The organism is Micromonospora sp. RHAY321 (assembly GCF_023896955.1).
Taxonomy (GTDB): domain Bacteria; phylum Actinomycetota; class Actinomycetes; order Mycobacteriales; family Micromonosporaceae; genus Micromonospora.
The window spans coordinates 567,961-681,425 of the sequence record NZ_JAMHIW010000001.1; the positions used below are offsets into that span (position 1 = coordinate 567,961).

Annotated in this window: 112 protein-coding genes and 2 pseudogenes (3 of these 114 cut by a window edge); 43 read left to right on the forward strand and 71 right to left on the reverse strand. The window is 70.9% G+C overall.

The window, feature by feature from the left end; translation table 11 throughout:
- Positions 1–15: the beginning of a metal ABC transporter permease gene (locus tag M8C17_RS02575; protein WP_252414594.1), read on the reverse strand. Its footprint begins 825 nt before the window's first position; only the first 15 of its 840 coding nucleotides appear in the window; its start codon is at positions 13–15; its stop codon lies beyond the left edge, outside the window.
- A protein-coding gene (locus tag M8C17_RS02580) for a metal ABC transporter permease (RefSeq protein ID WP_252414596.1) crosses the window boundary here: on the reverse strand, positions 1–859 show its 5' portion. It extends 2 nt beyond the left edge of the window; the window shows 859 of its 861 coding nt (coding positions 1–859); the start codon lies at positions 857–859; its stop codon straddles the left edge of the window (only 1 of its three bases is visible, at position 1). Before M8C17_RS02580 ends, M8C17_RS02575 begins: the two co-directional genes overlap by 17 nt.
- 23 nt (positions 860–882) lie before the next feature.
- Positions 883–1,653, reverse strand: a complete 771-nt coding sequence (locus M8C17_RS02585) for a metal ABC transporter ATP-binding protein (protein WP_252414598.1) — start codon at positions 1,651–1,653, stop codon at positions 883–885.
- 1 nt (position 1,654) lies between these two features.
- Entirely contained in the window at positions 1,655–2,644 is a 990-nt protein-coding gene (locus M8C17_RS02590) for a metal ABC transporter substrate-binding protein (RefSeq protein WP_252414599.1), read from the reverse strand.
- A 121-nt stretch (positions 2,645–2,765) separates the two neighbouring features.
- On the reverse strand, positions 2,766–3,527 hold the full coding sequence (locus M8C17_RS02595) for a class I SAM-dependent methyltransferase (protein ID WP_252414601.1): 762 nt from the start codon (positions 3,525–3,527) through the stop codon (positions 2,766–2,768).
- A 112-nt stretch (positions 3,528–3,639) separates the two neighbouring features.
- The gene (locus M8C17_RS02600) at positions 3,640–4,830 is read right to left on the reverse strand and encodes an aminotransferase class V-fold PLP-dependent enzyme (protein ID WP_252414603.1); all 1,191 of its coding nucleotides are present in this window, start codon (positions 4,828–4,830) and stop codon (positions 3,640–3,642) included.
- 1 nt (position 4,831) lies between these two features.
- The gene (locus tag M8C17_RS02605) at positions 4,832–6,151 is read right to left on the reverse strand and encodes a pyridoxal-phosphate dependent enzyme (RefSeq protein ID WP_252414604.1); all 1,320 of its coding nucleotides are present in this window, start codon (positions 6,149–6,151) and stop codon (positions 4,832–4,834) included.
- Positions 6,148–7,596, reverse strand: coding sequence for a Y4yA family PLP-dependent enzyme (locus M8C17_RS02610; RefSeq protein ID WP_252414606.1), 1,449 nt, complete (start codon positions 7,594–7,596; stop codon positions 6,148–6,150). The genes M8C17_RS02605 and M8C17_RS02610 overlap by 4 nt, the downstream gene beginning before the upstream one ends.
- A gap of 463 nt (positions 7,597–8,059) precedes the next feature.
- A complete protein-coding gene (locus M8C17_RS02615) occupies positions 8,060–8,713 on the reverse strand; it encodes a choice-of-anchor M domain-containing protein (RefSeq protein ID WP_252414608.1) in 654 nt (217 codons plus the stop codon).
- Positions 8,710–9,366, reverse strand: a complete 657-nt coding sequence (locus tag M8C17_RS02620) for a choice-of-anchor M domain-containing protein (protein WP_252414610.1) — start codon at positions 9,364–9,366, stop codon at positions 8,710–8,712. Before M8C17_RS02620 ends, M8C17_RS02615 begins: the two co-directional genes overlap by 4 nt.
- 63 nt (positions 9,367–9,429) lie before the next feature.
- Positions 9,430–10,347, reverse strand: a complete 918-nt coding sequence (locus M8C17_RS02625; RefSeq protein ID WP_252414612.1) for an anchored repeat-type ABC transporter permease subunit — start codon at positions 10,345–10,347, stop codon at positions 9,430–9,432.
- Positions 10,347–11,060, reverse strand: a complete 714-nt coding sequence (locus M8C17_RS02630) for an anchored repeat-type ABC transporter ATP-binding subunit (RefSeq protein WP_374557100.1) — start codon at positions 11,058–11,060, stop codon at positions 10,347–10,349. Before M8C17_RS02630 ends, M8C17_RS02625 begins: the two co-directional genes overlap by 1 nt.
- Before the next feature lie 26 nt (positions 11,061–11,086).
- Positions 11,087–12,079 carry a choice-of-anchor M domain-containing protein gene (locus M8C17_RS02635; RefSeq protein ID WP_252414615.1) on the reverse strand — a complete coding sequence of 331 codons (993 nt, stop codon included), beginning with the start codon at positions 12,077–12,079 and terminating at the stop codon, positions 11,087–11,089.
- Positions 12,079–13,689 carry an anchored repeat ABC transporter, substrate-binding protein gene (locus M8C17_RS02640; RefSeq protein ID WP_374556840.1) on the reverse strand — a complete coding sequence of 537 codons (1,611 nt, stop codon included), beginning with the start codon at positions 13,687–13,689 and terminating at the stop codon, positions 12,079–12,081. The genes M8C17_RS02635 and M8C17_RS02640 overlap by 1 nt, the downstream gene beginning before the upstream one ends.
- Positions 13,690–13,709: 20 nt before the next feature.
- The gene (locus M8C17_RS02645) at positions 13,710–15,314 is read right to left on the reverse strand and encodes a TIGR03773 family transporter-associated surface protein (RefSeq protein WP_252415064.1); all 1,605 of its coding nucleotides are present in this window, start codon (positions 15,312–15,314) and stop codon (positions 13,710–13,712) included.
- Between the two features lie 148 nt (positions 15,315–15,462).
- Entirely contained in the window at positions 15,463–16,668 is a 1,206-nt protein-coding gene (locus M8C17_RS02650) for a WxL protein peptidoglycan domain-containing protein (protein WP_252414619.1), read from the reverse strand.
- 129 nt (positions 16,669–16,797) lie between these two features.
- Positions 16,798–18,270: a choice-of-anchor M domain-containing protein gene (locus M8C17_RS02655; RefSeq protein ID WP_252414621.1), complete on the reverse strand. Its 1,473-nt coding sequence runs from the start codon at positions 18,268–18,270 to the stop codon at positions 16,798–16,800.
- Positions 18,271–18,320: 50 nt separating this feature from the next.
- A complete protein-coding gene (rpsN, locus tag M8C17_RS02660; protein ID WP_252414623.1) occupies positions 18,321–18,626 on the reverse strand; it encodes a 30S ribosomal protein S14 in 306 nt (101 codons plus the stop codon).
- Complete coding sequence (rpmG, locus tag M8C17_RS02665; RefSeq protein WP_101409658.1) at positions 18,626–18,793, reverse strand: 50S ribosomal protein L33; 168 nt, start codon at positions 18,791–18,793, stop codon at positions 18,626–18,628. The genes rpsN and rpmG overlap by 1 nt, the downstream gene beginning before the upstream one ends.
- A complete protein-coding gene (rpmB, locus tag M8C17_RS02670) occupies positions 18,793–19,029 on the reverse strand; it encodes a 50S ribosomal protein L28 (protein WP_203118037.1) in 237 nt (78 codons plus the stop codon). Before rpmB ends, rpmG begins: the two co-directional genes overlap by 1 nt.
- A 194-nt stretch (positions 19,030–19,223) precedes the next feature.
- On the opposite strand from rpmB, the gene M8C17_RS02675 reads away from it, so the two are divergent.
- Together M8C17_RS02675 and M8C17_RS02680 are read left to right on the forward strand one after the other, a co-directional pair.
- The gene (locus M8C17_RS02675; RefSeq protein WP_252414624.1) at positions 19,224–20,519 is read left to right on the forward strand and encodes a GTP-binding protein; all 1,296 of its coding nucleotides are present in this window, start codon (positions 19,224–19,226) and stop codon (positions 20,517–20,519) included.
- Complete coding sequence (locus M8C17_RS02680; protein ID WP_252414626.1) at positions 20,516–20,776, forward strand: type B 50S ribosomal protein L31; 261 nt, start codon at positions 20,516–20,518, stop codon at positions 20,774–20,776. The genes M8C17_RS02675 and M8C17_RS02680 overlap by 4 nt, the downstream gene beginning before the upstream one ends.
- Before the next feature lie 444 nt (positions 20,777–21,220).
- Here the strand turns inward: M8C17_RS02680 and M8C17_RS02685 are convergent, their stop codons facing one another.
- The 3 genes from M8C17_RS02685 to M8C17_RS02695 form a co-directional block, all read right to left on the reverse strand.
- Positions 21,221–22,453 carry a GTP-binding protein gene (locus M8C17_RS02685; protein WP_252414627.1) on the reverse strand — a complete coding sequence of 411 codons (1,233 nt, stop codon included), beginning with the start codon at positions 22,451–22,453 and terminating at the stop codon, positions 21,221–21,223.
- Positions 22,450–22,629, reverse strand: coding sequence for a 50S ribosomal protein L32 (rpmF, locus tag M8C17_RS02690; protein WP_252414629.1), 180 nt, complete (start codon positions 22,627–22,629; stop codon positions 22,450–22,452). The genes M8C17_RS02685 and rpmF overlap by 4 nt, the downstream gene beginning before the upstream one ends.
- Positions 22,630–23,055: 426 nt before the next feature.
- Entirely contained in the window at positions 23,056–23,448 is a 393-nt protein-coding gene (locus tag M8C17_RS02695) for a Fur family transcriptional regulator (protein WP_252415065.1), read from the reverse strand.
- 383 nt (positions 23,449–23,831) lie between these two features.
- Here M8C17_RS02695 and M8C17_RS02700 point away from each other — a divergent pair, with 383 nt between their 5' ends.
- The 4 genes from M8C17_RS02700 (at position 23,832) to M8C17_RS02715 (ending at position 29,984) form a co-directional block, all read left to right on the forward strand.
- On the forward strand, positions 23,832–24,434 hold the full coding sequence (locus M8C17_RS02700) for a class I SAM-dependent methyltransferase (protein WP_308209361.1): 603 nt from the start codon (positions 23,832–23,834) through the stop codon (positions 24,432–24,434).
- A gap of 274 nt (positions 24,435–24,708) precedes the next feature.
- Complete coding sequence (locus tag M8C17_RS02705; protein ID WP_252414633.1) at positions 24,709–28,020, forward strand: S8 family serine peptidase; 3,312 nt, start codon at positions 24,709–24,711, stop codon at positions 28,018–28,020.
- A 234-nt stretch (positions 28,021–28,254) separates the two neighbouring features.
- Positions 28,255–29,196 carry a permease gene (locus tag M8C17_RS02710; RefSeq protein ID WP_252415066.1) on the forward strand — a complete coding sequence of 314 codons (942 nt, stop codon included), beginning with the start codon at positions 28,255–28,257 and terminating at the stop codon, positions 29,194–29,196.
- Positions 29,193–29,984, forward strand: coding sequence for a TIGR03943 family protein (locus tag M8C17_RS02715; protein WP_252414634.1), 792 nt, complete (start codon positions 29,193–29,195; stop codon positions 29,982–29,984). The genes M8C17_RS02710 and M8C17_RS02715 overlap by 4 nt, the downstream gene beginning before the upstream one ends.
- Positions 29,985–29,997: 13 nt before the next feature.
- Here M8C17_RS02715 and M8C17_RS02720 read toward each other — a convergent pair whose 3' ends face one another.
- Entirely contained in the window at positions 29,998–31,230 is a 1,233-nt protein-coding gene (locus M8C17_RS02720) for a transposase (protein ID WP_252414636.1), read from the reverse strand.
- Positions 31,231–31,253: 23 nt separating this feature from the next.
- On the opposite strand from M8C17_RS02720, the gene tnpA reads away from it, so the two are divergent.
- Complete coding sequence (tnpA, locus tag M8C17_RS02725; RefSeq protein ID WP_252414638.1) at positions 31,254–31,670, forward strand: IS200/IS605 family transposase; 417 nt, start codon at positions 31,254–31,256, stop codon at positions 31,668–31,670.
- A 115-nt stretch (positions 31,671–31,785) separates the two neighbouring features.
- Here tnpA and M8C17_RS02730 read toward each other — a convergent pair whose 3' ends face one another.
- The 5 genes and pseudogenes from M8C17_RS02730 to M8C17_RS02750 all read right to left on the reverse strand — a co-directional run bounded on the left by M8C17_RS02730 (position 31,786) and on the right by M8C17_RS02750 (position 36,555).
- Positions 31,786–32,460, reverse strand: a complete 675-nt coding sequence (locus tag M8C17_RS02730) for a hypothetical protein (protein ID WP_252414640.1) — start codon at positions 32,458–32,460, stop codon at positions 31,786–31,788.
- Positions 32,461–32,596: 136 nt separating this feature from the next.
- On the reverse strand, positions 32,597–32,899 hold the full coding sequence (locus tag M8C17_RS02735; RefSeq protein WP_252414641.1) for a hypothetical protein: 303 nt from the start codon (positions 32,897–32,899) through the stop codon (positions 32,597–32,599).
- 45 nt (positions 32,900–32,944) lie between these two features.
- A complete protein-coding gene (locus M8C17_RS02740; protein ID WP_252414643.1) occupies positions 32,945–33,097 on the reverse strand; it encodes a hypothetical protein in 153 nt (50 codons plus the stop codon).
- A gap of 141 nt (positions 33,098–33,238) precedes the next feature.
- Positions 33,239–33,586: pseudogene (locus M8C17_RS02745) on the reverse strand (MHYT domain-containing protein); the annotation flags it as partial.
- 167 nt (positions 33,587–33,753) lie between these two features.
- Positions 33,754–36,555 (reverse strand): RNA helicase, encoded by a 2,802-nt coding sequence (locus M8C17_RS02750; protein ID WP_252414645.1) that lies wholly within the window; start codon positions 36,553–36,555, stop codon positions 33,754–33,756.
- 86 nt (positions 36,556–36,641) lie between these two features.
- Between M8C17_RS02750 and M8C17_RS02755 the strand changes: the two genes are divergently transcribed.
- On the forward strand, positions 36,642–37,412 hold the full coding sequence (locus tag M8C17_RS02755) for an HAD family hydrolase (protein ID WP_374556856.1): 771 nt from the start codon (positions 36,642–36,644) through the stop codon (positions 37,410–37,412).
- An 81-nt stretch (positions 37,413–37,493) separates the two neighbouring features.
- On the opposite strand, the gene M8C17_RS02760 is transcribed toward M8C17_RS02755, so the two are convergent.
- Together M8C17_RS02760 and M8C17_RS02765 are read right to left on the reverse strand one after the other, a co-directional pair.
- On the reverse strand, positions 37,494–37,889 hold the full coding sequence (locus M8C17_RS02760; RefSeq protein ID WP_374557105.1) for a hypothetical protein: 396 nt from the start codon (positions 37,887–37,889) through the stop codon (positions 37,494–37,496).
- Positions 37,889–38,197, reverse strand: a complete 309-nt coding sequence (locus M8C17_RS02765) for a hypothetical protein (RefSeq protein ID WP_252414649.1) — start codon at positions 38,195–38,197, stop codon at positions 37,889–37,891. Before M8C17_RS02765 ends, M8C17_RS02760 begins: the two co-directional genes overlap by 1 nt.
- A 128-nt stretch (positions 38,198–38,325) precedes the next feature.
- Between M8C17_RS02765 and M8C17_RS02770 the strand changes: the two genes are divergently transcribed.
- Positions 38,326–39,237: a DMT family transporter gene (locus M8C17_RS02770; protein WP_374556860.1), complete on the forward strand. Its 912-nt coding sequence runs from the start codon at positions 38,326–38,328 to the stop codon at positions 39,235–39,237.
- Here the strand turns inward: M8C17_RS02770 and M8C17_RS02775 are convergent.
- From M8C17_RS02775 to M8C17_RS02800, 6 genes are all read right to left on the reverse strand, one after another.
- Positions 39,200–40,138: a diacylglycerol kinase gene (locus M8C17_RS02775; RefSeq protein WP_374556863.1), complete on the reverse strand. Its 939-nt coding sequence runs from the start codon at positions 40,136–40,138 to the stop codon at positions 39,200–39,202. The two genes, M8C17_RS02770 and M8C17_RS02775, sit on opposite strands and share 38 nt — an antisense overlap.
- A 172-nt stretch (positions 40,139–40,310) precedes the next feature.
- Positions 40,311–41,261, reverse strand: a complete 951-nt coding sequence (gene tatC, locus M8C17_RS02780; protein ID WP_252414655.1) for a twin-arginine translocase subunit TatC — start codon at positions 41,259–41,261, stop codon at positions 40,311–40,313.
- A gap of 18 nt (positions 41,262–41,279) precedes the next feature.
- Complete coding sequence (tatA, locus tag M8C17_RS02785) at positions 41,280–41,573, reverse strand: Sec-independent protein translocase subunit TatA (RefSeq protein ID WP_252414657.1); 294 nt, start codon at positions 41,571–41,573, stop codon at positions 41,280–41,282.
- Between the two features lie 204 nt (positions 41,574–41,777).
- Positions 41,778–42,023: a hypothetical protein gene (locus M8C17_RS02790; protein ID WP_252414659.1), complete on the reverse strand. Its 246-nt coding sequence runs from the start codon at positions 42,021–42,023 to the stop codon at positions 41,778–41,780.
- Positions 42,024–42,033: 10 nt separating this feature from the next.
- The gene (locus M8C17_RS02795) at positions 42,034–43,131 is read right to left on the reverse strand and encodes a YafY family protein (RefSeq protein ID WP_252414661.1); all 1,098 of its coding nucleotides are present in this window, start codon (positions 43,129–43,131) and stop codon (positions 42,034–42,036) included.
- Positions 43,128–44,126: a YafY family protein gene (locus tag M8C17_RS02800; protein WP_252414663.1), complete on the reverse strand. Its 999-nt coding sequence runs from the start codon at positions 44,124–44,126 to the stop codon at positions 43,128–43,130. Before M8C17_RS02800 ends, M8C17_RS02795 begins: the two co-directional genes overlap by 4 nt.
- 127 nt (positions 44,127–44,253) lie before the next feature.
- On the opposite strand from M8C17_RS02800, the gene M8C17_RS02805 reads away from it, so the two are divergent.
- Both M8C17_RS02805 and M8C17_RS02810 read left to right on the forward strand, forming a co-directional pair.
- The gene (locus M8C17_RS02805; protein WP_252414665.1) at positions 44,254–45,255 is read left to right on the forward strand and encodes a cation diffusion facilitator family transporter; all 1,002 of its coding nucleotides are present in this window, start codon (positions 44,254–44,256) and stop codon (positions 45,253–45,255) included.
- Positions 45,256–45,313: 58 nt separating this feature from the next.
- A complete protein-coding gene (locus M8C17_RS02810; protein WP_252414667.1) occupies positions 45,314–46,399 on the forward strand; it encodes a DUF3866 family protein in 1,086 nt (361 codons plus the stop codon).
- Between the two features lie 6 nt (positions 46,400–46,405).
- On the opposite strand, the gene M8C17_RS02815 is transcribed toward M8C17_RS02810, so the two are convergent.
- The 5 genes from M8C17_RS02815 to rfbA all read right to left on the reverse strand — a co-directional run bounded on the left by M8C17_RS02815 (position 46,406) and on the right by rfbA (position 50,973).
- Positions 46,406–47,551 carry an oxalate decarboxylase family bicupin gene (locus tag M8C17_RS02815; protein ID WP_252414669.1) on the reverse strand — a complete coding sequence of 382 codons (1,146 nt, stop codon included), beginning with the start codon at positions 47,549–47,551 and terminating at the stop codon, positions 46,406–46,408.
- Positions 47,552–47,773: 222 nt separating this feature from the next.
- Complete coding sequence (locus M8C17_RS02820; RefSeq protein WP_252414671.1) at positions 47,774–47,968, reverse strand: hypothetical protein; 195 nt, start codon at positions 47,966–47,968, stop codon at positions 47,774–47,776.
- A gap of 67 nt (positions 47,969–48,035) precedes the next feature.
- A complete protein-coding gene (pafA, locus tag M8C17_RS02825) occupies positions 48,036–49,394 on the reverse strand; it encodes a Pup--protein ligase (protein ID WP_074309747.1) in 1,359 nt (452 codons plus the stop codon).
- Positions 49,395–49,462: 68 nt separating this feature from the next.
- Positions 49,463–50,086 carry a dTDP-4-dehydrorhamnose 3,5-epimerase gene (rfbC, locus tag M8C17_RS02830; RefSeq protein ID WP_252414672.1) on the reverse strand — a complete coding sequence of 208 codons (624 nt, stop codon included), beginning with the start codon at positions 50,084–50,086 and terminating at the stop codon, positions 49,463–49,465.
- Positions 50,083–50,973: a glucose-1-phosphate thymidylyltransferase RfbA gene (gene rfbA, locus M8C17_RS02835; protein ID WP_252414674.1), complete on the reverse strand. Its 891-nt coding sequence runs from the start codon at positions 50,971–50,973 to the stop codon at positions 50,083–50,085. The genes rfbC and rfbA overlap by 4 nt, the downstream gene beginning before the upstream one ends.
- A gap of 88 nt (positions 50,974–51,061) precedes the next feature.
- Here rfbA and rfbB point away from each other — a divergent pair, with 88 nt between their 5' ends.
- Genes rfbB through M8C17_RS02865 form a run of 6 tightly spaced genes read left to right on the forward strand, consistent with a single transcriptional unit; the run spans position 51,062 to position 56,341 of the window.
- A complete protein-coding gene (rfbB, locus tag M8C17_RS02840) occupies positions 51,062–52,063 on the forward strand; it encodes a dTDP-glucose 4,6-dehydratase (protein ID WP_252414676.1) in 1,002 nt (333 codons plus the stop codon).
- A complete protein-coding gene (gene rfbD, locus M8C17_RS02845; protein ID WP_252414678.1) occupies positions 52,060–52,947 on the forward strand; it encodes a dTDP-4-dehydrorhamnose reductase in 888 nt (295 codons plus the stop codon). The genes rfbB and rfbD overlap by 4 nt, the downstream gene beginning before the upstream one ends.
- Entirely contained in the window at positions 52,944–53,315 is a 372-nt protein-coding gene (locus M8C17_RS02850) for a DUF2304 domain-containing protein (RefSeq protein WP_252414680.1), read from the forward strand. Before rfbD ends, M8C17_RS02850 begins: the two co-directional genes overlap by 4 nt.
- Entirely contained in the window at positions 53,308–54,009 is a 702-nt protein-coding gene (locus M8C17_RS02855; RefSeq protein ID WP_252414682.1) for a glycosyltransferase family 2 protein, read from the forward strand. Before M8C17_RS02850 ends, M8C17_RS02855 begins: the two co-directional genes overlap by 8 nt.
- Entirely contained in the window at positions 54,006–55,316 is a 1,311-nt protein-coding gene (locus M8C17_RS02860; protein WP_252414684.1) for a polysaccharide biosynthesis protein, read from the forward strand. The genes M8C17_RS02855 and M8C17_RS02860 overlap by 4 nt, the downstream gene beginning before the upstream one ends.
- Positions 55,313–56,341 (forward strand): glycosyltransferase family 2 protein, encoded by a 1,029-nt coding sequence (locus M8C17_RS02865; protein ID WP_252414685.1) that lies wholly within the window; start codon positions 55,313–55,315, stop codon positions 56,339–56,341. Before M8C17_RS02860 ends, M8C17_RS02865 begins: the two co-directional genes overlap by 4 nt.
- Positions 56,342–56,405: 64 nt before the next feature.
- On the opposite strand, the gene prcA is transcribed toward M8C17_RS02865, so the two are convergent.
- The 3 genes from prcA to M8C17_RS02880 form a co-directional block, all read right to left on the reverse strand.
- On the reverse strand, positions 56,406–57,227 hold the full coding sequence (gene prcA, locus M8C17_RS02870; protein ID WP_252414687.1) for a proteasome subunit alpha: 822 nt from the start codon (positions 57,225–57,227) through the stop codon (positions 56,406–56,408).
- 61 nt (positions 57,228–57,288) lie between these two features.
- The gene (gene prcB / locus M8C17_RS02875; protein WP_252414688.1) at positions 57,289–58,128 is read right to left on the reverse strand and encodes a proteasome subunit beta; all 840 of its coding nucleotides are present in this window, start codon (positions 58,126–58,128) and stop codon (positions 57,289–57,291) included.
- Entirely contained in the window at positions 58,047–58,355 is a 309-nt protein-coding gene (locus M8C17_RS02880) for an endonuclease VII domain-containing protein (protein WP_252415068.1), read from the reverse strand. The genes prcB and M8C17_RS02880 overlap by 82 nt, the downstream gene beginning before the upstream one ends.
- Between M8C17_RS02880 and M8C17_RS02885 the strand changes: the two genes are divergently transcribed.
- Positions 58,242–58,673 (forward strand): hypothetical protein, encoded by a 432-nt coding sequence (locus M8C17_RS02885; protein ID WP_252415088.1) that lies wholly within the window; start codon positions 58,242–58,244, stop codon positions 58,671–58,673. The genes M8C17_RS02880 and M8C17_RS02885 overlap by 114 nt on opposite strands.
- An 82-nt stretch (positions 58,674–58,755) precedes the next feature.
- On the opposite strand, the gene M8C17_RS02890 is transcribed toward M8C17_RS02885, so the two are convergent.
- The 4 genes from M8C17_RS02890 to arc all read right to left on the reverse strand — a co-directional run bounded on the left by M8C17_RS02890 (position 58,756) and on the right by arc (position 64,652).
- A complete protein-coding gene (locus M8C17_RS02890; protein WP_088948111.1) occupies positions 58,756–58,971 on the reverse strand; it encodes a ubiquitin-like protein Pup in 216 nt (71 codons plus the stop codon).
- A gap of 104 nt (positions 58,972–59,075) precedes the next feature.
- Entirely contained in the window at positions 59,076–60,593 is a 1,518-nt protein-coding gene (gene dop / locus M8C17_RS02895) for a depupylase/deamidase Dop (RefSeq protein ID WP_374556881.1), read from the reverse strand.
- 110 nt (positions 60,594–60,703) lie between these two features.
- The gene (locus tag M8C17_RS02900; protein WP_252414689.1) at positions 60,704–62,719 is read right to left on the reverse strand and encodes a hypothetical protein; all 2,016 of its coding nucleotides are present in this window, start codon (positions 62,717–62,719) and stop codon (positions 60,704–60,706) included.
- 151 nt (positions 62,720–62,870) lie between these two features.
- Positions 62,871–64,652, reverse strand: coding sequence for a proteasome ATPase (gene arc, locus M8C17_RS02905; protein ID WP_252414690.1), 1,782 nt, complete (start codon positions 64,650–64,652; stop codon positions 62,871–62,873).
- Between the two features lie 178 nt (positions 64,653–64,830).
- Between arc and M8C17_RS02910 the strand changes: the two genes are divergently transcribed.
- Positions 64,831–65,121 (forward strand): ferredoxin, encoded by a 291-nt coding sequence (locus M8C17_RS02910; RefSeq protein ID WP_074309704.1) that lies wholly within the window; start codon positions 64,831–64,833, stop codon positions 65,119–65,121.
- Between the two features lie 48 nt (positions 65,122–65,169).
- Here M8C17_RS02910 and M8C17_RS02915 read toward each other — a convergent pair whose 3' ends face one another.
- From M8C17_RS02915 to M8C17_RS02925, 3 genes are read right to left on the reverse strand one after another with little or no spacing between them, the layout of a single operon-like run.
- Positions 65,170–65,742 carry a hypothetical protein gene (locus M8C17_RS02915; RefSeq protein WP_252414692.1) on the reverse strand — a complete coding sequence of 191 codons (573 nt, stop codon included), beginning with the start codon at positions 65,740–65,742 and terminating at the stop codon, positions 65,170–65,172.
- Between the two features lie 49 nt (positions 65,743–65,791).
- Positions 65,792–66,793 carry a tRNA (adenine-N1)-methyltransferase gene (locus tag M8C17_RS02920; RefSeq protein WP_374556886.1) on the reverse strand — a complete coding sequence of 334 codons (1,002 nt, stop codon included), beginning with the start codon at positions 66,791–66,793 and terminating at the stop codon, positions 65,792–65,794.
- Positions 66,790–67,944 carry a M50 family metallopeptidase gene (locus M8C17_RS02925; protein ID WP_252414694.1) on the reverse strand — a complete coding sequence of 385 codons (1,155 nt, stop codon included), beginning with the start codon at positions 67,942–67,944 and terminating at the stop codon, positions 66,790–66,792. The genes M8C17_RS02920 and M8C17_RS02925 overlap by 4 nt, the downstream gene beginning before the upstream one ends.
- 66 nt (positions 67,945–68,010) lie before the next feature.
- Between M8C17_RS02925 and M8C17_RS02930 the strand changes: the two genes are divergently transcribed.
- From M8C17_RS02930 to M8C17_RS02950, 5 genes are all read left to right on the forward strand, one after another.
- Positions 68,011–68,925 (forward strand): PD-(D/E)XK nuclease family protein, encoded by a 915-nt coding sequence (locus M8C17_RS02930; RefSeq protein WP_252414696.1) that lies wholly within the window; start codon positions 68,011–68,013, stop codon positions 68,923–68,925.
- A gap of 173 nt (positions 68,926–69,098) precedes the next feature.
- The gene (locus M8C17_RS02935) at positions 69,099–69,785 is read left to right on the forward strand and encodes a response regulator transcription factor (RefSeq protein WP_252414698.1); all 687 of its coding nucleotides are present in this window, start codon (positions 69,099–69,101) and stop codon (positions 69,783–69,785) included.
- Between the two features lie 349 nt (positions 69,786–70,134).
- Positions 70,135–70,902 (forward strand): ABC transporter ATP-binding protein, encoded by a 768-nt coding sequence (locus tag M8C17_RS02940; RefSeq protein ID WP_252414700.1) that lies wholly within the window; start codon positions 70,135–70,137, stop codon positions 70,900–70,902.
- Positions 70,902–73,457: an ABC transporter permease gene (locus M8C17_RS02945; RefSeq protein WP_252414702.1), complete on the forward strand. Its 2,556-nt coding sequence runs from the start codon at positions 70,902–70,904 to the stop codon at positions 73,455–73,457. The genes M8C17_RS02940 and M8C17_RS02945 overlap by 1 nt, the downstream gene beginning before the upstream one ends.
- Before the next feature lie 159 nt (positions 73,458–73,616).
- Positions 73,617–73,994 (forward strand): carboxymuconolactone decarboxylase family protein, encoded by a 378-nt coding sequence (locus tag M8C17_RS02950; RefSeq protein WP_252414704.1) that lies wholly within the window; start codon positions 73,617–73,619, stop codon positions 73,992–73,994.
- Between the two features lie 15 nt (positions 73,995–74,009).
- Here the strand turns inward: M8C17_RS02950 and M8C17_RS02955 are convergent, their stop codons facing one another.
- Positions 74,010–74,666, reverse strand: a complete 657-nt coding sequence (locus M8C17_RS02955) for an HAD family phosphatase (protein ID WP_252415071.1) — start codon at positions 74,664–74,666, stop codon at positions 74,010–74,012.
- Between the two features lie 121 nt (positions 74,667–74,787).
- A complete protein-coding gene (locus M8C17_RS02960; protein WP_308209346.1) occupies positions 74,788–75,594 on the reverse strand; it encodes a neutral zinc metallopeptidase in 807 nt (268 codons plus the stop codon).
- Between the two features lie 97 nt (positions 75,595–75,691).
- On the opposite strand from M8C17_RS02960, the gene M8C17_RS02965 reads away from it, so the two are divergent.
- Positions 75,692–76,057 (forward strand): hypothetical protein, encoded by a 366-nt coding sequence (locus tag M8C17_RS02965; RefSeq protein WP_252414708.1) that lies wholly within the window; start codon positions 75,692–75,694, stop codon positions 76,055–76,057.
- Positions 76,058–76,060: 3 nt separating this feature from the next.
- Here the strand turns inward: M8C17_RS02965 and M8C17_RS02970 are convergent, their stop codons facing one another.
- Entirely contained in the window at positions 76,061–76,273 is a 213-nt protein-coding gene (locus M8C17_RS02970; RefSeq protein ID WP_252415089.1) for a hypothetical protein, read from the reverse strand.
- 232 nt (positions 76,274–76,505) lie between these two features.
- Here M8C17_RS02970 and M8C17_RS02975 point away from each other — a divergent pair, with 232 nt between their 5' ends.
- Positions 76,506–76,898, forward strand: coding sequence for a YciI family protein (locus M8C17_RS02975; RefSeq protein ID WP_252415072.1), 393 nt, complete (start codon positions 76,506–76,508; stop codon positions 76,896–76,898).
- A complete protein-coding gene (locus tag M8C17_RS02980) occupies positions 76,895–78,136 on the forward strand; it encodes an RNA polymerase sigma factor (protein WP_374557109.1) in 1,242 nt (413 codons plus the stop codon). Before M8C17_RS02975 ends, M8C17_RS02980 begins: the two co-directional genes overlap by 4 nt.
- A 28-nt stretch (positions 78,137–78,164) precedes the next feature.
- On the opposite strand, the gene M8C17_RS02985 is transcribed toward M8C17_RS02980, so the two are convergent.
- Positions 78,165–79,265 carry a calcium:proton antiporter gene (locus M8C17_RS02985; protein WP_252414711.1) on the reverse strand — a complete coding sequence of 367 codons (1,101 nt, stop codon included), beginning with the start codon at positions 79,263–79,265 and terminating at the stop codon, positions 78,165–78,167.
- An 88-nt stretch (positions 79,266–79,353) separates the two neighbouring features.
- Here M8C17_RS02985 and M8C17_RS02990 point away from each other — a divergent pair, with 88 nt between their 5' ends.
- From M8C17_RS02990 to M8C17_RS03000, 3 genes are read left to right on the forward strand one after another with little or no spacing between them, the layout of a single operon-like run.
- Positions 79,354–79,983: a class I SAM-dependent methyltransferase gene (locus tag M8C17_RS02990; protein ID WP_252414713.1), complete on the forward strand. Its 630-nt coding sequence runs from the start codon at positions 79,354–79,356 to the stop codon at positions 79,981–79,983.
- Between the two features lie 21 nt (positions 79,984–80,004).
- Complete coding sequence (locus tag M8C17_RS02995) at positions 80,005–80,367, forward strand: metalloregulator ArsR/SmtB family transcription factor (protein ID WP_252414715.1); 363 nt, start codon at positions 80,005–80,007, stop codon at positions 80,365–80,367.
- Complete coding sequence (locus M8C17_RS03000; RefSeq protein ID WP_252414716.1) at positions 80,364–80,888, forward strand: SRPBCC family protein; 525 nt, start codon at positions 80,364–80,366, stop codon at positions 80,886–80,888. Before M8C17_RS02995 ends, M8C17_RS03000 begins: the two co-directional genes overlap by 4 nt.
- Here M8C17_RS03000 and mug read toward each other — a convergent pair.
- Entirely contained in the window at positions 80,885–81,454 is a 570-nt protein-coding gene (gene mug / locus M8C17_RS03005; RefSeq protein WP_252414718.1) for a G/U mismatch-specific DNA glycosylase, read from the reverse strand. The two genes, M8C17_RS03000 and mug, sit on opposite strands and share 4 nt — an antisense overlap.
- A gap of 101 nt (positions 81,455–81,555) precedes the next feature.
- On the opposite strand from mug, the gene M8C17_RS03010 reads away from it, so the two are divergent.
- From M8C17_RS03010 to M8C17_RS03025, 4 genes are all read left to right on the forward strand, one after another.
- The gene (locus M8C17_RS03010; RefSeq protein ID WP_252414719.1) at positions 81,556–82,299 is read left to right on the forward strand and encodes a cyclopropane-fatty-acyl-phospholipid synthase family protein; all 744 of its coding nucleotides are present in this window, start codon (positions 81,556–81,558) and stop codon (positions 82,297–82,299) included.
- A gap of 36 nt (positions 82,300–82,335) precedes the next feature.
- Positions 82,336–83,151, forward strand: coding sequence for a CPBP family intramembrane glutamic endopeptidase (locus M8C17_RS03015; protein ID WP_252414721.1), 816 nt, complete (start codon positions 82,336–82,338; stop codon positions 83,149–83,151).
- A 238-nt stretch (positions 83,152–83,389) separates the two neighbouring features.
- The gene (locus M8C17_RS03020; protein WP_252414722.1) at positions 83,390–84,559 is read left to right on the forward strand and encodes a ThuA domain-containing protein; all 1,170 of its coding nucleotides are present in this window, start codon (positions 83,390–83,392) and stop codon (positions 84,557–84,559) included.
- 87 nt (positions 84,560–84,646) lie between these two features.
- Positions 84,647–87,475 (forward strand): PQQ-dependent sugar dehydrogenase, encoded by a 2,829-nt coding sequence (locus tag M8C17_RS03025; protein WP_252414724.1) that lies wholly within the window; start codon positions 84,647–84,649, stop codon positions 87,473–87,475.
- Between the two features lie 56 nt (positions 87,476–87,531).
- Here M8C17_RS03025 and M8C17_RS03030 read toward each other — a convergent pair whose 3' ends face one another.
- The gene (locus M8C17_RS03030; RefSeq protein WP_252414725.1) at positions 87,532–88,239 is read right to left on the reverse strand and encodes a hypothetical protein; all 708 of its coding nucleotides are present in this window, start codon (positions 88,237–88,239) and stop codon (positions 87,532–87,534) included.
- The gene (locus M8C17_RS03035; protein WP_252414727.1) at positions 88,232–88,732 is read right to left on the reverse strand and encodes a SigE family RNA polymerase sigma factor; all 501 of its coding nucleotides are present in this window, start codon (positions 88,730–88,732) and stop codon (positions 88,232–88,234) included. Before M8C17_RS03035 ends, M8C17_RS03030 begins: the two co-directional genes overlap by 8 nt.
- 182 nt (positions 88,733–88,914) lie before the next feature.
- Here M8C17_RS03035 and M8C17_RS03040 point away from each other — a divergent pair, with 182 nt between their 5' ends.
- On the forward strand, positions 88,915–92,145 hold the full coding sequence (locus tag M8C17_RS03040) for a S8 family serine peptidase (RefSeq protein ID WP_252414728.1): 3,231 nt from the start codon (positions 88,915–88,917) through the stop codon (positions 92,143–92,145).
- 55 nt (positions 92,146–92,200) lie between these two features.
- Here M8C17_RS03040 and M8C17_RS03045 read toward each other — a convergent pair whose 3' ends face one another.
- From M8C17_RS03045 to M8C17_RS03060, 4 genes are all read right to left on the reverse strand, one after another.
- A complete protein-coding gene (locus M8C17_RS03045; RefSeq protein WP_252414730.1) occupies positions 92,201–92,785 on the reverse strand; it encodes a hypothetical protein in 585 nt (194 codons plus the stop codon).
- A 2-nt stretch (positions 92,786–92,787) separates the two neighbouring features.
- Positions 92,788–93,660 carry a phosphatase PAP2 family protein gene (locus tag M8C17_RS03050; RefSeq protein WP_252414732.1) on the reverse strand — a complete coding sequence of 291 codons (873 nt, stop codon included), beginning with the start codon at positions 93,658–93,660 and terminating at the stop codon, positions 92,788–92,790.
- Positions 93,661–93,764: 104 nt separating this feature from the next.
- Positions 93,765–95,405: an MDR family MFS transporter gene (locus tag M8C17_RS03055; protein WP_252414733.1), complete on the reverse strand. Its 1,641-nt coding sequence runs from the start codon at positions 95,403–95,405 to the stop codon at positions 93,765–93,767.
- Entirely contained in the window at positions 95,402–95,869 is a 468-nt protein-coding gene (locus tag M8C17_RS03060; protein WP_252414735.1) for a MarR family winged helix-turn-helix transcriptional regulator, read from the reverse strand. Before M8C17_RS03060 ends, M8C17_RS03055 begins: the two co-directional genes overlap by 4 nt.
- A 109-nt stretch (positions 95,870–95,978) precedes the next feature.
- Between M8C17_RS03060 and M8C17_RS03065 the strand changes: the two genes are divergently transcribed.
- The 6 genes from M8C17_RS03065 to M8C17_RS03095 all read left to right on the forward strand — a co-directional run bounded on the left by M8C17_RS03065 (position 95,979) and on the right by M8C17_RS03095 (position 101,201).
- Positions 95,979–96,602 (forward strand): TetR/AcrR family transcriptional regulator, encoded by a 624-nt coding sequence (locus M8C17_RS03065; protein WP_252414736.1) that lies wholly within the window; start codon positions 95,979–95,981, stop codon positions 96,600–96,602.
- Positions 96,603–96,962: 360 nt separating this feature from the next.
- Positions 96,963–97,367, forward strand: a complete 405-nt coding sequence (locus M8C17_RS03070; protein ID WP_252414738.1) for a hypothetical protein — start codon at positions 96,963–96,965, stop codon at positions 97,365–97,367.
- A gap of 99 nt (positions 97,368–97,466) precedes the next feature.
- Positions 97,467–98,372: an NAD(P)-dependent oxidoreductase gene (locus M8C17_RS03075; RefSeq protein ID WP_252414739.1), complete on the forward strand. Its 906-nt coding sequence runs from the start codon at positions 97,467–97,469 to the stop codon at positions 98,370–98,372.
- 39 nt (positions 98,373–98,411) lie between these two features.
- Positions 98,412–99,002: a DinB family protein gene (locus M8C17_RS03080; protein ID WP_252414741.1), complete on the forward strand. Its 591-nt coding sequence runs from the start codon at positions 98,412–98,414 to the stop codon at positions 99,000–99,002.
- A 309-nt stretch (positions 99,003–99,311) separates the two neighbouring features.
- Entirely contained in the window at positions 99,312–99,869 is a 558-nt protein-coding gene (locus tag M8C17_RS03090; RefSeq protein WP_252414742.1) for a dihydrofolate reductase family protein, read from the forward strand.
- 822 nt (positions 99,870–100,691) lie between these two features.
- Positions 100,692–101,201, forward strand: a complete 510-nt coding sequence (locus M8C17_RS03095) for a pyridoxamine 5'-phosphate oxidase family protein (protein WP_252414744.1) — start codon at positions 100,692–100,694, stop codon at positions 101,199–101,201.
- A 32-nt stretch (positions 101,202–101,233) separates the two neighbouring features.
- On the opposite strand, the pseudogene M8C17_RS03100 reads toward M8C17_RS03095, so the two are convergent.
- Together M8C17_RS03100 and M8C17_RS03105 are read right to left on the reverse strand one after the other, a co-directional pair.
- Positions 101,234–101,418 (reverse strand): annotated as a pseudogene (locus M8C17_RS03100) (transposase); the annotation flags it as partial.
- Positions 101,419–101,692: 274 nt separating this feature from the next.
- The gene (locus tag M8C17_RS03105) at positions 101,693–102,037 is read right to left on the reverse strand and encodes a hypothetical protein (RefSeq protein WP_252414745.1); all 345 of its coding nucleotides are present in this window, start codon (positions 102,035–102,037) and stop codon (positions 101,693–101,695) included.
- A gap of 964 nt (positions 102,038–103,001) precedes the next feature.
- On the opposite strand from M8C17_RS03105, the gene M8C17_RS03110 reads away from it, so the two are divergent.
- The gene (locus M8C17_RS03110; RefSeq protein ID WP_252414747.1) at positions 103,002–104,369 is read left to right on the forward strand and encodes a CoA transferase; all 1,368 of its coding nucleotides are present in this window, start codon (positions 103,002–103,004) and stop codon (positions 104,367–104,369) included.
- Positions 104,370–104,537: 168 nt separating this feature from the next.
- The gene (locus tag M8C17_RS03115) at positions 104,538–105,719 is read left to right on the forward strand and encodes an SMI1/KNR4 family protein (RefSeq protein ID WP_252414748.1); all 1,182 of its coding nucleotides are present in this window, start codon (positions 104,538–104,540) and stop codon (positions 105,717–105,719) included.
- A gap of 129 nt (positions 105,720–105,848) precedes the next feature.
- Here the strand turns inward: M8C17_RS03115 and coaD are convergent, their stop codons facing one another.
- From coaD to metH, 6 genes are all read right to left on the reverse strand, one after another.
- Complete coding sequence (gene coaD, locus M8C17_RS03120) at positions 105,849–106,421, reverse strand: pantetheine-phosphate adenylyltransferase (protein WP_252414750.1); 573 nt, start codon at positions 106,419–106,421, stop codon at positions 105,849–105,851.
- Positions 106,422–106,593: 172 nt separating this feature from the next.
- Positions 106,594–107,175 (reverse strand): GNAT family N-acetyltransferase, encoded by a 582-nt coding sequence (locus M8C17_RS03125; RefSeq protein ID WP_252414751.1) that lies wholly within the window; start codon positions 107,173–107,175, stop codon positions 106,594–106,596.
- Between the two features lie 37 nt (positions 107,176–107,212).
- Positions 107,213–107,986 (reverse strand): phosphotransferase, encoded by a 774-nt coding sequence (locus tag M8C17_RS03130; RefSeq protein ID WP_252414753.1) that lies wholly within the window; start codon positions 107,984–107,986, stop codon positions 107,213–107,215.
- Between the two features lie 906 nt (positions 107,987–108,892).
- Entirely contained in the window at positions 108,893–109,270 is a 378-nt protein-coding gene (locus M8C17_RS03135; protein WP_252414755.1) for a hypothetical protein, read from the reverse strand.
- Positions 109,271–110,003: 733 nt separating this feature from the next.
- Entirely contained in the window at positions 110,004–110,291 is a 288-nt protein-coding gene (locus M8C17_RS03140) for a hypothetical protein (protein WP_252414757.1), read from the reverse strand.
- A 563-nt stretch (positions 110,292–110,854) separates the two neighbouring features.
- On the reverse strand, positions 110,855–113,465 hold the 3' portion of the coding sequence (gene metH / locus M8C17_RS03145) for a methionine synthase (RefSeq protein WP_256482080.1). The gene runs 890 nt beyond the window's last position; the window shows 2,611 of its 3,501 coding nt (coding positions 891–3,501); its start codon lies beyond the right edge, outside the window — the gene reads right to left on this strand; it ends in the stop codon at positions 110,855–110,857.

The window sequence follows — 113,465 nt, forward strand, 5'->3', positions numbered from 1 at the left end:
ATCCCACCAGTTCATGAGGTGATGTCCTTCCCTGGGGGGCGGTCCGCGTGCGGCGGTGCCGCAGGCGCAGCGCGCCCAGCGGGAGCAGAAGCAGGTAGGCGAGCACGAGCAGCAGGACGACGGCGGACGCCGAGGTCAGGGAGACGCCGTAGTCGACGGAAGCATTCCAGCTGGCCAGTAGGCCGCCGTATGCGGCGAGGAGGATGAGGCCGGTGCCGATGGCAGCCATGACGGGCAGTCGATCGGTGAGCATGCGGGCGGCCGCGGCGGGCACGATGAGCAACGCCACCACGAGGATGGTGCCGACGGCGCGCACCGCGGCGACGACGACGAGCGCGACGATGATGTTGAGCCACAGATCGAGCCAGGCGATCCGGAACCCGGCCGCGGCCGCCCCAACCGGGTCGAAGGTCCGGAAGATCAGGGCGCGGGCGGTCATCAGTAGCAGCCCGAGGATGACCACCGCCAGTACGGCGGTCTCCGCGACCTGACGCGGCGTCACCGTCAGGATGCGCCCGAAGAGAAACGATGTCAGATCCGAGGTGTACGACGAGCGCCGGGACACGAGCACCACGCCGATCGAGAACATGGCGGTGAGCACCACGGCGATGGACGCGTCGTCGGGCAGCGTTCCGCCACTGGTCAGTAGGGTGAGCACGACTGCGGTCACGACGCCGGCGATCAGCGCCCCGACGACGATGCCCTCGGTGCCACCCACCAGGAAACCGATGACGACGCCGGGAAACACGGTGTGCGTCAGCGCGTCGGAGACGAACGACAGGCGGCGGGCGAAGACGAGGACACTGACCGGCCCGCAGATGAGGGCGAGCAACGCGAGCTCGGCCAGGGCTCGTCCCATGAACGGTACGGTGAACGGCTCGATCACGGCTCCACCAGCACTGTCCGGCCGTCTCTCAGCTCGATGGCGTGCCCGCCGTACGCGCGGCGCAGCGTCTCGGCGGTCAGCGTCTCTGCAGGCGGGCCCACCGCCCACTGTCGGCCGTTGAGCAGGCAGACCGTGTCGGCGAGTTCCCGTGCGACGGTCAGGTCGTGGGTGCTGAGCACCAGGGCGGTCCCGACCGTGCTGAGCTCGCGCAGGACGGCCAGGATGGCTTCCTGGCTGACCGCGTCGACGCCGTTGAACGGCTCGTCGAGCAGTAGCAGCCGCGGCTCGGCGGCGATGGCACGGGCCAGCAGTACCCGCTGGCGCTGGCCACCGGAGAGCACGCCGAAGTGCGTCCTCGCGTGATCGGCGAGGCCGAGGCGTTCGAGCGCCTCGTGGACGGCTCGTCGGTCGGCGCTGCGGGTGGGACGCCACCAGCCGATGCGTCGATAGCGGCCCATCATGACGACCTGGCCCGCGGTCACGGGGAAGTCGGCATCGAGGGAGTCAGTCTGGGGAACGTATCCAGTTTGGGTCCGGGCGCGGGACGGCGTACGCCCGAGCACGGTTGGTGTGCCGGCGAGTACCGGCACCAGGCCGAGAATCGATTTGACCAGTGTGGACTTGCCGGCACCGTTCGGGCCGACCAGGGCCAGGCGCTCCCCCGCGGCCAACTCGAGGTTCACGTCGGTGAGCACGGGCGTGCCGTGGTAGCCGACGCTCACCCCGGCGTAGCGAAGGGCGGCGTCGGCCACCGCGACATCGTCCATGTCAGCCGCCCAGAGCCGTGACGATGACCTGGGTGTTGTGCCGCTCCGCGCCGAGGTAGGTGCCCTGGGGCGTGCCTTCGGCGCCGATGCTGTCGCCGTAGAGGGCGTCCTCACCGCCGATGACCTTGACGCCGGCCTGGTTGGCGATCGCCTCGGCGCTCTTGGGTGGCAATGACGTCTCCGCGAAGATGGCCTTCGCACCGGTGGCCTTGATCTTCGCGACGAGGTCGTTGAGCTGCTTCGCGCTCAGCTCGGCGGAGGTGTCGAGGCTGGGGATGACCGAGCCGACGAACTGCAGTTTGTACCGGTCGACGTAGTAGCCGAAGGCGTCGTGGTTGGTCACGAGCTTGCGCTGATCGGCAGGGATTCTGGCGAAGGCGGCCTCGTTGTCGGCGTCGAGCTTGTCGAGTTCGGCTGAGTAGCTTTTCAGATTGCCGGCGAAGGCGGTGGCGTGCGCGGGGTCGGCCGCGGCGAGGCCCTTCTCGATGTTGGTGACCATCGTCTTGGCGTTCTGCGGGTTGTGCCAGATGTGCGGGTCGTGCTCCTCGGCCTCGTGCGCGCCCTCGCCCTCCTCGTGGCCGTCCTCGCCCTCCTCGTGGCCGCCCTCGCGCAGGGTGACGCCCTGGCTGGAGTCGACGACGGTGCCCTTGAAGCCGGCCGACTCGATGGTCTGGTCGAGCCACTCCTCAAGGCCGACGCCGTTCTTGACGACGATGGCGGCCTTGCCGATTGCCTGGATGTCGGCCGGGGTGGGCTCGTAGTCGTGCGGATCCACGTTCGGCTTGATGATCTGTGTGACGGTGACGTCGCTGCCGCCGATGGTGCGGGCGAAGTCGGCCACCTCGGGGGTCGTGGCCACCACAGCGAGCTTGGTGCCGGACGAGGTGCCGCTGCCGCCCTCGGTGGCACCGTCACCCGAGCCGCATCCGACGAGGAGTACGAGCGCCGCGGCGGTCGCCGCTGTTATGAACGTGCGTTGCCCATGCTTCACGAAAACACTCCATTCCTGAGGCCAGGAACGGTAATCGTTTTCACTAAGTATCGTCTAATAGCGAGATGACCATGCGTCCGCCCGCTGCGGGCACCTGCCCGGGAAGCGGTGGGTTGGAACCTCAGGCCACGGCCGCCAGCGCAGCGTGCCGGCCGGATCGCCACAGGATCCCGACCTCGCCGAGCCCCGCGTCACGAGCGGCGGCGGCGTGCCATGACACCGGAGCGGTGAACTCGGCCGGGGGGCGGTTCTCGAAGATCGCCGCCCGTTCCGCGAGCAACGGACGCAGCGCCTTCACCTCGACGATGCCGCTCCACCACTGGGCCCAGGCCAGCTCCGCAGCCGCCTCGTCCGGCGCGGGGTCCAGGGCGCTCATCAGCGACGGGAGACCGTCGTCGGGCATGAGGTCGGCGACGATGAGCAACCCGCCGGGGGCCAGGCAGCGGCGGGCGTCGTCGTAGAACGCCCGCACCTGGGCCGCTGTGAGGTAGTGCAGGGTCATCACCACGGTGACCAGGTCATGGCCGCCACCCGCACGGGCCGCCCAGCCCGGCGAGGACAGGTCGCCCGTCAGCGTCCGCACCTCGCCCTCGAGGGCGCGGCGGGCCAGCGCGAGCAGCACCGGATCGATGTCCACGAGGGTGACCGAGGCATCGGACCACCGTCGAGCCATCCGCTCGGCGAGCAGCCCGGGCCCGCCGCCGAGATCGAGCACCCGCCGGGGTGTCCGGCCGCGGGCGGCCTCGGCGGCACGGCACAGCGCCTCCTCGAGGGTGGCGAGATGGGGCACGAATCCACCCATGACCTGCGCCCAGCCTTCGCGCCACCGGACGGCCTGCGCGCGGTCGAGCACGGCGCCGGGCGCGCCGGTGGTCGTTGCCATGGGTGCACTCCGGGACGACACGCGGACAGGACGGCCACACGATAACGGAAGCCATTTCCGACACGATAGGCGATCCGAGGCGGCAGAACCGGCGATTGGCGGTGCGTGTCCGTCAATCGCGGTCGAGCTCGTCCAGGACCGACAGGAGCCGGTCCACCTCCTCGGCGGTGTTGTAGACGTGCAGGCTCACCCGTACGGATGCCGTCTTCTCGCCCTGGTCGCCTTGGCAGTGACCGTCCGCGCGGACCAGAAGTCCGTGCGCGGCCAGGATGAACCCGAGGTCGTTCGAGCCGATCAGGCGGTGGCGGAAGGCCACGATGCCCTGGCGCTGCTGCACCGGGGCGTCGGCGGCCAGGCTGCTCTGACAGCCCAGCACCTCGACGTTGGACAGCGTGCGCAACCCGTCGGTGAGCCGCGCGCCGAGCGCGGTGTTCCAACGGGCGACACGATCCAGGCCGGCGGCGTCGAGCCAGTCCAGCGCGGCGACCAGGCTGATGATGCCACTGGTGTTGGGTGAGCCGTTCCATCCTGCCGGCGCGTAGGCCGGACCGCGCTCATTGCGCGCCCAGATCGCGCCGGTGCCTGGCAGCGCCATCGCCTTGTGCCCGGAGAACACCACGAAGTCGACGTCGGTCGCCGCGGTGGACAGCGGCAGGTGCCCGACGCCCTGCGCGGCGTCGAGGCAGATCGGGACGGACGGTCCGGCTGCCGCGCGCAGTCTGTGCACGTTCATGTCGTTGCCGTAGACGTGGTGCACGTGGGTCGCGGCGATCAGGCGCGTCCGATCGTTGATCATCGCCGCGAGCCGGTCGGTGTCGTAGTCGTGCGCGGCGTCGTAGGGCATCGCCCGGACGCCGACGGAAATGCCCTTGTGGCGCAGCAGCTCCGCTGTTTCCAGCCAGGGTGCGTTGTTGGCGGCGTGATCGGCGAACGGCACGATGATCTCGTCGCCGTCGTGCAACTGCGGGGCGAGCCAGTCGCGGGCGATGGCGCGCAGACCCTCGGTGGTGCCGCTGACGAAGTGCACACCCGAACGCTGCGGCGCCGGGTCGTCGAGGAAGCGGCGCAGCCGGTCGCGGGCCTGCTCGATGCGGATGGTGGTCCGGTTCGCCCACGGGTACGTGCCCCGGGCGGCGTTGGCGTTGCCCGTCGTCAGATAGGTCAGGACCGCGTCGAGTACCGCCTGCGGCTTCTGCGAGGTGGCGGCGCTGTCCAGGTACGCCACGTCGGGGTTGGCGGTGATGAGCGGGAACTGGGCGCGCAGCCCCTCCTGCCAGGGGCGCAGCTCGTCGAGAACATCCACGTCAGTCGCGTACGAGCTCGGCGCCGGCGTCGCGCCAGGCGATGATCCCGCCGTCGAGTGAGCGCACATCTGGATGACCCATCCGGGTGAGCAGCGCGGCGTAGCGGGCGGACTTCTCCCCCACCGGGCAAACCAGCAGCACCGGCTGGCGGTGGCCGAACGGCAGCCCACCGTGAAGTAGTTCCGCGAAGAGTTCGTCGACGATGTTGATCGAGCCGTCGATGTGCAGCGCCTGGTACGCGAACGGGCTGCGCAGGTCGACCACCAGCCCTCGACGCTCGGCGATCCACCGCTCGGCTTCCGCGACATCCATGGTGGCCGCCTGCCTCACGTCCGCGTCGGTCACCGTGCGGAGGGAGTTGCGCCGCGGTGGCCGGCCGAACAGCTCGGGGCGCCGCTCCCGCAGATAGCTCATGTAGCTCTCGACGCGATCACAGACGATGAAGACCGCCGTGTGGCGTTCGGTGAGCTGCGCGTCGATGGCACGCAGATGGCGTACGGCGCCCTGGTAGGCACCACCGCCGGTCGGCCCGGCGAGCGTGCCGCATCGGCGTACGAGAGTCAGCAGACCATCGATGGCGTCGTCAGCGGTGATCGTCTCCACCGTGTCATAGACGCCGGGGTCGAAGAGGCCAACCTCGTGCACCTCGTCAATGGTGCGTATCCCCGGGATGAAATCGGACTTGTGCGCGACGAGCCCGACGACGCTCACGTCAGGATTGTGCTGGCGCAGCGCGGCCGCCACACCGGTGGAGGAGCCGGCAGTTCCGACGCAGGCGATGAAGTAGTCTGGGGCTCGACCGTCGAGGTCCTTCACGATCTCCGGGCCGGTGCCGTTCAGGTGCGCGTCGACGTTGAGCTCGTTGAAGTACTGGTCGGTGTGCAGGTAGCCGTCACCCGATCCGGCCAGCCGGTGGTACATCCTGGTCAGCGGGTCGTCCGTGTCGGTGGGGTCGAGGCATTCGGCCTGCCCGGGCAGCTCGTCGATCTCCGCGCCGAGCAGCAGCAGTAGGTCCTTGATCTCGGCGACCTTCATGCGGTTGGTGACGCTTTTGAAAGTGAGCCCGTGCATGCCGGCGATGACGGCCAGAGCCTTGGCCGTGTTGCCGCTGGACAACTCGACGACGGTGTCTCCGCGCTCAACGGCCTGGGTGAGCAGGGGTCGCGCCATGTTCCACGCGGCGCGGTCCTTCAGGGAGCCGAATGGGTTGAGCAGCTCCATCTTGGCGTACAGGTCGATGTTTCGCAGACCGTGCACGGCGGGGTCGATGCGCACCAGTGGGGTGTTGCCGATGGCGTCGGTCATGTTCTCGAACCTCATGGTGCCTCCGCGCGATGGTGAACGGGCCAGTACTGCTCGTCGAGGCACCATCGCCACGCGCCGTCGTCGCGGTACAGCGCGACCTTGCGGCCGATCGGCTGGCGCAGCGCCTGTGTGGCGCTGAAGTCCATGAGATAGCCGGCGGTGTTGACGAAGGCCAGCAGGTCACCGGCGCAGGGCCGGGACGGCAGGAAGACCTTGCGTCGGGTGATGAGATCCGCTTCGAGACAGAGATTGCCGAAGAGGTACACCCCCACGGGCCCCGGAGCGGCCGGGGTCGTCCGGTGCACGACGACCGGGTCCATCAGGACTCCGTGTTCCTCAAGACTGACATCGCGTGCGTTGCAGTCCAGGCGCACGATCGTGTCGCCGTTGGCCTCGTCACGTACCTCGAGAACGCTGGCCAGGACCAGGCCGCACTGGTCGAGCAGGGCCCGACCCGGCTCGACGTGCAGGTCGTACATGTTGTCCAACAGCAGTGTCCCGAGTGGGCGGCGCTGCTCGGGCGAGGCTGTTCGTAGCAGCCGATCGAGGTACGCGGGTCCGGAGACGGGCCGGTGAGCCGGGTACAGGTTCAGCGAACCCCGAACGTGGGCACCCTCGGCGCGCAACCCGTAACCGTGCCCGGTCCAGGTCAGTGGCGCCCGCCTGCCGAGCACCGCCTCGGTCAACGCGGAGGTGTACTGCTCCCACTGCGCGCCGTCAGCGAGGTAGTCCACGCCGAACCCACCGCCGATGTCCACCGACCATGGCCGCAGACCGCGCCGGCGGCACTCGTCCAGCGCGCCGAGGCAGCCCTCCAACGCCACAGCCTTTTCCGGCAACCCGATCGTGTCGAGATGAAACGCCACTCCGACCAGATCCAGGGCGTCGGCACGTTTCTCGATCACGTCGAGAACCTCGCTCACCGCGGCGGCCGACACCCCGAAACGGCTGCGGCGGCTGTTGAACTGCACGCCTGCTGAGGTGAAGCCCGACAGGCGTGCCATCACCCGTACGCGCGGCAAGGACCAATCCGTGACCAGTGTGGCGAGCGCCGCCAACTCGCCGACAGAATCAGCGCTGACGGTGACCCCGGTACGGGCGCACAGCCAGAGGAACTCCTCGTTCTTCGGCCCGGTCGCCATGACCCGCTGCGGCACGAAGCCGGCACCGAGCGCGTGCTGCAGCTCGGCGAGCGACGCCACGTCGATACCCGCGTCGGTGGCGGCGAGTTCTCGCACCAGGGCACTGGATCGGTTGGCCTTGTGCGCGTAATAGATCTGACCGGAGAGTCGATGGTCGGAAAAGACCGAACGGAATGCGGCAACGTTGGCCGTCAACTGCTGTGGCAGAATCACGCCGAGTGGAGATCCCAACGCGTCGGATAATTGCGCCATCAGGACGGTTTCGTCGAGCGCCGACTGCAGTGTCGGACCGATTCGCGGAGACAGGTAAAGGGGCAATGCGACTCCTCAGGTGAGTCGTGGCGCCACGGACGCCGCCACCCCTTACGCCGAAACCCTTCGTGACGGCGGCCCGCTTCAACGTAACCGATGTCCCGACGCCCGCCAAGGGGCGGCAGATGAGCGACCGGACGCCCTGCCCTCACATATACGAGTGCGCATATGTGATGGTGAGCGTCAATACATGCGTCGACTATCCAGCAATCCTGACGAGAACGACGGCCAGTCATTGTCTTGTTCTGTCCGACCGCCGGCGCCGCTGGCCGGCGCGGGTCTCGCCGTCCTGTCACCGGCGATGTCGATCCGCGAGTGCCCCATGCAGAGGTCGGAGCTGGTAATGCTGGTGGGCGCACGGCGCCTACGAGGAGTAGGCGCCGTGCGCCGATCGGATCCGCCGCGGCACACGCGTCCTACCGGGGCGGGTACCGACAGTGAGTTCGGAAATCAGGTGCGGTGGGACGCGTCAAGGAAGGACTTCGAAGGTGTAGGTCTTCGCGCCAGAGCTGACGATGGCGCCACTGGAGGCGAGTTGGCCGGTCACTTCGAAGGTGACGGCGTAGGTGCCGGCGGCGTCGAAGGCCCAGTTGGCGTGGGCGTGGGTGTTGTTGTTGACGGTGAGGCTGTCGGGCAGGCCGTTCCCGCTGTCGAAGAGCACGGTGGGGGTGCCGCCGGAGACGGTGTAGATGCTGAAGCCCGCGGGGCCGGAGACGCTGGTGAGTTTGAACGTGACCCGGTTGTTCTGGAAGATGCCGCTGGGCACCTCGGTGGTGTTCCACCCGGCCCAGATCAGTCCGGCGGTGTTGGACTGCGGCAGGACCCACGCCTGCCCGCCGGTGCCGAGGAAGGACCAGGCCGAGCCGCCGGGCACGGTGATGTTGGCGGTGTTGGGCACCCGGAAGAGCACGTCGGTGGGGTTGCGTTCCACGGTGGTGGTGCCGGTGCCGTCCAGGACGTCGACGGTGAGCGCGCCGGCGGCGTAGTCGACGTCGATCACATCGACGTGGCCGCTGGAGAGCACCACCGGTGCGGCGGCGACGGGCGTGGCGGTCCCGGCGAGCAGTGCGGCGGTCAGGAGGAGACCGGCGAAGAACCGGTTGCGGGTACGCATGACGTTCACGCCTTGACCGTGAAGCGGAGCGTGGCGGGGTCGGAGGTCACCTGCTGGCCGGTGGCGGCCAGGGTGCCAGTGGCGCGCACAGTCACCAGGTAGGTGCCGGCCTCGTCGAACGCCCAGTTGGCGTGCGTGTGGTCACCGGCGGTCACCGTGATGGCGTCCGGGAGGCCGTCGCCGCTGTCAGCCAAGATGGTCGGCTGGCCGACGGCGCTCTCGGTGTAGATCGCGAGCTGGCCGGGACCGGTAACCGCCTGCACGGACAGCGCCAGGGCGTCGCCTGCGAAGACGCCGGCTTCGATCTCCTCGGTGGCGATGCCCGGCCAGATCAGGTTGGTGTTCTGGATCTGGGGCAGGACCCACACCTGGGACACGCCCGGGGTGCCGAGGAAGGCGAAGGCGGGGTCGGCGGGAACCGTGACCTTGGCTTGGCGCTTGACGATCAGCTTGACCTCGTCGGTGCCGTACTCGACGTCGTTGTCCTCGTCATGGATGCCGACCTCCAGCGTGCCGGCCTCGTAGGCCAGGTCGACGAGGTCGAGATGGCCGGTGTTGAACACCACGGCAGACGTGGTGGCGGCCTGGGCGGGCAGGGCCGTGGCGACCAACGCCACTCCCAGGACACCCGACGCCAGCAGATGACGGATGGTGCTACGCACGAAGAGACTCCTCTCCCGCGAAGGTCCCGGGTGGACCAACGCTTAATGGAAACGATAGTCGTTTTACTTTGCTGGCGATAGGGCTGGACGAGAGCTCGGATGCGCGTCGTCGCCGAGTTCCTGCCCGCCGGGGCGTCGCCAACGTCGGGTCAGGAGGCCGTGTCGTGGGGCGAACAGCCAGGCGGCAAGGAAGACCGCGGTGGCGACCAGCACGATGGTGCCGCCGACCGGTGTGTCGTAGCTCCAGGACAGGTACAGCCCGACGGTCGCCGAGACGCCGCCGATCAGCGGGGCGAGCAGCATCATGACGCCGAGCCGGTCGGTGAGCAGACGGGCTGCCGCCGCAGGGGTGATCAGCAGGGCCAGGACGAGGATGTTGCCGATGGTCTGCAGGGAGATCACCACGGCCAGAGTCACCAGGACGTAGAGCACGATGTCGAGCCAGAAGACCGACAGCCCCATGGCGCGGGACATCTCCCGGTCCAGGCAGACCGCGACGAATTCCTTGTGCAGAGCGAGCACCAGACCCAGGATGACCAGGCCGGCGCCCCCGACGACGTACAGGTCCCGGTCCGGGATACCGGTGATCGAGCCGAAGAGGAACTGCTGCAGCGACCCGGCGTATCCGGGGGCCTGCGAGATGATCACGATACCGAGGGCGAACGCGCCGACCAGGAAGACGCCGATGATCGAGTCCTCCTTGACGCGCCGGTTCTGCGAGAAGATCGCGATCAGCAGTGCGGTGGCCACACCGGCGACGGCGCCACCGAGCACCAGGCTGCCCTGGAGGACGAAGGCGACTGCGATGCCCGGGAAGACCGCGTGGGCCACGGCATCGCCGATGAACGCCATGCCCCGCAGGACGACGTAGCAGCCGACGACTCCGCAGACGATGCTGGACATGACCGCGATCGCCAGCGCCTTGGGCAGGAACGCGAGGTCAGGGTTGAGCAGGTCGGTAAGGAATTCGGTGATCGACATCAGGTTGCCCTCACGAGCTTCAGCAGCGGGGAGGTCACACTCACGCCGAAGGTCGTCGTCCACAGCTCGGCGTCCTGCAGGTCCGCCGGCTGCCCGTCGGCGATGATCCGGCCGTTGAGCAGGACCAGACGGGTGCAGGAGTCGACCGCCGCGACGAGATCATGGGTGGTCATCAGCACAGCGCGGTCCTCTCGCGCCAGGCTGGTGAACAGGTCGCCCAGCAGTTCCTGCGTGGGCATGTCCAGTCCGGTGAACGGCTCGTCCAGCAGCAGGATGCGCGGCCCGAGCGCGAGGGCTCGCGCGACCAGGATGCGTTGGCGTTGCCCGCCGGACAGTTCACCGACCGGCCGGCGGCGCAACCCGGTCAGCTGTACCCGGTCCAGTGCGTCGCCGACTGCTCGCCAGTCGGTGACGCCCGGTCGGCGGAGCAGGCCGATCCGGCCGGTCCGGCCGCTCATCACGGCCTGTTCGACCGAAATGGGAAAGTCCCAGGTGAACTCGTGGCGCTGGGGCACGTAGCCGATATCGGAACGGCCGGGACGCGACGGCTTGCCCTCCACCGTCACGGTGCCACCGCGGGTGCGGGCCAGTGACAGGATGGCGCGGAGCAGGGTGGTCTTCCCGGCGCCGTTGGGTCCCAGCAGCCCGACCAGTTCGCCCCGGTCCAGGTGCAGCCGGATGTCCCGTAGGACCGGCCGGCCGCCGAGGTCCACGTCCAACCCTTCGATGTCGAGTGCTCTCACCGCTGGCCGTCCGACCGTGCGGCGGCGCGTTCCAGTTCGGCCCGGCGTTTCGCGCCGCGTCCGCGTACCAGCAGGAGGACCAGTCCGACGGCGAGCAGAGCGGCCGTGCCTGCCAGCGCGATGAGCAGCAGTGTCGTGGACGTGCCGGCTGGCTCGTCGTCTGCGGTCCGGTTCTCGTCGATTGGTGCCTGCCCGGCTGCTGGGGGGATGTTCGCGGTGGCGGCGAACGCCTCGTCGGCGCTGGTGGTGTCGCCCACGGCGAAGCGCAGCGTGCGGGTCGCCGAAACCGCCTCGCCGTTGACCAGGTCGGCCGACGCCTGGACCGCGACCAGGTAGACGCCGGGTGCGGTGAACACCCAGTTGGCGTGGGTGTGGGTGTTGACCTCGGCCCAGAAAGGCTGCGCGGTGGAATCGGCGGAGCGCCAGAGCGGCTGGGGTGCGGCGAAGTTGCCCGACTGCAGGTATGTCGTGAGGTTTCCCGGCCCGCGTACGCCGAGCAGGGTCAGGGTGACGCCACGGTCGATGGTCTGCATCACCCGGGGGTCCTGGGTGTTCCAGCCGAGCCAGACGACGTCGGAGTTCTGGACCTGCGGCACCACGTACACCCGCTTGCCGGCGTCGACGCCGAGGAAGGCGTACGCCGGGTCGTCGGGAACGGTCTGCAACGCGGCGTCGGAGACACGAAGCAGGGCGTCGTCGGGGTTGCGCCACACGGGTCGGGCGTGCGTGCCGTCGTGGATCAGCAGCGTCCACTGGTTGTCGACGTAGCGGGGGCCGATGTCGACGTGCCCGGTGGCGAGTTCCGCCCGGCCGGTGGCAAGCGGCTGGTCGGCGGCGATCGACTGGCCGAGACCCGGTGTCGGCTCCTGGGCCGCAGCCGGGGTCTGCGTCGTGGCCAGCACGATCACCGTGGCCACCGTGCATCGCAGGATGGCGGTGGTTGTACGGGGGCGCCGTCGCGCCCGTTCTGCCGTCACTGGCTCCTCCATCACTTGTCTGTGGTCAGGCAGTTGTGCAGCGATTCGGCGTTGAACCGCATCATGTCCACGTAGGTGGTGACGTCCCGGTCGAAGGTGTCTCCGTAGATCGCGCAGACCCGGAGTCCTTCTTCGCGGGCCACCTCGGTCAGGGTGGTGGATCGGGCCGCCACGTTGGGTTCCAGGAAGACGGCGGGGATATCGAGGTTGCGGATCGTCTCGGTGAGCCGGCGGCGGTCGGCGAGGCTCGGCTCCGTGGCGGGGTGCGGGGTGACGAAACCGGAGATCTGCACCCCGTACGCCTGGCCCAGGTAGCCGAACGCGTCGTGGGTGCTCACCAGGTGACGTCGCGACGGCGGAATGCGGGCGATGGTGTCCCGAACCTGGGTGTCGAGCGTCTCCAGTTCCCGGATGTAGGCCGAGGCGTTCGTGCGATAGTCCGTCGCGCCCTGCGGGTCGACGCCGATCAGGGTGTCCCGGATGAGCTCGGTGTAGGAGATGGCGTTGCGGACGTTCTGCCACAGGTGCGGGTCGATCTCGCCGTGCACGTGCTTGCCGAGCACCGCCTGCGGAAGCTGGTAGACCTGGGTGCCGGGCCGGCCGAGGAACCGGAACCTCCGGTCACCGGGTACCTCCAGCAGCGCCTTGTTCGGCACCTCGATCACGGTGCTGGCCGGGTCGTACACCCGCTGGTTGGCCTCGCCGCTGCCCTCCGGGTCGGCGAACAGGTAGAGCCGCCGCTCGTCGAGGTCGACCGTGACGTCGGCGTGCCCCGAGTTCAGCACCTCCGCGCCCGCCATGCCTGGCACCGAGTGCGGGTCCACCCCGACGGCGAAGGTGAACACCTGCTCGCCCAGGGGGACGGGGGCGGTTTCGGGGGTGACCGCAAGCTGCGCCCGCATGGTCAGCCGGTAGACACCCGGCTCGGTGAACGCCCAGCTCATGTGCGTGTGGGCGTCGGGTGGCAACGTGGCAGTGTCGTCCCGAAAGCCGTTGGCGGCGTCGAACCCGTCGGCGGAGTCGACGTAGAACGACGGGTTGCCGAACGATTCGGTCAGGTACGCGAGCATCCGGCCCGGACCGTTCGCGGCGGTCGCGGTGAGCAGCACGTCCGAGGAACGGTTCGCCCCTTGCACCGCACCGGTGCCGCGCACCCGCATGCCCAACCAGATGGTGTCCAGTGACACGTCCTCGACCAGCGGGATGATCTCCGCGGCGTACTTCACCGCGCCCTCGGCCAGCGAGATGTTCGGTACGCCGTCGCGCAGATTCGCGTCCAGTGCCTTGACGACGGCCTGCTCTTCCAGGAGCAGGTAGTTGCTGAACGCCACGTCGGCGTAGACGACGTCGCGGACGTCCCGCAGCGACGGCTCGTAGCTGTGCGGGTCGGCGCTGTCCGGCACCAAGGAACTGACGGCCACCCGCTCACCACCGACGTTGCTCACCAGGTCCCGCAGGATGCCGGTGGTCGTGATGACCTGGACCCGCTCGTCGTTGGCGGTCAATGCCACCTCCGACCGGCAGCCGGCACTCAGCAGGGCGACCAGCAGCGGCAGCATCAGCCACAACCGTGGATTCGGCCGGCGGAAGGCCCGAACCACGCCGGCTCCGACACACGGCATCCGCACTGTGTCCCCCGACGTCACGGCACGAGGGCGGCGGGAGAGCCACCGCCGCTCGCGGCGTCGGCAAGACCGGCGCGGCGGCGCCGGCCCAGCACCACCAGCAGAACCCCGACCGCCACGAGGATGATGCCGACCGCTCCGGCCGTCAGCACCCAGCCGGCACCGGTACGGGGCAGGGGCCCGCCGCCGCCCTGATCCGCGCCGCCGTCGCCGTTCCCACCACCGTCGGCGCCGCTGCCACTGCCGGAGCCGAAGCCGCTGTTCGGGTTGGTGCTGTCGCCGACGGCGATGGTGAGCGTCTTCGTGTCGGTGACCGCCCTGCCGGCACTGGTGGTGCCGTTCATCTGCACGGCGAGGCGGTACAGGCCGGGCTTGCTGAACGCCCAGTTGCCGTGCGCGTGGGTGTTCAGCGGAACCGTCAGTTGCTGCGGGAACGCCTTGGCCGAGTCGAACAGCACGTCGGCCTTGCCGAACGAGCCGGTCAGGAAGAGGGCGAACCGGCCGGGCCCGTTGACGCCCTTCAGCGTCCAGGTGACGTTGCCCTTGACACCCGACACGACGGACTCGTGCTGGGTGTTCCAGCCGGGCCAGACGATGCCCGCCTGCTGGGACTGCGGCAGCAGCCACACGGCGTCGCCCTGTTTGCCGAGGAAGTCGGCGCCGGCCGGCACCGTGATCTTCGCGTTGTCCTTGACCTGCAGGACCACGTCGGCGGTCTCCCGCCAGACGGGAGGGCTGGTCCGGTCGTCCTTGATCCGGATCGTCCAGCTGTCTCCGGACAGTTGCGGGCCCATGTCGACGTGCCCGTCGACAATCACCTGGCGGGCGCCCGTGGCGGTGGTGGCCGCCGCCTTCCCGGCCGCTGGTGCGGCTGCGGCGGGCTTCGGCGCAGCGGCGGGTGCGGCGAGTGCGCGCGCTGCCGACTGCTCCTCGGACCGCGGGGCCTGCTTCGCCGGAGCCGGTAGCGGCGCCTCCTCGACCGGGCTGATCGTGGGGACACGCACCCGGTACGTCGCTTCCGCGCTGACCTCCTGGCCGGAGCGCAGGGTGGCCGAGCCGGTCAGGGTCAGCCGGTAGTCACCGGCCGCGTCGAAGGCCCAGACCACTGCGCCGGTGCGTGTCGCCACCGGCAGCCGCACCGTCCGCGTCAGGCCCGGGCCGCTGCCGAGGAGCGGGGTCGCCGTGCCGAGACCGGACAGGGTGTACGCGGTGAACGTTCCCGGCCCTTCGACCGAACGCAGGGTGAGGGCCACCGTGTCGTCGGTGACGACGCCGGGGCGTACCTCGGTGGTGTCCAGCGCTGGGAACCGGGTGTCGCCGGCGGACAGTGACCAGACGGCGTGCCCCGGCGGACCGAGGAAGGCGAAGGCTTTGCCTGCCGGCACTCGGCCGGCGAGCCCGCCATCCGGGCCGAGCACCACCTCGGCCGGGTCGTGTCCGGCCGCGTCGCGGGACACCTGTGCGGCGTCACGCAGCCGCAGCGACATCGAGTCGCCGTCGAGCGCGACGGAAACCAGGTCGGCACCGGCCGCGGTGACCGCGCCCGGTTCCGCGGCCGCCGGCACACCCCCAGAGGCCAACGCCAGTACGGCCAGCGCAAGACCGGCGGCGCCGGCGCGCATGGTTCTCATCCTCATTGCATGCTCCTCAGACGGCTTCGTAGTAGTTGGTCCAGGTCGTGCCGCGCCGTGATGACGTGACTCGCGGCGTTGACGCCGGCCGACGCGATCGAGAGGGCCGGCGGGGCACCCTCGGTTCGGCCCAGTCGTGTCATCCCTCGTCCTTCACCGTGCGGTCGGTGTCCGGCTGCCGGTTGTTGTGGCCCGGTTCGCGACGATCGGCGTCCGGCGCCGGGCGATCCGGCGGCCCGTTGTCCCCGCCGGCCCGGGGGCCCGCACCGATCGCGGTAGGGAGCGCGGTCTTCGGGCCGTCCGAGGTCCGTTCGGTCTCCCGGCTGGCCTCTGCACGACCCTCGTCCCGGGCGGCGGCTACCGCCCGGGCGATCTGTCGGGCCCGCCGGCGGCGGGTGGTGATCAGCGCCCAGCCGACGAGGGCGAGCAGGACCAGCAGGACCATCTGCGGCCAGGGCACCGCCCAGAAGGAGACCCGGGCCGTGTCGACCGCCGGCTGCGGGTCGAGGATCTGGTCACCCACGGCGGCAGGTGTGACGGCGGCGCTCGCGGTCAGCCGGAACAGTGGCGGCACACCCGTCATGCGTACGGTGGTGGTCAGTTCGCCGCCGGGCAGGATCTCCGGCAGGGCCGTCGCGTCGACCGAGCGCCGGCCGAGGCCGAACGGGCCGGCCGCGGCGAGCGTGGGCTGCCCGGTGAGCCGAACATTGCCGGTGTTGCGGACGGTGAAGGTGGCGGTGAGCGTGCCACCGGCGAGAGGGTTGGGCGAGCCGGCGTGCCGTACCCGAAGGTCCTCGACGGTCAGCGCCGGTTGCAGCTCGCCGGTCACCCGCAGGTAGATCCGCGCGCCGACCCGGTGGTCGACGGCGACCTGGTTGCCCTGCGCGTCCGCCGTCGTGGCGGCGAGCGAGGCGACGATCCCCCCGGCGTGGTCCCCGGGCGTGGCGTTGCCCGGCACGGTGAGCGTGAACGGGACGTCCAGGCGGGACGTGGACGGGATGGTCACGGTGCCGCTGGTGAAGCGGACCCAGGCGCCGACGCCGGTGGGCTTCTGACCACCGGCCAGCAGATCGAACCCGCCCTGCGCGGTGGTGAACGCGTCGCTGGCGTAGAGGTTCAGGGTCAGCGGGCGCGCCGAGTGGTTGGTGACCGCGACGTAGTCGGTCAGGGTGGCACCGGAGTCGAGCTTGTAGGTGAACGCTGGCCGGCCGTTCGGGCCCTTCGCACTCGACGGTGCCACTCCCCAGGTCACGGCGGACGGCGCCGACGGCGCAGGGGGCGTAGGCGGTGCCGGGGCCGCGCCGAGCACGACGATGCCGGTGGCGATGGCGGCGAGCAGGCGCATGGCGGGGATGGGTTCCGTTCCTGGATGCGAGGGGTGAGGCGGGGTGGGCGGGTCGCGGCAACGGCCCGCCCACCCCGCGACCGTCCGGTGGCGCGGTTCAGCGCCGGGCCACCGGACGGGTTCGGGCGATCAGATCGCGGTGAGGGTGAGGGTCGCGGAGTAGGTCCCCGCGGTCGTCTCGGTGGGCAGGCTCAGCCGCAGACCCGCGCCCAGTTGGGCGGTGCCCCGCCCGGCACCGCCCGGCGCCGAGCCCAGCACCGCGCTGTTGCCCAGGCCACCGCCGGCTCCGACGACGTACGGCGCGACCTCCGGACCAGCGACCACGCCCTGCCCGGAGCCTTGGCCGATCAGCCGAGGGCTCCAGCCGAGGTAGCCGGAGCTGAACGTCGCACCATCCGGCCCGGCGAAATCCGCCGGGATCTGCCCGGATGCGCTCCACCCCGGTCGGCCGGCGCGGGTGTCGGTCACCGTGACCGGGCGGAGTTCACCGTTGCTCTCCCACCGGTCACCGCCGGCGGTGAGCTGCGCGGGTGGCAGCACCACGGCACGGTCGTCCGGGTTGACGCTGATCACCAGAGAACCCTGCGTCTCGTCGATCGATGCGGTGATCGTCTGTGAGGAGCCCGGCTCCTGCGGCGGGAACGCCACCCAGAGAGCCACCGGTTCGCTGGTCGCGACCACGTCGTGGGCGTCGCCGTACAGCTTGACCACGTACTCGCAGGCGTTCAGCTCGCGAGTGGCGGTGAACGAGTAGCTCGCACCAACCTCACCCGCGATGATGGTCCAGTCGTCCGTACCGGGGCACCTGCTGAACCAGTGGTAGTGGTCCAGCTCGGTCTGCGGCGTCTGCACGGCGTTGAGCGTCACCGTGTCGTTGGGCTGGTACTCGTCGGCCATGCCGCTGACCGACAGGCCGACCTCCGGCCCACCGCCGGACAGCTCGCCGACGACGAACGAGTAGTCGACCGGCCCGGTGCTGACCGTCGTGCCGTTGGTCAACGTCGCGTCTGCCTGGAACGTCAGCGTGTAGCTGCCCAGCGCGCCGAACGCCCAGTTCGAGTGCGCGTGCGTGTTCACCGGCACATCGATGGCGTCGGGCAGGCCGTCATCGGAGCGGAACTTGATGATCGGACCGCCGAACGAGTCCTGTGTGAACAGCGTGACGTTGCCCGGGCCCTGCACATCGACCACGCTCAGCCGCACCTTGTTCCCCTCGAACACTCCCGCGCCGAGCGTCGTGGTGTTCCAACCCGGCCAGAGCAGGTCCGGGTCCTGGGTCAATGGCAGCAACCAGACCTGGCTGCCGGCCGGCCCGAGGAAGGCGAACCGGGGATCGTCCGGAACGGCCATCGCCGCCTCCGGCAGAACCTGGAACGTCACGTCCGCCGGGTCACGTGTCATCGCAGGGGTGACCGTGTCGTCGTGCACCTTCAACGAGAGCGCACCACCCTCGTAGTGCACGTCGACGGCATCGGTGTGCCCCTTGGACAGCACCACCTTCTCGGCCGCCGACGCAGCGGTCGGCGCCAGCACCGTGCCGGCGACCACCACCGCCCCGGCAACCAGGGCCGCGAAGCCGCGAGCCCTCACCATCGCATTCATACCTCCCCTTTCACACCGCGTACCTGCGCGCGGTGGTACATGTGGTGACATCACCACGACGCCTTGCGCACCCCGGGCATCTCGCCGCGCAGGGCCAGCTCGCGGAAGCGCACCCGGGACAACCCGAACCGGGTCAGCACCCCGCGCGGGCGGCCGTCGATCTGGTCGCGCGAGCGCAGCCGTACCGGGCTGGAATCCCGCGGTAGCCGGGTGAGCCGGCGCACCGCGTCGGCGCGTACCTCCGGGTCGGTGTCCGGATGGGCGACCATCCGCTTCAGCTCCGCCCGCCTCTCGGCGTGCCGGGCTACCAGTTCCTCGCGGCGCGCCTGTCGATTGACCAGGCTCTTCTTGGCCATCAGCGGGCCTCGCGGAACTCGACGTGCCGGCGTACGACCGGGTCGTACTTGCGCAGGACCAACCGGTCCGGGTCGTTGCGACGGTTCTTGCGGGTGACGTACGTGTAGCCGGTGCCGGCGGTGCTGCGCAGCCGCACGATCGGTCGCAGGTCGGTCTGGCGGGCCATCAGAGTTTCACCCCCCGGGCGCGCAGCTCGGCGACGACCTTCTCGATGCCCTTGCGGTCCACAGTCTTCAGCGCCTTCGTCGTCAGGGTGAGGCTGACCCATCGCCGTTGCGACGGCAGCCAGTAGCGGTGGTTCTGCAGGTTCGGGTTCCACCTTCGGCGGGTGCGCCGGTGGGAGTGGGACACGGCGTTGCCGAAGCTCGGCTTCGCGCCGGTGACGTCACAACGTCGGGACACAGTGAACGCTCCTTGTTCAGGCTGAACGATAACGACAACGGTTTTCAGTTCTACATCATCCGTTCGGTCAGACCCGCCCCAGGTCACTGACGACCACAGCCGGGCCGGTCGCGCCACTCGGGACCGCCGTTCGCTTCGCCAGCTTCCGTGTGCCTAGAATGACAATCGTTTTCAGTTACGTCGAGAGGAGTGCGATGTCGTCGTCACCACAGGCCCCGACCCACGTCGTGACAACGGACGCTGATACCCGCCCGTCGTTGACTGTCCTGTCCGGGTTCTGGCCAACGGCGACCTTCGCCGTCGCTCGCGCATTGCTTGCCGCCGACCCCACGCTGCTACTGGTACGGCACGACCTCACCGGGATCCGCGGTGGCGTCGTCCGTCGGGTGGTTCGCTCCGGCACAGGCATCATCGAGGACGAACAGGTCGACCTGAGGCACGGCTGTGTCTCCTGCACCCTGCGCGAAGACGTGCTGCCCACCCTCGTCCGACTCGCCCGCAGCCATCCCGGCCGCGACCTGGTGCTGATGCTGCCCGAAGTGGTGGAGCCAGAGGCGGTCGCCGCCGCCTGCGCCCACTGCCTCGTCGACGGCGCACCGATCACCGAACTCATCCGCGTCGACTCCTACGTGACCGTCCTCGACGCCGAACACCTGCTCGACGGCCTCGCCAGCACCGACGACCTCACCGCACTGGGCATCCAGGCCGCCGAGGACGACGACCGCGCGCTCGCCGACGTCGTGGTCCGCCAGATCGAGTACGCCGACACGCTGGTGCTCTGGGGGCGGTCCCGGGAGGGCGAGTTCGACACCAGCCGGCTGTCGGTCCTGCTGCAGCGGATGGCGCCGTGGGCGGTTCACATCCGCGTCGACGGTGACCTCGTCGACGCCAGCACGTTGACTCGCCAGCTGCGACACACCCATCGGCACCGGCCGGAGACCCCCGGGCTGCTCGCCCGAGGTCTGCAGGGTTACACGCTGGGCACACACGAGCCGGAATCCGACTGCGGTGTGGTTTCCGTCGTCTTCCGCGCTCGCCGCCCGTTCCACCCGCAACGCCTGCACGACGTACTGGAGCAGGTCAACGTCGAGATGATCCGCTCCCGGGGTCACCTTTGGCTGGCCAGCCAACCCGACACGGTGGTGGCCTGGGAGTTCGCCGGTGGCGGTCTGGCCATGGGCTCGCTCGGACACTGGCTGGTGAGCCTGCCCGAGGACCGCTGGGAGCACGTCGAAGACCAGCGCCGCCTTGCCGCCGCCCTCGAGTGGGACCCCTACTACGGCGACCGCCACCAGCACCTGGTCTTCATCGGCCTCGACGTCGACCCCGTCGAGCTGCACCGCACCCTCGCCCGCTGCCTGCTCACCGACGCCGAACTCGCCGACGGCGAAGAGACCTGGCGCACCTACCACGACCCGTTCGCCGGCTGCTTCCCCCTCAACAGCGAGGAACTGGCCGATACCGACACCGAAGGAGCGCAACCCGCATGAAGCCCGGAATCCACCCCGACTACCGACCCGTCGTCTACCGCGACAAGGGCGCCGACTTCGCGTTCCTCACCCGCTCCACCGCCACCAACGACCAGACGATCGAGTGGACCGACGGCAACACCTACCCCGTCATCGACGTGCAGATCTCGTCCGCGAGCCATCCCTTCTGGACCGGCAAGCAGCGCCTGCTCGACACCGCAGGCCGGGTCGAGAAGTTCCGCCAGAAGTACGCCCGCCGCGGGCCCATGGGCACGTGACCATCGGCTGGACCGACCAGCGCCGCAGCTGGTCGACGCCGCCCGGCACGACCGGGTTGGTCACCTGACGGTCGACCGCGATCCGGTTGCCCCCGGGCGACTGGCTCGCGGTCGACCGGCGGCGACGGCGACGGCGGGATGCCTGCGGTATCGGCCGGATGATGACCTGCGGCGGAGTCGTCGCGGTGGAGGCGAGCCCGACCGCGACGACTCCGTCCCCTCAGGAACGCGCCGTGCCGCTGCGCTGACATCCCCGCTGAGGCGGCGGCCCTGTGGGAGGCGCTCGACGCTCCGGCGGCTCCTCAGGAAGGGCGCGGAGCAGCTCGATAGTGGGCGTCAGTCGTCCACCGTGGCGCACTGCGGCCAGTTTCGTGGCGGCGCATCATGGTTCCCGGTTGGGCCGCCACCGGGTGGCATCGTCCGAAGTCGGGGTGGTCGAGATGGTCAGACCTGAGCCGGGTCGACATGGTCGTGTTCGTGCAGGTCGCTCAGGTCCCAGGAGGGAAACGGGTCGGGCAGCGCCCGCCAGGCATCCTGTCCGGCGGCGATCTCGGTGTCGGTGAGCAGGCAGGCGATGAGGGCGGCCCTAAGGGCCTGGCGATCCAGGTCGACACCGATGAGAACGAGTTCCTGCTGCCTGTCCCCGAAAACCGGATGCCAGCGAGATTCCAGCTCGATCCGCTCGTCGGGATCCTCCGGCCACTCTCCGGAGACCACGACGGGCACACCGATCGGATCGCACCGGCCGGAGGGGCCGGCCTGCGACCACAGTGCCTGCACGTCCGGGCGGCTGGCCAGCCACAGGAACCCCTTCGACCGCACCACGCCGAACACTTCCAAGCCGTCGGCCAGCAGATCCCACAGCCGCTGCGGGTGCAACGGCCGGTGGTCGCGGAACACGATGCTGGAGATGCCGTACTCCTCCGTCTCCGGCACGTGCCCGCCGTTGAGCTCGGCGATCCAGCCGGGCGCCGTCTCCGCCCGCGCCAGATCGAACCGGCCGGTGTGCACGATCTCCGCCAGGGCCACCCGGCCGTGCACGGCACGGACCTGTCGGGCGGCCGGGTTCAGGCGGGTCAGCAACGCCTCCACCACCGCCAGATCGCCGGGAGTGAGCAGGTCGGTCTTGTTGACCACCAGCACGTCGGCGAACTCGATCTGATCGACCAGCAGGTCGGCGATGCCCCGGTCGTCCCCGTCGTAGGCCGCCAGCCCACGCGCCTCCAGGGTCTCCCCCGCCTCGATCATGCTCCGCAGGCCCGCCGCGTCGACGACGGTGGCGGTGGTGTCCAGACGGGCCAGGTCGTCGAGCACCCGCCCGTCCTCCACCCCGAAGGCGAACGTGGCGGCCACTGGCATCGGCTCGGAGATGCCGCTGGACTCGATCAGCAGGTAGTCGAAGCGGCCCCGCCGAGCCAACCGGGCCACCTCGTTGAGCAGATCATCTCGCAGCGTGCAGCAGATGCAGCCGTTGGTCAGCTCGACCAGCCGCTCCTCGGTCCGCGAGAGCGCCCCACCATCGCGCACCAGCGCGGCGTCGATGTTCACCTCGCTCATGTCGTTGACGATCACCGCCACCCGCAGCCCATCCCGGTTGGCCAGCACATGGTTGAGCAGGCTCGTCTTGCCCGCCCCGAGGAACCCGGACAGCACCGTCACGGGCAGCCGGTTGGTCACGGCTGATCCACCACCTGACGTCCCTTGTACACGCCGCAGTGCGTGCAGGCCCGGTGCGGCACCACCATCTCCTTTCGGGGACAGGGGCAGGGGCTCAACTGGGGCAGAGTTGCCTTCCACTGCGCTCGGCGGTGGCGGGTGTTGGACCGGGACAGCTTGCGCTTCGGTACAGCCATGAAGGATCTCCTCACGAGGGGTCAGCCACATGGTAACGGTTACCGTTTTCATATAAGCGCCTGGGATGCCCCAGCACGTGCCCCACGCTTGACCTTCTGGCTGGAGCTGTGAGCCCCGGCGAACGGACCGACCACCCTGGCCGTGCACGGTTACGCCCGACGTGCCCACACCGGAGTCGTGTCACTTCGATCGGCCGGGAGGCAGGGAAGCCTGGCGCAGGAAGGCCGATAGAGAGCAGTTCCTACTCGGCTCGCTGGAACACCCCAGGGAAGCGAGGCCGGAACGGGAACGTAGGGCATTCATCTGGAGGAAGGTGGGGACTGAACCCAGCACTAGGCTGCGGCGCTCGGCTCCACGCAGCGACCAGGGTCAGGTCCTTCCGGACCCTCCGGCCCTGGTTCTCACCAGATAATCCGCCGTACAGATCAGCGCACGCAATCGACACAGGTGCCGAAGATTTCCAAGGTGTGGCCGACGTCGATGAATCCGTGCTGTGCGGCAACCTGGTCGGCCCACCGCTCCACAGCCGGTCCGGCCACCTCGACCGTGCGCCCGCAGTCGCGGCAGACCAGGTGGTGGTGATGCTTGCTCTGACTGCACCGGCGGAAGAGTTGTTCGCCGCCCGGCAGCCGAGTCGAGTCGATCTCGCCGGCATCCACCAGCAACTGCAGGGTCCGGTAAACAGTGGTCAGGCCGACCCCCGCCTTGCGCGCCAGCAGCATCTGGTGCAGTTGCTGCGCCGAGTGAAAGCCCTCCACCTCACGCAACAGCGCCAGCACCTCCCCACGCTGCCGGGTGTTCCGGGTCACATTCGGCATCGCCTGGTTCACCGTGGCCGCCACCCTCCCGTGATCTCGGCCGCCGCCGGCCTACCGCTTCCGACGCTCCGCCGGCGCTGCTCGTCGACCATTATGCGTCGTCCAGCATCACCGCCGCCGCGCCATCTCCCGACCCCGCCTCTCCGCCGTTGCGGGCCAGCGACGACGGGCCCCGTTCCGGGAGAGGGCGCCACCGACCCATGTGCGATAGTGAAAATAGAAACGGTTACCGATAGGGCGCAGAAGTGACAGGAGGCGGCGTGACGGACGACTACCAGGAATCTGGGGAGTTCCTGCACATCCTCAGCGGGCCGGCGTGGCAGGCGCTACGCGCCCCGGTAACGGCGGCCCTCCGGGGTGCGGTCTGGTCCGAGGCACAGGCTGTGGACATCGGTGCCGGGACCGGCCTGGGCACGATGGTGCTGGCAGCGGCTCTCCCGGGTGCCGACGTGCTGGCGGTCGAGCCGTCGTCGGTCCTGCGTGCGGTGCTGCTCGCCCGGATCGTCGACGACGCGGACCTCCGGGCCCGAGTCACGGTCGTGGCCGCGGACGCTCTCAGCGTCGAACTGCCGGACCGACTGAGCGCCGTTCTGGCAATGAACATGATCGGACATCTCACCCCGTCTGAGCGGCGGGAGTTCTTGCGACGCGTCGCCGCCCGACTGTTGCCGGGCGCGCCGCTGGTGCTCAATCTGCAGCCGCCCGCGGAGGCCATACCGATCTCGGAGGTCACGTTCGGCAGCGTCAAGGTCGGCCGATACGTCTATGAAGGATCCGGCGGCGCCGAGCCGGCAGGTCCGGACGCGGTGAGCTGGCGAATGCGCTACCGCGTCCTCGGCGCGAACGGATCGGCCGTACGGGAGAGCGCGGTTGACTATCGCTGGAACGTCGTCGCCGCCGCCGACCTGCTGGCGGAGCTCGCCGACGTCGGCCTGGCCGGTGACGTCGGTCAGGCCGACGTCATCCGGGCCGTCCGCTTGGCATGACATCCGGCCCCGCTCGCGTCCTGACAACCCGGTCGGTGAGCGACGAACCCTGAACCCGTTCGCCCAGCGGGCGGCGACGACCGATTTTGGTCAGGGCACCGTCCTCAAAGGCCTTGGCGGTCGCCCCCTTCGTATCAGCTAGGGCGCGTGCTGGCGATGTCACGGAGAGATTACAACGTCGAGACATCTATCGACATTGACTACCAACACCGCGAAGGATTCGCTCACACGTGCCCTGCACCAACAGGGCCCTGTTCTCTGGAGGAAAGAGAACGTGAGCAAACCCCGCAACCCGAGCAGGCGTACCTCTGCCGCGCTCTTCGCATCGGTCCTGGCCGCCGGTGCCATGACCGTGACGGGCGGTGCCGCCACCGCGAGCGCCGCTCCCTCCGCACCCGACACTCCGCAGGCCACCCCCGCCGAGGCGTTGGGCTCGCACGACGCCAAGCTCCTGGCCGAGGCCGAGGCGAAGCACGCGCCGACCGTGACCCTGATCGTCGCCACCGAGAAGGGTGAGGCCGGCCAGGTCGCGGACGGCGTGACGGCTCTGGGCGGCGCCGTCAACCGCCGCTTCGACCAGATCGGCTACGTCCTGGCCACGGTGCCGACGGCGAAGGTGCTCAAGGCCGCAACGCTGCCGGGCGTATCCGCAGTCGACCTCGACGAGACGATCCAGCGGCCCGACCCCGCCCCCGAGGTCGCCCCGAACGGCGCCACGGCCGCCAAGCAGGCCGCCACGCTGGCGGGTCCCGGCGCGGGCACCGGCGCGGTCAACCCTTACATGCCGACCAACGAGACCGGCGCGGAGACGTTCAAGGCGGCCCACCCGCAGTGGGACGGTCGCGGCGTGACCATCGGCATCATGGACTCCGGTATCGACCTGGACCAGCCAGCGTTGCAGAAGACCACGACCGGCGAGCGGAAGATCGTCGACTGGGTCACCGCGACGGACCCGGTGACCGAGAACGACGGCACGTGGCGGCGGATGGTCACCGAGGTGACCGGCCCGTCGTTCACCGCCGGTGGCGCGACCTGGACCGCTCCCGCCGGGACGTACCGGTTCAACCTGTTCCGAGAGTCGATCACCGCGCCCAGCGACCCAGGCGGCGACGTCAACCGGGACGGGGACACCACCGACGCGTGGGGCGTCCTCTACAACCCGGAGACCCACGACATCTGGGTCGACGTCGACCAGGACAACAGCTTCACCGACGAGGCGATGATGCGCCCGTACCAGGAGAAGTTCGACGTCGGACACTTCGGCACCGACAACCCCGCCACCCCCGTGCGGGACCAGATGCCCTTCGTGGTCGAGTACCGCGAGGACGTCGACATCGACCCGGCCGACGGCAAGCCCGGCCCGTACGCCGACTACGTCAACATCGGCATCATCGAGGCGACCCACGGCACCCACGTCGCGGGCATCACCGCCGCCAACGACATGCTCGGCAACACCGCCTTCGACGGTGCCGCCCCGGGCGCCAAGCTCGTCTCCGCCCGCGCCTGCTCGTGGGGTGGCGGCTGCACCGCCGCCGCGCTGACCACCGGCATGGCCGACCTGGTCATCAACCGTCACGTCGACGTGGTCAACATGTCGATCGGCGGGCTGCCGACGCTCAACGACGGCGCGAACGCCCGCGCGCAGCTCTACAACGACCTGATCAGCACCTACGGCGTGCAGCTGTTCATCTCGGCCGGCAACTCCGGTCCGGGCGTGAACACCGTCGGCGACCCGTCGGTCGCCGAGAACGTCGTCAGTGTCGCGGCGAACATCAGCAGGGACACCTGGCTGGCCAACTACGGCTCCGTGGTGCGGACGAAGAACGCGCTGTTCAACTTCTCCTCCCGCGGCCCGCGCGAGGACGGTGGGTTCAAGCCGAACATCACCGCCCCGGGTTCGGCGATCTCCACCGCGCCGACCTGGCAGCCGGGCAACCCGGTCCCCGAGGCCGGCTACCCGCTGCCGCCGGGCTACCAGATGCTCAACGGCACCTCGATGGCCTCCCCGCAGGCCACCGGCGCCGCCGCGCTGCTGCTGTCCGCGGCCAAGGCCACCGACAAGGGTGTCACCCCGGCGGCACTGCGCCGGGCCATCTACACCTCCGCCAAGCCGATCGCCGATGTCGCCACCTACGCGCAGGGCTACGGCATGTTCAACGTGCCGGGCGCGTGGAAGCTGCTCAGCAAGACCGTCGAGACCCGGTCCTACGTCTCGGACGCCCCGGTCTGCACCGAGCTGTCGGAGAACCTCACCCGCTACGACCGCGAGCTGAGCAAGTTCGTCCCCAACCCGAACCGCGGCGCCGGCGTCTACAACCGCTGCACCTCCGCCGAGGGTGGACCGAAGGTCGGCCAGAGCCGGACCTACCAGGTCAAGGTGACCCGGACCAGCGGCCCGGCCGGCACCGTCAGCCACAAGCTGGCCCTGCGCGGCAACGACGGCACCTTCACCGCTCCCAAGACGGTCGCGCTACCGCTCAACAAGGCCGTCTCGATCCCGGTCACCGCCAAGCCGAAGTCCCTCGGCGCGCACGGCACCATCCTGACCGTGGACGACCCGAAGACCTCGGTGATCGACTTCGAGGTCTCCGCCGTCGTGGTGGCCGCGAACGAGGTCACGAAGCCGAGCTACTCGTTCTCCGCCGAGGGCTCGGTGTCGCGCAACGCCTTCACCTCGTACTTCGTCAGCGTGCCAGCCGGCGCCGGTGCGCTGCAGGTGAACCTGTCCGGTATCGCCACCGGGTCGCAGACCCGGTTCATCGCCATCAACCCGTACGGCGTGCCGGTCGACAGCACGGCGAGCACCGCCTGCTACACCAACTTCTCCGACGCCTCCGCCTGCAAGCCCCAGGAGCGGGACTACCAGAACCCGATCGCCGGGGTCTGGGAGATCGAGGTGGAATCGCGGCGGACCTCCCCGGCGCTGAACAACCCGTTCCAGCTCCAGGCCCGGGTGCAGGGCGTCACCGTCGAGCCGTCCGTGATCGAACTTCCGTCGGTCACCGCCGGTCAGCCGACCCCGGCGAACTGGACGCTGACCAACACCTTCGGCCCGGTCGCGGTGACCGGTCAGGGTGGTCCACTGTCCAGCGTGCACGCCGAGCGGCCCACCATCGCCGAGGGCGCCCAGCAGGAGTATCTGGTGGACGTTCCGGCCGGTGCCACCAGCTTCACCGCCCGGATCGGCAACACCGCCAACCTGGGCGCGGATCTGGACCTGACCGTGTTCCGCGGTGACGTCCAGGTCGGGCAGGCAGCCGACGGCGACTCCGAGGAAGCCGTCACCGTTGCCAACCCGCCGGAGGGCACCTACCGCGTCGTCGTCGACGGGTACGCCGTCGACGGGCCGAACACCAGCACCGCCTACGACTACCGGGACTCGTTCTCGGCCCCGTCGCTGGGCACGCTCGCCACCCCGAGCACCCCGCTGGCCCTGCCCAACGGCGCCACCGCCACCCTCACCGGCACCGTGACCGCCCACTCCACGCCGGGCGCTGGGCGCGAGCTGTTCGGCGAGCTGGCTGTCGTGACCACCGAAGGCGCGGTCGTCGGCCGCGGCGCCGTCTCCATCGGCACCGTCAGCTGACATCGCCGCACCGCGCAGGAGCCCATTTCCGACCTTCGGAGATGGGCTCCTGCCGGTCCTGCAGGCCGGACTGACGTCACCTCCGGACATCACCGAAGAGAAGGGGGCGGTGTGGCCGCATCCGATCGCAAAACCCCGCCCGACACGAGCACCGAGGCCGATCGACCGGGCCTCGACCATCCGAGCAACACACCACACGCCACGTCCGTCGAGGACGGAGGTCGTCGTGGCCGGATCGGCTCGGTCGAGATCTTCGCCGCGGTGCTGGTCCTGCTGATCTTTCTGCGTGAGCCCCTGGCTGGTCTGCTGACCACACCGTCGCTGGCGACCTGGACGACGGTGTTCGTCTCGGTCATGGTGCAGGCCGTGCCCTTCCTGGTCTTCGGGGTGCTGCTGTCCGCCGTGATCGCGGTCTTCGTTCCCCGCTCGTTCTGGGCTCGGGCCCTGCCGAAGCACCCCGCCCTCGCCGTCCCGGTGGCGAGTGCCGCCGGCGTGGTCCTACCCGGCTGCGAGTGCGGTGCGGTGCCGATCGCCGGCTCGCTGATCCGCCGAGGGGTCACGCCCGCGGCCGCGCTGGCGTTCCTGCTCGCCGCACCGGCGATCAATCCGATCGTGCTCGCCGCCACGGCCGTGGCCTTTCCCCACAACCCTGAAATGGTCCTGGGCCGTGCCGTCGCCAGCCTGATCGTCGCCATGGTCATGGGCTGGCTGTGGCTGCGCCTCGGTCGCGCCGACTGGATCCGGCTTCCGCACCGACCCGATCTGGACGGGCTCGGACGCGGGGAGATGTTCTGGTCCGCCGTACGACACGACGTGGTCCACGCTGGCGGCTTCCTCGTCATCGGCGCGATGGCCGCAGCCAGCATCAACGTCCTCGTCCCCGAACGGTGGCTGCAGACCCTCGCCGACCAGCCGTTGCTCTCCGTGCTCGCCCTGGCGGGGCTCGCGGTGCTGCTGTCCATCTGCTCCGAGGCGGACGCGTTCGTCGCCGCCTCGTTGTCGCAGTTCTCTCTCACCGCCCGCCTGGCCTTCCTGGTGGTCGGCCCGATGGTCGATCTGAAACTCATCTCCATGCAGGCCGGCATCTTCGGCCGGCGCTTCGCCGCCCGATTCGCGCCGGCCACCTTCGCGGTCGCCGTCACGGTCGCCGTCATCACCGGGATGGTGCTGCTGTGAACCGTCTGACCCAGGCCTGCATCATGATCTTCTTTGCCGCCGCTGTTCTGCAGGCCAGCGTCACCGACCTCTACCTGCGCTACGTGAAGGAAGAGTTGCGGCCGTTCCTGATCGCCGCCAGCCTGCTGCTGATCGCCGCCGCCGTGATGACCCTGTGGTACGAACTGCGGCCAGATCCCGGGACGACCGCCGACCGGACCAACCCGGACGACCGGGAGGCCACGAATGCTGAACAAGCCACGAGTGGGTCACCGGCCGCAGTGACCCACGACGGACACGCCCACCACGAACCACGAGTCGCCTGGCTGCTGATCCTCCCCGCCCTCGGCCTACTGCTGGTAGCCCCGCCCGCCCTCGGCTCGTACGCCGCCGGCCAGGCGGGCACCGCCGTCACCACCCAACAGGACTACGGCGACGACTACCCACCCCTGCCCGCCGGCGATCCGGCACGAACCACCGTGCTCGACTACGCTGCCCGCGCCCTGTTCGACAAGGGCCAGTCGATCGGCAACCGCCGGGTAGAGCTAACCGGATTCGTCACACCCGGACCCGACGGGCAACCGATCCTCGCCCGCATGGTCATGTCCTGCTGCGCCGCCGACGGCCGGCCCGTCAAACTCGGCATGTCCGGCAACGCGCCCACCGGACTGGCCAACGACACCTGGATCCAGGTCACCGGCCGCTACACCGACCGCCTCACCCGCGACCCGGTCAACGACGAAGAGATCCCCTACATCGAGGTCGACTTCTGGCGACAGGTGACCGCCCCGAAGGACCCGTACGATTGACGATCTCTCCGCCCTATAGGACGGAGATTCCCTCCACGCTGCGCGTGGACCGCACGGCGTCGGGGCGGATTCCTGCTTCTCGGCGCGGTGCCGGCACGGGTGCCGGTCTTACCTGCGCTCCACGGGCGTTTAGGCTCTCGGCGCGTCCCGCCGCGAGTATGTTTCTGGCGGCGTTGACGTCCCGGTCGTGGACGGCCCCGCACGGGCAGGTCCACGACCGGACGGACAGCGGCTTGGGTCCGTCGATCCGGCCGCACGTCGAGCATGTCTGCGACGTGGGCAGGAACCGGTTGGTCTTTGCAAACGTCCGCCCGCGCCGGGCGGCCTTGTACTCCAACATCTGCACGAACTGCGCCCAGCCCGCGTCGTGCACCGATTTGGCCAGCCGGGTCCGGCCGAGACCGACGACGCATAGGTCCTCGACGTACACCGCTTGGTTGTCGCGGATGATCCGTGTCGAGAGCTGGTGCTGCCAGTCCTGCCGGCTGTCGGCCACCCGAGCGTGCGCGCGGGCGACCTTGACGACGGCCTTCTTGCGGTTGTTGCTGCCCCGCTGCTTTCGGGACAGGTCCTGCTGCAACCGGCGCAGTTTGCGGGCCGACCGGCGCAAGAACTTCGGGGCGGCGACCTTCTTGCCGTTGGACAGGACGGCGAAGTGGGTCAACCCGAGGTCGATGCCCACCTCGGCGTCGACCGGAGGCAGCGGGTCGTCGGCGGCGACCACAACGAACGAGGCGAAGTACCGACCAGCCGCGTCCCGGATGACCGTGACCGAGGTTGGTGCGGCCGGCAGATGCCGGGACCAACGCACCGCAAGGTCGCCGATCTTCGGCAACCGGAGCCGGCCGTTGTCGAGCACCTTGAACCGGGCGTTCGCGGTGAACCGGATCGCCTGCCGGTTGTCCTTGCGGGACCGAAACCTCGGTGGGGCGACCTTGCGGCCCTGGCGCTTGCCGCTGATCGAGGTGAAGAAGTTCCGGTACGCGACGTTAAGGTCCGCGAGGGCCTGCTGGAGTACCACCGCCGACACCTCGCCCAGCCACTCCCGCTCAGGCGTCTGCTTGGCCTGGGTGATGACCCGCTTCGACAGGTCACCATCGGACAGGTACCCCTCGCCTGCCTCGCGCGCCTGCTGGCGTGCGCGCAGCCCGTCGTTGAACACCACCCGCGCGCACCCGAACGCCCGCGCCAGCAAAACCTGCTGAGCGGGCGTCGGGTAGACGCGGTAGTTGTACCGAAGCTGCACAGAGGACAATCTAACATTGGCCTATGGTCGAGCTCGGGAACGTTCGCGCTGGCAGACACTGCGTCTTCACCCTGCACGCTCATTTGGTCTTCGTCACCAAATTTCGGCACCAGGTGTTCGGTGACCGGCACCTGACCCGCCTGGAGGAAATCATGCGGGCGGTGTGCGCCGACTTCGAGACCGACCTGGTCGAGTTCAACGGCGAGAGCGAGCACGTACACCTGCTGGTCAATTTTCCGCCCAAGGTGGCCCTGTCGAAGCTGGTCAACAGCCTTAAGGGCGTGTCCTCGCGGCGGATGCGACAAGAGTTCCCCGACCTGATCCGCCACTACTACCGAGCCAACAAGCTGTGGTCAGCCTCGTACTTCGCCGGCTCCGTCGGCGGCGCACCCTTGACCGTCCTGCGCCAGTACATCGAGCAGCAAAACCGTCCCGGTTAGAGCACGCTCGGGCCTGGCGGCCCTCCCGCGCGGGCCTTCACCCCCGCCCTAAAGGGCGGAGCACTGGCCCGCATCCTGGTAGCACGTCATCGGTCCGGCTGGTGCTGCCCGTCAGTCACCCGCCGGATCCTTCTGCGGCGCCGTCGGGGGCGAAAGCGTCGCCCCCGGGACCGGTCTCGAGGTGGACGTGCTGGTGGCCGTGGCCGGCGTCGATGTTGATCTGATCGAGCTGGGTCGCGGCGATGGACCAGGTCGCCGCCGCCTGGGTTGCCTGCCGCGTCGCCAGTTGTGTCAGGGCGGCCCGCTGGGCAGCCGGACCGGTGACGGCGAGCAGGTAGGTGTCGACGGCGAGTGCCGCCTGGTCGAGAGCCACACGGAGCCCTCCCCGTGCCACGTTGGTCGCGGTGGTGCCCGACGGCGGGTCGGCCAACGGCTGCGCCGCTTGACGCACGGCCTGCTGCCACTGGCGGGCCTGTTCGGCGCCGGCCTGCTGGCTGGGCGTGTCCGCCTTCAGGGCGGCGAGGATGGGCGAGATCTCGTCGCTCAGGCGGCGGGCCGTCGTGGTCAACTCGGCGATCTGCTGGGTGTCCCTCCGTGCCTCGGCCTCCCGCATCTCGGTGATGCTCGAGTCGATGGGGTCCGGACGCCCGACGGTGTAGCCGACGGCACCCCCCAGGAGAGCGGCCGCGAGCCCGATCGCCGTGACGACGGCCGCGAGACGCCCGATCCGGTTGCGGCGCGTATCGCGCGCGGGGAGCAGGTAGGAGGGCTTGCCGGTACGGCGCGACACAACATCTCCTTGCGTCGATGGAGAGGTGGTCGCAGCCTAGCGTCCTTTCCTCAAGCTCGTCGATACTTCACGACGGGCTCGCAAGAACTTCCGCTCTCCCCGACAGAAGCCCACAGCGGCCTGCGCCGATCAGGCGTCAGACGACGCGCCGCAAGGTCCCCGCGTCACTGCGTGTCCACACGAGACCGGCCGCGTCGACGAACATCATCGTCATCGAGAACGTGTGGCCGCTCTGGGGCGCCTTGTCGGTGAGCTGAGCCCAGTCCACCGCGTTCTGTTGCGACTCGCCCGCCGGTATGCGGGCGAACGTCGTCGAGCCGACGTGCCGACTCGCCGGCGGGGCACCACCGCCGTACCGGGGAGGCGCAGGAGCTGCGAAGACCTGGCATTCGACGCCGTACACCGGCATGGAGCTGTTGTTCATCACCAGAGCGCTCACCTGGCCCGCGGCATCCGCCCCCGCAACACCCATGATCAGCCTGGCCTAGTGCGCCATCGCGTCGTCGCGGTCGAGGCGCCGCTGCCGGACCTCCCACCAGAGCCCGTACGCCAGCCCGGCGAAGGCCAGGACGGAACCGATCCCGGCGATCCAGTCGGGCACGGTGCCCCACTCGACGGCGCCCGTGGCGAACTCCATCCGCCAAAGGTAGGTCACCCACGCCCGGACCCTCCGGTGGCGGCCGGGTAGTGGGTCGAGCGTTTCGCGTCAGCGGGGCGGCATCTCCCGGCGGGACGGGAACGGGGTGCCGGGCTGACCGAGGGTCGATCGGGCGCGCAGCCCGACCGACCAGCGCACCGGGTTCAGCCGGCCGGTGCCCACGATGGCCAGGCCGATTCCGACCGCCACCACGGCGATGGCCGTGCTGGCGACCGTGAGCGGCACGTCGTACCGGATCCGGGTGCCGTCGACGGCGAAGCCGAGCATGGCCATGAAGTGCATCGCCCAGATGGCGGTGCCGCCCAGTGCCCAGGCGGCCAGCAGACCCCACCAGGCACGCTGGCCGGCGGTGCCGGCCGTGCGGATACGCCCGGCGCACACCAGCCCGAGGACCGAACCGAGCACGGACAGCGCGTAGCTCAGCGCGGGCGTGATCCACCCGTACTCAAAGTGATTGATCTCCGCCACGGCGGCCTTCTCCCCATCAGTTACCGGCGCGTAAAGGACGCGCCCGGGCAATGATCAGGGGTGGCCTGAGCAGGCGCAACAGCACCCCCCGGGCCTGTTCCGGGGGGTGCTGTCGCGGTGACCGTCCGATGCGTCGATTCGCCGGCGGCGATGACCGACAGTGATGGTCAGGCGGAGGTGTGGTACGCCAGCACGCCCCGGTTGATGGCCGCGATCGCCTGCCGGGCGGTGGAGCGCAGCTCCGGTGACGCGCCGCCGGAGTCGGCCAGTTGACCGAGGAGGTCGACCACCTGCCGCGCCCACCGGACGAAGTCACCGGCCGGCATCTCGCCGTCGAGCTCGTGGCCGCTGCCCAGCACCTTGGCCAGCGCCTCGCCCCGAGCCCACCGGAACACCGGCCACGCGAAGCCGAGGTCCGGCTCCCGGGTGGCGTTCAACCCGCGCGCCGCCTCGTCGGCCTCGATCTCGCCCCACAGCTTCAGCGTCTCGTCCACGGCGTCGGCCACCGGCCCGCGCGGCAGCGACGCCCGCTCGTCGACGTCGCGGCGCGCCTCGAAGACCACCACGGACACCGCGGCGGCCAGCTCGGCCGGGGACAGGCCGTCCCACACCCCTCGGCGCAGGCACTCGGCGACCAGCAGGTCCGCCTCGGTCCAGATCCGGCCGAGCATCCGACCGGCGTCGGTGACCGCGCCGTCGCGGGCGAGGTAGCCGCGGTCGGTCAGCAGGGCGACGATCCGGTCGAAGGTCCGAGCGAGGGAGCCGGTACGACCCGACACCCGCTCGCGCAGCTCCTCCGTGTCGCGCTCCAGCCGTCGGCGCCGCTCCGCCCAGCGGGCGTGCTCCTCCCGTTCGGGGCAGGCGTGGCAGGGGTGGTTGCGCAGCTCGGTGCGGAGCTGGGACAGCCGGTGGTCCTCGCCCTCGGCCTGCCGGGAGCGGCCACCGCGGCGACCGCCGTGCCGGTCCAGGCCGGTGCCGCTGACCTCGGCGGCGAGGTCCCGCCGGGCGGCCGGCGATCGGTGGTTGAAGTGCTTGGGCACCCGGATCCGGGCGAGCACCTCGGCGGGGGTGGTGAAGTCGCCGGGGCTGACCCGGCCGGCCCAGCGGTCCTGGGTGAGCACCAGCGGCCGGGGCTCACCGAACCCGCCGGTCGCCGGGTCCAGCACCACGGCCAGACCGGCCCGCCGGCCCGACGGCACCCGGATCACGTCGCCGATCCGCAGCCGCTCCAGCGACGCCACGGCAGCGGCCTTGCGCTGGTTCTGCCCCTGCCGGGCGATGGCCTTCTCCCGCTCGGCGATCGCCACCCGCAGCGCGAAGTACTCGTCGAAGTCGCCGTGGTGGCAGGCCGCCTCCGCGCCGTACGCCTCGATGGTCTCGGTGTTGCGCTGCACCTGCCGCGCCAGGCCGACCACCGAGCGGTCCGCCTGGAACTGGGCGAACGAGGATTCCAGCAGCGCCCGGGCCGGCTCCGCGCCGACGGTGCCGACCAGGTTCACGGCCATGTTGTACGAGGGCCGGAAGCTGGAGCGCAGCGGGTAGGTGCGGGTGGACGCGAGCCCGGCCACGTGCCGTGGGTCGGTCTCCGGGGACCACACCACCACGGCGTGCCCCTCGACGTCGATGCCACGGCGGCCGGCGCGCCCGGTGAGCTGGGTGTACTCCCCCGGCGTCAGGTCGACGTGCGCCTCGCCGTTGTACTTGACCAGCCGCTCCAGGACCACGCAGCGGGCCGGCATGTTGATGCCCAGCGCGAGGGTCTCGGTGGCGAAGACCGCCTTGACCAGGCCGCGGACGAACAGCTCCTCGACGATCTCCTTGAACACCGGGAGCATGCCGGCGTGGTGGGCGGCCAGGCCGCGCTCCAACCCGTCGAGCCACTCCCAGTAGCCGAGCACCGACAGGTCCTCGCCGGGGATGGCGGTGACCCGCGACTCGACCACCCGGCGGATCTCGGCCCGCTCGTCCGGTGAGGTGAGCCGCAGCCCGGCGGCGAGACACTGCTGCACCGCGGCGGCGCAACCGGCCCGGCTGAAGATGAACAGGATCGCCGGCAGCAGGCCCTCCCGGTCCAGCCGGTCGACGATGTCCGGGCGCATCGGGCCACGCCAGCGCGGGCCACGCCGACCGGCGCCGGGCCCGGCGCTGCGCCCCTCGCCCATCTCCAGCCGGCGTACGGTCTCGCGGGTGTAGCGCAGCAGCTCCGGGTGCACGTCGTGTTTGCGGGCGGCGTCGGCGTCGTGGAACAGGTCGAACATCCGCTTGCCGACCAGCATGTGCTGCCACAGCGGCACCGGCCGGTGCTCGCTGACCACCACCGCGGTCTCGCCGCGCACGGTGACCAGCCAGTCGGCGAACTCCTCGGCGTTGGAGACGGTCGCCGACAACGAGACGAGGGTGACCGAGGCGGGCAGGTGGATGATCACCTCTTCCCACACCCCGCCGCGGAACCGGTCAGCGAGGTAGTGCACCTCGTCCATGACCACGTAGGCCAGCCCCTCCAGGGTGCTGGAGCCCGCGTACAGCATGTTGCGCAGCACCTCGGTGGTCATCACCACCACGGGCGCGTCGCCGTTGATCGCGTTGTCGCCGGTGAGCAGGCCGACCTGCTCGGCGCCGTACCGGTCGACCAGGTCGTGGTACTTCTGGTTCGACAGCGCCTTGATCGGCGTGGTGTAGAAGCACTTGCGCCGGGCCGGGGGCGTCGCCGCTTCGTCGGCGGCCGCCGGGTCGCCGGGTCGCCCCCGCAACGCCAGGTGGACGGCGAACTCCCCCACGACGGTCTTGCCGGCCCCGGTGGGGGCGCAGACAAGCACACCGCTGCCCCGCTCCAAAGACTGACACGCCTCCCTCTGGAAGTCGTCGAGGTCGAACCCCAGATCGAGGGCGAACTCGTCCAGCGCCGGGAACTGTGAGGCCTGCGCGGCCCGGCGGCGCGCCGCGGCGTACCGCTCGGCGGGGCTCGACATGTCACCAAGATTAGTGCGTGGCGGGACACGACACCCCACAAGGCCGTCTGGAGGTGCCGTCGGCGGCGGTCGGTAGGGTGCACGGCGTGCCGGACCATGCCGAACCGCCCCAGAATCGTCCGCCGGGCAGCGCCGAGGACGCCGCCGCCCCCCGGGCGTCCCGACGGCCTGTCAAGGCGGTGCTGTTCGACTTCCACGGCACCCTGGCCCAGGTGGAGGAGCCCCGGCAGTGGGTGCTGTCGGCCGCGGAGGCGTGCGGAGTCACCCTGGACCGTGTCCGGGCCACCTCGCTGGCCGACCGGCTGCTGACCGCCGGACGGGCCGGCGGGCCGCTGCCGGCCCGGGTGCCGCCCCGGCTGGCCGAGCTGTGGGCCGACCGGGACCTCTACGCGCACGCCCACCGCGGCGCGTACACCGGCCTGGCCGAGACCGTCGACGCGGGCATCGAGGGCTTCGCCGACGCGCTCTACGAGCGGCTGCTCAACGCCGACGGCTGGGTGCCGTACCCGGACACCGCCCCCACCCTGAGCGCTCTGCGCGACGCCGGGGTGCGGGTGGCGGTCGTCAGCAACATCGGCTTCGACATCCGGCCGCACTTCGACGCCTGGGGCCTGACCGACCTGGTGGACGCGTTCGTCCTCTCCTACGAGGTGGGGCGGTGCAAGCCCGACCCCGCGATCTTCCTGCGCGCCTGCGGGATGCTCGGCGTCGACTCCGAACAGACCCTGATGGTCGGTGACACGCCGGCCGACGCGGGCGCGGTGGGCGCCGGTTGCGCGGTGCTGGTGCTGCCGGCCGCCGACCCCGGCCGGGAGAACGGGCTGGGCGCCGTGCTGGATCTGGCCCTGCCGGCCTGAGTGGCGCCGACCCGACCCGTGCCCGCCGGGCTCGGTGACGGCCCCGGTCGCGCGTCCGACGAACCGGTGGCCGCTGTGCCGTCAGCCCGGGATGTGGATCACCGGTAGGTCCCCGTCGCCGTACCGGTCCTCCCCGCTCAGGATCGAGGCGTCGTGTTCGAGTACGGCCAGCGCGGTGGTGGCCAGATCGGCGCGGCCTGTCAGCGTGCGCCAGAAGCTGAGTTCGTGCCAGGAGTGCCCTTCGGTGGAGAGCACCGTGCAGGCGTCCAGGGTCAGCAGCCGGTGCAGGGTCGCCCGTTCCTTCGGGTCGCTGACCATCGCCAGGGCCTCCGCCGCGGTCACCGCGGTGACGCCGAACCTGTTGCGGTCCTGAATGACCTCGTGCAGCGGCTCAGCGACGTGCACCGACCCCGCCAGGTAGGCCAGCAGTGCCGACCGGTCCAGTACAAGGCGGACCGGCCGGTCGTCCTCACCGATCACGCGGCCGGCTGCTCGACAGTGCCGGCGGCGGCGTCCAGCGCGTGCTGGCGTGCCCGCTCACGAAGGGCATTCCGGCGCTCCGGCGACCACTCGGCCTCAACGGCGGCGCGGCGGGCGCGCGCCTCGGCCACGCCCTGCTCGGTGATCTGGATGCCCTGGTGGGCCAACTCGGCGTCCAGGGCGTCCAGGCGCATGCGGTCACGCACCGCCTGTGTGATGTAGGCGCTGGCGTTGGCCTCGTGTTCCAGGCGTTCGGCCACGTCGGGTGGAACGGAGATCGATAGTTTCCGCATCGCGCCGGTCATACCACGCAAGGTACGCCGGTAGCACCGCGTTGGCGACCGTACCCGGCCGTGTCGGCGCGAGCGGTCGGCGTTTCGGGAGGTGGACACCGCCGCAGGACGGCCGGAGCCGACCGCCTACCGTCGTGCCTGTGACGGATACCCTGCTGCCCACGCCACGGCCGACCGACACGCCGCCGGCCCGGCGCGGTGGCGTCGCCGCCGTGGGGCTGGTGCTCGGTGGGGCGCTGTCGGTGCAGTTCGGCTCCGCCGTGGCCGCGCTGCTCTTCCCCCGTACCGGGGTCGCCGGCGCGGTGACCCTGCGGTTGACGATCTCGGCGGTGCTGCTGCTCGTCGTGTGCCGCCCCCGGCTGCGCGGCTACGACCGGTCCGACTGGATCGCGGCGGGCGCGTTCGGGCTGGCGCTGGCCGGCATGAACTCGCTGTTCTACCAGGCCATCGAGCGGATCCCGCTGGGCCCGGCCGTGACCCTGGAGGTGCTCGGCCCGCTGGCCCTGTCGGTGTTCACCGCCCGCCGGCTGGCGAGCTGGTGCTGGGCGGGGCTGGCGCTGGCCGGGGTGGCGCTGCTCGGGCAGGGCGGCTTCGACCGGCTGAACCCCGCCGGGGTGGCGTTCGCGTTCGGCGCGGGCGCCATGTGGGCGGCGTACATCGTGCTCAGCGCCCGGGTCGGCGGCCGGTTCCCCGGCGCGGACGGGCTGGCCCTGGCGCTGACCCTCGCCGCGCTGGTCACCCTGCCCCTCGGCATCGTCGACGGCGGCGCCGTGCTCCTCGACCCGGCCGTGCTGGCGCTCGGCACGGCCCTCGCGGTGCTCGCCTCCGGGCTGCCGTACACCCTGGAACTGCTGGCGCTGCGGCGAATGCCCACCGCCACCTTCGCGGTGCTGATGAGCCTCGGCCCGGCCATCGCCACGCTGGCCGGTTGGCTGGTGCTGCGGCAGGCGCTGACCGTGCTGGAGTGCGCCGCCATCGCGCTGGTCATCGCGGCCAGCATCGGCGCGGTACGGGTCAGCGCAGCAGCCGCAGGGCGCCCGGCACAGCCGTGATCGTCACCGGCAGGTCCAGCGAGCGCTCTCCGTCGGCGTACGTGGTGATCCCCTCGGCGGTCAGCTCCACGGTCCGGGCCCGGTAGCTGCGCACCAGCGGGTGGCTGAGGTGGGTGCCCCGGTAGATGCGCGGCTTGACCCGGACCAGGGTGCGCCGGTTGACCCGGCCCGCCACCACCACGTCGAGCAGCCCGTCGGTCGGGTCGGCGTCGGGGCAGATCCGCATTCCCCCGCCGTAGGTGGGGCAGTTGCCCACCGCCACCAGCACCGCGTCCAGCTCGTGCGGCTCCCCGTCCAGGCGCAGCGTGTAGCGGCGGGGCCGCAGCCGGGCCAGCTCTACGAGGATCGCCAGGTCGTACCGGCGGGGGCCGCGCGGCCAGCGCATCCGGTTGGCCCGCTCGTTGACGATCGCGTCGAACCCGGCCGCGAGGACCGCGCCGTACCAGCGGTGGGTGCCGTCGACGCCGGTCATGCGGGCGAGGTCCAGGGCGTGGGTCCGGCCAGCGCGCAACGCCTCGGCGATCACCGCCACCGCCGCCAGCGGGTCGGCCGGGAAGCCGGTGTCGAGGGCGAAGTCGTTGCCTGTGCCGGCCGGTACCGCGCCGAACGGCACGCCGGTGCCGGCGGCGGCCTGCAGCGCCAGGTGCACCGTGCCGTCCCCGCCGATCGCGACCAACGCGCCGGCGCCGTCGGCCACCGCGGTGCGGCAGGCCGCCTCCGCCTCGCCCGGGCTGGACGCCGACAGCAGCCGCACCGGTCGGCCGGCGGCAGCCAGCCCGTCCAGCAGCCGGGGCAGCACGGCGCGGTGCCGTCCCCGGCCGGCCGTCGGGTTGGTGAGCACGACGACGGGTCCCCCGGCGTGCGGGCCGGTCGGGTGATCGTCTGCGGTCACGGGCAGCACCGTAGCCGGTTGCGTGCCTGCCGTACACCGGGGGCGGTGACGTCACCGGCGGTCCCGGCACCGGTGCGCATGGTGAGCTGCGTGGGCGGTGTCGGCGATGGCGAGCCCGGGATGCGGCGACGCCGCCCCCGGCAGGCGGGGACGGCGTCGGCTGACCGGGCGGCGCGGGCCGTCAGGTCATGTCGTCGTAGCGACGCTCGATCGGGGCGGGCGGGGCGATCGGATCGGGTGCGCCGACCGGCGCGGTCGCGTCCACCCGCTGCCCGGCCTCGACCGGGTCACGGTCGAACTCCAGCGGCGACACCTCGTCGTCGTCGATGCCGGCGTAGATCTCCTTGCCGCGACCGCGCCGACGATCGTTGAGGAACGCCACCCCGACCGCGGCGAAGTAGAGCGCGGAGAGGCAGATCGCCAGGGCGGTCATCCCGAACGGGTCCGGGGTGGGGGTGACCACGGCGGAGAAGGCGAAGAACACGAAGATCGCCACCCGCCACCAGCTCAGCAGCCGCTTCGCGCTGGCGATGCCCACGAAGTTGAGCATCAGCACCAGCAGCGGGAACTCGAACGCCACCCCGAACAGCAGGATCAGGTTGGTGATGAACGAGATGTACCGGGTGATGTCCAGCGTGGTGCTGATGTCGCTGTCACCGATGCGGAGCAGGAACTCCAGGCCCTTGGCGGTGACGAAGTACGCCAGCACCGCGCCGGCCGCGAACAGTGGCGCGGCCAGCGCCGTGAAGATGTACGCGTAGCGCCGCTCGTGCCGGTGCAGGCCGGGCGCGATGAACGCCCAGAGCTGGTAGAGCCAGACCGGCCCGGCCACGATCAGACCCACCCACAGCCCGACCTTCAGCTGCAACAGGAACAGGTCGGCGGGGCCGAGCTGGACGAACTGGCACTTGCCGTTGACGATCTGGGCCTGTGGCAGGTCACAGTACGGCTGTTGCAGCAGGTCCAGGACCGGCCCGGCCAGCCAGATGCCGACGCCGAAACCGATCAGGATCGCCAGCGAGGCACGGAACAGGCGGTTGCGCAGCTCGCGGACGTGCTCGATGAGCGTCATCGAGCCGTCGGCGGCCCGCTCGAAACTGCTCGGGCCGCGCTTACGCAGTGCGAAGGCCACGGTGCTCGGGCCTCTCGATCAGTTGTCGCGGACGCGGTGCACCGGGTCGACAACCGGCTGCTGCTGCGGCGGGGCCTGGTACGGCGCCTGCTGCGGCTGCCCGGCGTGCGGCGGCAGCGGCTGGTAGCCGGCCTGCGCGTCGGCCTTCTCGGCGAGGTCGCGGTCGTCGTCCTGCAGGCTCTTGGTCTCGGCCTTGATGATCCGCAGCGAACGGCCCAGCGAGCGGGCAGCGTCGGGGAGCCGCTTCGCACCGAAGAGCAGGATCAGCACAACCACAAGAACCGCGATGTGCCACGGCTTGAGGGCACCCATGAGAAGCTCCAGTCGCTCTGTGTGTCCGGGGGTGGTACGCCGCCCATCGTACGTGCGGATCGGCGGGATGCCACCTGCCGGGGGATAGTCATCCGGGCCGGCCGGTGAAGTCTTGACCAACCGGGATGATCAGTCAACCATCGCCGAAAGGTCGATTCGGCACCGGCCCTGCCCCACCCGGGGCGAGGCCACGACGAGCGTCGATCAGCCGCGTCGGGCCTTGATCACGGCGAGCCGCCGCTGGGTGGTGTCGAGCTGGCGCTGGACACCCTCGGCGCGCTGCTGCAACGCCTCGGCGGTCTCCCGCAACGCCTCGGCCTCGGCGGCCCGTCGCTGCAACGCCACCGCGGCACGGCGCAGCCGCGGCAGTCGGGCCAGCACCGGACGCACGGCCAGCGCGAGCGCCACGAGCGGCAGCAGCACCACCGCGAGCACGATCCAGATCAACACGGCGCTCAGCCTACTGGGTGCGGCCGGCCACCGCCGGGTCGCCCGACGCCGCCACCGACCCGCCCGACGCCCCGGGCGTCACGGACTCAGGTGTCACCGCGTCGGCACCGGGCCGCCTAGGCGCGGCGGTGGGCGCCGGCACGGCGTACGCGTCCAGCGCGGCAGCGGCAGTCGCCCGGACCTGCTCGGCCAGCTCGACCGGGGCCACCACGGTGACGTCCGGGCCGAGGCCGAGCACGAACCGGCGGGCCCACCCCAGATCGGTCACCCGCAGCGAGACCAGCCACTGGTCGCCGTCGCCGGCCTCCACCCGCTCGCACGGGTAGTACTCGGTGATCCACCGCTCGCTGCGGGCGATCCGCAGCGTGATCAGCGGCAGGTCGGGCGAGGGACGGAAGACGCCCTCGGTGAGGTCGTGCGGGACGGCCTGCGGCGGCACGACGGCCGGCTCGTCCAGCTCGGTGATCGCGTCGATCCGGTCGGCCCGGAACAGCCGGACCGCCTCGGCGCGGCGACACCACGCCTCCACGTACGCCCGGCCGCCGACCATCAGCATCCGCAGCGGGTCGATGACCCGGTCGGTGGTCTCGTCGCGGGCCGCCGTGTAGTAGGTGATCCGCAGCGCCCGGCCGCCCTCGACGGCGGCGCGCAGCGCCTCCACCCGCCGGGTGTCCCCCGGCAGCCGGACCGCCACCGGCGCGCCCACCAGATCCCCGGCGGCGTCCTCGATCTTCGCGAGGGCCCGCTCGACGGCTTCCCGGTTGGCCACCCCCGGTGTCTCGGCGAGCATCCGCAGCGCCACCACGAGCGCTAGTGCCTCGTCGGGGGTGAGCCGCAGCGGCCGGTCGATGCCGGCGTCGTAGGTGATGGTCACCCGGTCACCGTCGAAGGCCATGTCGATCAGGTCGCCGGGGCCGTAGCCGGGCAGCCCGCACACCCAGAGCAGCTCCAGATCCTCCCGCAACTGCCGCTCGGTGACACCCAGGTCGCCGGCGGCCTCCGCGATCTCGATCCCCGGGCGGGCCAGCAGGTAGGGCACCAGGTTCAGCAGCCGCGCCAGACGGTCGGCCGAGGCCCGGGAACCACCACGGGCGGCCGGCCGCGTCACCGGGCACCCCCCGCGACGGCCAGGTCGTCATGCCGGGCGGCGATCTCCTTGAGGCGTTGGATGACTGCCTCGCGGACCTCCGGCGGGTCGAGCACCCGCACGTCCGGGCCGTAACCGACGAGGTGGCCGGCCAGCCCGTCCGCGTCGGCGTAGGGCAGGACCAGCCGGTCGCCGTCCGGCCCGGCGATCACCTCGACGGCCCAGCGGCGCAGCCCGGCGGCGCGGCCGGGCGCGGCCAGCACGGTGGCCCGGCCGGTGCGCTCCACCGGGCCGGACCAGCGGGCCACGTGGCTGATCAGGTCGACGCCGGCCGGAGGCTCGTAGGCACCGGGCGTGCCGGTCACCCGGACCGCGCCGACCACCCGGGACAGCCGGAAGCAGCGGGTCGCCGCCCGGTCCAGGTCGTGGCCGACCACATACCACCGGCCGCGCCAGCAGACCACACCCCACGGCTGCAGCCTGCGGCGGCTGGGCGCGTCCCGGTCGGGCACCCGGTAGTCGAAGCCCACCTCGCGGCGATCGCGCGCGGCGGCGGTCAGGGGGCCGAACGCCGGGTCGACGGTGACCATCGGCTCCAGGCCCAGGGTGGCCTGCGGGTCCACGTCCACGCCGGCGGCGCGCAACTTGGCCAGCCCGGAGGACGCGGCGGCGGCGAGCCCGGCGTGCTGCCACAGCCGCGCGGCGATGCCGACGGCGGCGGCCTCGTCCGGTTCGAGGGGGATGTCGGGCAGCGCGTACTCCCGGTGGGCGATGCGGTAGCCGGGCTCGGCGTCGAAGACGCTGGCCGTCCCGGTCTCCAGCGGCACACCCAGCTCGCGCAGCTCGGCCTTGTCCCGCTCGAACTTGCGCTGGAACGCCTCGTGGTCGCGCGCGTCGTCCGGATCGTGCTCGTAGCCGGGAACGGTCGCGGCGATCTGCGCGGCGGTCAGGAACCGTCGCGTGGACAGCAGGCAGATCACCAGGTTGACCAGGCGTTCGGTGCGGGTCCGCGACACGGGTAGACGCTAGCAGCCGACGCGCCGGGGACGTGCACCCACGCGGGCGTGCCGCACATCTGTTCGGATCCGGGTGTCCGGGCCGCTCGCCCGGCGGGGCGCCGCCACCGGTCATATGGTGACCCTCATGTCGCAACCGGACGTCAAGACCGAGAGCGTCGGCACCGTGGTCGTCGCCGGGGCCGCCAACCTCGCCATCGCGGTGGCCAAGCTGATCGCCGGGCTGATCTCCGGCTCCGCGGCGATGCTCTCCGAAGCGGCGCACTCGGTCGCCGACACCACCACCGAGGTGCTGCTCTTCCAGGCGCTGCGTCGGGGCGCGCGCCCGGCGGACACCCGGCACCCGTTCGGGTACGGCAAGGAGAGCTACGTCTGGGCCTTCTTCGCCGCCATGTTCACCTTCGTCGCCGGCGCCGGTTTCGCCGTCACCCACGGCGTCACCACGATCCTGGTGCACCAGCACAGCGGCGACTACCTGATCTCCTACATCGTGCTGGGGGTGTCCTTCGTCATCGAGTCGATCTCGCTGGCCCGGGCCGTGCGGCAGGTCCGGGGCGAGTCCCGGCGCTGGAGGACGACCCCGCGGCGGTTCCTGCGGCTGACCGGCGACACCACCGTCAAGGCCGTCTTCCTGGAGGACAGCGCGGCGCTGATCGGTCTGCTGCTGGCCGGGCTCGGCGTGGGCCTGTCCCAGGCCACCGGCGACGAGATGTGGGACGGCGTCGCGTCGATCCTGATCGGGCTGCTGCTGCTGACGGTCGCCGGGATCCTCGCCAGCAACAACCTGTCACTGCTGGTCGGGCGGGCGGTCCCCGAGCGGCTGCGCCACGAGATCGAGCAGGAGCTGGCCAGCCTGCCCGAGGTGGAGCGGATCGACACCCTGCTGACCATGCAGCTCGGCCCGGACGACATTCTCGTCGCCGCGAAGGTCGACTTCCGTGACGAGGCCACCGGCGCGGCCATCGAGGCCACCGCCGACGAGGCCGAACGGCGGCTCACCGGGCGGTACCCGGAGGTCCGGTACGTCTTCCTCGACCCCACCCGTTCGCTGCCCGGCGCCAGCGGCCGGACCCGCGACGTCCAGGCCAGCCCCAGCCCGGACGCCGGCGGCACACCCGACCAGACCTGAGCCACGCCCGGACCACCCGGGCGCGGGACGCCGGGCCGGCGCGGCTAGCGTGCCCGTCATGGTGCGATGGCGGGCGGGGACGGTGGCGGCGCTGCGACGGCAGTGGACCGGGGCGATGGAGCTCGACGTCGACCTGCCCGACGGCACCCGCATGCGGGCGCTGGCCTACCCGGAGCTGGTCGGCACACCCGAGCCCGGCGACCGGGTGCTGCTCAACGCCGGTGCGCTGCTGATGGGACTGGGCACCGGCGGGTATGCCCTGGTGGTGGCACTGCCGGACCGGCTGCCGCCCGACCCGCCGGTCTCCGCCGACACCCGCGACGCCGGGCACCTCGTCAAGGCCCGCTACACCCCGCTGCAACCGATCCTGCTCGGCGTCGACGAGGAGGCGTCCCCGCACCGGGACGTGCTCGCCGACGCCGACGACCTCGGCGGAATGCCGGTGGTCACCGCCGACCTGCACTCGGCCCTGCCGGCGATCCTGGCCGGCATCCGCGCCGACGCCCCGCACGCCCGGGTGGCGTACCTGCTCACCGACGGCGGGGCGCTGCCGGCCTGGTTCTCCCGCACCCTGGCCGGGCTGCGCACCGACCTCGCCGGCACGATCACCGTCGGTCAGGCGTTCGGCGGCGACCTGGAGGCCACCGGGCTGCACGGCGGCCTGCTCGCCGCCCGGTACGTGCTGCGCGCCGACGTGGCCGTGGTCGCCCAGGGGCCCGGCAACCTCGGCACCGGCACCCGGTGGGGCTTCTCCGGAGTCGCCGTCGGCGAGGCGGTCAACGCGATCGCCACGCTGGGCGGCCGGCCGGTCGGGTCGCTGCGGATCTCCGCCGCCGACCCCCGTCCCCGGCACCGCGGCGTGTCCCACCACAGCCTCACCGCGTACGGCCGGGTGGCGCTCGCCCCGGCGGAGCTGGTGCTGCCCGACGACCTGGACCCGGCGCTGGCCGCCGAGGTCGACGCGGCGCTGGCCCCGCTGGCGGCCCGGCACCGGATCGTCCGGGTGCCCACCGGCGGCCTCGACGCCGCACTGCGCGCCAGCACGGTGCCGCTGTCCACGATGGGCCGTGGCCTCGACGCCGACCACGCCTACTTCCTGGCCGCCGCCGCGGCCGGCCGCCACGCCACGACCCTGCTGCCCTGACCGGGGTCAGCGGATCACGGGGCGCTGGTCGCGGGGCAGGGCTTCGATCAACTCCCGGGGCAGGTTGAGAGTGTCCGCGCTGACCTGGGCCGGGGTGTTCGCCATCCACTGGGTCAGCGAGACGGACTCGAACCGGGGCTTGCGGAACATCTCCAGGAAGACCAGCGGCTCGTCGCCGAGGTTCTCGATGTAGTGGCCGTACGCGAACGGCACGTACCCGACGTCACCGGAGCGCATGTCGAAGGTGCCGGCCACCCCCTGGCTGGCGAACACACCCATCCGGCCGTGACCGGACAGGTAGTACTGCCACTCGTCGTCGGTGGGATGCCAGTGCAGCTCACGCATGCCACCCGGGTCGACCTCCACCAGGGCCGCGCAGATGGTGGTGGACGCGGCGAACTGGGTCACGTCGGCGATGCGCACCTGACCGCCCGGGAAGCGCTGCGGCTTCTGCGCGAGCAGCCGATGGCTCAGCGAGCGGGGCACGTCTCCGGTCGGGCTCATCACCCGGTCCTGGTCCAGCGGCGGCGGCACCTCCCCGGCGAAGATGTACTTCTCCCGCTCCGGGATCGTGTCGAGCTGCTCGGGCCGCCAGCCGAAGTTCTTCGCCAGCACGTCCTTCGGTGTGTGCGCGAAGTAGTCGCTGATCAGGAACGTGCCGTTCTCGGTGAACGCTCCGTCGTCGAAGACCAGGAGGAACTCCACCCCCTCGTCGAGGGCCTGGATGTGGTGCGGCACCCCCTGCGGAAAGAACCACAGGTCCCCGGCGCGTACGTCGTCGAGGAAGTTGCGGCCCTCCTGGTCGACCGCGCTGATCCGGGCGCTGCCCTGCGACACGTACGCCCACTCGGACTGTTTGTGCCAGTGCATCTCCCGGTACCCGCCCGGCTCCAGCGCCATGTCCACACCGCAGAGCTCGGTGGCGATGGGCAGCTCCCGCACCGTGACCTCGCGGGTCCAACCGCCGCGCTGCACGCGGGTGTGCGCGTCGGAGAAGGAGAACCGCAGGTTGGGCAGCGTGCCCGCGTCCGTGCTCGGTGGGGTCAGCAGATCCGGGTTCTGCCGGTCCCGGACCACGTCACGCGGCCCGGGATCCTGCCAGCCGGCCTGCCCCCGCTGCGGCTGTGGCGCCGCCGTTCCGCCGCCCGTCATCATTCGCTCCCTCCGTCGGACCTGCCCGTTGCCACCCGGGCGGCTCCGCGCTGCGGGCGTCCGGAGACCGGCCGCGCTTACCCGACCCGAGGGCCCCGTCGGGCCAGCGGTGGCCCGGCGAGGCCAGTCGTCGGGCACGGGAGCAGCGACGGTGAGGCGGCCCGGGCATGGCGGGCCGCCGGAGGTGTACGGAAGTGCCGGTCGTCGAGACCGGCGAGGGAATCAGGCGAGGAAGATCAGGGCGAGCCAGCCGCCCACGATCAGCACCAGCGCCAGGGCGAGCACCCACGTCGGCACGGTGTACTCGCCGCGCCGGTTGCGGTCGATCTCGGCGCGGATCTTGTCCCGGCGGCGTTCGACCCAGTTCTGCCGCTCGGCGCCGCGCTCGGGGCGGTCGGAAGGTCCAGAAGTCGTCATGGCGCGCCCAGCGTACCGAAAGCGCCGGCCCCGCCGGCGCACAGCACCGTCGGGGCCGGCACACCGGTCACATGCTGGCGATCAGCCGCTCCACCCGCTCGTCGTACGCCCGGAACGGGTCCTTGCAGAGCACGGTGCGCTGGGCCTGGTCGTTGAGCTTCAGGTGCACCCAGTCGACGGTGAAGTCCCGCCGCTTCTCCTGGGCGTGCCGGATGAACTCGCCGCGCAGCCGGGCCCGGGTGGTCTGCGGCGGGGTCTCCTTGGCCTCGAAGATCTCCGGGTCGGTCGCCACCCGGTCGACCTCACCGCGGCGCTCCAGCAGCCCGTAGAGGCCGCGACCGCGGCGCACGTCGTGGTAGGCCAGGTCCATCTGCGCCACCCGCGGGTGCGACAGCGGCAGGTCGTGCTTGCGCTGGTAGCGCTCGATCAGCCGCAGTTTGCTGACCCAGTCGATCTCGCGGGAGACCGGCTCCAGGTCTCCGGTCTCCACCGCGTTGAGCACCCGCCCCCACAGCTCGACAACCCGCTTGGCGGCCTGGTCGCCGCCACGGCGCTCCACGAACTCGGTGGCCTTGGCCAGGTATTCCTGCTGGATGTCCAGGGCGCTGACCTCCTTGCCGGAGGCCAACCGGACCTTGCGCCGGCCGGTGATGTCGTGCGACACCTCCCGGATCGCCCGGATCGGGTTCTCCAGCGACAGGTCGCGCATCACCACCCCGGCCTCGATCATCCGCAGCACGATGTCGGCCGTGCCGACCTTGAGCAGCGTGGTGACCTCGTTCATGTTGGAGTCACCGACGATCACGTGCAGCCGCCGGTAGCGCTCGGCGTCGGCGTGCGGCTCGTCCCGGGTGTTGATGATCGGACGGCTGCGGGTGGTCGCCGAGGAGACGCCCTCCCAGATGTGCTCGGCCCGCTGCGACAGGCAGTAGACCGCCCCACGCGGGGTCTGCAGGACCTTGCCAGCCCCGCAGATCAACTGCCGGGTGACCAGGAACGGGATGAGTACGTCGGCGAGCCGGCCGAACTCGCCGTGCCGGGAGACCAGGTAGTTCTCGTGGCAGCCGTACGAGTTGCCGGCCGAGTCGGTGTTGTTCTTGAACAGGTAGATCTCACCCGCGATGCCCTCGTCGTGCAGCCGCTTCTCCGCGTCGACGAGCAGGCCCTCCAGGATCCGCTCGCCGGCCCGGTCGTGCGCGACCAGGTCGGTCACCGAGTCGCACTCCGGAGTGGCGTACTCCGGGTGCGACCCGACGTCCAGGTAGAGCCGGGCCCCATTGCGCAGGAACACGTTGCTCGACCGACCCCAGGACACCACGCGACGGAACAGATACCGCGCGACCTCGTCCGGGGACAGCCGCCGCTGCCCGCGATAGGTGCAGGTGACGCCGTACTCGGTCTCGAGGCCGAAGATTCGCCGCTCCATGGTGTGACATTAGCCGCCCGGAGGCCCCGTTCGTCACTGTCACACCACAGGTCGTGCCCCGGGGGCGGTCACATACCGGCTGAGTGCGACATTCCGTCCGGGCCGATGCTCGCCACGAACTGCCGGCAGCTGTCGTACTCGGGCAACAGCCCGCGCTCGCGGGCCTGCGCCAGCGTCGGCGCCGCGTCGTCGCGGGCGGACAGCAGCGGGACGTCGGCCGGCCACTCGATGGCCAGTTCCTCGTCCAGCGGGTGCACGGCGTGCTCGCCCGTCGGGTTGTAGGTGGCCGAGCAGAGGTAGCTCAACGTCGCGTCGTCGGTCAGCGCGCAGAAGCCGTGCCCCAGCCCTTCGCTGAGGTAGACCGCCCGGCGGTCGGTGTCGTCCAGGCGGACGCCCTCCCACCGGCCGAAGGTGGGCGAGCCCACCCGCAGGTCCACCACGACGTCGAGCACCGCGCCGCGTACGCAGGTGACGTACTTGGCCTGCCCCGGCGGGACGTCGGCGAAGTGGATGCCGCGCACCACGCCGCGCGCCGAGACCGACAGGTTGGCCTGGGCCAACCGCAGCGGGTGCCCCACCGCCTCGGCCAGCCGGTCGAAGCGGTACCACTCCATGAACATGCCGCGCGGGTCGCCGTGCTGCTGCGGGGTGATCTCCCAGGCGCCCTCGATGCTCAGCTCCCGGATCTTCACCAGGCTCCCCCGTCGCCGCCGCTCTTCTCGGCCAGCAGACCGAGCAGGTAGTCGCCGTAGCCGCTCTTGGTCAGCGGCTCGGCCAGCGCGCGCAGCTGGGCGTCGTCGATCAGGCCGGCCCGCCAGGCCACCTCCTCGACACAGCCGATCTTCAGGCCCTGCCGCTCCTCGACCACCCGGACGAACTCGGCGGCCTGCATCATCGAGGTGAACGTGCCGGTGTCCAGCCAGGCGGTGCCCCGGTCCAGGACGGTCACCGACAGCTCCCCGGTCTCCCGGTACACCTCGTTGACCGCCGTGATCTCCAGCTCGCCGCGGGCGCTCGGGGTGAGCTTGCGGGAGATGTCGACCACACGGTTGTCGTAGAAGTACAGGCCGGGCACGGCGAAGCGGGACTTCGGCCGGGCCGGCTTCTCCTCGATCGAGAGCACCCGGCCCTCAGCGTCGAAGTCGACCACGCCGTACTCCTGCGGGTTCGCCACCTGGTAGGCGAAGACCCGGCCGCCGACCAGGTCACCGTGGTCGGCGAGCTGCCGGCCCAGACCGACGCCGTGGAAGATGTTGTCGCCGAGGATCAGCGCCACCGACTCGTCGCCGATGAAGTCGGCCCCGAGGATGAACGCCTGCGCGATGCCCTCCGGGCGCTCCTGGCTGACGTACTCCAGCCGCAGCCCGAACTGGCTGCCGTCGCCGAGCAGCCGACGGAACTGGTCCTGGTCCTCCGGGGTGGTGATCACCAGGATCTCCCGGACCCCGGACATCATCAGGGTGGAGAGGGGGTAGTAGACCATCGGCTTGTCGAAGACCGGCATCAGCTGCTTCGACACCGCACGGGTGATCGGCCAGAGCCGCGATCCGGTGCCACCGGCAAGTAGGATTCCACGCACCCGGGGGAGCCTACCGGGACGGCTACGCAACGTGCGCGGGGGTCGCGTCTCCCGCCTGGGGCGAAACTTCGCGTACACTTCCGGACCCGTGAGGATCCTCGTCACCGGCGGAGCCGGATTCATCGGGTCGGAGTACGTTCGTCTGCTGCTGGGCAAGCCCCTGGGCAGCGCCGAGGGCGTACCACCGCTCGAACCGGCGGCAGTGACCGTGCTCGATCTGCTGACCTACTCGGGTAACCGGGCGAACCTGGCCCCGGTCCAGAACGACCCCCGGCTACGGTTCGTGCAGGGCGACATCTGCGACCCCGCCCTGGTCGACCAGGTCGTCGCCGAGCACGACGTGATCGTGCACTTCGCCGCCGAGTCACACGTCGACCGGTCCATCGCCGGCGCCGCGCCGTTCGTCACCACCAACGTCCTGGGCACCCAGACCCTGCTCGACGCCGCCCTGCGCCACCGCACCAGCCGCTTCGTGCACGTCTCCACCGACGAGGTCTACGGCTCCATCGACGAAGGTTCCTGGACCGAAACCTGGCCCCTGGCACCCAACTCGCCGTACTCGGCGTCCAAAGCCGGCTCCGACCTGCTCGCCCTGGCCTATCACCGCACCCACGGCATGGACGTGGTCGTCACCCGCTGCTCCAACAACTACGGCCCCTACCAGTACCCCGAGAAACTCATCCCCCTGTTCGTCACCAACCTCCTCGACGGCGCCACCGTCCCCCTCTACGGCGACGGCGGCAACATCCGCGACTGGCTGCACGTGCACGACCACTGCCGCGGCATCGCCCTGGTCCAGCAGAAAGGCCGCGCCGGCGAGGTCTACAACATCGGCGGCGGCACCGAGCTGACCAACAAGGACCTCACCGGCCGACTCCTGCAAGCCTGCGACGCCGACTGGGACCGCGTCGTACCCGTCGCCGACCGCAAGGGCCACGACCGCCGCTACTCCCTGGACATCACCAAGATCAGCCAGGAACTCGGCTACGCCCCCAGCATCGACCTCGACCACGGCCTCGCCGACACCGTCCGCTGGTACCGGGACAACCGCACCTGGTGGGAGCCCCTCAAGTCCGCACCGACCGCATGACCCGGCTGCTCGTCACCGGTGCCGGCGGGATGCTCGGCCGGGACCTGGTCGCCGTGCTGGCGGCCCGGCCCGACCTGAAGGTGACCGCCGCCACCCGCGCCGACCTGGACATCACCGACCCCACCGCGGTCGACGCCGCGGTGGCCGGGCACGACGTCGTGATCAACGCGGCGGCGTGGACCAACGTCGACGGCGCCGAGACCGACGAGGCCGCGGCCACCGCCGTCAACGGCGCGGGCCCGGCGAACCTCGCCGCGGCGTGCGCGACCGGCGGAGCGCGGCTGATCCAGGTCTCCACCGACTACGTCCTCGCCGGCGACGCGCACACCCCCTACCCGGAGGACGCGCCCACCGCGCCGATCAACGCCTACGGCCGCGGCAAGCTGGTCGGCGAGCAGGCCGTCGCCCGGCTGCTGCCCGACACCGGGTACGTGGTCCGCACCGCCTGGCTGTACGGCGCGCACGGGCCGAACTTCGTGGCCACGATGCTCCGGCTCGCCACGCAGCGTGAGCATCTCGACGTGGTCGACGACCAGCACGGTCAGCCCACCTGGTCCTACGCCCTCGCCGAGCGGTTGGTCGCGCTCGCCGACGCGGCGGTGGCCGGCAGCGCGGCTCCGGGCGTCTACCACGGCACCTGCGCCGGCCAGACGACCTGGTACGGGCTGGCCCGGGCCACATTCGCGCTGGCCGGGCTCGACCCGGACCGGATCCGACCCACCACCAGCGACCGGTATCCCCGTCCCGCTGCCCGCCCGGCGTACAGTGTGCTAGGGCACAGCCGCTGGGCGGCCGCAGGTCTGCCGCCGCTTCCGGACTGGCACACCAGCCTGGTTGACGCGTTCGACTCCCCCGCTCCACCCGCCCCGTGGAAGGTCGCATGAAGCTCACCCTCGTCACCGGCCTGACCGGCCTGCTGCTGCTCGCCACCATCGTCGAGCTGCTGCGCCGTCGTCAGCTGCGCGAGAAGTACGGCATGCTCTGGCTCGCCGTGCTGATCATCGTGATTCCGCTGTCCCTGTTCCCCCGGCTGCTCGACAACGTCGCCGAACTCCTCGGCGTCGCCTCCGGTGTCAGCCTCGTGCTCTTCCTCGGCATCGTCTTCCTGCTGCTGGTGTGTGTGCACCTGAGCTGGGAGGTCAGCGCCCTGGAAGAGGAGACCCGCACCCTGGCCGAAGACTTCGCCCTGCTCCGCGCGCAGATCGACGCGGACCGGGCGGCCCGAGACGAACTGGTGTCCAGCGATGGTTAACGGCAAGCGCACCTTGATCATCATCCCGGCCCTGAACGAGTCGGGCTCCATTGCCGACGTGGTCGGCGAGGTCCGGGGCGAGCTGCCCGGCGTCGACGTGCTCGTCGTCGACGACGGCTCCACCGACCGCACCGCGGCCGTCGCGGCCGCCGCCGGCGCCCGCGTCGCCAAGCTGCCGTACAACCTCGGCGTCGGTGGCGCCATGCGTCTCGGCTACCGCTACGCCCGCGACCACGACTACGACGTCGCCATCCAGATCGACGCCGATGGTCAGCACGACCCCCGGTACGTGCCGAAGCTCGTGGACCTCCTCGAGGACAGCGACCTGGTCATCGGCGCCCGGTTCGCCGGCGAGGGCGACTACAACGTCCGCGGCCCCCGCCGCTGGGCGATGGTGATGCTCTCCGCCGTGCTGTCCCGCGTCGCCCGCACCAAGCTCACCGACACCACCTCGGGTTTCCGGGCCGCCAACCGGCGCGTCATCGAGATGTTCGCCGGCTGGTACCCGGCCGAGTACCTCGGCGACACGGTGGAGACCCTCGTGCACACCGCCCGGCGGGGCTTCCGCATCCGCCAGGTGCCCGTCGCCATGCGCAAGCGGATGGCCGGCACGCCCAGCCACTCCCCCGCCAAGGCGATGATCTACCTCGGTCGCGCGTTCGCCGTCCTCACGCTGGCGCTCATCCGCCGGTGATCCGTCGCCTGCTGCGCCTGATCCCGCCCGGCACCATCGCTGTTGGTGCCGGGCTGGGTCTTCTCGGCCTCGCCTCGTACGTCCACCTCGCGGTCGCCGGCCACAGCCTCACCGAAGCCGACTACAACTCCCTGTCGGTGCTCTGGTCGATCGTCTTCACTCTCGGCATCGGCGTCTTCATGCCCGTCGAGCAGGAAGTCGCCCGGGTCGTCGCCGCCCGCCACAGCCAGGGCCTGCCCCCGGGCCCGGTCCTGGCCCGCGGCGTCGCCATCGCCGCCGCGCTGCTCGGCGTACTGGTGCTCGCCGTCACCGCTGGCCGTCAGCTGATCGCCGACCGGCTCTTCGCCGGCGACGGCACCATGGTCGTCGTGCTGGTCGGCGCGCTCGCCGCGATGGCCGTCGCCTACTCCACCCGCGGCGTCCTCTCCGGCCTGCAACTCTTCCCCTGGTACGGCACCCAGCTCGGCATCGACGGCGGGCTGCGCATCATCCTGGTCGCCCTGCTCGGGCTCGCCGGGGTGACCTCCCCCGTCTGGTACGGGCTGGTGCTGGTCGCCGCGCCGCTGGTCAGCGTCCTGCTCACCCTGCCGCCGGTGCTCCGCACCATTGGCGGCGGCACGCCCGTCGCCTGGGGCACGCTGCTGCGCGGGCTCGGCCTGCTCATCGTGTCCAGCCTGCTCTCCCAGGTCGTGGTCAACGTCGGCGTCATCAACGTCAAGCTGCTCGCCCCCGACGACGTCGCCGCCGCTGGCGCGCTGCTCTCCGCCCTCGTGCTGGTCCGCATCCCGCTGTTCGTCTTCGGCTCGATGCAGGCGTCACTGCTGCCCGGCCTGGCCACCACCGCCACCACCGGCGACCAGGCCGGCTTCCACAGCCTGCTGCGCCGCGCGCTCGGCATCGTCACCGCGCTCGGCCTCACCGGGGCTCTCGGCGCCGTTCTGGTCGGTCCCTGGCTGGTCCGCACCCTCTTCGACGCCCCCGGCGTCCTGGGCCACAGCGACTTCGCCTGGCTGGCCGTCGCCACCCTCGCCTACCTGTGGGCGATGGTCCTCGGCCAGGCCCTGCTCGCCCTCGACCGGCACCGCGCCCAGGCAATCGCCTGGGTCGCCGGCGTCGCCGCCCTGATCGTCGTGACGTTGCTCCCGGCCCCGGTGATCCTCCGGGTCGAGCTGGCCTACACCATCGGCTCCGTCGTCGTGGCCGCCACGATGGCGGTGCTGCTGCGCGGCAGCACCCGCCGCGCCCCCACCCCCACCCGGCCGCTGGACGACGCCGTCGCCCCTGCCGTATCCGGAGGCATCCGATGACCCGCCCACAGGTGACCGCGGTGATGCTCGCCTACGGCGCCGAACCGTACCTGGTCGACGCCGCCCGGGCCGTGCTGGCCAGCACCGACGTCGAGATCGAGCTGATCGTCGTCGACAACGGTTGCACCGGCGACGGCATCGACATCGTCAAGGGCTTCCCCCAGGTCCGGGTCGTCCGTCCCGAACAGAACACCGGCTACTCCGGCGGCTGCCGCGTCGGCGCCGCCGAGGCCACCGGCGACTGGCTCGCCTTCGTCAACTCCGACGCCGTCGTCGCCCCGGACGCCCTCGCCAAGACCGTCGCCGTGGCCGCCGAACCGGGCGTCGGCGCCGCCATGGCCTCGATCCGGCTCGCCGACACCCCCGAGCTGATCAACACCTCCGGCAACCCGCTGCACTTCACCGGGCTGTCCTGGGCCGGCGGCAACGGCGAACCAGCCACCGCCCACGCCCGCCGGACCAGCGTCCCCTCGCTCAGCGGCTGCTGCTTCGTGATCAGCCGGCAGCGGTGGCAGGAACTCGACGGCTTCGCCGCCGAGTACTTCGCCTACCACGAGGACACCGAGCTCAGCCTGCGGCTCTGGCAGCGCGGCCTGCGCCTGGAGTACGTCCCGGACGCCGTCGTGCGGCACCACTACGAGTTCTCCCGCAACGACCTGAAGCTCTACCTGGTGGAACGCAACCGCCTCGTCACCCTGCTCACCGCGTACCAGACCCGGACGCTGGTGGTGCTCGCCCCGATGCTGCTGCTCACCGAGGCCGCCATGCTCGCCGCCGCACTCGCGGGCGGCTGGACCAGGCAGAAGACCCGCGGCTGGGGTTGGCTGTGGCGCAACCGGGCCTGGGTCGGCGCCCGTCGACGTCAGCTGCAGAGCGAGCGCACCGTGCCCGACGGCGTGATCGCGGAGCTGATGACCGCCCGGGTCGCCCCGTCGAACGTCGACTCGCCTCCCGGGATGGGCGTGTTCAACGCGGTCGCCGCCGCCTACTGGGCACTGGCCCGGCCGCTGCTGCAGCGCCGCTGACCAACCCCCGCAGACGCGAGCGCCGGGGACCGCTTCCGCGGGCCCCGGCGCTTCTGTCTCACGATCAGAGGTCGGCCTGGCCCGGCCGATCCTCCAGGTCCGCGGAGCCCGCGGAACTCGTCGGCTTACCGGCCTCGCCGGTCGGCACGCTCGGCGTGTCCGGCGCGTCGCTGGCCGGTGGCGCCGCCTCCCCGTCCAGCAACGCGGTCAGCGCGGCCCCGGTGATCCGCCGGAACGTCCGGCCCACACGCTGGCGGTCCAGCACCGCCACCTCGAGCTGGTTCGCGGCGATCGTCCGGGCGGCGCCGCCCTCGCCGCCGACGCTGCTCAGCGCCTGCATCGCGACCTTCACCGCCTCGCCGAGCGACATGTCCGGCCGGTGGTTCGCCTTCAGCACGCCGGTGATCGCCTCGGCCTGCCCGCCCATCGCCATCCGCCCCGGCTCGTCGTTGACCGAGCCGTCGTAGGTGAGCCGGTACAACTCGTCGTCGGCGGCCGTGGCCCCGACCTCCGCCACGCAGATCTCCACCTCGAACGGCTTCGACTGCTCGGTGAAGATCGCGCCCAGGGTCTGCGCGAACGCGTTGGCCAGCGCCCGGCCGGTTACGTCCCGACGGTCGTAGCTGAGCCCGTTCAGGTCGGCCATCCGCACGCCGGCCCGCCGTAGGTTCTCGAACTCGTTGTACCGGCCCACCGCGGCGAAGCCGATCCGGTCGTAGATCTCGCTGACCTTGTGCAGGGCGCTGGAGAGATTCTCCGCGGCGAAGAGCACCCCACCGGAGTAGCTCAGGACCACGGCGCTGCGCCCCCGGGCGATGCCCTTGCGGGCCAGCTCGGAGCGGTCGCGCATGATCTGTTCGGGCGAGGCGTAGAACTGCATGGCCACGGCGGCGGTTCTCCTTACGGCGCTGTGCTGACGACTGCTGACTGGTGGGGGTGGACGGGGCTCAACCGCCCGGATTCTCCATCCGGCCGGCGACCACGCCCTCGGCGATCGTCGCCGTCTCGGCATCGGTGAGCCGGTGGGTGCCCTCGGCGGTCGCGGTCATCACCACCGGGTAGATCCGCCGGGTCAGGTCCGGTCCGCCGGTCGCGGTGTCGTCGTCGGCCGCGTCGTAGAGCGCCTCGACCGCGAGCCGCGTCGCGTCCTGGACGGTGAGGCCGGCCCGGAAGCGCTTCTTCAGCGCGGACTTGGCGAACAGCGAGCCCGAGCCGATGGCGTCGTAGCCGGTCTCCTCGTACGGGCCGCCGGTCACGTCGAAGCTGAAGATCCGGCCAGCCTTCGTCGGGTCCGCGGCGGCTAGGTCGAAGCCGGCGAAGAGCGGCACCACGGCCAGCCCCTGCATGGCGGCGCCCAGGTTGCCCCGGATCATCGAGGCCAACCGGTTGGCCTTGCCGTCCAGCGAGAGCATCGCGCCCTCGATCTTCTCGTAGTGCTCCAACTCCACCTGGAACAGTCGCATCAGCTCGATGCCGATGCCCGCCGTGCCCGCGATGCCGACCAGCGAGTACGCGTCGGCCGGGTGCACCTTCTCGATGTCGCGCTGGGCGATCAGGTTGCCCATGGTGGCCCGACGGTCGCCGGCCATCACCACACCGTCGGCCGCCGCGATGGCCACGATGGTGGTCGCGTGCGGCGCCAGGTCGGCGGCCATGCCCGGCGGCAGCGGCCGTCGACCGGGCAGCATCTCGGGCGCCACCCGGCTCAGAAACGTGGTGAAGGAGGACGTCCCCGCGTTGGTGAACACATCTGGTAGACGCCCGGATGGATCAAAGCCCGCTGCCACGTGGTTCCTCTCAGGTACGTGATCGCCCTGGCCAGCCTCATGGGACTGTCACGGAACTGGCCAAGACCACCGTTGCAGTTGAAGCAGAGTATCCCGCGCACCCATCCGGTGCGATGATCGTGGTCCAGATGTTGCGGGTCCGCGCCGCCACAGATCGCGCAGACCCCGCCCTGCTCGGCCAGGAGCTCCTGAAACTCCTTCTCTCCGATGCCGTAGCGCCGCCGCAGGTGGTACTCGCGGGACCCACCATGCAGACGAAGCCTGCTCTCCTTGCCCTTCTCGTTGTGGCAAGGCTTGCAGTATCGGCCGTAACCACCACGCCCGGAGCGGTTCCGCGGAAAGTCGTCGAGAGGCTTGATGGCACCGCAGTCAGGGCATCGCCGATGGCCCTCCGGAACCACTGGAAGCTGTCGCACGTCCCTGCCCTGTCGCTCCTTCAGGCGCTTCGCATAGCTCGCCTTAGAGCGAACGTTGAAGCAGGGCTTGCAGTAGCTGCCGTGACCGTCCGGCCGTCGGCTGCTGGCGCAGAACTGATCGAGCGGTAACCACTCACCGCAGTCTCGGCAGAGGCGGTGACCGTCTCGATCATTCGAGGGGCGAGGCATGTCCGAGTTGCTCGGCTATGCCCTATTCACCCCCTTTTTGTACATAGCCCCTCACGAATTCCTCGGCGTTCTCTTCGAGGACGGAGTCGATCTCGTCGAGCAGGTCGTCGACGTCCTCGGTGATCTCGGCGTGCCGCTCAGCCACCTCGGGGTTGGCCTCGGTGGTGACGTCCTCGATCTCCTCGCCCTGGCGGGACTTGCCGGACTGCGACTGGCCGCCGCTGTCATGAGTGGCCATTGCTGCCTCCTCCACGATCGTCTGCGATCAACTTACCTCGCTGAGGCGACGAAAAGCCCGCCGCGCGCCGGCTTGCGGCACCCGGCGGGCATCCCGACACACGCTCAGCCCCCGGTCAACGTCTCCAGCAGGTCCTTGGCGCTGGCACACCGGTCGAACAGCGCCCCGACGTGCGCGCGGGTGCCCCGCTCCGGCTCCATCATCGGCACCCGAACCAGCGACTCCCGGCCCACGTCGAAGATGACCGAATCCCAGCTCGCGGCGACGACCTCGGAGGCGTACTGGGCCAGGCAACGACCACGGAAGTATGCCCGGGTGTCCTCCGGCGGCTCCGTCATCGCGCTGCGCGTCTCCTCGTCGGTGAGCAGCGTCTTCATCGCCCCCCGAGTCACCAGCCGGTGGTAGAGGCCCTTCTCCGGCCGGACGTCGGAGTACTGCAGGTCGACCAGCTGGAGCTTGTGCGAGCCCCAGCCGAGCTTCTCCCGCTCCCGGTAACCCTCGAGCAGCCGCAGCTTGGCCACCCAGTCCAGCTCGTCGGCGCAGAGCATCGGGTCACGGCCGAGCCGGTCCAGCACGCTCTCCCACCGGTCGAGCACGTCGACGGTCTGCTCGTCGACGTCCGTGCCGTACCGGTCGTCGACAAAGGACCGGACCCGCTCCAGGTAGGCCCACTGCAGGTCCAGCGCGGTGAGCCGGCGGCCGTCGCGCAGCCGCATCCGGTGCGACAGGCTGGGGTCGTGGCTGACCGCGCGCAGCTCGCTGACCGGGTCGGCGATGCCGAGGTCACTGCCGAGCGCCTTCTCCTCGATCATGTTGAGGATCAGCGAGGTGGTGCCCACCTTGAGGTAGGTGGAGATCTCCGAGAGGTTGGCGTCGCCGATGATGACGTGCAGCCGGCGGTACTTGTCGGCGTCGGCGTGCGGCTCGTCGCGGGTGTTGATGATCGGTCGCTTGAGGGTGGTCTCCAGGCCGACCTCGACCTCGAAGAAGTCAGCACGTTGGGAGATCTGGAAACCGCTCTGCCCGCCGTCCTGCCCGATGCCCACACGGCCGGCACCGCAGACGATCTGCCGGGTCACGAAGAACGGCGTCAGGTACGCCACGATGTCGGCGAACGGGGTCTGCCGGCGCATCAGGTAGTTCTCGTGCGCCCCGTAGCTGGCGCCCTTGTTGTCGGTGTTGTTCTTGTAGAGGTGGATCGGCTGGGTGCCGGGGATGGTGGCGGCCCGGCGGGACGCCTCGGCCATCACCCGCTCGCCGGCCTTGTCCCAGCGCACCACGTCACGCGGAGTGGTGACCTCGGGCGTGGAGTATTCGGGGTGGGCGTGGTCGACGTAGAGGCGCGCCCCGTTGGTGAGTATCACGTTGGCCAGGCCGAGGTCCTCGTCGGCCAACGCCTCGGCCGGGTCGTACGCGGCCCCGGAGTAGGTGAAGCCGCGGGCGTCGCGCAGCGGCGATTCCTCTTCGTAGTCCCACCGTGCCCGCCCGCCCCGGTTCAGTTCGGGGCGGGCCCCATAGGCATTGACCACCTGCGACGAGGTGACCATCGGGTTGGCTCCGGCCTGGCCGGGCACGGAGATGCCGTACTCGACCTCGGTGCCCATGATCCGACGTACCGTCATGCGACCACTCGCTTCGCTCGCCCACGGAGCAGGCGTGCCCGCCGCTCACACCATCGAGACTAGTCTGCGCGGTGGCCGACCGCGCAGCCCTGCCGCACGGCGCGGCGCGGCTACCGCGGAGCGCCCGGCTTGAGCGGCACCAGCGTCAGACCCTCCCGGAGGGAGGGGTCGGCCTTGAGCGCTCCATCGATGGCCTTCTGGGCGTCCGGGTGGGCCACGATGAGCCGCAGCGGGCGGGGAACGCGACGCAGGATCTCCGCGGTCCGGGCGGGCTCGTCGTAGATCCGGAAGTAGATGCCGGGCTCGGTCTGGCCGCTGGTGCCCTGCATGGCGGAAAGGAAGATCGACTCCCGGTAGCCCTGCAGGCCCTGCTTGTCCACCACCAGGGTGACGGTGCCGGGGATCGCCGGGTAGTTCCGGTAGGCAATGTTGGTGACCGACGCGGAGCGGGTGATGTCCCGCACCTCGCGATCGGCCCAGTCCTTCGCCCAGGTGCCGTTGCTGCCGGTCCGGTGGAAGAAGCCGCCGGTCCAGCCGATCACGCCGGTGCCGGCGAGCAGCGCGACCGTCACCAGCGCGGCGGTGGCGACGGACGGCAGGGCGCCGCTGATCGGGCGGCGGCTGGGCTCGGAATCGGTGCTCTCCGCGGGTACGGGTAGCAGTCGGGCGAGCGCGGCGGCGCCGACGATGAGCACGGCGATGACCAGGTGCGCGGTCTTGCCGAAGTAGTACGCGGGCTGGGTGCCGTTGACGAGGTTCACGGCCGCCATGCTGGCGGAGAAGAGCACGGCGACGGCCAGCGCGACGAGGTAGCGCCGCCAGGTGGACTCGCCCCGGTTGGTGGCCACGGAGATGGCGGCGAGGACGACCGCCCCGAGGCCGAGCATGGCGTTGTAGGTCTCCACCGGGGGCGTACCGCCGGGGGCGGCGAGCGCCTCGCTCTGGCCGGCGACGAACAGGCCGAGCAGCGCGGTCAGCGGGGCCAGGGCGGCCGTGACCACCGCGATGACGGCGACCGTGCCGAGGCGGGCACGCAGCCGACGCCGGTCGGCGATCAGCCAGCAGAGCACCATGGCGCCGGTCGGGAAGAGGAAGAGGTAGTAGCAGAAGCCGATGCCGATCAGCAGCGCCCCGACCAGGATGAGTTGCTCGCGGAGCCGGCTCAGGGGGCGGACGACGAGGGCGACCAGGAACACCGCGAGGCTCAACCCGAACGTCTCGCTGGGGTAGCCGGCGACCAGCAGCCGCGGCAGTTCGGTGCCGAGGACCAGCGCGGTGACGCCGATGATGAGGACCAGCCGGCGCAGCGGGTGCAGCGGGCCGGCGACGTGCTGGGCGGCCCAGACCAGCGCGAGCACCAGCACCCCGAAGGTGGCGAGACACCAGAGCACGTAGTGGTCCATGAGCGCCGGCCCGGCGGGCGCGGGGCCGGAGCTGCGCAGGAAGCCGTCGAGCAGCGCGGAGGTGAGGTGCCAGCCCTGCGGGTAGTGGACCAGGCCGGAGAAGATCTGCTCGCGGGCCGTGTCGGGGTCGACGAAGAGGTAGCCGCCGAGACGGCCGATCACGTCGAAGAGGGCCGGGTGGCGGCCGTTGTCCTCGCCGACCATGGCGAGGTTGAGCCGCTGACCGAAGCTGGTGGCGCGCAGGTAGGGGGTGGCGAGGTAGCCGGCGGCGACGGCGGCGGCGGCCACCGAGACCAGGTCGGACCAGCCGGGGCGGGGCAGCCGGGGGGCGCGCCGGGAGAGCACGGCGGCCAGGGTGAGGACGGTGAGCGCCAGCCCGGAGACCGGCACCGGGTGCAGGCCCCAGGGCCAGACGCTGAAGAGCAGGCCGGCGGCACAGGTGAGACCGGCCAGCAGGGCGAGGGCGAGCACCATCCGGTCGAGGAGGGTACGCCCGGAGCGCAGCAGGCTGGCCGTGCCGAACAGCACCAGTGGGGGCAGCAGCCAGGCGGCGTGGACGGCGTTCGCGGCGACCGGCACAAGCCAGCAGGCGACCAGCACGGCCAGGAGCAGGCCGATCCCGGGGCGCCGGGCGGCCGGCGTGGTGGGTGGGCTTGCTACCGGTTCCCGGTTGTCCGTGCCACCCGGCACTGCTGGCATTTCCTTGGTGGCGTCGGCGCGCACGGAGTCCTCGTTCGGTCGGTCGGTGGAGTCGCCGCAGTCTAGCCGGATCGGGCCGGAGCGTTGGCCCACCGGTGGCGCGCCGGAGTGTGGGGCCACCCGACGCAGCCAGCGGCGGCACCGGACAGAGCCGGTGCCGCCGCTGGGTGGTCGATCAGAGGTACTGGCCGGTGTTGCTGGCGGTCTCGATGGACCGGCCGGCCTCGGCCCCCTTGCCTCCGGAGACGAGCGTGCGGATGTAGACGATCCGCTCGCCCTTCTTGCCGGAGATGCGGGCCCAGTCGTCGGGGTTGGTGGTGTTGGGCAGGTCCTCGTTCTCCCGGAACTCGTCGACGCAGGCGTCGAGCAGGTGCTGCAGGCGCAGACCCTTGCGCCCAGAGGTGAGGAACTCCTTGATGGCCATCTTCTTGCTGCGGTCGACGATGTTCTGGATCATCGCGCCGGAGTTGAAGTCCTTGAAGTAGAGGACTTCCTTGTCGCCGTTGGCGTAGGTCACCTCGAGGAAGCGGTTCTCCTCGGTCTCCGAGTACATCCGCAGCACGACGGCGTCGATCATCGCCGCGACGGTGGCCTGGGGGTCGGCTCCGTGCTCGGCGAGGTCGTCCGGGTGCAGCGGCAGCCCGGAGAGGATGTACTTGGAGAAGATGTCCTTGGCCGCTTCGGCGTCGGGCCGCTCGATCTTGATCTTCACGTCGAGCCGACCGGGACGCAGGATCGCCGGGTCGATCATGTCTTCCCGGTTGGAGGCGCCGATGACGATGACGTTCTCCAGCCCCTCCACGCCGTCGATCTCGCTGAGCAGCTGGGGGACGATCGTGTTCTCCACGTCCGAGGAGACACCGGAGCCGCGGGTCCGGAAGATCGAGTCCATCTCGTCGAAGAACACGATCACCGGGGTGCCCTCGCCGGCCTTCTCCCGGGCTCGCTGGAAGATCAGCCGGATGTGCCGCTCGGTCTCACCGACGTACTTGTTGAGCAGCTCCGGGCCCTTGATGTTGAGGAAGAAGCTGGTGTGCTTCTCCTTACCCTGGCGCTCGGCGATCTTCTTGGCCAGCGAGTTGGCCACCGCCTTGGCGATCAGCGTCTTGCCGCAGCCGGGCGGGCCGTACAGCAGGATGCCCTTCGGCGGGCGGAGCTGGTGCTCACGGAACAGGTCCGCGTGCAGGAACGGCAGCTCCACCGCGTCGCGGATCTGCTCGATCTGCGACTGGAGGCCACCGATGTCGGAGTAGTCGACGTCGGGCACCTCCTCCAGGACCAGCTCCTCGACCTCGCTCTTCGGGATCCGCTCGTACGCGTACGCCGAGCGGGGCTCGATCATGAGCGAGTCGCCGGCCCTGATCGCCGAGCCGATGAGCGTCTCGGCGAGGTGCACGATGCGCTCCTCGTCGGAGTGGGAGACCACCAGCGCCCGGTCACCCGGCCCGCCGTTCGGTCCCTCCAGGATCTCCTTGAGCATCACGACCTCGCCGACCCGCTCATAGCCGAACGCGTCGACGATGTTGAGCGCGTCGTTGAGCAGGACCTCCTGGCCGCGGCGCAGCTCGGCCACGTCCAGCGAGGGCGAGACCGCGACCCGCAACTTGCGGCCGCCGGTGAAGACGTCCACCGTGCCGTCGTCGTGCTTGGCCAGGAAGACGCCGTAACCACTCGGCGGTTGTGCGAGGCGGTCGATCTCCTCCTTGAGAGTGACGATCTGCGTGCGAGCCTCCTTGAGGGTGCTCACCAGCCGGTCGTTGTTCTCGGTCAGCCGCGCCAACTGTGCCTGGGTGGCCGCCAGCCGCTCTTCGAGCTGCCGGACGTGTCGGGGGCTTTCGGTCAACTTGCGCCGCACCAGGGCGAGTTCCTCTTGCAGGAACGCGACCTGCGTGGAGAGATCGTGGGCTTCCTTCTCCCACCGTGCGGCGCGCGAGTCCGCGTCGTCGCTGCGTGCCACGTCCCACCTCCCCGGGGGGCTTGAACGTTCTGCCCTAACACTAGCCGCTATGAGGCCGATTCGGTCCCACGCAACACCCTCGTCACCGAACCTTGATCGCCAAGGGTGGCCTGGCGGGCCGGTACCGGCGTTCGGGTACCGTCGAAGCGTAGGACGCGAGAACATGGGGGGTGCACCGGTGGCCGAGGTCGCGACCGACCAGCTGCAGGTCTGGGTGGACCAGGATCTCTGCACGGGCGATGGGCTCTGCGTGCAGTACGCGCCGGAGGTGTTCGAGTTCGACATCGACGGCCTGGCGTACGTCAAGGGCGCCGACGGTGAGCTGCGGATGGCGCCGGGCAGCCGGGTCGACGTGCCCGAGCACCTGCGCCTCGAGGTGATCGACTCCGCGAAGGAGTGCCCGGGCGACTGCATCCACGTGGTGCGCGGCGACGGCGTCGAGGTCGCCGGCCCGGACGCCGAGGACTGAGCAACCCCGTCGGGCCGCCCCACCCGGGCCGGCCCGACGGGTCACGCCTCAGAGCATCGGGCGGCCGACCACCGAGGCGACCAGCCGGGCGAACTCCTCCAACCGGGCGATCTGCCCGGCGCCCCCGTCGTCGAGGGTCTTGCCGAACCGCAGCGCGTCGTGTCGCGGCGCGCCGACCATCTCCTCGCTCGGCGGCGCCTCGTCCAGCGAGGTGAGCAGCAGGTACACGTCGATGCTGTCGACCCGGATCTCGCCGCTCTCGGTGCGGTTGAGCCGACGCCGGCAGCCGACCTCGGTGACGGTGGAGACCGGCACCACCCGCAGGGACGAGGTCATCGACCCCGGTGGCCCCTCCCCCGGCGGCACGTCCTCGCCGTGCCAGAGGATCAGCCGGCTGCCGTCGCAGACCACGACCTCCTGCCACACGCCGTTGACCTCGTTGACGAAGCGTTCCAGCGTGAAGCCGAGCACCGACGCGCCGCGCAGCACCCCACCGAGCGCCTCCAGGGCGACATCCGGGTCGCGCAGGTAGGCGCGCGCCGCCGACTCCAGGTCCTGGTACGGCGACCAGTCCGGAAACACCGCGGGCAGGTCACCGCCGCCGTAGCCCGGTCGGCTCATCCCGCCGCCTCCCCCCGCTCGACGACGACGCCGACGCCCAGCTCGATGGTCACGGCCTGTCCATCTCCCCCGTCGCGTCGGGCTGCACACCGGCCGCCTGGGCGGCCGCCGCCTGCCGGGCCGCCTCCGCCTCGCGCAGGTCCTGCCGGCGCTGCACGTACGCCTCGGTGCCCTTGCTGGGCTTGCGCCGCCGGGGCGGCGCGGTGACCCCCGGGGCCAGCTTGCGCGCGGAGACCAGGAACGCGGTGTGCGCGATCATCCGGTGGTCCGGCCGGACGGCGAGACCCTCGGCGTGCCAGTCACGCACCAGCGACTCCCAGGCCCGCGGCTCGGTCCAGCCGCCGCGCTCGCGCAGCGCCTCCACCAGCTCGGAGAGCTGGGGCGTGGTGGCCACGTAGCCGATGAAGACGCCGCCGGGCACCAGCGCCCGCTCGACCATGTCGAGGGTCTCCCACGGGGTGAGCATGTCCAGGATGATCCGGTCGAAGCCGGTCTCCTCGCACGCGGCGACGTCGCCGACGTGCAGGTTCCACGCCGGGTGCGGCCCGTTGAAGAACGCCTCGACGTTGCGCTTGGCGATCTGCGCGAAGTCGTCGCGCAGCTCGAACGAGTGCAGCTCACCCTCGGTGCCGACGGCGCGCAGCAACGAGCAGCTGAGCGCACCGGAACCGGCGCCGGCTTCGAGGACCTTCGCGCCGGGGAAGATGTCACCCATCGCCACGATCTGCGCCGAGTCCTTCGGGTAGATCACCTGCGCGCCGCGCGGCATGGACAGCACGTAGTCCGACAGCAGCGGCCGCAGCGCCAGGAACGCGGTGCCGCCGCCGGAGGTGGTCACCACACTGCCGTCGGGCAGCCCGATCAGCGCGTCGTGCGCCAGGATGCCGCGGTGGGTGTGGAACTCCTTGCCGGGCTCCAGCGTCACGGTGTGCATCCGCCCCTTGGGGTCGGTCAGCTGCACCCGGTCGCCGGGCCGGAACGGCCCACGGTGCACGGGTGTCAGCGCCGGGGTGGCGGTGTCGGCCGGGACGGTGGAGGGAGTTGCGGTCACGATGTCATCTTCCGGTTGGGTTCGAGGAGCTGCGCCAGGTCCGCGATGTGCAGGATGCCGACGACATCTTCGCCTGCGGTCACCACGTACTGTGCGCCCGGGTGGGTCTGGACGGCGTCCATCACCCGCTCCCCGTCGAGCCCGACCGGCAGTGCGGGAAGCGTGCCCAGTGACCGGGCGACGGCGTCCACCGCCAGCCACGGGCGTCGCTCGGCGGGCACCGCGTCGGCGGCGGCCGGGTCGACCAGCGCCACCGGCCGGCCGGTGGAGTCGGTGACCAGCAGCGCGGCACCGGGTTGCCCGCCCTCGGCGCGCTGCCGCTGGGCCTCGGACAGCGGCGTGCCGGTGGCCACCGGCCAGACCGGGCGGGCCAGCCGGGACAGGTCGATCAGCGGGAACCGGCGGCTGACCCGGGCCGCCCGGATCGACTGCCCGGCGCCGCGCCAGAGGGTGATGGCGACCAGCAGCATCAGCGGGAGCGCCAGCGGTGCCAGGTAGTCGGCCAGCGTGAGCAGGAGGACCAGGGCGGCGGTGCCGGCGGCGACCACCCGGCCCGCCCAGCCGGCGACCTCGGTGCCACGGTGCCGGTCGTGGGTGAGCCCCCACACCAGGGCGCGCAGCGCCCGGCCGCCGTCCAGCGGCAGCCCGGGCAGGATGTTGAACAGCGCGACGATGACGTTGCTCACGGCGAGCTGGAAGGCCAGCTGGTGGGCCACGGTCCGCTCGGGCAGGGCGAGCGTGGCGACCACCGCGCCGATGCCGAGCACCGCGGACACCGCCGGGCCGGCCAGCGAGACCAGCAGGTCGACCCGGGGCGACGGGGCGTCCCGGTCCATCTCGGTGTACCCGCCGAGCAGTTCCAGGGTGATCCCGCGCACACCGATGCCGTACCGCCGGGCGGTCAGCGCGTGGCCCAGCTCGTGCAGCAGCACCGAGCCGAGCAGCGACACCACGAACCCGAAGCCGATCAGGTAGCCGCTGACCTGCGGCAGGTCCAGCTGCCGGCGGGCGAACTCGGCGTACAGCACGGCGACGAGCAGGGCGAGCAGGACCATGGAGCCGTTGAGGTGCAACGGCACCCCGAACACCCGGCCCACGCTCAGGCCGGGGCGGCGATCGGGCCGGCGCGGCGGTCGGGATGTCTGCTCCATCGGGACGATGCTACGGACCGGCCGCGCGGCGGTCGGTGTCACACCGGTGCCCTAACCTTTGCGGACATGACGGCGGAACCGGTCACCACCTCCCAGTCCCCCTCCCCGGCGCAGGTGCCGCCCACGGTGCGGGCCTCGCTGTCGCCGTCACGGGCGGCCGACTTCAAGACCTGCCCCCTGCTCTACCGGTTCCGCAGCATCGACCGGCTGCCCGAGCGGACCACCGTCGAGCAGGCCCGGGGCACCCTGGTGCACGCCGTGCTGGAGCGCCTGTTCGACCTGCCGGCGCCGGGCCGCACGCCGGCCGCGGCCGGTGACCTGGTGGCCCCGCAGTGGGACCGGATGGTCACCGAGCAGCCGGAGCTGGCCGGGCTCTTCGAGGGTGCGGAGCCGGCCGGCCCGGTCGAGTTCCTCCGCTCCGCCGCCGCGCTGCTAGAGGGCTACTTCGCCGTCGAGGACCCGACCCGGCTGGAGCCGGCCGAGCGGGAGAGCCTGATCTCGGCGGTGGTCGACGAGGAGCTGCTGATCCGGGGCTACCTCGACCGGCTCGACGTGGCTCCGGACGGCGCGCTGCGGGTGGTCGACTACAAGACCGGTGGCGCTCCACGGGAGGCGTTCGAGGCGCGGGCGCTGTTCCAGCTGAAGTTCTACGCGCTGGTGCTGTGGCGCACCCGGGGCGTGGTGCCCAGGGTGCTGCGGCTGCTCTACCTGCGCGACGCCGAGGTGTTGGACTACACCCCAGACGCCGAGGAGCTGGTCCGCTTCGAGCGCACGGTGGTGGCGCTGTGGCGGGCGATCGAGCAGGCCACCGCCCGGCAGGATTTCCGGCCCCGGCCGAGCCGGCTCTGCGACTGGTGCAGCCACCAGGCGCTCTGCCCCACCTTCGGTGGCACCCCGCCGCCGTTCCCGGTCGCGGCGGCGGCCGCCGATCCGCTGCGCGACGCCCGCTCCGGTCCGGTGGCGCCGGGCGCCGACGAGTGACCTGCGGGCGCCGCCGCTGACCGTCGTCCCCGGGCAGAAACCCGACCGTGCCGGTCCGGCAACGGTCGGGACGCGGCGACGGGCCGGCCTCTACGGTGGTCCGCGACGCACGGGCCGGTGTGCGCGAGGATGGCCGGTGCGGCAGCGGCGTCGGCGCGGGACAGGGAGACGAGATGAGCGATCGGGTGGCCTCGGCGCGGCCGGTGCGGATCCTGCTCGCCGACGACCAGCCGCTGCTGCGTACGGGCTTCCGGATGGTGCTGGGCGCCGAGCAGGACCTGGACGTGGTGGCGGAGGCCGGCGACGGCCTGGAGGCGGTGGACCTGTCCCGCCGGCTGCTGCCCGACGTGGTGCTGATGGACATCCGCATGCCCCGGATGGACGGGGTGGCGGCCACCCGGGCGATCGTCGACGCCCGGCTGCCGGTGCGGGTGCTGGTGCTGACCACCTTCGACCTGGACGAGTACGTGGTGGGCGCGCTGCGCGCCGGCGCCAGCGGGTTCCTGGCCAAGGACGTCCCGGCCGAGGAGTTGATCGCGGCGATCCGCACCGTGGCCGGCGGAGACGCGGTGGTGGCCCCCCGGATCCTGCGGCGGTTGCTGGACCGATTCGCCGACCTGTTGCCCGACCCGGCGGCGACACCGTCGGCGGCGCTCAGCGCGCTCACCGACCGGGAACGCGAGGTGCTGGTGCAGGTGGCCCGGGGGTTGTCCAACGCCGAGATCGCGGTGGCGCTGTCGGTCAGCGAAACCACCATCAAGACACATGTCGGGCACGTGCTGACCAAGCTGCGGCTGCGCGACCGGGTGCAGGCGGTGGTGCTGGCGTACGAGTCGGGGCTGGTCCGTCCCCGGGCGTAACCCTGACCCGCCCGGCTACCTCACCCGGCGTACCCGAAGATCCCTCCGTGGGGTGACGGCTGGCTTGCCGTGCTCACCTACCGTGACCGGAGATGGCTTGGCGGGGTTGATCCCCTCGTGGGTTCACCTCCCACCGTGCGGGCGGCGTTTCGCCGGTCGGGAAACGGATCGACCGGCCGTCGGGTCAGGGGCAACCCTGAGCCGGCATGGGGGTGCACCCGCAGCGCGAAATCCGCGCCGGGTCCCCCCGTGGGCGGACGGTACGGGCGTGAGCAGCGCCGATGATGGAACAGTCGCGCCGGACCAGCGGGGGCGGCGCGTATTGGCAGAGACGGAAGAGGTAGATGACGTGACCGCGACGGTAGGCCAGCAGGCGCAGGCCGCGGCCCGGGCGAACGACGTGTGGAAGGTGTACGGCAGCGGTGAGGCACAGGTCATCGCGCTACGAGGGGTCAGCGCGGAGTTCGAACGCGGTCGGTTCACCGCGATCATGGGCCCGTCGGGTTCCGGCAAGTCGACGCTGATGCACTGCCTGGCCGGCCTGGACTCGGTCACCCGCGGCACGGTGGCGATCGGCGAGACGACCGTCACGGGGCTGGGTGACTCGGGGCTGACGAAGCTGCGCCGCGACAAGGTCGGTTTCATCTTCCAGCAGTTCAACCTGCTGCCGACGCTGACGGCCAAGGAGAACATCCTGCTGCCGCTGTCGATCGCCGGGCGCAAGCCCGACCCGGCCTGGTACGACACGGTGATCGACACTGTCGGCCTGCGGGACCGGCTGGACCACCGGCCGGCGCAGCTGTCCGGCGGGCAGCAACAGCGGGTGGCGTGCGCGCGGGCGTTGGTGTCCCGCCCCGAGGTGATCTTCGCCGACGAGCCGACCGGCAACCTGGACTCCCGCTCCGGCGCGGAGGTGCTCAACTTCCTGCGCAACTCCGTCCGAGAGCACGGCCAGACCATCGTGATGGTCACCCACGACCCGACGGCCGCCGCGTACGCCGACCGGGTGGTCTTCCTGGCCGACGGCGAGATCGTCTCGGAGCTGATCGAGCCGACCGCCGAGACGGTGCTGGACACCATGAAGAAGCTGGACGCTCCGGCCGAGGTGGGCAACTGATGTTCCGGGCGACACTGAAGAGTCTGCTGGCCCGCAAGGTCCGGCTGATCCTGTCCGGGCTGGCGGTGGTGCTCGGCGTGATGTTCGTGTCGGGCGCCTTCGTGCTCACCGACACGCTGGGCCGCTCCTTCGACTCGGTCTTCGCCGACGGCTTCTCCGAGATCGACGTGAACGTCACGGCGAAGCCGAAGGTGGAGGTCAGCGAGATCGAGGGTGAGCAGACCGCCACCCCGCTGCCCGCCGCCGTCGTGGACCGGGTCAAGCAGGTGCCGGGCGTGGCCTCGGCGACCGGCATCGTCAACGCCGACGGCGCCCGCGTGATCGGCAGCAACGGCAAGGTGATCACCTCGTTCGGTCCGCCGCAGTTGGGCGAGAACTGGACCGGGGAGAGCGAGCTGCTGCAACTGCGGGAGGGCCGCGGGCCGCAGGCCGACGACGAGATCGTCATCAACAAGTCACTGGCAACGGCGGCGAAGGTGCAGGTCGGCCAGAAGGTCGGCGTCCTCACCGCCTTCGAGTCGAAGAAGCGCGACTTCACCCTGGTCGGCATCCTCGGTTACAGCGGTGACCGGGACTCGATCGGCGGGGTCAACGAGGTCTTCTTCACCACCCCGGTGGCGCAGCGGCTGATGATCGGCGAGCCCGACGCGTTCAGCAGCATCACCGTGCGCGCCGCCGGCGGCGTCTCCGACGAGACGCTGCGCGACGACGTCGCCCGCACCCTGGGCGCCGACTACGAGGTGAAGACCGGGGAGCAGGTGGCCGCGGACGCTGCGGCCAGCCTGAAGGAGGGCCTGTCCTTCTTCAACAAGATCCTGCTCGGCTTCGCCGCGGTGGCGCTGCTGGTGGGCACCTTCCTGATCCTCAACACCTTCTCGATCATCGTCGCCCAGCGCACCCGGGAGCTGGCGCTGATGCGCGCCATCGGGGCCAGCGGCCGGCAGATCATCGGTTCGGTGGTGCTGGAGGCCATCGCGGTGGGGCTGATCGCCTCGGTGCTCGGCCTGGCCGCCGGCATCGGCGTGGGCGCGCTGCTGGCGTTCCTGTTCGGCAAGCTGGCCGGTGGGCTCACCCTGGCCGGGATCGGCGTGCCGGCGGCTGCGGTGATCGGCTCGTTCGCTGTCGGTCTGGTCATCACCGTGGTGGCGGCGCTGCTGCCGGCGCTGCGGGCGTCCCGGATCCCGCCGATCGCCGCGATGCAGGACGTGGCCACCCCGGACCGGCCGTTGACGAAGGTCACGATCGCCGGGTCGGTGGTCACCGGCATCGGCGCGGTGCTGCTGTTCCTCGGGCTCAGTGGCAACGCCAGCGGTCAGACGCTGCCCACCATCCTCGGTGGGGTGCTGTTCGCCTTCATCGGCGTGGCACTGCTGACTCCGCTGATCAGCCGGCCAGTGGTGGCCCTGCTCGGTGCGATCTTCTCCTGGTCGGTCCCGGGCAAGCTGGGCCGGCTGAACTCCGGGCGCAACCCGCGCCGCACCGCGATCACCGCCGCCGCGCTGATGGTCGGCATCGCGCTGGTCACCGGCGTGACGGTGATCCTGGACTCGGCCAAGGGCAGCATCAGCGCTCTGGCCGAGGACACCATCAAGGCCGAGCTGGTGATCTCCGGTGCGCAGGGCGGTCCGCGACCGCCGAGCTTCGACCCGGCCGTCCTCGACCGGGCCAAGGCCCTGCCGGGCGTGCAGATGGTCGACGGCGAGTACGGCGACATGGCGAAGCTCAACGGCGAGAGCACCTGGGTCGCGGCGAGCAGTGACATCGCGTCGCTGCGGCAGATCTTCGGCGCGAAGCCCACCGCCGGTGACATCGACCGGCTCGGGCCGACCCAGATGCTGGTCAGTTCGGACACCGCCACCTCCCGCAACCTGTCGGTGGGCTCGACGGTCAACGTCCAGCTGACCCGGGGTGAGGCGCGGACGTACACGGTCAGCGGCATCTACGAGGCGTCCCAGCTGACCAACCCGGTGACGCTGCCGGCGACGGCCGCGAAGGACTTCGCCATCCCGCAGCCCATCCAGGGCTTCATCCAGCTGGCCCCCGGAACGCGGGTCGGCGACGTGCAGCCGCAGGTGGAGGCGCTGCTCGCGGACAGCCCCGAGGTGTCGGTGGCCGACCGGGCGGCGTTCATCAAGCAGCAGACCGGTCAGCTCGACGGGCTGCTCACGATGATCCAGATCCTGCTGGCGTTGGCCATCGTGATCGCCGTGCTGGGCATCATCAACACCCTGGCGCTGTCGGTGCTGGAGCGGACCCGGGAGTTGGGTCTGCTGCGGGCGATCGGTCTGCGCCGGTCGCAGACCATGGGCATGATCACCGTGGAGGCGGTGGTGATCTCCGTGTTCGGCGCTCTGCTGGGCGTGGTGGTCGGCAGCGGCCTCGGCGCCGCGGTGGTCGAGGCGCTCAAGGACGAGGGGATCACCGACCTGATCCTGCCCTGGGGGCAGATGGGCGTCTTCCTCGGTCTGGCCGCGATCATCGGGGTGGTGGCCGCGGTGCTGCCGGCGGTGCGGGCGGCACGGATCAACGTCCTGGGCGCGATCGCCCACGACTGAGCAGTCAGTCACCACGGACCCCCGGCGCCGTTCGCGGCGCCGGGGGTCCGTGCTGTCCGCCTCGGCCGAATCGCCCTCCGGACCAGGCCCGAGCTGCCACGATGGCGGTGCCGGCCCGCCCGCGGTTCCCGGCGGCGGTGCCGAGCCGGGAAGGGTGACATGACCGATCAGGACGGGTACCAGCGAGCCCTGGACAACGCCGAGCGGCTGCTCGGTCAGCCGCTCACGCTGCCGCTCGGCGAGGGCGAGCCACCGGTCGGGCAGGACTTCCGCCGCCTGGCCACCGTGCAGACCTTCGGCGAGGCATGGCCCCGCCCGGGGTTGGACCTGCACAGCCGCTGCCTGGTCTCGGTGGCCATCGCCGCCGCTCTCGGCACCCACGAGCCGCTGCGCGGTCAGCTGCGCATCGCGCTGCAGTCGGGGGTGACCAAGGAGGAGATCGTCGAGCTGTTCATCCACCTGGCCGCCTACGCGGGAGCCGCGCGGGCGTTCGACGGCTATCAGGTGGTCGCCGCGGTCTTCGCCGAGCGCCCCTGATCCGCGCCGCCCCGGTCAGCCCGTCGCGCCGGCCCGGTCGACCAGCAATGCGGCGAGCAGCTCCAGGTCCGCGCCGGTCAGGCTCTCCACCTGGTGTACGCCGGCCGTGACCGGCAGCGGCGCCTCCGCGGGTACGGCCAGCACCGCCGCGCCGGAGGCGAGCGCGCTGGCCACCCCGGTCGGCGAGTCCTCGATCGCCACGCAACGGCTGATCGGAACGCCCAGCAGCCGGGCCGCGGTCAGGTACGGCTCCGGGTGGGGCTTGGCGGCGACCACCTCGTCCCCGCAGACCACCACGTCGAAGCTGTCCCGACCCAGGGTGTCCAGGGCGATCTCGACCAGCGGCCGACCGCTGGAGGTGACCAGCGCGGTGGGGATGCCCGCCGCCCGCACCGCCCGCAGCAGGGCGAACGCGCCGGGACGCCACCGCAGCCCGGTGCGGAACAGCTCCAGGATCCGGGCGTTGATCCACGCCGCGCTGGCCTCCGGGTCCCGTTCGGGCTGCCCCAGGTCGTCGTGCAGGATGCGCATCGACTCGGCCATGCTGGTGCCGATGATCGACCGGCGGGCGGCGAGGGAGAGCTCCCCGCCGTACTCCCGGGCGAGCTCCTGGAGCGCGATGTCCCACAGCTTCTCGCTGTCGACCAGCGTGCCATCCATGTCGAAGAGCACGGCGGCGGGGTGTTGGCTGCTCAGCGGATCCTCCAGGGTCGTGGCCGACACCGGCGATCCTGCCAGGGCCGGCCGCGGCGGGTGCCGGCGGCGGGCGAAGGGGTGATCCGGGCAACCCCGGTCAGCTCAGGTCGCACGCGTCCAGGGATCGCTCGTACCCACGGAAGAACGACTCGGTGCGCTGCTCGGCCGTGCCGTGCGAACCCTCGGCGAACCACGGCTGGTCCGGGTCGTCGCCGACCGCCGCCAACCCCTCCCGGAACTCGTCCAGGTCACCCTCGGCGAGGGTCAGCGCGCCGGAGCGCACCGAGTCGCCGAGGTACGCCCCGGCCATGCAGTCGGCCTGCAACTCCTGCTGGATGGTGAAGGTGGAGCGGATGCCGAGACGCACCTGGATGCCGTGGGCGTACTCGTGGCCGAGCAGGTAGAACACGAACGCGTCGCCGACCTGGCGGAACGCCGCCACCGACCAGGTGACGTCGTAGGCGATGAAGTCGCCTTGCGAGCAGTAGACGGCGTTGTTGCGCGGCAGCGCCTGACCGCCGCAGGACACCTGACCCGCCCGCTGGTACGGGACGATCTGCCGGACCGGCCGGAATCGCTGCCCGGAGGCCTTGAACTGGGCCGCCCAGTACCGCTCGGCGATCGCCTGCGCGTCGGCGACGTCCTGCTGGAACTCGGCGACACTGGTGGTGCTGTCGGCCCGGGTGGTGCTCGGATCCGGGGCGGCCGTCTGGCGTCCCGGCGCCGGGCGCTCACCCTCCGGCTCGGCCACCCCGCCGACGGCACAGGCGACCGACACCAGCGCGGCGATCAGCAGGCCCACCAACGGACCCCGCGCGTCGCGACCTGACCGTGCCCCCACTGTCCCTCCCCTGGCGTCGGTTCCGCACCGGGCAGTACCCCCGACATCGGAGCGCCATTCCACCGACCTGATTCACGGGAACCGGCACCGGATGGTTCACGGCGCGGGTGCCGGACGACCACAATGGTGCGGGGCGGGTGTCCGTCCGGTCAGGAGGGTCGTGGTGCACGTGCTGGGCAGCCGCCGCCGCAGCCAGCCGGCCCCGCCGCACGTCGTGTGGCGCTCGCTGCGGGACCCGTACGAGGCCGGCAGCCGGCCCTGGCTGGAGCTGCGCGACGACGAGGTGCCGCCCCGGGTGGTGGCGGGATACGCGCCGGTGCTGGTGGTCTGGTCGTCGCTGTGGCCGCACCGGCCGCTGGACCAGGTCCGCTTCGACCTGGCCGCCCAACCGCCCGGTCAGGGCTGCGCGCTGCGCTGGACGCTCACCACCGACGGTGAGCTGCCGAGCGAGAGCACCCTCGGGTACCTGCGACACCGCCTCAACTACCTGATCAACGACCGGCTCCGGCTCTCCTACGGCCAGTGACCGTCAGCCGCCGCTGGCGTCGCGCCCCCGCAGCCACGTGTCGCCCTGCTCGGCGTGCCGCTCGGCCTCGTACCGCTGCTGATTGGCCCGCGCCGCCCGAGCGGCGGCATCGTCGTCGGCGGAACTCAACCGCCCCCGGTCCCGCCACGCCACCACCCCGAACGCCGCACCCCCCACCACGACAAAGATCCCCAGTACCACCCACACGGTCGTCATCCCGCCACGCTAACGACCCCCCACCACCCACCCGACCCCCTCCCGTCCCCTCCCGCCCCGGTGATCATGAAGTTGTTGCTGGCCGGTGCGGCGTGTCGTGACAACAACGTCATGGTCACCGGGGTGGTCGAGTTCGCGGGAACTAGCGTGTCCGGGTGGGGTTGGTGGCTTCGACGTCTCTGGTGAGCGGCGCCGTCGTGGCGCCGGGACAGGAGGGACCACCGTGAAGTACATGATCCTGCTCTACGGCTCGCAGCAGGACTACGACGTGCTCTCCGGCCGGGCGACCGACCGGCCGGCCATGTCGGCCGAGCAGATCGCGGCCATGCACAAGCACATGGAGACGTTCCACCAGGCGCTCGCCGAGTCCGGGGAGCTGGTCGACGCCCGCGGTCTCAGCGAGCCGGTGCACGCCCGCCGGGTGCAGGTGCGCGGGGGCGCGCCCGTGGTCACCGACGGCCCGTACCCGGAGACGCAGGAGGTGCTGGCCGGCTACACCATCGTGGAGTGCGCCAGCTTCGACCGGGCCACCGAGATCGCCGCCGGTCTGGTCGACCCGGACGCGCCCGGCGGGTACGTGGACGTGCGGCCGGTGCTGGACGGCGTCGAGGACCTGGCCGGCTGACCGTGCCGAACCCCGTCGAGGACCTGCTGCGCGACCTCGCGCCGCAGGTCCTCGGCGCGCTGGTGCGCCGCTACGGGCACTTCGACACCGCCGAGGACGCCGTCCAGGAGGCGCTGATCGCCGCAGCGGGTGGCTGGCCGCGCGACGGCGTACCGGAGAACCCGCGCGGCTGGCTGATCACCGTCGCGTCCCGCCGGCTGACCGACCTGCTGCGCCGCGAGCAGGCCCGGGTGCGGCGGGAGGACACCGTGGCGCGGTGGGTGCTGCCCGAGCAGTGGCAGGCTCCGGCAGCGGACCGGCCACCGGCCGACGCCGACGACACGCTCATCCTGCTGTTCCTGTGCTGCCATCCGGCGCTCTCGCCGGCGTCGCAGATCGCCCTGACGCTGCGCGCGGTGGGCGGGTTGAGCACCGCCGAGGTGGCCCGCGCCTTCCTGGTGCCGGAGGCGACGATGACCCGGCGAATCAGCCGGGGCAAGCAGCGGATCCGCGACAGCGGACTGCGGTTCGCCCCGCCCACCGGCCCGGAGCGCGCCGAACGGCTCGCCGCCGTGCTGCACGTGCTCTACCTGGTCTTCACCGAGGGGTACACGCGCACCGCCGGCCCCGGCCTGCTGCGCGCCGACCTGACCGCCGAGGCGATCCGGCTGACCCGCCTGGTGCACCGGCTGCTGCCCGATGATCCCGAGGTCACCGGGTTGCTCGCGCTGATGCTGCTCACCGACGCCCGCGCCCCGGCCCGGATCGGCCCGCACGGCGAGCTGGTGCCGATGGCCGAGCAGGACCGCGGCCGGTGGCGGGCCGACCAGATCGCCGAGGGCGTCGCGTTGATCACCGGGGCGCTGCCGCGCGGGGTCGTCGGGCCGTACCAGCTCCAGGCGGCCATCGCGGCCGTGCACGACGAGGCGCCCAGCGCGGCGGCCACCGACTGGGCGCAGATCACCGCCCTGTACGAGGTGCTGATGGGTATCTCCGACAACCCGGTCGTGGCACTCAACCACGCGGTGGCGGTGGCGATGAGCCGGGGCGCGCTGGCGGGGTTGGGGCTGCTCGCCGAGCTGGCCGACGACGCCCGGTTGGCCGACGACCCCCGACTGCCGGCGGCCCGCGCCCACCTGTGGGAGCTGGTCGGCGAGCGCGGCGCCGCCCGGGAGGCGTACCGGATGGCGGCGGCGAGGTCGACGAACCTGGCCCAGCAGCGCTACCTGAACGCCCGCGCGGACCGCCTCGCCGACTGAGCCGGCGCCGGGTCGCGGCGCGGACGGGTCAGGGGCTCGCGGCCAGGAAGACGAAGGCGGCCAGCAGCACCAGGTGCACGCCGCCCTGCAACAGGGTGGCCCGGCCCGGCACCACGGTCAGCACCGCCGTCACGGCGGTGAGCGCCAGCAGCGCGAGCTGGGTGCCGCCGAGGCCGAGCAGCAGGGGGCCGTCCAGCCAGATCGAGGCGATGGCGATGGCCGGGATGGTCAGGCCGATGCTGGCCATCGCCGAGCCGAGCGCGAGGTTGAGGCTGATCTGCACCCGGTCGCGGCGGGCGGCGCGGGCCGCGGCCAGGGTCTCGGGCAGCAGCACCAGCAGGGCGATGATGACACCGACGAACGCGTGCGGCAGGTTCGCCGCCGCTACCCCGGCCTCGATGGTCGGGGAGACGGTCTTGGCGTCGCCGACCACGGCGACCAGCGCCACCAGCAGCAGTCCCAGGCTGACCAGCGCGGCGCGGGTGGTCGGCGGCTTGGCGTGCTCCTCCGCGTCGATCACCCGGCCCTGGCTGTCGACGGGCAGGAAGTAGTCGCGGTGCCGGCCGGTCTGCACGAGCACGAACAGCCCGTACAGCGCCAGCGACGCCACGGCGGCGAAGGCGAGCTGGGCCGGGCTGAACTCCGGCCCGGGCCGGGCCGTGGTGAAGGTCGGGATGACCAGACTCAGGGTGGCCAGGGTGATCACGGTGGCCAGCGCTCCGCCGGTGCCCTCGGGATTGAACACCGCGACCCGACGTCGCAGTGCCCCGAGCAGCAGGGACAGGCCGAGGATCCCGTTACAGGTGATCATGACGGCGGCGAAGACGGTGTCCCGGGCCAGCGACTGGGTCTTCTCCGGCCCGCTGATCATCAGCGTGACGATCAGGGCGACCTCGATCACGGTGACCGCGACGGCGAGCACCAGGGAGCCGTACGGCTCCCCCACCCGGTGGGCGACCACCTCGGCGTGGTGCACCGCCGCGAGGACCGCCCCGCCCAGAAGCACCGCGACCACCACGATGACGGGCCCGGGTAGCTGCCGTCCCCAGGTGGCGATCAGCACCAGCACCGCGAGTACGGGTACGGCGACGGTCCAGTCGGTCACGCGGGATCGAAGCAGGGCGGCCATGCGTCAAGAGTGCCAGGCCAGGTGATCATGTGCCCACCATCGACGCAGCACCTCGCCACGTCGCAGGTGTCCACTACCGTGCAGGGCCATGATCTCCGACCGCCTCGACGCCACCCGCGCCTCCTACGACACCGTCGCCGTCGACTACGCCGAGCTGCTGCACGACGAGTTGGCCGTCCGCCCCTGGGACCGGGCCATGCTGGCCGCGTACGCCGAGGTGGTGACCGGCCCGGTGGCCGACGTGGGCTGCGGTCCCGGCCGGATCACCGCCCACCTGGCGGGTTTCGGGGTGGACACCTTCGGCATCGACCTGTCCCCCGCGATGATCGAGGTGGCCCGCCGGACGTACCCGGGGTTGCGCTTCGAGGTGGGCACGATGACCGACCTGGACCTGCCCGACGGGGAGCTGGGCGGGGTGGTGTCCTGGTACTCGCTGGTGCACACGCCGCCGGAGCTGCTGCCGGTCGCGTTCGCCGAGTTCCACCGGGTGCTGGCGAGCGGGGGTCACTTGTTGATCGCGTTCAAGGTCGGCGACGAGCGGCGGGAGCTGACCCACGCGTACGGGCACGACGTGTCGCTCGACGTCTACTGGGTGCCGATGGACGTGGTCGCGGACCTGGTGACGCGGGCCGGGCTGGTGGAGGTGGCCAGGCTGGTCCGCGAGCCCGGCCTCAACGAGAAGTCCGCGCAGGGCTTCCTGCTCGCACGGAAACCGTAACTCATAGGTTACGCTTTGGCGGTGGACGAGGTGGCCACCGCGATCGCGGACCCGGTACGGCGACGCATCCTGACCATGCTGCGCGACGAGCCACTGGCCGCCGGCGACATCGCCCAGCGGTTCGCGATCAGCCGACCCGCGATCAGCCGCCACCTGCGGGTGCTGCGCGATAGCGGGCTCGTCCGCGACGAACTGGTCGGCCGCAGGAGGATCTACCGCCTCGATCCCGGCCCGCTCGCCGAACTGGTCGACTGGCTCGCCGAGCTCGTCACCGCCGACCGGTGGGAGCGGCACCTCGACGCGTTGGAGACCGAGGTCTATCGAACCCGCCGAGAACGCCGCAGCCGCGGCCCGGCGGAGCACCGAAGGGAGCACACGGCATGACCCGTACACCCGCCGGACGACTGTTCCGCACCGCCACCGGCCACGATCTCGTCCTCACCCGCACGTTCCGCGCCCCGGCGGCGGACGTGTGGGCCAGCCTGACCGAACCGGAGCGCACGGCCCGCTGGTTCGGCCCGTGGGAGGGCGACGCCGCGCCCGGCCGGACCATCCGGGTCCAGATGGCGTACGAGGAGCAGCAGCCCTGGTGTGAGGTGCGCATCGACGCGTGCGAACCGCAGCGGCGTCTCGCCGTGTCGATGATCGACAGCTACGGGCACTGGCTGCTGGAGATGGAGCTGTCCGAGGCCGACGGCAGCACCGAGCTGCGGTTCGTGCAGCACCTGACCAGCGTGGAGGGCATCGCCGAGGTGGGAGCCGGCTGGGAGTACTACCTGGACATGCTCGTCGCCTCCCGCGACGGCTCACCCCGCCCCGAGTTCAACGAGTACCACCCCGCGATGCAGTCCTACTACCAGGCGCTGGCCGCCCGGGAGACGCCCGACGCCGCCCAGCACGCCTAGGCGTCGGTCTCCCGATACAGCGCCGCGAACTCGGCCGTCAGCGCCGGCAGCGGGAAGTGCGCGTTCAGGCCACTGGGGTTGGGCAGCACCCAGACCCGGGCTGGGCCCAGCGGATCCGGCTGCGGGCCCAGCCCGGCCCGGGGCCGCACGAAGCCGATCCGGTACGCGGTCACCCCGAGGATCGCCACCCACCGTGGCCGGTACCGCTCGGCCTTCACCGCCAGTCCCGTCACCCCGGCCACCAACTCCGCCCGCGTCAGTTCGTCGGCGCGGGCGGTGGCCCGGTTGCTGAGGCTGGTGATGCCCACGCCCTGCCGCAGCAGCTCGTCGCGCTCCCACGGGTGCAGCTCCCGGTCGGTGAAACCGGAACGGTGCAGGGCGGGCCAGAAGCGGCTGCCCCGCCGCGCGAAGGGGTGCCCCACCGCGGCGGAGTAGAGACCCGGGTTGAAGCCGCAGAACAGCACCCGCAGATCCGGGCCGATCACGTCCGCCAGCCCTCGGCCGGCCGCCGCGGCCACCTCCTGTGGCGTCGGCCGCCGGAACGGCCCCGCCCCGACCACCTCCATGGCACCGATCCTGCCGTACGGCCCGCCGGCCGGTCCCCGCTTCCGGACGCCGGGGCGGCCCTGGACGAGCGCCGTCGATCACGACTTGGGACCCTCGACGGATGCAGTCAACCGACGACCTCGCTCGCAGCCGCTACGCCCGGATGCGCTGGAACACGCCACTGTCGGAGGAGCACGCGGCCCTGCTGGTGCAACGGCTCGACGTACGCCCCGGCTCGCGCGTCCTCGACCTCGGCTGCGGCTGGGGTGAGCTGCTGCTCAGGGCCGTCGCCGCCGGCGGTGTCGCCGGCCCGGTCGCAACGAGGGGCGTCGGCGTCGACACCGACGACGCCGCACTGGCCCGGGGACGACGGCTGGCCGCGAGCCGCTCGCTGAACCGGCACGTCGCCTTCGTGATGGGGGAAGCGGCGACCTGGCAGGAGCCGGCCGACCGGGTTCTCTCCATCGGCGCCGCGCACGCCTTCGGCGGCACCGACGCGGCCCTCGACGCGCTCACCACCGTGCTCCGGCCCGGGGGCCGGCTGCTGTTCGGCGCGGCGTTCTGGGAACGGTCTCCCACGACCGAGGTCGAACAGATCTTCGGAGCGGAAACCACCGACCTTCCGGGCCTCGTCGAGGCCGCCCGCGAGCACGGCTGGCGGGTCCTGCACATGAGCACCGCCGACCAACGCGAGTGGGACGACTTCGAGTCCACCTGGCTCGCGGGTCGGCAGGAGTGGCTGCTGAGGCATCCGACGGACCATCGCGCGGCGGAGATCCGGGCGGAACTCGACGACCGGCTGCGCCAGTACGTCGGCGGCTATCGCGGGGTCCTCGGCCTCGCGTACCTCGTCCTCGGCCGTTGAGAACCGCCGTTGACGCCGGTGGCTACGCTGCGCGTGGTGAGCGGCGCCCCTCGCCTCGCCCTGCACTGGCGGATCCTCATCGTCTTCGCCGGCACCGTGCTGGTCTGGTTGTTCCTCTACCACGGTGCCCTGCCGGGTCGTGACTACGACCGCCCGACCCACGTGGCCAGGGCGATCCTCACGACGGTGCTCGTCGTCCCCCTGGTGGTGGCCGCCCGCCGGCTGCTCGACCGTCGTGGCTGGACCGGCCTCGGGCTGCCCTCCCTGTGTGCCGGCTGGCGACGCCTTCTGCTGGGCATGGCCTGCTGGCTCGTCCCCGCCGCCATCGGGTTCGCGCTCTGCCTCGGCCTCGGTTGGGTCGAGATCAGCCTGCGGACCTCCGCGTCGGACGCCGCGCGGGTCGCGGCGCTGCTCCTCGTCCTCGTCCTCCTGTACGAGGCGCTGCCGGAGGAACTGGTCTTCCGCGGCTACCTGCAGCGCAACCTCGCCACCCGGCTACCGGCCTGGCAGGCCGTCCTCGGGCAGGCCGTGCTGTTCACCCTGTTCGGGCTTCTCGTCGGCGCCGCCACCTCCCTCGACAGGCTCCTGCTCTTCTTCGTCTTCGCGCTCCTGCTCGGTGGCTTCCGCGCCGCGACCGGCGACGTCTGGGCGGGCATCGGCTTCCACCTGGCCTTCCAGACCGTCGCCCAGCTGTTCGGCGAGGTAGGGGCCGTCTTCGACGTGACCGGCGCTGGCGTGCTGGGTGTCGTCGCCATGGGCGCCGTACCATTCACGCTCGGCTGGGCAGCCATCGAGCGGCTCCACCGCGACCGCCTGAACTGGCGGGCCCTCGAACCCGACCCGACCGGTTGACGAGACGCGGGCTTGACGGGGCTTAGACATCGGAGGTTAACTGCCTCAGCGATGCAAGTCGATGTGTCTCCGGTCGTCCACACTGGCCGGTCGACGCACCGACTCCACCGCAGCACCCGCACCGCCTCAGCCGAGCATCGGCGGCCCGGCTCCGTACCAACCGCCAACCCGGCCCTCGGCGAGCCCGCACGCCAGTGACGTGCACGCCCGGGGCCGACGCTCAGCAGAGGAGCAGAGCATGCGTTCCCGTGCCTTAGCACTCATCACCGGCCTGGCCGTGTTGCTGGCCACCCTGGTGGCCCTGCCGGCCCCGGCCTCGGCGGCACCGCTGACCAAGGTCCTGGTGTTCAGCAAGACCGCCGGATTCCGGCACTCGTCCATTCCCAACGGCATCGCCGCCATCCGGCAGCTCGGCACCGCCAACGGCTTCACCGTGACCGCGACCGAGGACGCCGCCCAGTTCACCACCGCCAACCTGGCGCAGTACCAGGCGGTGGTCTTCCTGTCGACGACGGGCGACGTCCTCAACGCCACCCAGCAGACGGCGTTCGAGTCCTACATCGCCGCCGGCGGCGGGTACGTCGGCGTCCACGCCGCCGCCGACACCGAGTACGACTGGCCGTGGTACGGCGGGCTGGTCGGGGCGTGGTTCAGCTCGCACCCGGCGATCCAGTCCGCCACCATCCGCGTCGAGGACCGGACGAACCCCTCCACCGCGCACCTGTCCGACACCTGGGTCCGCAGCGACGAGTGGTACAACTACCGCACCAACCCCCGGCCGAACGTGCGGGTCCTGGCCAGCCTCGACGAGTCGTCGTACAGCGGCGGCAGCATGGGCGACCACCCGATCACGTGGTGCCGGGCCTACGGCGGTGGGCGGGCCTGGTACACCGGTCTCGGGCACACCGAGGAGTCGTACGCCGACTCGAACTTCACCCGGATGCTGCTCGGCGGTCTCCGGGTCGCCTCCGGCGCCGTGACGGCCGACTGCTCGCCGCGCACGACCACCCCGCCGCCCAGCGGCTCCAGCCTGCGTGCCCGGGCCAACAACCAGTACGTCAGCGCGCCCAACGCCACCACCTCGCTGATCGCCAACCGGAGCGCCATCGGCACCACCGAGCGGTTCGACCTGGTCGACCTCGGCGGCGGCAACGTGGCGCTGCGCGCCAAGGCCAACGGCATGTACGTGGCGGCCGAGAACGCCGGCGCCGCACCGCTGATCGCCAACCGGGCCTCCGCCGGCGCCTGGGAGACGTTCCAGCTCGTCCGCAACTCCGACGGCACGGTCAGCCTCCGGGCCCTGGTGAACAACCGGTACGTCGTCGCGGAGAACGCGGGCGCCGCCGCACTGATCGCCAACCGCACCGGCATCGGCCAGTGGGAGAAGTTCGACCTCGTCACCGGCTGACCCCGCCCGGTCCACCCCACGCCACCACCACCCCGGCCGTGGCGCGCCCCCGCGCGCCCGACCCCCGGTCGTCGAGAAAGGACGATCATGCCCGCACACCCCCGGCGCTGGCCCCGGGCGCTCGTCGCCGCGCTCACCACCGCCGCGAGCGTCACCCTTGCCCTGGCCGCCCCGTCGCCCGCCCAGGCGGCCGTCATTCCCGCCGCCGACTACCAGCAGGTCACCCTGGCCACCGGCGGAGCGGAGCTCGGCGAGGCCATGTCCCTGGCCGTCATGCCCAACCGCTCGGTGATCCACACCGCCCGCAACGGCACCGTCCGCGTGACCGACGCGGCCGGCAACACCAAGGTCGCCGGCACCCTGGCCGTCTACACCCACGACGAGGAGGGCCTGCAGGGCGTCGCCGTCGACCCCAACTTCGCCACCAACCGATTCGTCTACCTCTACTACTCGCCCACGCTGAACACCCCTGCGGGCGACGCGCCGGCCAACGGGACGGCGGCGGACTTCGACCGGTGGAAGGGGCACCTGCAGCTGTCCCGGTTCACCCTCAACACCGATGACACGCTCAACCTGGGCAGTGAGCGGATCATGCTCCAGGTCGACAACGACCGGGGCCAGTGCTGCCACGTGGGCGGCGACATCGACTTCGACGCCGCCGGCAACCTGTACCTGACCACCGGCGACGACACCAACCCGTTCGAGTCCAACTCGTTCACGCCCATCGACGAGCGGACCGACCGCAACCCGCAGTTCGACGCCCAGCGCTCGTCGGGCAACACCAACGACCTGCGGGGCAAGGTGCTGCGGATCAAGCCGCAGCCGGACGGCTCGTACACGATCCCGGCGGGCAACATGTTCGCGCCCGGCACGGCCCGCACGCGTCCGGAGATCTACGCGATGGGCTTCCGCAACCCGTTCCGGATGAGCGTCGACAAGCCGACCGGCATCGTCTACCTCGGTGACTACGGCCCCGATGCCGGAGCCGGCGACCCGAACCGTGGTCCCGGCGGCCAGGTCGAGTTCGACCGCATCACCGGGCCCGGCAACTACGGCTGGCCGTACTGCACCGGCACCAACACGGCCGCCGAGACGTACAACGAGTACACCTTCCCGTCGGGGCCGTCGCAGGCCAAGTACAACTGCGCCGGCGGGCCGACCAACAACTCGTTCCGCAACACCGGGCTCACCACCCTGCCCGCGGCGAAGGCGAGCTGGATCAAGTACGGCGACGCCGGGTCGCCGCCGGAGTTCGGCGGCGGCTCCGAGTCACCGATGGGCGGGCCGGTGTACCGGTACAACGCCGCTCTCAACTCCAGCGTCAAGTTCCCGGCGTCGCTGGACGGCCAGTTCTTCGCCGGCGAGTACGGCCGCCGCTGGATCAAGGCGATCGCGGTCAACGCCGACGGCTCGCGCGGGGCGATCTCCGACTTCCCGTGGACCGGCACCCAGGTGATGGACATGGCCTTCGGGCCGGACGGGGCGCTCTACGTGCTGGACTACGGCACCGGTGCGAACAACCAGGCGTTGTACCGCGTCGAGCACATCGGCGGTGGCAACCGCAGCCCGGTCGCGGTCGCCTCGGCGAACCCCACCTCGGGGTCGAACCCGCTGACGGTGACCTTCTCCTCGGCCGGCAGCTCCGACCCGGAGGGCGGGGCGCTGAGCTACCTGTGGACCTTCGGCGACGGGACGACGTCGACGGCGGCCAACCCGACCAAGACGTACACCACGAACGGCACGTACACCCCGACCCTGAAGGTCACCGACCCCACCGGCCTGTCCGGCACGGCGAGCCTGGTGATCACCGTGGGCAACACCGCCCCGACGGTGTCGCTCACCCTGCCCACCAACGGGCAGCTCTTCAGCTTCGGGGACACGGTGCCGTTCCAGGTCACGGTGAGCGACCCGCAGGACGGCACGATCAACTGCGGGCGGGTGACCGTCAGCTACGCCCTGGGTCACGACAGCCACGCCCACCAGATCACCTCGAAGACCGGCTGCAGCGGCACCATCACCATCCCGGTCGACGGTGAGCACGACACGGCCGCCAACATCTACGGGGTCTTCGACGCCTCCTACACCGACAACGGCGGGCTCACCACCCACAGCATCAAGACGCTGCAACCGAAGCACCGGCAGGGCGAGCACTTCGGCGCCCAGTCCGGCGTCCAGATCGCCGACCACGCCAGCGCCGAGGGCGGCCGGACCGCCGGGTTCATCGAGAACAACGACTGGATCTCGTACCAGCCGTACCACCTGGCCAACGCCACCCGGTTCGCCGCGCGGGTCTCCTCGGCCGGCGCCGGCGGCACCATCGAGGTACGCGCCGGATCCGCCACCGGCACCCTGCTGGGCAGTGTCGCGGTGCCGGTGACCGGCGGCTGGGAGACCTTCACGACCGTCTCCGGCGCGATCACCAACGCACCCGCGGCGACCACCACGCTGTTCCTGGTGTTCAAGGGCGGGGCCGGCAACCTGTTCGACATCGACTCGTTCACCTTCACCACCGGCTCCGGTGGCGGCGGGGCGGTCAGCCTGCGAGCGCAGATCAACAGCCAGTACGTCACGGCTGACAACGGCGGCGCCGCACCGCTCATCGCGAAGGCGGCCACCGTCGGGCTGTCCGAGCAGTTCGACCGGGTCGACGCCGGCAACGGCAACATCGCCCTGCGGTCGCGCGTCAACGGCCTGTACGTCTGCGCCGACAACGCCGGTGCGGCGCCGCTGATCGCCAACCGTGCGGCGATCGGCCCGTGGGAGACCTTCCAGCTCATCACCAACTCCGACGGGACGGTCAGCCTCCGAGCACTGGCCAACAACCAGATCGTGGCCGCCGAGAACGCCGGGGCGGCGGCGCTGATCGCCAACCGTACGGCGATCGGGCCGTGGGAGAAGTTCACCCTGACCGGCTGACGCACGACGGGCCCGGCCTGGTCACGCACCAGGTCGGGCCCGCGGGCCGGCAACCGTCACGGGCCCGACGGACCTCGGTCCTCGAACTCGTACGTGGTGGTCAGGGCCTCGGGCAGGTCGGGGACCAGGGCGTTCGTGCCGTCGACCACCTGGACGTAGCGCCTGCCCTGGAAGATCGAGTAGCTGCCGTCGGCGACCCGTTCGATCCGGAACAGCTGCGTCTGCGCGGTCGGGTCGCACGCCCGGCCGCGGACGCTGCCCGGCGCGGCGTCGTGCACGACGGTCATGCAGACCTGATCGGCGCCGGCCGGTGTGGCCGCGACGATCCGGAAGGTGTCCCCCTCGGGGCGCAGGACCCACAGCGACCGCTCGTCGACACCGGCCTCCGTGCTGGCGCGCACCCGGTCGTCGGTCCGACCGGTCGCCAACGCGGCCCCGGCCAGGCCGGGCACCAGGATCCGGACCTGCCGGCGGCCGCCGAGGATCTCCTGCGGCCCCGCCGGGGCGGTCGTGGACGCGACGACCGACGGCGACGCCACGCCGGCCGTGCCGACACCCGGGTCCGGCGTCCCGACGCCGGCGCGTGCCTGCAGCAGGGCGGCGCCGGCGGTCACGGCCACCACGGCCAACCCCACGCCGGTGACGGCCGCCCGCCGTCGCCGACGCCGGTCGCTGCGGCGGCGCAACGTCTGCGCCCCGGGCAGCGTCGTGACTCGCCGGACCTCGTCGACGATCGCCGTGAGGTCGTCGTGCGGATCAACCATGGGAGGTCTCCTCCTGGTACGCCTCGGTCAGCATCCCGGCCATCGCTCGGCGACCACGGGCGAGGTACGACTTGACGGTTCCGACGGGCGCCTGCATCTCGGCTGCCACCTCGGCGACGCTGAGATCGTTCAGGTGGTGCAGCACCACGGCGCGACGCTCGTTGGCGCTGAGCCGTTGCAGCGCCTGGATGAGGGCGACGTGGTTTTCGCTGAGCCCGGGCACGCTCTGGTCGACGGCGGCCCGGTGGTGTGCGCGCAACCGGTTGAACGTCTTGCGCCAACTGCTCACCGCCGCGCGGGAGGCGACCGTGCGGATCCACGCCTCCGGGCTGTCGGCCTCCCGTACGGTGTGCCAGCGCTGCCAGGCCCGCATGAACGCCTCGGCGACGGCGTCCTCCGCCTCGCTGCGGTTGCCGGTCAGCGCGTAGACGTGACCCACGATCCGCCCGGCACAGGCGGCGTAGAGGGCGTCGAACTCCTCAGCATCACGCATCTGACCTGCGCCCTCCCAAGCCAATGCTCCGTGGTCACCGCGCATGCAACCCGCCGGTGCGATCCACGCGAACCGGCGCGGGCCTCGTTTGTGACCACTGTCACATGCCTGAAGATCAACCCCGGAGTTCGTCCAGGCGTCATCGTGCCGTCCCGGGAGACACCCGTGGCGGAGAGGACGATGTGCGACGACGTCAACGACGCGCCCTGACGGCTGGAGTGCTCACCACAGCGCTGGTCGCGGCGGGCCTGACGGCCGGCTCGGCGGCGGCGCAGGAGAGGCCAGCGGCCTCCGTCTCCGGCACGCCCGGCACCTTCACGCTCATCACCGGCGACCGGGTGTCCCTGGACGCGAACGGCCGCCCGGAGATCCAGCCGGGACCGGGGCGGGCCGGCATGCGGTTCGTGACCAGCCGGGAGGGCGGCCACCAGCACGTCGTTCCCGTCGACGCCGTGCCGCTGCTGCACGACGGGCGGATCGACCGACGGCTGTTCGACCTCACCGAGCTGGGCGGGTTCGGCTACGACGACCGGGCGGCCGAACTGCCGCTGCTGGTCGCGTACCCGGAGAACCTGGCGGCGCGGGCGCGGACCGCGACCGTCGGGGGCGACGCCCGCGTGCGGGCCGACCTGCCCGCCGCCCGCGCGCTCGCCGTGCGGGCCGACCGCGACGACCGGGTGACGCTCTGGTCGTCGCTGACCCGCGCCACGCCGACCGGGCGCACCCTCACCCCGGGGGTCACCCACATCTGGCTCGACGGCAAACGCAGGGTCTCACTGGACCGCAGCGTGCCGCAGATCGGCGCTCCCGCGGCCTGGCAGGCCGGCTTCGACGGCACCGGCGTCACCGTCGGCGTCCTCGACACCGGCATCGACGCCAGCCACCCCGACTTCGCCGGACACCTCACCGAGGTCCGCGACTTCACCGGCGGCAACGACCCCGCCGACGCCGTCGGCCACGGCACCCACGTGGCGTCGACCATCGTGGGCAGCGGCGCCGCCTCCGAGGGCAGGTACCGCGGCGTGGCGCCGGGCGCGAAACTGCTCGTCGGCAAGGTCTGCGCCACCACCGAGTGCCAGGACTCGGACATCATCGCCGGCATGCAGTGGCTCGCACCGCAGGCCCGGGTCGTCAACGTGAGCCTCGGCGGCACCGACGCGCCCGGCCTCGACCCCCTCGAAACCGCCGTCCAGGACCTGAGCAGCCGGTACGGCACGCTCTTCGTGGTCGCCGCCGGCAACGAGGGCAAGCCGAAGTCCGTGTCCTCACCGGCCACCGCCGACGACGCGCTCGCCGTCGCCGCGGTCGACGCCGACGACCAGCGGGCCTACTTCTCCAGCAGAGGCCCCCGCCTCGGCGACAACCACATCAAGCCCGAGATCAGCGCGCCAGGCGTCGACATCGTGGCAGCCGCCCCCGGTGGCGGCTACGCCCCCATGTCCGGCACGTCGATGGCCACCCCGCACGTCGCGGGCACGGCCGCGATCCTCGCCGGACAGCACCCCGACTGGGCCGGCCCGCAACTCAAGGCCGCCCTGATGGACTCGGCCAAGCCGGCCGGCGACGACAGCCTCTACGAGCAGGGCGCCGGCCGGGTGGACATCGCCCGCGCCGTCGCCCAGCCGATCGCCGCCGACGTCGCCGCCATCGACTTCCCGGTCCAGCGCTGGCCCCACGCCGACGACACCCCGCTCACCCAGGTCGTCGGCTACCGCAACACGGGCACCGCGCCGGTCACCCTGTCGCTGGCCGTCGCCCCGGCCCCGGCCGGCATGCTCACCGTCAGCCCGGCCACCCTGGTGGTCCCGGCCGGCGGCCACGCCCAGGCAACGATCACCGTGGACACCCGCGTCGACGCCCCCGACGGCGTCTACCAGGGGGCGCTGACCGCCACCGGCGCCGGGGACCTGCGGGTACGCACGCCGTTCGCCCTCAACCGCGAGATCGAGAGCTACGACGTCCGGCTCGACCACACCGGGCGCGACGGCAGGCCGGCCACCCAGTACGCGACCGTGGCGGCGAGCCTGACCACCGGCGAGTTCAGCACCCTCGCCGGGGAACCGGGCGGCGGCATCCTGCGGCTGCCCAAAGGCCGCTACGCCCTCTACAGCACCATCCACGACGGCGACGTGTCGACCCTGCTCGCGCAGCCCGTCCTGGACGTCCGCGGCCCGGTCACCGAGAAGCTCGACGCCCGCACCGCCAAGCCGGTCGCCCTGACGGTGCCCCAGCGCGACGCCGCACCCACCTCGATCAACGTGAGCGCGAACTGGGACGACGGCTTCCGCTACCCCGGCGTCCAGCTCAGCGGGACGTCGTTCGCGGAGGTCGTCTTCGGCCGGATCGGCCCCGCCGTCGCGGCCCCCGAGTTCACCGCGACTCTCGGCGTCGGGCTCGCCCGGCCCGGCACGGACCAGACCTTCCGCAACAGCCCCTACACGTACGACCTCGCGTACGTCCGCCCGGGCGACATGTTCACGGGCCTGTCCACGAAGCTGTCGCCGAAGAACCTCGCCACCGTCACGGCGACCTACCGGAGCCAGGCCAGCACCGGCACCGCCGTCCGGTTCCACCGCGCGGCTGCTCCCGGCGGCTCGGGGCCGATCGGTTCGAACACGCCCATCGACCTGCCGTTCCACGGCACCGAGTACTACAACACCGACGGCGGCATCACCTGGACGTCCACGTTCCGCGAAGGCGACAACCTGGCCATGCAGGAGTCCACCTTCCAGCCGGGTAGGACGTACACCCAGACCTGGAACGCGGCCCCGTTCGGCCCCACGGTCGCCCAGGCACCGGCCCTGACGCCGCTCGGGTACGCGGGCCGCGACGGCGACACCATCTCGATCGCGTCGCTGCCGCTGTTCGGTGACGCGACCGGCCGGCCCGCCAACCGGGACGACCTGGCGGTCCGCGTCCGGTTGTCACGCAACGGCACGGAGATCGGCACCTCCGACAGCCCGTGGGCGGAGTTCGCGGTACCCGCCGCCCAAGCCGACTACCGCCTGGAGGCGACCGTCACCCGCGGCGCCCCGGACACCCTGTCGACGTCGGTCTCGGTGGCCTGGACCTTCACCTCGGCGCACACGGCGTCACCGCAGCGGCTGCCGCTGACCACGGCCCGGCCGACGCCGAGGCTCGACGACACCAACACCGCCCGGGCGGGCAGGACCATGACCATCCCCGTGACCCTGGACCGGCAGAGCGGCTCGACCGCCGCGCCCAACCGGACGCTCGGCGTCGCCGCGTCGTTCGACGACGGCAGGACATGGGTCACGCTGCCGGTGCTGCGGGGCGTCGCCCGCATCAGTCACCCGCGACGGGCCGGCTTCGTCTCGCTGCGCCTGACGGCCACCGACACCGCCGGCAACACGGTGACGCAGACGATCCAGCGGGCCTACCGGATCGCCTGATCCACCGGTGGAGTCCGGGGCGGCCGCCGTCGCCCCGGGCTCCGGCGCCCCAATGTCAGGAGCCTGCCGGCACCCCGGCTTCGAGCTGACCGACCATCGGGGCGAGGAGGTCGTTGAGCTCCCGAGCCAGCACCGTGACGGCCCTGCGCGCCGCGGGGGCGACGGAATCGTCCGGGCCGTCGGGCGCCGGTGGCAGGTCGTCGAGCGGGACCGGCGCCTCCACCTGAAGCATCGCGCGCAGATGCGGGCTGCGCGTCACATCCTGCTCCGTCGGTGTCGTGTACTGGCCGAACAACTGGGGCCAGTCCCGCCAACCACGGTCGCGCTGCCACTGCTTGGTCCAGGTGAGTTCGGCCGGCCATCCGGAGATCACCGTCGCCGCGCAGACCATGCTCCCGTCCCACGGGCTTCGCGTGCAGGTCGCCGAGACGATCCGCCGGTGCCAGCGGACGAAGCCGGGCGACAACTCGCTGGCCACCCGCCAGGCCGTCGCCGCGAACGCGACCGGCGCGATGTCGCCCCAGGCGTCGGCGAACTCGTCGACCCGCCTGAGCACCTCGGCCTCGAAGCGACCGCGGCCGTCGGTGCCATGCTCGCGGTCGAACTGCTCGTCGAGCCAGAAGGCTCGCGGTTCAGGCATCCTCATCCCCGTTCAGAGCCATGGCACTCGAAGCTCCCGTCGACCCGACGGTCTGCACGGGACCCACGACGATCGGGTGACCGTTTCGAGCCACCCCCACGGTAGCGTCGGCCGGTGATCGGCGCCGGCTCCTCGCTCGTCACGGTGATCGGCGTGGGCAGCACCAGGCAGACGGCGGTGAGGAGCGCCGCCGCGACGATGCCGTCGAGCCAGTAGTGGTTGCCCGTGCTCACGACAACCAGCATCGTGACGAGCGGGTGCGCCAGCCACAGCCACCGCAGGCGCCCACCGGTCACCGCGATGAGCGCGACGGCGACCGCGAGTGCCCACCCGACGTGCAGGGACGGCATGGCGGCGTACTGGTTGCTCAACGCGTCCGTGTCGGGTGGACCGTAGACGGCCGGCCCGTAGCGGCTTCCGGTGTCCACCATGCCGGTGAGGGCCGTCAGTCGCGGCGGCGCCAGCGGAACCAGGAGGTGCAGCGCCAGTGCCGCCGCGGTGAGCCCGGCGAGCATCCGACGCGTCCAGAGGTAGCGCACCGGGTGTCGCACGTACAGCCAGATCAGACAGATGGCCGTGGCGGGGAAGTGCACATAGGCGTAGTAGCCGTTGGCCAGGTGCGCCAACAGATCGTGCGACAGCAGGGGACGCTGGACGGCGGCCTCGTCGGGCAGATGGAACAGGCGCTCCGCCCGCCAGATCCACTCCCCGTTCCCCATCGCGGTCGACACCCGGCCGGCCACCGCCACCCGCGCCACCTTGTAGGCGAGGAACAGCGCGGCGACGAGCCCCAGCTCGCGCAGCGCCCGGCGTAGTGGAGCGGCCCGTTGGCCGGATGCCGCCGGCCGTGCCGCGGCCAGCTCCGCGATTTCCACAAGCTCCTCGATTCGGTCACGTTCGCTCGTGCCGGCCCTCGCCGGACAGACCGGGGCCGCCGCCGTCTTCGGCCGGCGGCGGCCCCGGGTCGTACGGCCCCGTGTCAGCGCCGGCGGGTCGCTTCCTCCTGCGCGGCGTCGATGCGCACCTGGTCGAAGGCGGGAGCGCCGTCGACCGCGTCGGCGGCGAGGGCCGTCGACGTGGCGGTGTCCGGCAGGTCGAGGCTGGTCCGCAGGGTGATCGGCTTGAGCAGAAGCGCGGCGATGACGCCGACAACACCGATGGCCGCGGAGATGAGGAAGATGTGCCCGGTGGCGTCGCCGTACGCGGCCCGGACGATGTGCTGGATCCCCTCGGGCAACGCGGTGATGTTGAGGTTGCTGCCACCCCCGCTGGCGGAGGCGGGGATACCGGCGGCGGCCAGGTCGTGGGTGATCTGGTCGCCGACCCGGCGCGCGAGCACGGCGCCGAGCACGGACACGCCGATGGTGCCCCCGAGCGACCGGAAGAACGCGACGCTGGAACTGGCCGCGCCGATGTCCTTGAGCGCGACCGTGTTCTGAACGGCGAGAACGAGGTTCTGCATGGTCATGCCGACGCCCACGCCGACGATGAACATGGCGGCACCGACCAGGACGAGCGACGTCTGGTGGTCGATGGTGCCGAGGAGCGCGAACCCGCCGACCAGGAGGATCGAACCGGCGACGATGTAGGGCTTGATCTTCCCGGTCCTGCTGATCAGCCGGCCCGCGACGATGGAGGAGCCGAGGACACCGGCCATCATCGGGATGGTGAGCAGGCCCGCCTCCGTCGGGCTGTAGCCGCGGCCGATCTGGAAGTACTGGCCGAGGAAGACGGCACCGCCGAACATGGCCATGCCGACCGCGAGGCTGCCGAGGATGGCCAGTGCGGTGGTGTGCTGGCGCACGATGCCGAGTGGGACGACCGGCTCGGCCGCACGCGACTCGACCCAGACCGCCAGGGCCAGCAGGACCAGCGCGCCGCCCACCATGGCGGCGGTCTGCCAGGAGGCCCAGGCGAACGAGCCGTCGACGAACGAGATCCAGATGAGCAGCACGCTGACGCCGGCGGCGATCAGGCTGGCGCCCAGGTAGTCGATCTTGACGTTCTCGCGCCGTACCGTCGGCAGGTGCAGGGTCGCCTGGAGCAGGATCAGCGCGATCGCGGCGACCGGCACGCCGACGAAGAAGCACCAGCGCCAGCCGAGCCAGGACGTGTCGACGATGAGGCCGCCGAGCAGCGGGCCGCCGACCGTCGCGACGGCCATGACGCCACCCAGGTAGCCGTTGTAGCGGCCCCGCTCACGCGGCGGGATCATGGCCGCGATAGCCACCTGGACGAGCGCCTGCAGACCGCCGACGCCGATGCCCTGGAACGCGCGGGCGGCGATGAGCTGGCCGGCGCTCTGCGAGAAGCCGGCGATGACCGAGCCCAGCAGGAACACCACGATGGCGACCTGGATGAGGATCTTCTTGTTGAACAGGTCGGCCAGTTTGCCCCAGATCGGGGTGGTCGCGGTAGCGGTCAGCAGGGTCGCCGTGACCACCCAGGTGTACTGGTTCTGCGAGCCGTTCAACGACCCGATGATCTTCGGCAGGGCGGTCGAGACGACCGTGCTGCTCAGCATCGCGACGAACAGCACCAGCAGCAGGCCACTGAGTGCCTCCAGCGTCCGCCGATGGGTCATCGGCTCAGCGCCGGTCGTGATGGTGGGTGCGCTCATCGCGCGGCCTCCAGGTTGTCGTGGTTTCCGAGGGCGACCTCGATGTCGCCGGCGAACCGGCCGAGGGCGGCGCTCAGCGCCCTCACCTCGCCGGGAGTCCAGTCAGCGAGCGCTCGCTCGAGCACCTCGCCGTACCAGCCGTGGCTGTCGGCCAGGGCGGCCCGCCCGGCCGGGGTGACCGCCAGGAAGGTCGCCCGCTTGTCGGTGGGATCGGGCCGCCGCTCGACCAGGCCCTGCGCGACGAGCGCCGCGACGGAGCGGCTGACGGTCGACGGGTCGAGCCGAGTCTGCTGAGCCAGCTCACGGGCGTGGCAGCCGCTGGCGAGCTGATCGATCTGCACGAGCATGCCGAGCAGGCCCGGCGGGATCGCCGGCCGCTCGTCGGCCCGGCGTTGCTTCAGCAGCCGAACGGTTCTGACGAGGTCGTACAGGCGAAGGCCGAGTTCACGAACGCCGCTGTCCACGCCTGCTCCCCCATCCGAGTTGGTTGCCTCAAGCAAGCATCTAGCGATCTTGCGCACTACGCAAGTTTGCGCATTGAGAAGTTCATCACCCCCACGTATCCTCGTGGCAATGGACGAGACCACCGGGCTGCGCGAGCGCAAGAAGGCAGCCACTCGCCTCGCCCTGCACGAGGCGGCCCTGCGCCTCGCCGCCCAACAGGGGATCGACGCCGTGACCGTCGAGGCGATCGCCGACGCCGCAAACGTCTCCCGGCGGACCTTCTCCAACTACTTCTCGAACAAGGAACAGGCGCTCTTCTACGGCGACACCATGCGCCTGCACCGGCTGATGCAGCTGATCCGCGAACAGCCCGCCACCGAGCCGCCGTGGACCGTGCTGAGCCGAGCGGCCGAACGCCTCACCGAGGAGATGTTCGGCGGCGGCCCCGAACTCTCCTGGCTGGCCCAACGCCGGAAGCTACGCGGGCACCCCGGCCTGGCCCCACACCAGGTAGCGGCGTACGCCGCGATCGAGCGCGAACTGGCCGGAGAACTCGCCCACCGGCTCACCGGCGCCGACGTGGCGCTGCGCTCCCGCCTCCTGGCCGCGACCTTCCTGGCCATCCTGCGGGTCGCCGTCCAGCAGTGGATCGAGCACCCGGGCGACTTGCTGCTGGAGACCGTCCGGACGGCGCTCGCCGAAGCCGCTCCCGCGACGACCCTCGGGGGCCACCGAGCCGTCGCCGACAGTTAGCCCGATCGCCTCGGCCAGCTACGGACGGGGCACACCTGCGCTCAGACCCAGGCCACGCCACTGCTTGAGCCGATATTGGAAGGCGAGAGCCGCCCTGACGTCCCTACAGTGGCACCGATGTCGAGCCGGCGAGAACGCATACGCCGAGAGCTGGGGTCCTTCCTTCAGGAATATGGCCGCAGCTCTCGGGCTCGCAACGGCATGGATCCCAATGATCGGCAGTACAGCCGCAAGCTGGAGACACAGATCAAGCGGATGCGCCCGGAAGACCTCGACGTCCTGATGCGAGACGACGAGGACGAGGAGCCGCACTGACCGTGCGGACGAAGCCCGCCAGAACGGTTCCAGCAAGGGAGACCCGTGGACGAGGACGAGAGCCTTCGCCGCTACGGCCTACAGCCGTCGTTTGCGGACCTACCCCGCATCCGCGAGATACTCCGCGCCCAGACGGACCTCGGACAGCATGACCAGGACACCGAACTCATGAAGCTGTGCTGCGTGCAGCTGTTCAACGCCAGCCAGTTGAGCGACGTGCTCGTGATCTGGCGAGCCAAGGAATCGAGCTGGGATGCTCACTGCTCGATCGACGTCCAGTTGCTGTGCGGAGCAGGACTGGATGCCACCAGGGCGCACTTGGAGGCGGACGGCTCCGACGACGCCGCAGAAGCACTCCGCTATCTGGTGGAATGCGTGGCCGCTGGCGACTTCGACACCTTCTCCGTAGCCGAGGAAGCCCGCTGGAGGGCGAGTTACTACTTGGGCTGACCAAGAAGCCCAGACCGGTGGACATCCTCGGCTGACGCCAGCCGGACCTTGACAAGCAGCAGGCTCCAGGGTGGACGATTCGGCGTGAGAATTCTTGTGGTGGGTGGAAGCGGTCTGATCGGCGCCCATGTCGTGGACGTGCTGCGCGAGCGAGGCCATGCCCCAACCACGGTGGCGCGTACCGCCCGTCCGGGTGTTGATCATCTGCTCGATGTCGGGTCCGCCTCGATCGAGGAACTGCGGCCGCTGCTCGCCGGTCATGACGGCGTGGTGTACGCCACCCGCACCGACGAGCAGCGACCGCTGCGCAAGCCGATCTATCCGGAGTTCCGCCGGGACAACGTCGAGCCTGTCGTGCGCCTGTTCACCGCCGCCCGCCAGGAGGGTCTCACCCGCGGAGTGATCATGGGCTCGTACTACACCTACTACGATCGGCTGCACCCGCAGTTGCACCTCCCGGTCCGCCACACGTACATCCGATGCCGCGTCGAACAGGCCCGGGAGGGACGATCGGCCGCCGGCACGGAGCTACCGGTTGCGGTGCTCGAACTGCCTTTCGTCTTCGGCCGGGCCGGCGACCGGCTACCGAACTGGGCCGGTCCGCTGGACCGGTGGGCACGGTCCCGTACACCCCTGGTCGCCCCCACCGGCGGGACGGCCGCAGCCTCGGCGCGCAGCGTCGCCGAGGTCGCGGTGGATTCCCTGGAGCAGGCCCGCGGTGACGACATCCCGGTCGCCGACGAGAACCTGACCTGGGACGACATGATCGGGCGCATCGCCGAGGCAGTCGGCCGACGCCGTCGGGTCACCCGCCTGCCGGCCGGCGCGGTCAAGGCGTCCTTACGACTTGGCGGCGCGTTGCAGGCCCTCGGCCGCAAAGAGTCGGGCATCAACCCGAGCCACCTCGCCGACCTCCTGCTCGCCGAACTGTTCATCGAGCCGACGACCGGCCGATCGCTCGGCCCGGCGATCCGGGAGACCTTCGCCGGCCCTCAACGGACATGAGGATCACCCCCATCCTGCGCTTGAGGAAGACTGGCGGGCATGGCTGACCTCGGCGATGCGAAAACCGCGCTGCACCACTACCTCCAGGAGACCCGCGAGGACCTGATCTGGAAGCTCGACGGGCTGAGCGAACGGGAAGCCAGACTCCCCCGCACCGCGACCGGCAACAACCTGCTGGGCATCATCAAGCATTGCCTCAACGTGGAAGCCAGCTACTTCGGGCCCACCTTCGGGCGCGACTTCCCGACGCCTGAGGAACTGGTCCCCATGCAGGCGTTCGAGGAGGACCCGCAGGCGGACTGGTACGCGCGTGAGGACGAGACGAAGGATGGGCTGATCGACCTGTACCGCCGTGTCGGCGCGTTCGCGGACCAGACGATCGAACAGCTGCCGCTCGACGCGCCGGGGCGGGTGCCGTGGTGGCGGCCGGGCGGCCAGGCCGTGACGCTGCAACGAATCATCGTCCACGTGACCTGCGACCTCGCTCGTCACGCCGGTCACGCCGACATCATGCGCGAGCAGCACGACACGGCGATCGGCCTGCGACGGGAGAACACCAGCATCCCCGACGACTACGACTGGCCGGCGTACGTCACCAAGCTGACGAAGCTCGCTGACCGATTCGAATAGCCATGGCTAGTGGCCATTTTTGACCACTAGGTGCAGGTCAGACACCTCAGGTCGTTACTTGGCGTTGTTTGATCCCGGGCGCAGACGCAGGCCGTGTTCCGTAAGGCGCGCAGCCATTGGTTGATGGCGGCGATGGTGAGGGTGGCTTCGTAGCGGACGGCGAGTTCGTCGCACCTGGTGGCCAGGGCGCGGTGCTGTTTGAGCTGGTTGATACCGCACTCGACAGCATGCCGCTGCCGGTAGACAACGGGATCAAATGCGGGTGTGGCTGCACTTACCGACCTAGAAGTGGCGTTAGACTCGCCGGCCATGGGACCCCTCACCTTCAGCCTCAACCTCACCTTGGACGGTTGCGTCGACCACCAGGAGGGGATCGCCGACGACGAGACGCACGCCTTCTTCACCCGTCTCATGCACGAGAGCGGGGCAATGCTGTGGGGTCGCGTCACCTACGAGATGATGGAGAGCTACTGGCCGGCCGTCGCCCGCGGCGACGAGGAGGCGCCGCCGGCCATGCGCGAGTGGGCGGTCAAGCTGGGAGCCAAACCCAAGTACGTGGTGTCGTCGACGCGCAAGGACTTCCCGTGGACCAACAGCCACCACATCGCCGGCGATCTGCGTGAGGGCGTGCAGAAGCTCAAGGACGCGACCCCGGCTGGGGTCCTCCTCGGAAGCGGCAAGCTCGCGACCGAACTCGACCGGCTGGACCTGATCGACGAGTACAAGCTGCTCGTCCATCCCAGGATCGCCGGCCACGGCCCGACGCTGTACCAGGGCGGGCTGCCCGCCACGCGCCAGCTCGAGCTGCTCTCGGCGGAGCCGCTCCGCAACGGCGCGGTGGCCATGCACTACCGCCGCGCGCGCTGAATCACAGGAGTCCATCGCCGCCACCTCACCGGCAGCGCGGCGTCCTCCTCGCGCTCGCCGCGCAGCGCCGAACGACTCATCAAAGGAATCTAGTCGACCAAACCGGACGACAGGTCCTGTGACCTGGGCCGGGACGCGTCACCGACGCTCACCTGTGGTCGCCGCTGGTTCACCTCAGACGGCCTTGGAGTCGCCGGATCTTCATGGCCCGCACACGTGTCGTCAGGGAGGTGAGCCGAACGCGGGTGTGCAACCATGATCGGCATGTCAACTCCACGAAAGGGCAATGCCGCGTAGGCGCCCCGCACAACTGCGTGCCGACTCCATCTATCGCCGACCGCTTGACGGGTCAACCTCCGTCATCCCCGGGCTTTCGGCTCGCGGCCTGAAGGCCATCGCCTACCTCGAACGAACCCGCCTCTGGAACCAGGCCGTGTCTGAGGCACTGCAGACCTGGTCATGGTTCGTGCGCCACCCCGGGCATCGCTTGTGGGACCCGACTGCCGGCTGCGGAGTGACGGCGTGCTGTCCGAATCCGCCCGAGCTGCGCTGGATCCTGGACGTCGTCGTTACCGTCCTGCCTCCGCAGGACGCCCGAACCCTCCACAAGCAGATCGCGGCCCTCGATGAGCTGTGGTGACCCGCTGTCCCCCAAACCCTTCATCGAGGGTTGCCCACCCTTGCCACCATCCGCGAAGCCGCGGTCCGCCATCCACGCAATGGCCGGCGATCCGAGCAGCGCCTAGGGCGTGTCCTGCCGATCTTGATAGCCGCTGGGCCCGGCCATGTGGGTAGGGTGCTCGCCATGATCGAGGACGCCGCATGCCGTTGACGAATCCGTGGCTGGCCGAGCCCACGCCGGCAAAGCGGCTCGATCGTGAACGGCTTGAAGAGCGCATTCTCAACCTGCTGTCGTCGCAGAACATGTGCGTGCTCGCGACCACGGGTCCGGACGGGCCTCTGGCCACTCCGGTGCGGTACTACTCGCTCGGCTTCGCGGTGCTGTTCACAGCCGCGCCGCGTTCGCCGAAGATGCGCAACATCGCTGCCGATCCGCGGGTATCCGTCGGCATTTTCGCGCCGCTGGTCGGGCTGGCCAGCAGCCGAGGAGCCCAGCTGTTCGGAACTGCCAGCGTGCTTGACCCGGGGCATCCGGACCGTGCGCACTACTGGGAGGCGTTCCGATGGGAAAACGAGCACGCCGAGCGAGGGCGACTGCTGTCCGAGCCGCCCGAGGACACCCTGGTGGTCGTTGAGGCGGAGCGGATTGTCTATACCGAGCACTGGCTGCGGCGCGAAGGATTCGCACCCCGCCAGTTCTGGCGTCGCTGAAGACGACGCCTCTTCAGGCCGATCAAGCAAGCCCAGATGATTGCGGCGATCAGGACAAGGCTGGCTTGGTAGAGGGATGCGCGTTTGGCGTAGCGAGTCGCCAGGTCACGCCACTGCTTGAGCCGGTTGAAGCAGCGCTCTACGACGTTGCGCTTGCGGTAGACCGTCTTGTCGAAGTCCGGTGGCCGCCGGTGCTGCCCTCGGCAGCCCGGCGGGCGGCCATGGAGGCAGCAGCGCGATGGTTTCTTCACGACCACCCAGCCTGAGCGACTATCCGCTACGGCAAGGCGTTCTAGAACGGCCTCGGACCATCAGCGTCCACGCGTGGCCCGACGTGTAGACCGTCGTTTGTATATTCTGGGCGCTCTGTCTGGCGTGGCCCGCCCGCGGCCTCGGACGACCCTCCGGCGCCGCCGGGCGACAGTCGCCCCAGTCTGGATCAGTTGCTGTCTGCGCTGCTGTCGACGGCTCCGCCCGATCTCTTCGGGCCTTCACCAGCCCATGTCTTGACTGACCTCTGCCTTCGCCGCGGCGATTTCCTCGTGCGTCGCATCCGCCGCGGCGGTCTCCTCCAGACGCGTCAGTAGGTCCATCAGCGCCTGCTTCTGAGCCGGATGGCTGATCGGCACCGCGTTCAGGTCGACTTCCTGAAGCCAGTCGAACAGGACGAGGGCATCGGCCTGCCAGAGCTCCAGGGTGACCTTCGGAAGATCCTTATTCACCCCAGCAGTATCCGGCGTACAGGTCGACTCGTCCGTCGCCCACCAGGCCAGCCGCCCTGACGCCGGGATGACCTGCTGTTTCTTGGGGGGCCGCCGGTCATCGCTGGTCATCATTGGTCGGCGCTAGACGGCCCATGGACGGCCCAGACGCGCTGTCAATTCGATGGTTGACACATGCCAGTCGAGTCGGTAGATCATCTGGCGTGCTTGATCAAGCAGGACAGGGCCAAACGGAGCGACAGGAAGCCGTGCGTGCCTACCGGCAGGTGCCTGCGGCTGTGCGTCGCGACGTCATCCGGTACTCCAACAAGAGACGCTCCCACCCGGATCCTCAGGTCGCTGCGGCCGCTGAACGGTGGGCACGGGCCGTTCTCCGACCCGCATGGTGGAACCGGATCCCACCCTTCGTGTTACCGCTGTTGAGCGCGGCGCTCATGGCCGGCGGATTGGCCTCCGGGATTCCTTTCCTTGCGTGGTGGTGCGGGCTAGGGGGCTTCGTAGCTCTCGTTCTGGGCCTCCTGTCGTGGAATCAACGGCAGGCGGCCAAACAGATACTCGAGTCGTCAAAGGAGGTGACGCGGCCCTGAGCTGGAGCGGGGACGTCAAGCTGAAGCGTTCCGCCTCCTGGTTAACAGTTGCTCAGGCGCTCTGCAAGCGACCGCATCGCCCGGGTTCAAGCTCCGCAAACCCGAACTTCCACGACAGCGTCGGATGACCCTGCACCGACCGCGACAACCACGGAGCCCGGCCATGAAGCTGCCGCCCGGAGCCACCGGCTTCAACCCGCCACCCGGCGCCAATGCAGACCCCTGGGCCTTCACCGCCACCTGTCACCACGCCGCCCATGCCATCGACGCCACCGTCACCGCCGTCAGCCCTGCCTTGTCGGCTTGCTTGCGGGACGTTGCAACCCCTGCCTGCTCTCACCGGACCGTGGATGTCCGGCACTGCCGAGATGAGGACGCTCGTCGCGACTCTCCCGACGAAGCTGAGCGTTCCTCCTGGCCCTGTCCGGCGGGTGAGCAACGGCACCCCAGTGGGTCAATCCGGGTCAGCAAGAGTCGGGAAGGATGTGTGCATGGTGACTCTGTTGGACGGCGTACTGGCAGACCTGGGGCTGGTGGAGACCCCTGGGCCCAGGCTGGTCGGAGCTCCGCAGCCTGCGGTGCTGGCGTCACCGCTCGCAGTCGCCGAATGCGCAATCGCGTCCGTGGCCGCCTGTCTCACGGCTGCCGCTGATCTGGCTTCTGCGCGCACCGGTCGGCGGCCTGACATCGCGCTCGACACGGCGCATGTGGCGGCGGCGATGCGCAGCGAGGTCTGGCTTCGCGACGCGGACGGGCGGGGAATCGACGGCTTCGCTCCACTGTCCCGGTTGTGGCGGGCCGCGGACGGTTGGGTGCGCACCCATGCGAACTACCCGTGGCATCGGACGGCTCTGCTGGCGGCCCTCGGTGTGCCCGACGGCCGAGACGCCGACGTTCAGGCGCAGTTGGTTGACGTCATTGCCGCGCTCCCGGCGTTGGAGGTTGAGCGTGTTGTGTACGCCGCGGGAGGGCTGGCCGTGGCGGCTCGTACGCAGGCCCAGTGGCAAGCAGACAGCTCGGCGGGGACGACGCCTCTCGTGAACGTGGTGCCGCTCAGCCGTGGCTCGTTGCCGCTAGCCGAACCGGGTCCGCTTCCGGCGTCGGGGGTGAAGGTGCTGGATTTGACACGAGTCATCGCCGGCCCCGTTGGCACCCGGATGCTGGGCGCGCTCGGTGCCGACGTGCTACGAGTAGACGATCCGCGTCGCCCGGAGTTGGCTCTGCATGCCGTCGACGGGGTGATCGGTAAGGCAAGCACAAGCTTGGATGCCAGCACGGCGAACGGCCGTCAATCTCTGCATCGCCTTCTCGACCAAGCCGACGTTCTCGTGACTGGCTACCGGCCCGGAGCGCTGCGCCGTCTCGGTCTGGACCCTGACCAGGTTGCAGACCAGCACCCCGGCACCATCGTCGTCACGCTTTCGGCTTGGGATACGGCCGGAACCTGGGTAACACGGCGTGGTTTCGACAGCCTGGTGCAGATCGCCACCGGCATCGGCTGGGCTACGAGCACGGATGGCATCCAACCCGGCGCGCTGCCCTGCCAGCTGCTCGACCACGCCACCGGCTACCTCATCGCTGCCGGTGCACTGGCCGCACTGGGTCGACGCGCCCGCACCGGCGAGGCCACCCACGTCTCGGTATCCCTCGCCAGGACTGCACGATGGCTGCTCGACCAAGGCAGCATGCCAGCCAGGCAGAGCGCGGGCGAGGACCCGAAGCGCCAAGCCGATACCTACCGAACAGCACTTGGAAACGGGTGGAGCACGATCAGCCCACCGGGTCAACTCGACGGCAGCCCGCTGAGCTGGCCTCACCTACCACCCGCCTACGCCCAAGCGTCGCCCTACTGGAGCTGAACGCTCGAGGCCACCCTGGGAGAGGGCTCGAGCTGGGTGTACTGCCCAGGGACCTTGGTTGAGGTCGTGTGACGACACGACGTAGATAGACGTGATGACGAAGGCCTCCGGTTGTACGTGGGTAAGGCGGCGGTGGAGTGGGGGCGCCACCGGTGCCACAATCCGCTCGTGGATACGCCGTCCTTCACCGCGATTTTTGGGCCACCGTCGGCCAACGCTGTCCCCGTCGAATGGGATGTGGTGGAGGCCTGGCTCGGTCTCCCGCTGCCGGGCGACTACAAGTCGTTGGTTTCAGCCTATGGGCCGCTCGACATCGGTGAGTTCATCTGGCTGCACTCGCCCTGTGTCCAGGAGGATCGTTTCGACTACGGCGGCTGGCTGCAGGAAACCCACCGGCACTGTCGTGTCGCATCGCGGCAGGTTCCGCCGTACGAGCCTCCGGTTTTCCATCCCGCGCATGCTGGCCTGCTTGCCTGGGGGGAAACGCGGTCGGCCAGCCGTCTGTTCTGGGACACCGCAGCGTCCGACGATCCGGATCAGTGGCCGGTTGTCGTCTTTCATCAGGATGCCGTCCACCATGGCGTCAATCCATGGCACAGCTACGAGATGCCGTTGCTGGACGCGCTGGCCGCGGCCGTTCACACCGGGCTTCTGCTCCCCGGCGGTGGGCGGATCGGGCCGCTGCCCGCGACCGCCCGGCGGACGGCGTTCCTCACCGACGCGGGCTCGTGGTCACCGCCCACGCCCCGCCCAGAGGTGGTGCCTGAGGCGCTCCGGCGGGCCGCGCTCACCCAGGGCACCGGGCTGGCGGCGTTGAGGCTTCTCGTGCCTCCACCCGAGGCGCCGTACCTCGGTGGCGGCACCTGGACCGACCTGTTCGACGAGCTGGGCACTCGCCTGCCCGACGAGTATGTGTCCCTGATGGACCGCTATGGGGCCGGATGCTGGTGCAAGTGGCTGAACTTCGTCACCCCGCTGCGCACCAACGGCCGGGGCTTCGCGTACCACGCCGCGCAGGTGCTGGACGGGTACCGCGAGCTTCGGGCGGCGTTCCCGGAGTACCACCCGCTGCCCGTCTGGCCCGAGCCCGAGGGCTTCCTGCCGTTCGCAAGCTCGATCGACGGCGACCAACTCGGCTGGCTGACCGAGGGGGACCCCGACCAGTGGCCGCTGATCGTCTCTCCCCGGCACGCGGACCAGGGGCCGCCGCTGCCCAACAACCTGACGGACACTCTGCTGGAGTGGGTGCGGGGGCGCTTCGCCACGGAAGGGCTGCCGGGCCTGGACGCACTTGATGATCCGCTGGCATTCGTGGACTTCGATTCATGGGACGACGAAGCTTATTGGTAGACAGAGCCGGACGCCCAGGTCCCCGGGGTCCTTCGGCCTTGCGGGCTGAAGGATGCCCACGTCGGGCGGCACGCCGTGGCCGCGCTTCGCGCTCAGCTCAGACCGTCCGGATTTGCCGCCGTCCGGGCGTCACTCCTCAGCGTTATGCGACGGACGGGCCGACTGTGCCGAGCGGTAGGCGCGTGCGACCGTTGACGACGTGGCGGCCAACTGCGGACGGGACGGCAACCAGACGGTCTGGATTCCGAGTTGCTCGTTCATCGCAGCGAGCTGGTACTCGTAGCGAAGGTCCGCGGCCGTGCGCACGCCACGGACGATGACCGTGGCACCGAGGCGCAGGCAGTAGGCAGTGGTCAGGCCGGTCCAGGTGTCCACCTCGACATTGCTCCAGGCTGCCGGCATGGCGTCACGCACGCGTACGGCCCTGGCCATGGCATCCGCGGTTGGTTGCTTGTCGGCGTTCACCGCCAGCAACACGATGACCCGGTCGAACATCACCCGAGCACGGGCCACCAGGTCGCGGTGCCCGGGCGTGAACGGATCGAACGTGCCGGGATAGACCGCCAACGAACCACGTACCGGCGCCACTCCACGATCCGACGTAGCCGTCACCGCGACTCCCACAACATGGGCGCGATCATCCCAGCCGTACATGTGCCGACAGGACTCGGGCTTGTCGTCACCGCCGACCACCTCCGACATCCTGATCTGCCGCCGACCGGGCGTCTTGACCGGCGCGCGACACTCGTCCCGCCAACTGATCCGCGACACCTTCGTGCCCGGATTGCGGCATGAGAGTGCCCGGCGCCGGTCTCTCGACGCGGCGAAGCGAAGCACCCGGATGCCGGGACACGTCCCGCGAGGGAGCAAGGACTCAGCGGACGGGCACCGGCTCGGACGACGGCCGCCACTCTCGCCTGATCAGCCCGTAGACCCACGAGTCAGAGACCTCGCCGTTCACGACGCAGTCTTCCCGCAACGTCCCTTCACGCACGAACCCGAGCTTCTCCAGCACGCGGGCAGATGCCACGTTGCGTGTGTCGGCCTCAGCCTGGACGCGATTCAGGTCCAGCATGTCGAATGCCCACCCCAGCACAGCGCGCGCGGCCTCCGTCGCATAGCCGTGGCCCCACGCCGCATCGTCGAAGCAGTAGCCCAGCGATGCGCTGCGGTAGTCCGGATTCCACCGGTTCAGGCTGCACCAGCCGATGAACGCCCCGCCGGAGACACGATCCACTGCCAGTCGCGCCCCGGTGCCTTCCTCTGCCATCTGCCGGCAAGCCGCGATGAACCGCTCGGCGCGCACGCGGTCGTTCCACGGCGGCGAGTCCCAGTAGCGCAACACGTGGGCGCTGCTGTGCAGCGCGAAGAGGTCGTTCGCATCCGCGTCGTCGAAGGGACGCAGCCGAAGGCGGGCGGTGTGCAGCGTGGGCGTGGGCAGCGACATGCGCGTCATGTTCTCTCCCGGGACTGGTGGCCGATCAACCGGAGCCTCACATCCGGGATTTCAGCACGTCGACCTCGCAGCCTGGCGCGGCCGGGTCGAAGCCGTGTTCTACCAGCCAGCGGATCGCCAGCAGGCTTCGCAATGACCACCACGCGCGGATGACATCCAGGTCGACGTCGGTGCCATAGCCGGCGACGACGTCGCCAAGGTGCTTCTCATGTCCGAGTGTCAAGCTGGCGAGGTCGTACAGGGCATCGCCCTGGCCCGCCTCGGACCAGTCGACCACGCCGGTGACCTCGTCGTCGTCGACGAACACATGGGCGATCTGCAGGTCGCCATGCATGAAAACCGGAGTCCACGGCCGAAGCGCAGCCTCGGCAACCCGGTGGTTGATAGTGACCAGATCAGCGGGAAGGACGCCGTTCCCGACGAGCCACTCGCATTCACCGTCGAGGCGCGACGCCAACTCGTCGAGACGGCGACCGGGCCATGGCGGCAACGGCGCGTCGTGCAGCATCCGTGCGGCGGCACCGGCCGCGGCCCACGCCGCCGAAGACGCGGCCGACGGCTCGCCGAGGCGGCCGAGTGCCGTCCCGGGGAGAGCGGCGAGAGCGAGTACGGGCGGCTTCCGCCACAGGATCTCCGGAGTGGGGATCGGCGCCATGGCCATCGCCTCGACCTCGACATCGGTGCGAGTCTGATCAGCGTCGATTTTCAGGAACACGTCGCCGACGCGCACGGTCGCGCGCTCCTGATGGGCGACGACGACCTCGACCTCTTCCACGTCGGCCAGTGTCGCGGAGATGACCACCGACGTCACCGGCTTATTGCGTGGACCCCGGCTCCACGCTGCGGGTCTGCACCCACCTGTCACCGAGCAGCGAGGATCGTACCCGCCGTGTGATCGACGCAGCCTTCGGCCGCGGCCTGGACGCCTCGGGCGGCCTGGCCACGGCCAAGCTGGGTGATCGGAAGGTGTTTGCGCAGCTCAGTAGCGGTGACGGCGTCACTTGGCGTTGTATTGATCGGGCGCGGGGACGCAGTCAAGCAAAGCGGACGACTTGGCTTTTAGCTGCTGTTACGCCTGGCATTGATGGTCAACGGTGGGCGCTGCGGGTTCCCCTTTGACGACCTGGAAACGGCATGATCTTGGGGCTTCTCGACACACCTCGCCGGGCGGGGCCTGATCGCGTGGGCCGGTGGCAGGGTTCGGACGGGCTCATCGATGGAGTAGACCTCCAGGCAAGATAGGAATCCGCCGTCTACAAGCAGCACGACACCGGCGTAGGTGTCGCCATCGCTGATATCCGCCGAGACGGGCGCGGCTGAGATGACCTGGGCAGGCGTCGCTCGCGATCGGTCAACGGACAGGTTGATCGTCGCGCAGCCGCAGCCGCAGCCGCAGCCACCGTCAACAGCGGCATGCCTCAGTTGGGTAAGCAGCTCGTCACTGCCCGGAAACGGTGAACCGAGCAGTCGCTCGATCACCTCTCGTTCAGGCTCGGTGAGCGGGCGTCCCCTCTGGGTCGGGAGTACGTCGTCCGTCGGCACACGCCCATGGTCGCGCACAACCCGTGTGCAATGCGACGTTACCTCGGACTACTTGACCCCCAGGGCAACCAGCACCGCCCCGTGAGCTGCGACTCTGTGGCTCTTGACCTGTAAGCGTGGTCCGCCATCGTCCGTGCTTGTTCGCTGCCGTCCGCACCGATCGTCACTCAGTTAGTCACCCGGCGGGGCAAGTCGTCGCGGTTGTGATCAGCGCGGCAAGCAGTTCCTGTGATGGCCGCAAGGGCGCGAGCAGATCTCGCACGTAGGCCACGCGCTGCTCCTCGCTGGTGTCCTGCCACCACTTGCCTGCCTGGGTCAGGTGGGCACGGACAGCCTCGACACGGTGAGGATGAGCAGCCGCGTTCCGCCAGTCATGCCACCCTTGGCCCGGATCGGCGGCCTCAAGCGCATCCGCCAGACGGTGCTGGATCGCGGCGATGAAGGGGCTGCCGGCGTAGATGCTCCCAAGGTCGTCAGACTTGCACTCCATGAGCATCCGATGAAGCGTGAGTACCTCGTGATAGCCCTCGACCTGCACCGCTCCAACGTCCATCGCTCAAGCTTGCCCGATGCACCGGCACCACGAGCCTGAAGGTGCCGAGCATCAGCTTGGAAATCGGGTTGATCTGCACCCTGAGTAGCCATGTTGGCCAGTGAGTGAGCACGGAGCGTTGAGGTCGCGGGTGCCGGGGCGCTGTTGTAGGCCGGTGTTGACCACTACATCGGGCACGCACCGGGCACGGCGACCCCGGCCTGCGACGCATGGCAGGGCCCTCATGCTTGCCTTGCTGTTCGCACGGTTGATCTTTACCATTTACGAAAATTGCAGATATCCCTTGTTGCCTGCTGCATAAGGTTCCACGACTTCTGGATATCAATATTTCCGGTGGTCGCACCCGAATAGCGAGAAGTGCCCTTGATTAAAAGGACCGCGCCCACCCAGCCTGTCAAGACACCCAACACCATCACAGAGAAGAGTACGATTGTGAGCGGTTCGAGAATGTCTGGGGCCACGCCGAACCCTGCGAGAACGACTAAGACGACCGTGACCGGAAAGAGTAGGACTAGTCGCATCCCTCGTACAAACAACCGGTATCTGTACGATTCCACTATCGCGAAAAAAGCGGGATCGTCTGCCATGCTAGTTGCACCAATCAAGACTGCTCATCAAAGAAATCTCCAACTACGTCGGCAGGACACCTCGGAACACAATGGCACCCCGAGTCAACCGCTGGCCATCCACTCTGCCGTCACGCGCGGACGTTGTTGGAGCGCCACCCACGCCATCACCGCCGTCGGTTCGCCCTCGCAGCCTGGATGGCCCAGACGTTGGTGAGCATGAGGCCGCCCGCCAGTCCAGCAAGGAGTGCGCCCCCCGCGCCAGACATGCCGGTCACTTTGACGAAGATCCAGGCCGCCACGGCGACGACTGCCGAAATGATGCCGAGCCCGGCGGGAATCCCCTTGCCTGAGAGCCACCGGCGCAACCCGACGACCAGCAATGACGATCCGATTAGCAGACCCGCCAGCAGACACAGCGCCGACGCAATGAACTGCTCGGAGCTTACGGTCACTGCGACCCCACCTCCGACTGCGGCCAGGCCAACGAGCAAGGAGATTGGGCCCGCTCCACGCGGCCACGCACGATCGTCGCGGTGCGGAACCTGCTCAGTCTCGGCCACGGCCGACATACTGCCAGAATGGAGTGTCCTCGGCGTTGACGGGCTAGCGCGGCGGTTCAGCATGCTTCTCCAGAGGCCGTGGTGGGGATACGGCGCGTGTACCCCGGGCAGGCCCCTGGCCTGCCGGCAATAGCCAGCCCGAGGGGTCGCAGAGGCTCCGAGGTCAAGGGCGGCCCTAGGGCGGGCCGTCGCGGAGCGACGCGAAACGCCCTTGACCTTGGAGGGGCGGCCCCGCACACTCCGCGCCGCATCCCCACCACGGCCGGCGGTGACTCGGCCTACGGCGCGGCGGTGAGACGGCCGCCGCGCCCCGGCCGGCCGAGCCATTGATGCGGCCTTCGGTGAGGACCCGGCCGCCAAGGACGTCCCGGAAGCCCTTGACGGCCTGGAGACGGCATGATCATGGCCAGTGGCCCTCGGGACGGCCGTATTTACAGGTCAGCGACGCTAGCCCGTCACTTGGCGTTGAAGTAGCTGGCCTCCGGGTGGTGGACCACGATGGCGTCGGTGGCCTGCTCCGGCATGAGCTGGAACTCCTCGGACAGCTCCACGCCGATCCGCTCCGACCCGAGCAGCTCCACGATCTTCGCCCGGTCCTCCAGGTCGGGGCAGGCCGGGTAGCCGAACGCGTACCGGCAGCCCCGGTAGTCGTTGCGCAGCAGGCCGGCCAGGTCCGCCGGATCGTCGTCGGCGATGGTGCGGCCGTCGGGCAGGGTCAGCTCGGCGCGGATGCGCCGGTGCCAGTACTCGGCGAGGGCCTCGGTGAGCTGCACCGACAGCCCGTGCACCTCCAGGTAGTCGCGGTACTCGTTGCGGGCGAACAGCTTGGCCGCGTACTCGCTGACCGGCTGGCCGACGGTGACCAGCTGCAACGCGACCACATCGAGCTGGTCGCCCTTGGGCCGGAAGAAGTCCGCCAGGCAGAGCCGCCGCTCCTGCCGCTGCCGGGGGAAGGAGAACCGGGCGCGCTCCGCGTGCCCGTTCTCGTCGAGCACCACCAGGTCGTTGCCTTCGGAGTACGCGGGGAAGTAGCCGTACACGACGGCTGCCTCCAGCACCTGGTCGGCGATGAGCCGGTCCAACCAGTACCGCAGACGCGGCCGACCTTCGGTCTCGACCAGCTCCTCGTAGGACGGTCCGTTGCCGCCGCGGGCGCCGTTCAGCCCCCACTGCCCGCGGAAGGTGGCCCGCTCGTCGAGCAACGCCGCGTAGTCGGCCATCGGCACGCCCTTGACCACCCGCGTGCCGAAGAACGGCGGCGTGGGCACGGCCACGTCGGCAGCCACGTTGGAGCGGATCGAGGAGTCGTGCAACTCCGGCAGGGACTCGGTCACCATCGACCGCTGCCGTTCCCGGCGCGCCCGCCGAGCCGCCAGAGCCGCTTCCCGCTCCGGGTCGATCACCGGCGCGCCGCCCCGCTTGGCGGTCATCACCTTGTCCATCAGGGACAGACCCTCGAACGCGTCCCGCGCGTAGTGCACCTGCCCGGGGAACATCGACCGCAGGTCGTCCTCGACGTACGCGCGGGTGAGCGCCGCCCCGCCCAGGAGCACCGGCCAGCGCTCCGCGACCCCGCGGGTGGCCATCTCGGCGAGGTTCTCCTTCATGATCACGGTGCTCTTCACCAGCAGCCCGGACATCCCGATCGCGTCGGCACGGTGCTGCTCGGCGGCGTCCAGGATGGCGCTGATCGGCTGCTTGATGCCGATGTTCACCACCTCGTAGCCGTTGTTGCTCAGGATGATGTCGACCAGGTTCTTGCCGATGTCGTGCACGTCGCCGCGCACGGTGGCCAGCACGATGCGGCCCTTGCCGCCGTCCTCTGCGGTCTCCATGTGCGGCTCCAGGTACGCCACCGCGGTCTTCATCACCTCGGCTGACTGGAGCACGAACGGCAGCTGCATCTGCCCGGAGCCGAACAGCTCCCCGACGACCTTCATGCCGTCCAGCAGGATGTCGTTGATGATCGACAGTGGGGACCGGCCGCCGGCCATCGCCGAGTCCAGGTCGGCCTCCAGGCCGTTGCGCTCGCCGTCGATGATCCGCCGCTTGAGCCGCTCGTCCAGCGGCAGCGCGGCCAGCTCCTGCGCCCGGCTGGCCCGGGCACTGGTCACGTCCACGCCCTCGAAGAGTTCGAGGAAGCGCTGCACCGGGTCGTAGCCCTCGCGGCGCCGGTCGTAGACCAGGTCCAGCGCGACCTCGCGCTGCTCGTCGGGGATCTTCGACATCGGCAGGATCTTGCTGGCGTGCACGATCGCCGAGGTCAGCCCGGCCTGGACGCACTCGTGCAGGAACACCGAGTTGAGCACCTGCCGGGCGGCCGGGTTGAGCCCGAACGAGATGTTCGAGATGCCGAGGGTGAAGTTGACCCCCGGGTAGCGGCGGGCGATCTCCCGGATCGCCTCGATCGTCTCCAGGCCGTCGCGGCGGGTCTCCTCCTGCCCGGTGGCGATCGGGAAGGTCAACGCGTCGATCAGGATGTCCGACCGGTCCATCCCCCAGCGGCCGGTCAGGTCGTCGATCAGCCGTGCCGCGACCCGGACCTTCCACTCCTGCGTACGCGCCTGCCCCTCCTCGTCGATGAGCAGCGCCACCACGGCCGCGCCGTGCTCACGGACGATGGGCATCACCCGCGCGTACCGGGAGTCGGGGCCGTCGCCGTCCTCGAAGTTCACCGAGTTGACCACGCACCGGCCGCCGAGCATCTCCAGACCGGCCTCGACGACGGCCGGCTCGGTGGAGTCCAACATGATCGGCAGCGTCGACGCGGTGGCGAACCGGCCCGCCAGCTCCCGCATGTCCTGGGTGCCGTCACGGCCGACGTAGTCGACGCACAGGTCCAGCAGGTGCGAGCCGTCCCGCGCCTGGCTGCGGGCGATCTCCACGCAGGCCCGCCAGTCCGCGGCGAGCATCGCCTCCCGGAACGCCTTGGAACCGTTGGCGTTGGTCCGCTCCCCCACCATCAGCACCGACGCGTCCTGAGCGAACGGCACCGGGTGGTACACCGAGGAGACGCCCGCCTCGTGCCGCGGCTCGCGTGCCGCGGCGGTGACGCCGTGCAGCCGC

Excerpts from the sequence above, each read along its gene's own strand:
- M8C17_RS02605 (WP_252414604.1), bottom strand. The coding sequence starts at position 6,151 with ATGAGGTTCGAGAACATGACCGACGCCATCGGCAACACCCCACTGGTG.
- M8C17_RS02640 (WP_374556840.1), bottom strand. The coding sequence starts at position 13,689 with ATGCCGTGTGTCGGAGCCGGCGTGGTTCGGGCCTTCCGCCGGCCGAAT.
- rpmF (WP_252414629.1), bottom strand. The coding sequence starts at position 22,629 with ATGGCTGTACCGAAGCGCAAGCTGTCCCGGTCCAACACCCGCCACCGC.
- M8C17_RS03010 (WP_252414719.1), top strand. The coding sequence starts at position 81,556 with ATGCAGTCAACCGACGACCTCGCTCGCAGCCGCTACGCCCGGATGCGC.
- M8C17_RS03125 (WP_252414751.1), bottom strand. The coding sequence starts at position 107,175 with ATGACGCGCATGTCGCTGCCCACGCCCACGCTGCACACCGCCCGCCTT.
- M8C17_RS02890 (WP_088948111.1), bottom strand. The coding sequence starts at position 58,971 with ATGGCCACTCATGACAGCGGCGGCCAGTCGCAGTCCGGCAAGTCCCGC.
- M8C17_RS03065 (WP_252414736.1), top strand. The coding sequence starts at position 95,979 with ATGGACGAGACCACCGGGCTGCGCGAGCGCAAGAAGGCAGCCACTCGC.
- M8C17_RS03105 (WP_252414745.1), bottom strand. The coding sequence starts at position 102,037 with ATGATGACCAGCGATGACCGGCGGCCCCCCAAGAAACAGCAGGTCATC.
- M8C17_RS03135 (WP_252414755.1), bottom strand. The coding sequence starts at position 109,270 with ATGGACGTTGGAGCGGTGCAGGTCGAGGGCTATCACGAGGTACTCACG.
- M8C17_RS02810 (WP_252414667.1), top strand. The coding sequence starts at position 45,314 with ATGGTGCGATGGCGGGCGGGGACGGTGGCGGCGCTGCGACGGCAGTGG.
- M8C17_RS03025 (WP_252414724.1), top strand. The coding sequence starts at position 84,647 with ATGCCCGCACACCCCCGGCGCTGGCCCCGGGCGCTCGTCGCCGCGCTC.
- M8C17_RS02815 (WP_252414669.1), bottom strand. The coding sequence starts at position 47,551 with ATGACGGGCGGCGGAACGGCGGCGCCACAGCCGCAGCGGGGGCAGGCC.
- M8C17_RS02765 (WP_252414649.1), bottom strand. The coding sequence starts at position 38,197 with ATGACCGGCGCGATGCGGAAACTATCGATCTCCGTTCCACCCGACGTG.
- M8C17_RS02585 (WP_252414598.1), bottom strand. The coding sequence starts at position 1,653 with ATGGACGATGTCGCGGTGGCCGACGCCGCCCTTCGCTACGCCGGGGTG.
- M8C17_RS02650 (WP_252414619.1), bottom strand. The coding sequence starts at position 16,668 with ATGCGCCTGCTCGCCGCCATCGCCACCGGCATCGTCGTGCTCGGCGCG.
- M8C17_RS02805 (WP_252414665.1), top strand. The coding sequence starts at position 44,254 with ATGTCGCAACCGGACGTCAAGACCGAGAGCGTCGGCACCGTGGTCGTC.
- M8C17_RS02645 (WP_252415064.1), bottom strand. The coding sequence starts at position 15,314 with ATGCGCGCCGGCGCCGCCGGTCTTGCGCTGGCCGTACTGGCGTTGGCC.
- M8C17_RS02925 (WP_252414694.1), bottom strand. The coding sequence starts at position 67,944 with ATGGAGCAGACATCCCGACCGCCGCGCCGGCCCGATCGCCGCCCCGGC.
- M8C17_RS03080 (WP_252414741.1), top strand. The coding sequence starts at position 98,412 with ATGGCTGACCTCGGCGATGCGAAAACCGCGCTGCACCACTACCTCCAG.
- M8C17_RS02865 (WP_252414685.1), top strand. The coding sequence starts at position 55,313 with ATGACCCGCCCACAGGTGACCGCGGTGATGCTCGCCTACGGCGCCGAA.
- M8C17_RS02985 (WP_252414711.1), bottom strand. The coding sequence starts at position 79,265 with ATGGCCGCCCTGCTTCGATCCCGCGTGACCGACTGGACCGTCGCCGTA.
- M8C17_RS02990 (WP_252414713.1), top strand. The coding sequence starts at position 79,354 with ATGATCTCCGACCGCCTCGACGCCACCCGCGCCTCCTACGACACCGTC.
- M8C17_RS03110 (WP_252414747.1), top strand. The coding sequence starts at position 103,002 with ATGGTGACTCTGTTGGACGGCGTACTGGCAGACCTGGGGCTGGTGGAG.
- M8C17_RS03035 (WP_252414727.1), bottom strand. The coding sequence starts at position 88,732 with ATGCGTGATGCTGAGGAGTTCGACGCCCTCTACGCCGCCTGTGCCGGG.
- M8C17_RS02740 (WP_252414643.1), bottom strand. The coding sequence starts at position 33,097 with ATGGAGTTCGCCACGGGCGCCGTCGAGTGGGGCACCGTGCCCGACTGG.
- M8C17_RS02820 (WP_252414671.1), bottom strand. The coding sequence starts at position 47,968 with ATGACGACTTCTGGACCTTCCGACCGCCCCGAGCGCGGCGCCGAGCGG.
- M8C17_RS02675 (WP_252414624.1), top strand. The coding sequence starts at position 19,224 with ATGTCGTCGTCACCACAGGCCCCGACCCACGTCGTGACAACGGACGCT.
- coaD (WP_252414750.1), bottom strand. The coding sequence starts at position 106,421 with ATGTCGGAGGTGGTCGGCGGTGACGACAAGCCCGAGTCCTGTCGGCAC.
- M8C17_RS02885 (WP_252415088.1), top strand. The coding sequence starts at position 58,242 with ATGATCGTGGTCCAGATGTTGCGGGTCCGCGCCGCCACAGATCGCGCA.
- M8C17_RS02680 (WP_252414626.1), top strand. The coding sequence starts at position 20,516 with ATGAAGCCCGGAATCCACCCCGACTACCGACCCGTCGTCTACCGCGAC.
- rpmG (WP_101409658.1), bottom strand. The coding sequence starts at position 18,793 with ATGGCCCGCCAGACCGACCTGCGACCGATCGTGCGGCTGCGCAGCACC.
- pafA (WP_074309747.1), bottom strand. The coding sequence starts at position 49,394 with ATGGAGCGGCGAATCTTCGGCCTCGAGACCGAGTACGGCGTCACCTGC.
- dop (WP_374556881.1), bottom strand. The coding sequence starts at position 60,593 with ATGACGGTACGTCGGATCATGGGCACCGAGGTCGAGTACGGCATCTCC.
- M8C17_RS02635 (WP_252414615.1), bottom strand. The coding sequence starts at position 12,079 with ATGGAGGAGCCAGTGACGGCAGAACGGGCGCGACGGCGCCCCCGTACA.
- M8C17_RS02970 (WP_252415089.1), bottom strand. The coding sequence starts at position 76,273 with ATGACGACCGTGTGGGTGGTACTGGGGATCTTTGTCGTGGTGGGGGGT.
- mug (WP_252414718.1), bottom strand. The coding sequence starts at position 81,454 with ATGGAGGTGGTCGGGGCGGGGCCGTTCCGGCGGCCGACGCCACAGGAG.
- M8C17_RS03030 (WP_252414725.1), bottom strand. The coding sequence starts at position 88,239 with ATGGTTGATCCGCACGACGACCTCACGGCGATCGTCGACGAGGTCCGG.
- M8C17_RS02930 (WP_252414696.1), top strand. The coding sequence starts at position 68,011 with ATGACGGCGGAACCGGTCACCACCTCCCAGTCCCCCTCCCCGGCGCAG.
- M8C17_RS02850 (WP_252414680.1), top strand. The coding sequence starts at position 52,944 with ATGAAGCTCACCCTCGTCACCGGCCTGACCGGCCTGCTGCTGCTCGCC.
- M8C17_RS02655 (WP_252414621.1), bottom strand. The coding sequence starts at position 18,270 with ATGAATGCGATGGTGAGGGCTCGCGGCTTCGCGGCCCTGGTTGCCGGG.
- rpsN (WP_252414623.1), bottom strand. The coding sequence starts at position 18,626 with ATGGCCAAGAAGAGCCTGGTCAATCGACAGGCGCGCCGCGAGGAACTG.
- M8C17_RS03045 (WP_252414730.1), bottom strand. The coding sequence starts at position 92,785 with ATGCCTGAACCGCGAGCCTTCTGGCTCGACGAGCAGTTCGACCGCGAG.
- M8C17_RS02935 (WP_252414698.1), top strand. The coding sequence starts at position 69,099 with ATGAGCGATCGGGTGGCCTCGGCGCGGCCGGTGCGGATCCTGCTCGCC.
- M8C17_RS02945 (WP_252414702.1), top strand. The coding sequence starts at position 70,902 with ATGTTCCGGGCGACACTGAAGAGTCTGCTGGCCCGCAAGGTCCGGCTG.
- rfbD (WP_252414678.1), top strand. The coding sequence starts at position 52,060 with ATGACCCGGCTGCTCGTCACCGGTGCCGGCGGGATGCTCGGCCGGGAC.
- M8C17_RS03020 (WP_252414722.1), top strand. The coding sequence starts at position 83,390 with ATGCGTTCCCGTGCCTTAGCACTCATCACCGGCCTGGCCGTGTTGCTG.
- M8C17_RS02975 (WP_252415072.1), top strand. The coding sequence starts at position 76,506 with ATGATCCTGCTCTACGGCTCGCAGCAGGACTACGACGTGCTCTCCGGC.
- M8C17_RS03055 (WP_252414733.1), bottom strand. The coding sequence starts at position 95,405 with ATGAGCGCACCCACCATCACGACCGGCGCTGAGCCGATGACCCATCGG.
- M8C17_RS02950 (WP_252414704.1), top strand. The coding sequence starts at position 73,617 with ATGACCGATCAGGACGGGTACCAGCGAGCCCTGGACAACGCCGAGCGG.
- M8C17_RS02750 (WP_252414645.1), bottom strand. The coding sequence starts at position 36,555 with ATGTCGAGCCCCGCCGAGCGGTACGCCGCGGCGCGCCGCCGGGCCGCG.
- M8C17_RS02625 (WP_252414612.1), bottom strand. The coding sequence starts at position 10,347 with ATGTCGATCACCGAATTCCTTACCGACCTGCTCAACCCTGACCTCGCG.
- M8C17_RS03000 (WP_252414716.1), top strand. The coding sequence starts at position 80,364 with ATGACCCGTACACCCGCCGGACGACTGTTCCGCACCGCCACCGGCCAC.
- M8C17_RS03090 (WP_252414742.1), top strand. The coding sequence starts at position 99,312 with ATGGGACCCCTCACCTTCAGCCTCAACCTCACCTTGGACGGTTGCGTC.
- M8C17_RS02855 (WP_252414682.1), top strand. The coding sequence starts at position 53,308 with ATGGTTAACGGCAAGCGCACCTTGATCATCATCCCGGCCCTGAACGAG.
- tatA (WP_252414657.1), bottom strand. The coding sequence starts at position 41,573 with ATGGGTGCCCTCAAGCCGTGGCACATCGCGGTTCTTGTGGTTGTGCTG.
- M8C17_RS02595 (WP_252414601.1), bottom strand. The coding sequence starts at position 3,527 with ATGGCAACGACCACCGGCGCGCCCGGCGCCGTGCTCGACCGCGCGCAG.
- tnpA (WP_252414638.1), top strand. The coding sequence starts at position 31,254 with ATGGTCGAGCTCGGGAACGTTCGCGCTGGCAGACACTGCGTCTTCACC.
- M8C17_RS02695 (WP_252415065.1), bottom strand. The coding sequence starts at position 23,448 with ATGCCGAATGTGACCCGGAACACCCGGCAGCGTGGGGAGGTGCTGGCG.
- M8C17_RS02915 (WP_252414692.1), bottom strand. The coding sequence starts at position 65,742 with ATGAGCCGACCGGGCTACGGCGGCGGTGACCTGCCCGCGGTGTTTCCG.
- M8C17_RS03095 (WP_252414744.1), top strand. The coding sequence starts at position 100,692 with ATGCCGTTGACGAATCCGTGGCTGGCCGAGCCCACGCCGGCAAAGCGG.